At 74.0% G+C, this 111,428-nt stretch carries 103 protein-coding genes and 7 tRNA genes (2 of these 110 running past the window's edge); 31 read left to right on the top strand and 79 right to left on the bottom strand.

All coding sequences use genetic code 11. The features are described 5' to 3' along the window. The 15 genes from JE024_RS28955 to pgsA form a co-directional block, all read right to left on the bottom strand. Nucleotides 1-2,303: the 5' portion of a RelA/SpoT family protein gene (locus JE024_RS28955; RefSeq protein ID WP_244883569.1), read on the bottom strand. 46 nt of this gene lie to the left of the window's left edge; 2,303 of the gene's 2,349 nt are visible here — the first part of the coding sequence; the start codon lies at nt 2,301-2,303; its stop codon lies off the left edge, out of view. A 328-nt stretch (nt 2,304-2,631) separates the two neighbouring features. Then, nucleotides 2,632-3,177 (bottom strand): adenine phosphoribosyltransferase, encoded by a 546-nt coding sequence (locus tag JE024_RS28950; RefSeq protein WP_205376918.1) that lies wholly within the window; start codon nt 3,175-3,177, stop codon nt 2,632-2,634. Next, nucleotides 3,174-4,292: a protein translocase subunit SecF gene (gene secF / locus JE024_RS28945; protein WP_205376917.1), complete on the bottom strand. Its 1,119-nt coding sequence runs from the start codon at nt 4,290-4,292 to the stop codon at nt 3,174-3,176. The genes JE024_RS28950 and secF overlap by 4 nt, the downstream gene beginning before the upstream one ends. Before the next feature lies 1 nt (nt 4,293). Beyond that, nucleotides 4,294-6,069 (bottom strand): protein translocase subunit SecD, encoded by a 1,776-nt coding sequence (gene secD / locus JE024_RS28940; RefSeq protein ID WP_205376916.1) that lies wholly within the window; start codon nt 6,067-6,069, stop codon nt 4,294-4,296. 145 nt (nt 6,070-6,214) lie between these two features. Beyond that, a complete protein-coding gene (yajC, locus tag JE024_RS28935; protein ID WP_205376915.1) occupies nt 6,215-6,682 on the bottom strand; it encodes a preprotein translocase subunit YajC in 468 nt (155 codons plus the stop codon). A 164-nt stretch (nt 6,683-6,846) separates the two neighbouring features. Next, nucleotides 6,847-7,917 carry a Holliday junction branch migration DNA helicase RuvB gene (gene ruvB / locus JE024_RS28930; protein WP_205376914.1) on the bottom strand — a complete coding sequence of 357 codons (1,071 nt, stop codon included), beginning with the start codon at nt 7,915-7,917 and terminating at the stop codon, nt 6,847-6,849. Nucleotides 7,918-8,005: 88 nt separating this feature from the next. Further along, nucleotides 8,006-8,614, bottom strand: a complete 609-nt coding sequence (gene ruvA, locus JE024_RS28925; protein ID WP_205376913.1) for a Holliday junction branch migration protein RuvA — start codon at nt 8,612-8,614, stop codon at nt 8,006-8,008. Then, nucleotides 8,611-9,198, bottom strand: a complete 588-nt coding sequence (ruvC, locus tag JE024_RS28920; RefSeq protein ID WP_244883251.1) for a crossover junction endodeoxyribonuclease RuvC — start codon at nt 9,196-9,198, stop codon at nt 8,611-8,613. Before ruvC ends, ruvA begins: the two co-directional genes overlap by 4 nt. Before the next feature lie 119 nt (nt 9,199-9,317). Further along, entirely contained in the window at nt 9,318-10,070 is a 753-nt protein-coding gene (locus JE024_RS28915) for a YebC/PmpR family DNA-binding transcriptional regulator (RefSeq protein WP_205376912.1), read from the bottom strand. Between the two features lie 62 nt (nt 10,071-10,132). Next, the gene (pdxT, locus tag JE024_RS28910) at nt 10,133-10,717 is read right to left on the bottom strand and encodes a pyridoxal 5'-phosphate synthase glutaminase subunit PdxT (protein ID WP_205376911.1); all 585 of its coding nucleotides are present in this window, start codon (nt 10,715-10,717) and stop codon (nt 10,133-10,135) included. Then, on the bottom strand, nt 10,717-11,634 hold the full coding sequence (gene pdxS, locus JE024_RS28905; protein ID WP_205376910.1) for a pyridoxal 5'-phosphate synthase lyase subunit PdxS: 918 nt from the start codon (nt 11,632-11,634) through the stop codon (nt 10,717-10,719). Before pdxS ends, pdxT begins: the two co-directional genes overlap by 1 nt. A gap of 227 nt (nt 11,635-11,861) precedes the next feature. Beyond that, nucleotides 11,862-12,356, bottom strand: coding sequence for a hypothetical protein (locus tag JE024_RS28900; protein ID WP_205378411.1), 495 nt, complete (start codon nt 12,354-12,356; stop codon nt 11,862-11,864). Between the two features lie 568 nt (nt 12,357-12,924). Continuing rightward, nucleotides 12,925-14,088: a glycosyltransferase family 4 protein gene (locus JE024_RS28895; protein WP_205376909.1), complete on the bottom strand. Its 1,164-nt coding sequence runs from the start codon at nt 14,086-14,088 to the stop codon at nt 12,925-12,927. After that, a complete protein-coding gene (locus JE024_RS28890; protein ID WP_205378410.1) occupies nt 14,085-14,981 on the bottom strand; it encodes a phosphatidylinositol mannoside acyltransferase in 897 nt (298 codons plus the stop codon). The genes JE024_RS28895 and JE024_RS28890 overlap by 4 nt, the downstream gene beginning before the upstream one ends. Beyond that, nucleotides 14,981-15,685 carry a phosphatidylinositol phosphate synthase gene (pgsA, locus tag JE024_RS28885; RefSeq protein ID WP_205376908.1) on the bottom strand — a complete coding sequence of 235 codons (705 nt, stop codon included), beginning with the start codon at nt 15,683-15,685 and terminating at the stop codon, nt 14,981-14,983. The genes JE024_RS28890 and pgsA overlap by 1 nt, the downstream gene beginning before the upstream one ends. A gap of 261 nt (nt 15,686-15,946) precedes the next feature. On the opposite strand from pgsA, the gene JE024_RS28880 reads away from it, so the two are divergent. Next, complete coding sequence (locus JE024_RS28880; protein ID WP_205376907.1) at nt 15,947-18,157, top strand: elongation factor G-like protein EF-G2; 2,211 nt, start codon at nt 15,947-15,949, stop codon at nt 18,155-18,157. A gap of 153 nt (nt 18,158-18,310) precedes the next feature. Further along, nucleotides 18,311-19,975, top strand: coding sequence for an AbeC-like domain-containing protein (locus tag JE024_RS28875; protein ID WP_205376906.1), 1,665 nt, complete (start codon nt 18,311-18,313; stop codon nt 19,973-19,975). Nucleotides 19,976-20,039: 64 nt separating this feature from the next. Here the strand turns inward: JE024_RS28875 and JE024_RS28870 are convergent, their stop codons facing one another. The 4 genes from JE024_RS28870 to JE024_RS28855 form a co-directional block, all read right to left on the bottom strand. After that, nucleotides 20,040-20,597, bottom strand: a complete 558-nt coding sequence (locus JE024_RS28870) for an HIT family protein (protein ID WP_205376905.1) — start codon at nt 20,595-20,597, stop codon at nt 20,040-20,042. An 89-nt stretch (nt 20,598-20,686) separates the two neighbouring features. Next, nucleotides 20,687-22,663: a threonine--tRNA ligase gene (thrS, locus tag JE024_RS28865; RefSeq protein WP_205376904.1), complete on the bottom strand. Its 1,977-nt coding sequence runs from the start codon at nt 22,661-22,663 to the stop codon at nt 20,687-20,689. A gap of 131 nt (nt 22,664-22,794) precedes the next feature. Next, a complete protein-coding gene (locus tag JE024_RS28860; RefSeq protein WP_372449880.1) occupies nt 22,795-24,030 on the bottom strand; it encodes a hypothetical protein in 1,236 nt (411 codons plus the stop codon). Continuing rightward, nucleotides 24,030-24,596, bottom strand: a complete 567-nt coding sequence (locus JE024_RS28855) for a DUF4365 domain-containing protein (RefSeq protein ID WP_205376903.1) — start codon at nt 24,594-24,596, stop codon at nt 24,030-24,032. Before JE024_RS28855 ends, JE024_RS28860 begins: the two co-directional genes overlap by 1 nt. Nucleotides 24,597-24,718: 122 nt before the next feature. Between JE024_RS28855 and JE024_RS28850 the strand changes: the two genes are divergently transcribed. Further along, the gene (locus tag JE024_RS28850) at nt 24,719-25,444 is read left to right on the top strand and encodes a 3'-5' exonuclease (protein ID WP_205376902.1); all 726 of its coding nucleotides are present in this window, start codon (nt 24,719-24,721) and stop codon (nt 25,442-25,444) included. Between the two features lie 71 nt (nt 25,445-25,515). On the opposite strand, the gene JE024_RS28845 is transcribed toward JE024_RS28850, so the two are convergent. Beyond that, nucleotides 25,516-25,587: transfer RNA gene (locus tag JE024_RS28845), tRNA-Val, on the bottom strand. A gap of 39 nt (nt 25,588-25,626) precedes the next feature. Then, nucleotides 25,627-26,073, bottom strand: a complete 447-nt coding sequence (locus JE024_RS28840; protein WP_205376901.1) for an SRPBCC family protein — start codon at nt 26,071-26,073, stop codon at nt 25,627-25,629. 103 nt (nt 26,074-26,176) lie between these two features. Here JE024_RS28840 and JE024_RS28835 point away from each other — a divergent pair, with 103 nt between their 5' ends. Next, nucleotides 26,177-28,675, top strand: coding sequence for an SCO7613 C-terminal domain-containing membrane protein (locus JE024_RS28835; protein ID WP_205376900.1), 2,499 nt, complete (start codon nt 26,177-26,179; stop codon nt 28,673-28,675). 49 nt (nt 28,676-28,724) lie between these two features. Here JE024_RS28835 and JE024_RS28830 read toward each other — a convergent pair. Both JE024_RS28830 and JE024_RS28825 read right to left on the bottom strand, forming a co-directional pair. Beyond that, nucleotides 28,725-28,796: transfer RNA gene (locus JE024_RS28830), tRNA-Val, on the bottom strand. A gap of 51 nt (nt 28,797-28,847) precedes the next feature. Further along, a complete protein-coding gene (locus JE024_RS28825) occupies nt 28,848-29,336 on the bottom strand; it encodes a TIGR02611 family protein (RefSeq protein WP_205376899.1) in 489 nt (162 codons plus the stop codon). Between the two features lie 200 nt (nt 29,337-29,536). Between JE024_RS28825 and JE024_RS28820 the strand changes: the two genes are divergently transcribed. Next, a complete protein-coding gene (locus tag JE024_RS28820) occupies nt 29,537-29,950 on the top strand; it encodes an SsgA family sporulation/cell division regulator (RefSeq protein WP_003959770.1) in 414 nt (137 codons plus the stop codon). Nucleotides 29,951-30,143: 193 nt separating this feature from the next. Then, nucleotides 30,144-30,701: a CGNR zinc finger domain-containing protein gene (locus JE024_RS28815; protein ID WP_205376898.1), complete on the top strand. Its 558-nt coding sequence runs from the start codon at nt 30,144-30,146 to the stop codon at nt 30,699-30,701. 21 nt (nt 30,702-30,722) lie between these two features. Here the strand turns inward: JE024_RS28815 and JE024_RS28810 are convergent, their stop codons facing one another. After that, nucleotides 30,723-30,875 carry a hypothetical protein gene (locus JE024_RS28810; protein ID WP_205376897.1) on the bottom strand — a complete coding sequence of 51 codons (153 nt, stop codon included), beginning with the start codon at nt 30,873-30,875 and terminating at the stop codon, nt 30,723-30,725. Between the two features lie 189 nt (nt 30,876-31,064). Between JE024_RS28810 and JE024_RS28805 the strand changes: the two genes are divergently transcribed. Then, a complete protein-coding gene (locus tag JE024_RS28805) occupies nt 31,065-31,901 on the top strand; it encodes an arylamine N-acetyltransferase family protein (protein WP_205376896.1) in 837 nt (278 codons plus the stop codon). A gap of 76 nt (nt 31,902-31,977) precedes the next feature. Here JE024_RS28805 and JE024_RS28800 read toward each other — a convergent pair whose 3' ends face one another. Further along, nucleotides 31,978-32,427 (bottom strand): hypothetical protein, encoded by a 450-nt coding sequence (locus JE024_RS28800; RefSeq protein ID WP_205376895.1) that lies wholly within the window; start codon nt 32,425-32,427, stop codon nt 31,978-31,980. 167 nt (nt 32,428-32,594) lie between these two features. On the opposite strand from JE024_RS28800, the gene JE024_RS28795 reads away from it, so the two are divergent. Beyond that, nucleotides 32,595-33,110: a DsbA family protein gene (locus JE024_RS28795; RefSeq protein ID WP_205376894.1), complete on the top strand. Its 516-nt coding sequence runs from the start codon at nt 32,595-32,597 to the stop codon at nt 33,108-33,110. Nucleotides 33,111-33,130: 20 nt separating this feature from the next. On the opposite strand, the gene JE024_RS28790 is transcribed toward JE024_RS28795, so the two are convergent. The 3 genes from JE024_RS28790 to JE024_RS28780 all read right to left on the bottom strand — a co-directional run bounded on the left by JE024_RS28790 (nt 33,131) and on the right by JE024_RS28780 (nt 36,008). Beyond that, nucleotides 33,131-33,967, bottom strand: a complete 837-nt coding sequence (locus JE024_RS28790) for a GNAT family N-acetyltransferase (RefSeq protein ID WP_205376893.1) — start codon at nt 33,965-33,967, stop codon at nt 33,131-33,133. Between the two features lie 161 nt (nt 33,968-34,128). Further along, on the bottom strand, nt 34,129-34,953 hold the full coding sequence (locus tag JE024_RS28785; RefSeq protein WP_205376892.1) for an aminotransferase class IV: 825 nt from the start codon (nt 34,951-34,953) through the stop codon (nt 34,129-34,131). Beyond that, nucleotides 34,950-36,008, bottom strand: a complete 1,059-nt coding sequence (locus tag JE024_RS28780) for a chorismate-binding protein (protein ID WP_205376891.1) — start codon at nt 36,006-36,008, stop codon at nt 34,950-34,952. Before JE024_RS28780 ends, JE024_RS28785 begins: the two co-directional genes overlap by 4 nt. Nucleotides 36,009-36,175: 167 nt before the next feature. Here JE024_RS28780 and JE024_RS28775 point away from each other — a divergent pair. From JE024_RS28775 to JE024_RS28755, 5 genes are all read left to right on the top strand, one after another. Continuing rightward, a tRNA-Gly gene (locus JE024_RS28775) sits at nt 36,176-36,248 on the top strand. 38 nt (nt 36,249-36,286) lie between these two features. After that, nucleotides 36,287-36,360: transfer RNA gene (locus JE024_RS28770), tRNA-Cys, on the top strand. Between the two features lies 1 nt (nt 36,361). Beyond that, nucleotides 36,362-36,433: transfer RNA gene (locus JE024_RS28765), tRNA-Val, on the top strand. A gap of 19 nt (nt 36,434-36,452) precedes the next feature. Then, nucleotides 36,453-36,524: transfer RNA gene (locus JE024_RS28760), tRNA-Val, on the top strand. Between the two features lie 30 nt (nt 36,525-36,554). Next, a tRNA-Val gene (locus tag JE024_RS28755) sits at nt 36,555-36,629 on the top strand. 55 nt (nt 36,630-36,684) lie between these two features. On the opposite strand, the gene JE024_RS28750 is transcribed toward JE024_RS28755, so the two are convergent. From JE024_RS28750 to JE024_RS28735, 4 genes are all read right to left on the bottom strand, one after another. Further along, a complete protein-coding gene (locus JE024_RS28750; RefSeq protein WP_205376890.1) occupies nt 36,685-36,966 on the bottom strand; it encodes a TFIIB-type zinc ribbon-containing protein in 282 nt (93 codons plus the stop codon). A gap of 66 nt (nt 36,967-37,032) precedes the next feature. Continuing rightward, on the bottom strand, nt 37,033-38,010 hold the full coding sequence (locus JE024_RS28745) for a phosphotransferase family protein (protein WP_205378408.1): 978 nt from the start codon (nt 38,008-38,010) through the stop codon (nt 37,033-37,035). 304 nt (nt 38,011-38,314) lie between these two features. Continuing rightward, on the bottom strand, nt 38,315-38,497 hold the full coding sequence (locus JE024_RS28740; protein ID WP_205376889.1) for a hypothetical protein: 183 nt from the start codon (nt 38,495-38,497) through the stop codon (nt 38,315-38,317). A 208-nt stretch (nt 38,498-38,705) separates the two neighbouring features. Then, nucleotides 38,706-38,948 carry a DUF8836 family protein gene (locus tag JE024_RS28735; protein WP_205376888.1) on the bottom strand — a complete coding sequence of 81 codons (243 nt, stop codon included), beginning with the start codon at nt 38,946-38,948 and terminating at the stop codon, nt 38,706-38,708. Nucleotides 38,949-39,178: 230 nt separating this feature from the next. Here JE024_RS28735 and JE024_RS28730 point away from each other — a divergent pair, with 230 nt between their 5' ends. Beyond that, the gene (locus tag JE024_RS28730) at nt 39,179-40,366 is read left to right on the top strand and encodes a serine/threonine-protein kinase (protein ID WP_244883250.1); all 1,188 of its coding nucleotides are present in this window, start codon (nt 39,179-39,181) and stop codon (nt 40,364-40,366) included. Between the two features lie 169 nt (nt 40,367-40,535). Here the strand turns inward: JE024_RS28730 and JE024_RS28725 are convergent, their stop codons facing one another. From JE024_RS28725 to JE024_RS28690, 8 genes are all read right to left on the bottom strand, one after another. Next, nucleotides 40,536-41,354 carry a TrmH family RNA methyltransferase gene (locus tag JE024_RS28725; RefSeq protein WP_205376887.1) on the bottom strand — a complete coding sequence of 273 codons (819 nt, stop codon included), beginning with the start codon at nt 41,352-41,354 and terminating at the stop codon, nt 40,536-40,538. Nucleotides 41,355-41,428: 74 nt separating this feature from the next. After that, nucleotides 41,429-42,658 carry a uroporphyrinogen-III C-methyltransferase gene (gene cobA, locus JE024_RS28720; protein ID WP_205376886.1) on the bottom strand — a complete coding sequence of 410 codons (1,230 nt, stop codon included), beginning with the start codon at nt 42,656-42,658 and terminating at the stop codon, nt 41,429-41,431. A gap of 178 nt (nt 42,659-42,836) precedes the next feature. Then, on the bottom strand, nt 42,837-46,436 hold the full coding sequence (cobT, locus tag JE024_RS28715) for a nicotinate-nucleotide--dimethylbenzimidazole phosphoribosyltransferase (RefSeq protein WP_205376885.1): 3,600 nt from the start codon (nt 46,434-46,436) through the stop codon (nt 42,837-42,839). Between the two features lie 394 nt (nt 46,437-46,830). Continuing rightward, the gene (gene cbiE, locus JE024_RS28710) at nt 46,831-48,066 is read right to left on the bottom strand and encodes a precorrin-6y C5,15-methyltransferase (decarboxylating) subunit CbiE (protein ID WP_205376884.1); all 1,236 of its coding nucleotides are present in this window, start codon (nt 48,064-48,066) and stop codon (nt 46,831-46,833) included. Nucleotides 48,067-48,197: 131 nt separating this feature from the next. Next, nucleotides 48,198-48,845, bottom strand: a complete 648-nt coding sequence (locus JE024_RS28705; protein WP_205376883.1) for a GNAT family N-acetyltransferase — start codon at nt 48,843-48,845, stop codon at nt 48,198-48,200. A 218-nt stretch (nt 48,846-49,063) separates the two neighbouring features. Further along, complete coding sequence (locus JE024_RS28700; RefSeq protein WP_205376882.1) at nt 49,064-49,924, bottom strand: MetQ/NlpA family ABC transporter substrate-binding protein; 861 nt, start codon at nt 49,922-49,924, stop codon at nt 49,064-49,066. A 69-nt stretch (nt 49,925-49,993) separates the two neighbouring features. Continuing rightward, entirely contained in the window at nt 49,994-50,665 is a 672-nt protein-coding gene (locus tag JE024_RS28695) for a methionine ABC transporter permease (RefSeq protein WP_205376881.1), read from the bottom strand. Continuing rightward, entirely contained in the window at nt 50,662-51,723 is a 1,062-nt protein-coding gene (locus tag JE024_RS28690; RefSeq protein ID WP_205376880.1) for a methionine ABC transporter ATP-binding protein, read from the bottom strand. Before JE024_RS28690 ends, JE024_RS28695 begins: the two co-directional genes overlap by 4 nt. Before the next feature lie 639 nt (nt 51,724-52,362). On the opposite strand from JE024_RS28690, the gene JE024_RS28685 reads away from it, so the two are divergent. Further along, nucleotides 52,363-52,722 carry a hypothetical protein gene (locus JE024_RS28685; protein WP_205376879.1) on the top strand — a complete coding sequence of 120 codons (360 nt, stop codon included), beginning with the start codon at nt 52,363-52,365 and terminating at the stop codon, nt 52,720-52,722. A 2-nt stretch (nt 52,723-52,724) separates the two neighbouring features. Further along, nucleotides 52,725-53,156: a hypothetical protein gene (locus JE024_RS28680; protein WP_205376878.1), complete on the top strand. Its 432-nt coding sequence runs from the start codon at nt 52,725-52,727 to the stop codon at nt 53,154-53,156. Between the two features lie 45 nt (nt 53,157-53,201). Here JE024_RS28680 and JE024_RS28675 read toward each other — a convergent pair whose 3' ends face one another. The 3 genes from JE024_RS28675 to JE024_RS28665 all read right to left on the bottom strand — a co-directional run bounded on the left by JE024_RS28675 (nt 53,202) and on the right by JE024_RS28665 (nt 55,598). Then, the gene (locus tag JE024_RS28675; protein ID WP_205376877.1) at nt 53,202-53,705 is read right to left on the bottom strand and encodes a GNAT family N-acetyltransferase; all 504 of its coding nucleotides are present in this window, start codon (nt 53,703-53,705) and stop codon (nt 53,202-53,204) included. Between the two features lie 37 nt (nt 53,706-53,742). Further along, nucleotides 53,743-54,303, bottom strand: a complete 561-nt coding sequence (locus JE024_RS28670) for a sigma-70 family RNA polymerase sigma factor (RefSeq protein WP_205376876.1) — start codon at nt 54,301-54,303, stop codon at nt 53,743-53,745. A 134-nt stretch (nt 54,304-54,437) separates the two neighbouring features. Beyond that, on the bottom strand, nt 54,438-55,598 hold the full coding sequence (locus JE024_RS28665; protein WP_205376875.1) for a glycerophosphodiester phosphodiesterase: 1,161 nt from the start codon (nt 55,596-55,598) through the stop codon (nt 54,438-54,440). A gap of 242 nt (nt 55,599-55,840) precedes the next feature. Between JE024_RS28665 and JE024_RS28660 the strand changes: the two genes are divergently transcribed. After that, complete coding sequence (locus JE024_RS28660) at nt 55,841-56,512, top strand: lysophospholipid acyltransferase family protein (protein WP_205376874.1); 672 nt, start codon at nt 55,841-55,843, stop codon at nt 56,510-56,512. Between the two features lie 193 nt (nt 56,513-56,705). Here JE024_RS28660 and JE024_RS28655 read toward each other — a convergent pair whose 3' ends face one another. Genes JE024_RS28655 through JE024_RS28645 form a run of 3 tightly spaced genes read right to left on the bottom strand, consistent with a single transcriptional unit; the run spans nt 56,706 to nt 60,171 of the window. Then, nucleotides 56,706-58,247 carry an MFS transporter gene (locus tag JE024_RS28655; RefSeq protein ID WP_205376873.1) on the bottom strand — a complete coding sequence of 514 codons (1,542 nt, stop codon included), beginning with the start codon at nt 58,245-58,247 and terminating at the stop codon, nt 56,706-56,708. Continuing rightward, entirely contained in the window at nt 58,244-58,792 is a 549-nt protein-coding gene (locus tag JE024_RS28650; RefSeq protein WP_205376872.1) for a TetR/AcrR family transcriptional regulator, read from the bottom strand. The genes JE024_RS28655 and JE024_RS28650 overlap by 4 nt, the downstream gene beginning before the upstream one ends. A 38-nt stretch (nt 58,793-58,830) precedes the next feature. Beyond that, nucleotides 58,831-60,171: a BTAD domain-containing putative transcriptional regulator gene (locus JE024_RS28645; protein WP_205376871.1), complete on the bottom strand. Its 1,341-nt coding sequence runs from the start codon at nt 60,169-60,171 to the stop codon at nt 58,831-58,833. Between the two features lie 111 nt (nt 60,172-60,282). Between JE024_RS28645 and JE024_RS28640 the strand changes: the two genes are divergently transcribed. Continuing rightward, nucleotides 60,283-60,801 carry a hypothetical protein gene (locus tag JE024_RS28640; RefSeq protein WP_205376870.1) on the top strand — a complete coding sequence of 173 codons (519 nt, stop codon included), beginning with the start codon at nt 60,283-60,285 and terminating at the stop codon, nt 60,799-60,801. 61 nt (nt 60,802-60,862) lie between these two features. Continuing rightward, a complete protein-coding gene (locus tag JE024_RS28635; RefSeq protein ID WP_205376869.1) occupies nt 60,863-61,369 on the top strand; it encodes an HAD domain-containing protein in 507 nt (168 codons plus the stop codon). 18 nt (nt 61,370-61,387) lie between these two features. Here the strand turns inward: JE024_RS28635 and argH are convergent, their stop codons facing one another. Then, on the bottom strand, nt 61,388-62,815 hold the full coding sequence (argH, locus tag JE024_RS28630) for an argininosuccinate lyase (RefSeq protein WP_205376868.1): 1,428 nt from the start codon (nt 62,813-62,815) through the stop codon (nt 61,388-61,390). 121 nt (nt 62,816-62,936) lie between these two features. After that, a complete protein-coding gene (locus tag JE024_RS28625) occupies nt 62,937-64,130 on the bottom strand; it encodes an argininosuccinate synthase (RefSeq protein WP_205376867.1) in 1,194 nt (397 codons plus the stop codon). Between the two features lie 139 nt (nt 64,131-64,269). Between JE024_RS28625 and JE024_RS41280 the strand changes: the two genes are divergently transcribed. Together JE024_RS41280 and JE024_RS28615 are read left to right on the top strand one after the other, a co-directional pair. Further along, nucleotides 64,270-65,652 (top strand): hypothetical protein, encoded by a 1,383-nt coding sequence (locus JE024_RS41280; RefSeq protein ID WP_244883249.1) that lies wholly within the window; start codon nt 64,270-64,272, stop codon nt 65,650-65,652. Nucleotides 65,653-65,711: 59 nt separating this feature from the next. Continuing rightward, nucleotides 65,712-66,317, top strand: a complete 606-nt coding sequence (locus JE024_RS28615; protein WP_205376866.1) for a pyridoxamine 5'-phosphate oxidase family protein — start codon at nt 65,712-65,714, stop codon at nt 66,315-66,317. A gap of 48 nt (nt 66,318-66,365) precedes the next feature. On the opposite strand, the gene JE024_RS28610 is transcribed toward JE024_RS28615, so the two are convergent. The 8 genes from JE024_RS28610 to JE024_RS28575 form a co-directional block, all read right to left on the bottom strand. Then, nucleotides 66,366-66,902, bottom strand: coding sequence for an arginine repressor (locus tag JE024_RS28610; protein WP_205376865.1), 537 nt, complete (start codon nt 66,900-66,902; stop codon nt 66,366-66,368). 7 nt (nt 66,903-66,909) lie between these two features. Further along, nucleotides 66,910-68,121 carry an acetylornithine transaminase gene (locus JE024_RS28605; RefSeq protein WP_205376864.1) on the bottom strand — a complete coding sequence of 404 codons (1,212 nt, stop codon included), beginning with the start codon at nt 68,119-68,121 and terminating at the stop codon, nt 66,910-66,912. Beyond that, complete coding sequence (argB, locus tag JE024_RS28600; RefSeq protein ID WP_205376863.1) at nt 68,118-69,023, bottom strand: acetylglutamate kinase; 906 nt, start codon at nt 69,021-69,023, stop codon at nt 68,118-68,120. Before argB ends, JE024_RS28605 begins: the two co-directional genes overlap by 4 nt. After that, complete coding sequence (argJ, locus tag JE024_RS28595) at nt 69,020-70,171, bottom strand: bifunctional glutamate N-acetyltransferase/amino-acid acetyltransferase ArgJ (RefSeq protein WP_205376862.1); 1,152 nt, start codon at nt 70,169-70,171, stop codon at nt 69,020-69,022. Before argJ ends, argB begins: the two co-directional genes overlap by 4 nt. Next, nucleotides 70,168-71,196: an N-acetyl-gamma-glutamyl-phosphate reductase gene (argC, locus tag JE024_RS28590; protein WP_205376861.1), complete on the bottom strand. Its 1,029-nt coding sequence runs from the start codon at nt 71,194-71,196 to the stop codon at nt 70,168-70,170. The genes argJ and argC overlap by 4 nt, the downstream gene beginning before the upstream one ends. Before the next feature lie 239 nt (nt 71,197-71,435). Then, nucleotides 71,436-72,011, bottom strand: a complete 576-nt coding sequence (locus JE024_RS28585) for a histidine phosphatase family protein (RefSeq protein WP_205376860.1) — start codon at nt 72,009-72,011, stop codon at nt 71,436-71,438. A gap of 39 nt (nt 72,012-72,050) precedes the next feature. Next, the gene (locus JE024_RS28580; protein ID WP_205376859.1) at nt 72,051-72,482 is read right to left on the bottom strand and encodes a GNAT family N-acetyltransferase; all 432 of its coding nucleotides are present in this window, start codon (nt 72,480-72,482) and stop codon (nt 72,051-72,053) included. A gap of 478 nt (nt 72,483-72,960) precedes the next feature. Further along, nucleotides 72,961-74,394 (bottom strand): aminotransferase-like domain-containing protein, encoded by a 1,434-nt coding sequence (locus JE024_RS28575; protein WP_205376858.1) that lies wholly within the window; start codon nt 74,392-74,394, stop codon nt 72,961-72,963. Between JE024_RS28575 and JE024_RS28570 the strand changes: the two genes are divergently transcribed. Continuing rightward, nucleotides 74,393-75,289, top strand: a complete 897-nt coding sequence (locus tag JE024_RS28570; protein ID WP_205376857.1) for a DMT family transporter — start codon at nt 74,393-74,395, stop codon at nt 75,287-75,289. The genes JE024_RS28575 and JE024_RS28570 overlap by 2 nt on opposite strands. 105 nt (nt 75,290-75,394) lie before the next feature. Further along, nucleotides 75,395-75,589, top strand: coding sequence for a DUF1918 domain-containing protein (locus JE024_RS28565; protein ID WP_205376856.1), 195 nt, complete (start codon nt 75,395-75,397; stop codon nt 75,587-75,589). Nucleotides 75,590-75,652: 63 nt separating this feature from the next. Here the strand turns inward: JE024_RS28565 and JE024_RS28560 are convergent, their stop codons facing one another. Then, nucleotides 75,653-76,945 carry a glycoside hydrolase family 10-like protein gene (locus JE024_RS28560; protein WP_443742870.1) on the bottom strand — a complete coding sequence of 431 codons (1,293 nt, stop codon included), beginning with the start codon at nt 76,943-76,945 and terminating at the stop codon, nt 75,653-75,655. Between the two features lie 172 nt (nt 76,946-77,117). Here JE024_RS28560 and JE024_RS28555 point away from each other — a divergent pair, with 172 nt between their 5' ends. Next, nucleotides 77,118-77,978, top strand: coding sequence for a 3-hydroxybutyryl-CoA dehydrogenase (locus JE024_RS28555; protein WP_205376855.1), 861 nt, complete (start codon nt 77,118-77,120; stop codon nt 77,976-77,978). An 84-nt stretch (nt 77,979-78,062) separates the two neighbouring features. Here JE024_RS28555 and JE024_RS28550 read toward each other — a convergent pair whose 3' ends face one another. From JE024_RS28550 to infC, 9 genes are all read right to left on the bottom strand, one after another. Further along, the gene (locus JE024_RS28550) at nt 78,063-78,593 is read right to left on the bottom strand and encodes an NUDIX domain-containing protein (RefSeq protein ID WP_205376854.1); all 531 of its coding nucleotides are present in this window, start codon (nt 78,591-78,593) and stop codon (nt 78,063-78,065) included. A gap of 51 nt (nt 78,594-78,644) precedes the next feature. Further along, nucleotides 78,645-79,982 (bottom strand): NsdA family TPR-like regulatory protein, encoded by a 1,338-nt coding sequence (locus JE024_RS28545; protein WP_205376853.1) that lies wholly within the window; start codon nt 79,980-79,982, stop codon nt 78,645-78,647. Between the two features lie 957 nt (nt 79,983-80,939). Continuing rightward, the gene (gene pheT / locus JE024_RS28540; RefSeq protein WP_205376852.1) at nt 80,940-83,453 is read right to left on the bottom strand and encodes a phenylalanine--tRNA ligase subunit beta; all 2,514 of its coding nucleotides are present in this window, start codon (nt 83,451-83,453) and stop codon (nt 80,940-80,942) included. Then, nucleotides 83,453-84,574 (bottom strand): phenylalanine--tRNA ligase subunit alpha, encoded by a 1,122-nt coding sequence (gene pheS, locus JE024_RS28535; protein ID WP_205376851.1) that lies wholly within the window; start codon nt 84,572-84,574, stop codon nt 83,453-83,455. Before pheS ends, pheT begins: the two co-directional genes overlap by 1 nt. Nucleotides 84,575-84,710: 136 nt before the next feature. Beyond that, nucleotides 84,711-85,832: a sensor histidine kinase gene (locus tag JE024_RS28530; protein ID WP_205376850.1), complete on the bottom strand. Its 1,122-nt coding sequence runs from the start codon at nt 85,830-85,832 to the stop codon at nt 84,711-84,713. A 97-nt stretch (nt 85,833-85,929) separates the two neighbouring features. Continuing rightward, the gene (locus JE024_RS28525) at nt 85,930-86,772 is read right to left on the bottom strand and encodes a TrmH family RNA methyltransferase (RefSeq protein ID WP_205376849.1); all 843 of its coding nucleotides are present in this window, start codon (nt 86,770-86,772) and stop codon (nt 85,930-85,932) included. A 112-nt stretch (nt 86,773-86,884) separates the two neighbouring features. Next, a complete protein-coding gene (gene rplT / locus JE024_RS28520) occupies nt 86,885-87,268 on the bottom strand; it encodes a 50S ribosomal protein L20 (protein WP_006141703.1) in 384 nt (127 codons plus the stop codon). A 101-nt stretch (nt 87,269-87,369) separates the two neighbouring features. After that, on the bottom strand, nt 87,370-87,564 hold the full coding sequence (rpmI, locus tag JE024_RS28515) for a 50S ribosomal protein L35 (protein WP_018848956.1): 195 nt from the start codon (nt 87,562-87,564) through the stop codon (nt 87,370-87,372). Nucleotides 87,565-87,682: 118 nt separating this feature from the next. Continuing rightward, on the bottom strand, nt 87,683-88,360 hold the full coding sequence (gene infC / locus JE024_RS28510) for a translation initiation factor IF-3 (protein WP_205376848.1): 678 nt from the start codon (nt 88,358-88,360) through the stop codon (nt 87,683-87,685). Nucleotides 88,361-88,714: 354 nt separating this feature from the next. Here infC and JE024_RS28505 point away from each other — a divergent pair, with 354 nt between their 5' ends. After that, on the top strand, nt 88,715-89,095 hold the full coding sequence (locus tag JE024_RS28505) for a DUF1844 domain-containing protein (protein ID WP_205376847.1): 381 nt from the start codon (nt 88,715-88,717) through the stop codon (nt 89,093-89,095). A gap of 66 nt (nt 89,096-89,161) precedes the next feature. Here JE024_RS28505 and JE024_RS28500 read toward each other — a convergent pair whose 3' ends face one another. The 3 genes from JE024_RS28500 to JE024_RS28490 form a co-directional block, all read right to left on the bottom strand. Then, nucleotides 89,162-89,896 (bottom strand): SseB family protein, encoded by a 735-nt coding sequence (locus JE024_RS28500; RefSeq protein ID WP_205376846.1) that lies wholly within the window; start codon nt 89,894-89,896, stop codon nt 89,162-89,164. A 380-nt stretch (nt 89,897-90,276) separates the two neighbouring features. Further along, nucleotides 90,277-91,500, bottom strand: coding sequence for a type VII secretion-associated serine protease mycosin (mycP, locus tag JE024_RS28495; protein WP_205376845.1), 1,224 nt, complete (start codon nt 91,498-91,500; stop codon nt 90,277-90,279). Then, nucleotides 91,497-92,351: a hypothetical protein gene (locus JE024_RS28490; protein ID WP_205376844.1), complete on the bottom strand. Its 855-nt coding sequence runs from the start codon at nt 92,349-92,351 to the stop codon at nt 91,497-91,499. The genes mycP and JE024_RS28490 overlap by 4 nt, the downstream gene beginning before the upstream one ends. A 1,130-nt stretch (nt 92,352-93,481) precedes the next feature. On the opposite strand from JE024_RS28490, the gene JE024_RS28485 reads away from it, so the two are divergent. Beyond that, a complete protein-coding gene (locus JE024_RS28485) occupies nt 93,482-94,684 on the top strand; it encodes an amino acid deaminase/aldolase (RefSeq protein WP_205376843.1) in 1,203 nt (400 codons plus the stop codon). Nucleotides 94,685-94,724: 40 nt separating this feature from the next. Here the strand turns inward: JE024_RS28485 and JE024_RS28480 are convergent, their stop codons facing one another. Beyond that, nucleotides 94,725-95,366 carry an NAD(P)-dependent oxidoreductase gene (locus JE024_RS28480; protein ID WP_205376842.1) on the bottom strand — a complete coding sequence of 214 codons (642 nt, stop codon included), beginning with the start codon at nt 95,364-95,366 and terminating at the stop codon, nt 94,725-94,727. Then, nucleotides 95,290-96,336: an EamA family transporter gene (locus JE024_RS28475; RefSeq protein WP_372449879.1), complete on the bottom strand. Its 1,047-nt coding sequence runs from the start codon at nt 96,334-96,336 to the stop codon at nt 95,290-95,292. Before JE024_RS28475 ends, JE024_RS28480 begins: the two co-directional genes overlap by 77 nt. A 45-nt stretch (nt 96,337-96,381) precedes the next feature. On the opposite strand from JE024_RS28475, the gene JE024_RS42150 reads away from it, so the two are divergent. Then, the gene (locus tag JE024_RS42150) at nt 96,382-97,230 is read left to right on the top strand and encodes a MarR family transcriptional regulator (protein WP_205376841.1); all 849 of its coding nucleotides are present in this window, start codon (nt 96,382-96,384) and stop codon (nt 97,228-97,230) included. Between the two features lie 43 nt (nt 97,231-97,273). On the opposite strand, the gene JE024_RS28465 is transcribed toward JE024_RS42150, so the two are convergent. From JE024_RS28465 to JE024_RS28450, 4 genes are all read right to left on the bottom strand, one after another. After that, entirely contained in the window at nt 97,274-98,269 is a 996-nt protein-coding gene (locus JE024_RS28465; RefSeq protein ID WP_205376840.1) for a DUF2510 domain-containing protein, read from the bottom strand. A gap of 240 nt (nt 98,270-98,509) precedes the next feature. Continuing rightward, nucleotides 98,510-99,295, bottom strand: a complete 786-nt coding sequence (locus JE024_RS28460; protein ID WP_205376839.1) for a 3-oxoacyl-ACP reductase — start codon at nt 99,293-99,295, stop codon at nt 98,510-98,512. A 6-nt stretch (nt 99,296-99,301) separates the two neighbouring features. Further along, nucleotides 99,302-100,672, bottom strand: coding sequence for an aldehyde dehydrogenase family protein (locus JE024_RS28455; protein ID WP_205376838.1), 1,371 nt, complete (start codon nt 100,670-100,672; stop codon nt 99,302-99,304). A gap of 8 nt (nt 100,673-100,680) precedes the next feature. After that, a complete protein-coding gene (locus JE024_RS28450) occupies nt 100,681-102,045 on the bottom strand; it encodes a glutamine synthetase family protein (protein ID WP_205376837.1) in 1,365 nt (454 codons plus the stop codon). 77 nt (nt 102,046-102,122) lie between these two features. On the opposite strand from JE024_RS28450, the gene JE024_RS28445 reads away from it, so the two are divergent. From JE024_RS28445 to JE024_RS28435, 3 genes are all read left to right on the top strand, one after another. Next, the gene (locus JE024_RS28445; RefSeq protein ID WP_205376836.1) at nt 102,123-102,863 is read left to right on the top strand and encodes a FadR/GntR family transcriptional regulator; all 741 of its coding nucleotides are present in this window, start codon (nt 102,123-102,125) and stop codon (nt 102,861-102,863) included. A gap of 269 nt (nt 102,864-103,132) precedes the next feature. Then, nucleotides 103,133-104,614, top strand: a complete 1,482-nt coding sequence (eat, locus tag JE024_RS28440) for an ethanolamine permease (RefSeq protein ID WP_205376835.1) — start codon at nt 103,133-103,135, stop codon at nt 104,612-104,614. 8 nt (nt 104,615-104,622) lie between these two features. Further along, nucleotides 104,623-105,312 (top strand): gamma-glutamyl-gamma-aminobutyrate hydrolase family protein, encoded by a 690-nt coding sequence (locus tag JE024_RS28435; RefSeq protein WP_205376834.1) that lies wholly within the window; start codon nt 104,623-104,625, stop codon nt 105,310-105,312. A gap of 100 nt (nt 105,313-105,412) precedes the next feature. Here the strand turns inward: JE024_RS28435 and JE024_RS28430 are convergent, their stop codons facing one another. Beyond that, complete coding sequence (locus tag JE024_RS28430; RefSeq protein WP_205376833.1) at nt 105,413-106,333, bottom strand: LysR family transcriptional regulator; 921 nt, start codon at nt 106,331-106,333, stop codon at nt 105,413-105,415. Nucleotides 106,334-106,403: 70 nt separating this feature from the next. Between JE024_RS28430 and JE024_RS28425 the strand changes: the two genes are divergently transcribed. Further along, nucleotides 106,404-107,537, top strand: a complete 1,134-nt coding sequence (locus JE024_RS28425; protein WP_205376832.1) for a TDT family transporter — start codon at nt 106,404-106,406, stop codon at nt 107,535-107,537. Here JE024_RS28425 and JE024_RS28420 read toward each other — a convergent pair. From JE024_RS28420 to JE024_RS28410, 3 genes are all read right to left on the bottom strand, one after another. Then, a complete protein-coding gene (locus JE024_RS28420) occupies nt 107,485-108,219 on the bottom strand; it encodes a helical backbone metal receptor (protein WP_205376831.1) in 735 nt (244 codons plus the stop codon). The two genes, JE024_RS28425 and JE024_RS28420, sit on opposite strands and share 53 nt — an antisense overlap. A 4-nt stretch (nt 108,220-108,223) precedes the next feature. Further along, nucleotides 108,224-108,814: a helix-turn-helix domain-containing protein gene (locus JE024_RS28415; protein ID WP_205376830.1), complete on the bottom strand. Its 591-nt coding sequence runs from the start codon at nt 108,812-108,814 to the stop codon at nt 108,224-108,226. 184 nt (nt 108,815-108,998) lie between these two features. Continuing rightward, nucleotides 108,999-111,428, bottom strand: partial view of an ABC transporter permease/substrate binding protein gene (locus tag JE024_RS28410; RefSeq protein ID WP_205376829.1) — the 3' portion only. Its footprint extends 195 nt past the window's final position; only the last 2,430 of its 2,625 coding nucleotides appear in the window; its start codon lies beyond the right edge, outside the window — the gene reads right to left on this strand; the stop codon is at nt 108,999-109,001.

The raw sequence follows: 111,428 nt of genomic DNA, 5'->3' as shown, positions 1-111,428 counted from the left end.
TCGACACCGCGGACGGCCTTGAGGACGTGGCCGAGGTGCTTGGGGTCGCCCATCTCGAAGGTGAACCGCGAGGTGGCCACCCGGTCGCGGGAGGTCTGCACGGCCGCCGACAGGATGTTGACGTGCTGGTCGGACAGGACGCGGGTGACGTCGGAGAGCAGCCGGGACCGGTCCAGCGCCTCGACCTGGATGGCGACCAGGAAGACGGAGGACTGGGTGGGCGCCCACTCGACGTCGAGGATGCGCTCGGGCTGCTGCGACAGCGAGTCGACGTTGACGCAGTCGGCGCGGTGCACGGAGACGCCGCTGCCCCGGGTGACGAAGCCGATGATCGGGTCGCCGGGGACGGGGGTGCAGCACCGGGCGAGCTTGACCCAGACGTCCTCGACGCCCTTGACGACGACACCGGGGTCGGCGCTGCCCCGGCGCTTGGCGCGGCTGCGGGACGGCGGCGCCGACTCGGCGATGTCCTCGCTGGCGGCCTCCTCGCCGCCGAGCGCCTGCACCAGCTTCTGCACGACGCCCTGGGCCGCGACATGGCCCTCGCCGATCGCCGCGTAGAGCGAGGAGATGTCCGGGTAGCGCATCTCGTGGGCGAGGGTGACCAGGGAGTCGCCGGTGAGGATCCGCTGGATCGGCAGGTTCTGCTTGCGCATCGCCCGGACGATGGCGTCCTTGCCCTGCTCGATGGCCTCGTCCCGGCGCTCCTTGGAGAACCAGGCGCGGATCTTGTTCCGGGCCCGCGGCGACTTGACGAAGCCGAGCCAGTCGCGGGACGGGCCGGCGCCCTCCGCCTTGGACGTGAAGACCTCGACCAGGTCGCCGTTGTCCAGCGTCGATTCGAGCGGCACCAGGCGCCCGTTGACCCGTGCCCCTATCGTCCGGTGGCCGACCTCGGTGTGGACGGCGTACGCGAAGTCCACGGGGGTGGCGCCGGCGGGCAGGGCGATGACATCGCCCTTGGGGGTGAAGACGAAGACCTCGTTGCGCGACAGGTCGAACCGCAGGGACTCCAGGAACTCGCCGGGGTCCTCGGTCTCCTTCTGCCAGTCGAGGAGCTGCCGCAGCCAGGCCATGTCGTTGACGGTGTCCTGGCCGGCGCTGCCCTTGGCCGCGCGCGGGACGTCGGTGCGGACCTTGGAGGTGCCGGCGACGGTCTCCTGCTTGTACTTCCAGTGCGCGGCGATGCCGTACTCGGCACGGCGGTGCATGTCGAAGGTGCGGATCTGGAGCTCGACGGGCTTGCCGTTGGGGCCGATCACCGTCGTGTGCAGGGACTGGTACATGTTGAACTTGGGCATCGCGATGTAGTCCTTGAACCGCCCCGGAACCGGGTTCCAGCGGGCGTGGACGGTGCCCAGCGCCGCGTAGCAGTCGCGGACCGTGTCGACGAGGACGCGGATGCCGACCAGGTCGTAGATCTCCGCGAAGTCCCTGCCGCGGACGATCATCTTCTGGTAGACGCTGTAGTAGTGCTTCGGCCGTCCCGTCACGGTGGCCTTGATCCGGGCGGCCCGCAGATCGGACTGCACCTCGTCGGTCACTATGGCGAGGTACTCGTCGCGCTTGGGGGCCCGCTCGGCGACCAGACGCACGATCTCGTCGTACATCTTGGGGTAGAGGATCGCGAAGGCGAGGTCCTCCAGCTCCCACTTGATGGTGTTCATGCCCAGCCGGTGGGCCAGCGGGGCGTAGATCTCCAGCGTCTCGCGGGCCTTCTTCTCCTGCTTCTCCCGCTTGAGATAGCGCATGGTGCGCATGTTGTGGAGCCGGTCGGCGAGCTTGATGACCAGGACCCGGGGGTCCTTGGCCATGGCGACGACCATCTTGCGGACGGTCTCCGCCTGGGCGGCCTCGCCGAACTTCACCTTGTCGAGCTTGGTGACGCCGTCCACGAGCAGGGCGACCGAGTCGCCGAAGTCGCGCCGGAGCTGGTCCAGGCCGTACTCGGTGTCCTCCACCGTGTCGTGCAGCAGACCGGCCATCAGCGTCGCCGGGTCCATGCCCAGCTCGGCCAGGATGGTGGTGACGGCGAGCGGGTGGGTGATGTACGGGTCGCCGCTCTTGCGCTTCTGGCCGCGGTGCCAGCGCTCGGCGACCTGGTACGCCTTCTCGACCTGGCGCAGCGTGGAGGTCTCGATCTTCGGGTCATTGCCGCGCACGATCCGCAGCAGCGGCTCCAGCACGGGGTTGTACGGCGAGGAGCGCTGCACACCGAGGCGGGCGAGGCGGGCGCGTACCCGGTTCGACGAACCGCCGGAGCGGGTGGCCGAGGCCGGCGGCACGGGCTTGGGAGCGGACACGGGCACCGGGCCCGTGCGCTCCGTGACGGCGGGCTGCTGCTTCCGGGCGGACTGGGCCTCGGACACGGCAGGGGCCCCCGCGGGCTTGTCGGCCTGCTGGCCGGGCTGCGCGGCGGCGGCGGACTGGGCCTCGTCTGGCAAGGGCGCTCCTCGTGCGGTCCCGGGCCCCGGTCAGGCCCGGAAAGCCCATGGTATCGATCCGGCCGGGCGGTTGCGCACGAGGCGGTGGCACCGGCCCCGGGACGGCCGCGCGGGAGGGGCCGGGGATGCGGAAGGTGCCCCGGGGAAGCGTCCCCGGGGCACCTTCGCGTGCTGTGCGCGTGTGGCGTCAGAGCGTGATCAGGGCCTCCAGCGGAGCCCCGCGCAGGGCGCCGTCGAGCCGGGCCCGACCGCCGAGGAAGGCGAGCTCCATCAGGACCGCGACGCCCGCGACGTCCGCGCCGGCCCGCCGGATCAGGTCCAGCGAGGCCTCCGCGGTGCCGCCGGTGGCGAGCACGTCGTCGATGACCATGACGCGGTCGCCCGCGCTGAGGTCCTCGGCGTGCACCTCGATCTCGGCGCTGCCGTACTCCAGCTCGTACGCCTGGGACAGCGTCGCCCCGGGCAGCTTGCCCGCCTTGCGGACGGGGACGAAGCCGATGCCCGAGCGGACGGCGACCGGCGCGGCCAGGATGAAGCCGCGGGCCTCCAGGCCGACGATCTTCGTGGCCCCGTACCGCTCGCAGAACCCGCTGAGCTCGTCGGTGAGCGCCGTGAAGGCGACCGGGTCGGCGAGCAGGGGGGTGATGTCCTTGAACACCACGCCCGGCTTCGGGTAGTCGGCGACGTCCCGGATCCGGCTGAGCAGCAGGTCGCGGGTGTCCGCGGCGGTCATCGGCGCTTGCCCGACGGACGGCCGCGGCCACGGCCGCGCTGGCCCACCACGGCGCCCGCGGTCGCGGGGGCCGCCTCGCCGTCGGCCGGCCCGTCGCCGTCGAAGTCGGTGTCGCTCTCGGCGCCCGGCTCCGTCTCGCCCTTGGCCGCGGCCGCCGCGCGCTTGGCGAGCACCCGCTTCTTGAGGGCCTTCATCTGCGGCTCGCGCTCCTTGAAGTCGGCGACGAGCGGCGTGGCGATGAAGATCGAGGAGTAGGCGCCGGCGGCCAGACCGACGAACAGCGACAGCGAGATGTCGTTCAGCATGCCGGCGCCGAGGACACCGCCGCCGATGAACAGCAGGCCGGCGACCGGGAGGAGCGCGACGACCGTGGTGTTGATGGAACGCACCAGGGTGCTGTTGATGCTGCGGTTGGCGACGTCGCTGTAGGTCCAGCGGGTCTGCTTGGTGATGTCCTTCGAGCTCTCCTTGAGGGAGTCGAAGACGACCACCGTGTCGTAGAGCGAGTAACCGAGAATGGTCAGCAGACCGATCACCGTACCCGGGGTGACCTCCAGGCCGACCAGGGCGTACACGCCGACGGTGATGGTGATGTCGTGGATCAGGGCGATCAGCGCCGCGATGGCCATGCGCCACTCGAAGGCGATCGCGAGGTAGATCACCACCAGGAACATGAACACGCCGAGGCCCGTCCACGCCTTGTTGGCGATCTGCTCGCCCCAGCTCGGTCCGACCAGCTCGGCGTTGATCTTCTCCCGGTCGACGCCGAACTCCTCGGCGAGCCGGGTCTGCACCTTGTCGGCCTGCGCGGTGTCCAGCTCGCTGACCTGGATGCGCATACCGCCGGTGCCGAGCTCCTGGACGATGGCGACGTGGCCCGAGGCCTCCTCCGCCACCTCCTGCGCCTGGGAGACCGTGACCTCGGCCTTGGGCGTGGTGAAGACCGCGCCGCCCTTGAACTCGATGCCCATGTTCAGGCCGCGCACCGCCAGGCCCACGATGGCCGTGATGGTGATCAGGATGGAGACGCCGTACCAGATCCTGCGCTTGGCGACGAAGTCGTAGCCGACCTCACCGCGGTACAGACGGGCGCCGAGATTGCCGAGTCGCGACATCTCACGCCTCCTTCGGGTCGGTGGGGACGGAGGTGCGGCGGGAGCGGCGCAGCGGGGGCTTGGCACCGAGCCGCTTCGGGTCGAGCCCGGACCACGGGTGACCGTCCGCGAAGAACTTCCGGCGGGCCAGGATCGTCATGACCGGCTTGGTGAAGAAGAACACCACGACCACGTCGAGCAGGGTGGTCAGACCCAGGGTGAAGGCGAAGCCCTGCACCTTGCCGACGGTCACGACGAACAGCACCACGGCGGAGAGGAACGACACGAAGTCGGAGACCAGGATGGTGCGCCGGGCACGCGGCCAGGCACGCTCCACGGCCGGACGCAGGGTGCGCCCCTCGCGGATCTCGTCGCGGATGCGTTCGAAGTAGACGATGAACGAGTCCGCGGTGATACCGATGGCCACGATGGCACCGCAGACCGCCGGCAGGTTCAGCGCGAAGCCGATGGCCGGGCCGAGCAGCGCCATGAGCGTGTACGTCAGGACCGCCGAGACCAGGAGGCTGAGGATCGCGATCAGCGACAGGCCGCGGTAGTAGACCACCAGGTAGACGATGACCAGCGCCAGGCCGATGGCGCCGGCGATCAGACCGGCCTCCAGCTGCTCGCCGCCGAGCGCGGCGGTGACGGTGGTGACGCTCTGCTCCTCGAAGGTCAGGGGCAGGGCGCCGTAGGACAGGATGTTGCCCAGGTTCTGGGCGGACTCCTGGGTGAAGTCACCGGTGATCTCGGCGCTGGCGCTCAGCGTCTGGTTCACCTGCGGGGCCGAGACCACTTCGCTGTCGAGGACGATGGCGAACTGGTTCATCGGGGGCTGCTGCTGCGACAGGCGGCTGGTGATCGTGGAGAACTTCTTGGCGCCCTTGTCGGTGAACTCCATGGTGACCTTCCACAGGCCACGCTGCTGGTCGAGCTCACCCTTGGCGTCGTCGACGTCCTTGCCGTCCACCTCGGCCGGGCCGAGGATGTACTTCTCCCACTGGTCGGCGCTGTTCTTGCCGCAGGCCACGGTGGTGTCGCTGGGCTTGACGTTGTCGCCGAGCGCTCCGCGGGCCTTGTCGTCGGCGCAGTTCAGCTCGGTGAACTTCTTCTGCAGCGCGGCGGTGGCCGGGTCGGCCGACGGGTCCGGCGCCGGGGTGTCGGACGGCGCGGGGCTCTCGGAGGCCTTCGGCTCACCGGAGCCCGACGGCGACGGGCTGGCGGCCGGGGCCTTCAGGCCCTCGGTGACCGCGCGGCCCTGGGTGGTCGCGGAGGGGGACGGGGAACCGGCCTCGGGCTTGTCCGTCGCCTTGTCGCCGTCCGCGGGCTTCCCGGACTCCGAGGCGCTCGGGCTGGGGCTCGCGGCGGGCTGCTCCTGGTCGGGCGCACCGGCCGCGACCGTCAGCACCGGCCGGAAGTAGAGCTGGGCGGTGGTGCCGACCTGCTCCCGGGCCTGCTGGGAGTTGGTCCCCTTGGGGATGTTGACGATGATGTTCGAGTTGCCCTGGGTCTGAACCTCGGCCTCGGAGACACCCAGACCATTGACACGGCGTTCGATGATGCCGACCGCGGTGTTCATGTTGGTCTCGTTGATGGCGTTCGGGGCGCCCGGCTGGTTCTTCGCCTGGAGCGTGATGGTCGTACCGCCCGCCAGGTCGATGCCCAGGCGCGGCGTGAGCTGACCCGCCCAGAACATGCCGCCCGTGAGCGCGACCATGGCGATCAGGATCAGAGCCAGGGCGCGCCCCGGCTTCCCCTGAGACCCCGTGGGCCTTCGGCCCCTGTTCGGTGCTGCCACCTTCTCGTTTCTCCCTGTCCAACCGCCCCGGCGCCGGGTGTGCGCCGCGGCGGCCACGAAGTGTTGTGGGGCCTGCCCCCGGGTTGCGTCGGCACGACCCGGGGACCGCGCGGCGCCTGTGCGCCGCGACGGTCCCCGATCATGACTACTTCGCGTCGCCCTGGCCGTCGGCCTTGCCGTCGGTCTTGCCGTCCTTGGCCTCGGTCTCGTCGGCGGCGTCCTTCTTGCCCAGGTCGACGCGGTCGTCGTCCGCGGACGCGTCGTCGGAGCCGGCGGTCAGCGAGGAGGCGTCGTCCGGGACGACGGTGGCGCTGTCGTCGCTGACATCGTCGTCACCGTGGACGATGCGGTTGTACTCCTCGTCCGAGAGCACGGCGCCGACGGCGTTCTTGCCGAAGATCAGGTGCACGCCGGGGGCCGCCTCGAGGAGGACCGTGTCGTCGTTGACCTCCTTCACGGTCGCGTACATGCCACCGATGGTCCGCACTCCGGTGCCGGGCTGCATCGAGTCGCGCATGTTCGCGGCCTGCTGCTGCTTCTTCTTGGCGGAGCGGGTCATCAGGAACATGGCCCCGATGAGCACGATGAAGGGGAGGAGGGTCAAGATATCCACGGCGGGGAATTCCTTCGCACGACCGCGCTGACGAACGGCCTGTATACGGGGGTGGGCACGCCGTCCCTGGAAGGGCGGCATCGGCGGAGTCTAAGCGAGTCCGCATCACTGGAACAACGCCCAGCATCCCACCGTGGTTCCGCGGGGCACGACTCTCCTCGCCGTCACGCCCCGAACAACCCCTGTTGTCCGCTTGCGCCCGGCGCCTGCTGCGGCGGGACGAGTCCGAGGTGCGTCCAGGCCGCCGGTGTGGCCACCCGGCCCCGGGGTGTACGGGCCAGCAGACCCTCCCGCACCAGGAAGGGCTCCGCGACCTCCTCCACCGTCTCCCGCTCCTCGCCGACCGCGACCGCGAGCGTCGACAGGCCCACCGGGCCGCCGCCGAAGAGCTTCAGCAGCGCCTTCAGCACGGCGCGGTCGAGCCGGTCGAGCCCCCGGCTGTCGACCTCGTACACGCCGAGGGCCACCTCGGCCACCTCGCGGGTGATCCGGCCGTCCGCCTTGACCTGCGCGTAGTCGCGCACCCGGCGCAGCAGCCGGTTGGCGATACGGGGCGTGCCGCGGGAGCGGCCGGCGATCTCGGCGGCGCCGTCCGCGTCGATCTCCACGTCCAGGAGCTGGGCGGAGCGGTGGATCACCCGTTCCAGTTCGGCGGGCTCGTAGAACTCCATGTGGGCGGTGAAGCCGAAGCGGTCGCGCAGCGGCGGCGGCAGCAGTCCGGCCCGGGTCGTCGCGCCGACCAGGGTGAACGGGGGCAGCTCCAGCGGGATGGCGGTGGCGCCGGGGCCCTTGCCGACGATCACGTCGACCCGGAAGTCCTCCATGGCCATGTAGAGCATCTCCTCGGCCGGCCGGGACATCCGGTGGATCTCGTCGAGGAAGAGGACCTCGCCCTCCTGGAGGGAGGAGAGGATCGCCGCGAGGTCGCCCGCGTGCTGGATGGCGGGGCCCGAGGTGATGCGGATCGGGGCGTTCATCTCGGCCGCGATGATCATCGACAGGGTGGTCTTGCCGAGGCCGGGGGCGCCGGAGAGCAGCACGTGGTCGGCGGTGGCACCGCGGGCGAGGGCGGCCTTGAGCACCAGGTCGAGCTGTTCGCGCACCCGTTCCTGGCCGACGAACTCGTGCAGCGACTTGGGGCGCAGGGCCGCCTCCACGGCCTGGTCCTCGCCGTCGGCCGACGGGCCGACGAGACGCTGCTCGGTGTCGGCGGTGGTGTCGTCGTCCCAGTTCACGTGGTGTCTTCTGCCTTCTTGCGCGGACGGTGGCGGTTGCCCTGTCGGACGGGTGGCCCCCCGAGCCCCCGGGGGGAGGACGGGCGGCTCAGCGGGTGCGGTTCAAGGTCTGGAGGGCGGCCCGCAGCAGCGGCCCCACGGCCGGGGCGGGGCCCATCGCCTCCGCCTGGGGGGCGACCGCGGTGACGGCCTCGTCGGCCTCCCTGGTCGCGTAGCCGAGGCCGAGGAGCGCGGCGTGGAGCTGGTCGCGCCAGGACTGGGTGACCGGGGCGCCGACCGCGGGGAGGGTGCCCAGCGGCTCGCCGAGCCGGTCCTTGAGCTCCAGCAGCAGTTTCTGGGCGCCCTTCTTGCCGATGCCCGGCACCGCGGTGAGGGCCTTCTCGTCGGCCGTGGCGACGGCCACCCGCAGCGCGTCCGGGCTGTGGACCGCGAGCATCGCCTGGGCCAGCCGGGGGCCGACCCCGCTCGCGGTCTGGAGCAGCTCGAACACCTGGCGCTCGTCGTCGTCGGCGAAGCCGTACAGGGTGAGCGAGTCCTCGCGGACCACCAGGGAGGTGGCCAGCCTGGCCTCCTGCCCGATGCGCAGGGCGGACAGGGTGTTCGGGGCGCACTGCACGGCCATGCCGACACCGCCGACCTCGATCACCGCGGTGGTGGGGGCGAGCGCGGCGACGGTGCCGCTCACAAAGGCGATCATGCGGTCGGGCCTTTCCTGACGGGCGGGACGGAGGTGACGGGCCCGGACCGCGCGCCGGCCGCGGGCCGGCCGGCCCGGTGGGCCGTCACCGCCTGCTGGAGCCGGTTCTGCACGGGGGCGCGCCAGATGTGGCAGATGGCGAGGGCGAGGGCGTCGGCCGCGTCGGCGGGCCTGGGGGGCGCGTCGAGCCGCAGCAGCCGGGTGACCATGGCCCCGACCTGCGACTTGTCGGCCCGGCCGCTGCCCGTGACCGCGGCCTTGACCTCGCTGGGCGTGTGCAGGGCGACGGGGAGGCCGCGCCGGGCGGCGCAGAGCATGGCGACCGCGCTGGCCTGGGCCGTGCCCATCACCGTGCGGACGTTGTGCTGGCTGAAGACCCTCTCCACCGCGACGACGTCGGGCCGGTGCTCGTCCAGCCAGTGCTCGATGCCCTGCTCGATGGCGACCAGCCGGCGGCCGAGCTCCTCGTCGGGCGGGGTGCGCACGACGCCGACGGCGCGCATCGTCAGCGGGCGGCCGGCCACGCCTTCGACCACACCGACACCGCACCGCGTCAGCCCCGGGTCCACACCCAGTACGCGCACGCCGCCCCCTTCTCCGGTCACCTGTTCGTGCAGGTTATCCGCTGCCGCCGACAACGCGCGGACGGGCCGACGGGGGTGTCCCCCGTCGGCCCGTCCGGTGCCGCCGATATGAGCAGGCGTCAGGCGTCGACCTTCGCCATGACGTCGTCCGAGACGTCGAAGTTGGCGAAGACGTTCTGCACGTCGTCGCTGTCCTCCAGCGCGTCGATCAGCTTGAAGATCTTGCGCGCGCCCTCCTCGTCCAGTTCGACCTGCATGGTCGGGACGAAGTTGGCCTCGGCCGAGTCGTAGTCGATGCCGGCCTCCTGGAGGGCGGAGCGGACCGCGACCAGGTCGGTGGCCTCGCTGAGCACCTCGAAGGACTCGCCGATGTCGTTGACCTCCTCGGCACCGGCGTCGAGGACGGCGCCGAGGACGTCGTCCTCGGACAGTTCACCCTTGGGGACGATGACGACGCCCTTGCGGTTGAACAGGTAGGACACCGAACCGGGGTCGGCCATCGAGCCGCCGTTGCGCGTCATGGCGACACGGACGTCGGACGCGGCACGGTTGCGGTTGTCGGTGAGGCACTCGATGAGCACCGCGACGCCGTTGGGCCCGTAGCCCTCGTACATGATCGTCTCGTAGTCGACGCCGCCGGCTTCGAGACCGCCGCCGCGCTTGACCGCCGAGTCGATGTTCTTGTTCGGGACGGAGCTCTTCTTGGCCTTCTGGATGGCGTCGAAGAGCGTCGGGTTTCCTTCGATGTCGGCGCCACCGGTGCGCGCCGCCACCTCGATGTTCTTGATCAGCTTCGCGAAGAGCTTGCCGCGCTTGGCGTCGATCACGGCCTTCTTGTGCTTCGTCGTAGCCCATTTAGAGTGGCCGGACATCTGCCTGTCTCCTTCGCGTAACCCTTTACTGAACGAACCCCAGAGATCCTACCGGGATCGGGTCACCTGCCCGCGCGCACCATGTCGACGAAAAGCGCGTGCACGCGGTGGTCCCCGGTGAGCTCGGGGTGGAACGAGGTGGCGAGCACGGCGCCCTGCCGGACGGCGACGATGTGGCCGCCGTGCTCGGCGAGCACCTCGGTCTCCGCGCCGACGGACTCCACCCAGGGGGCCCGGATGAAGACGCCCTCCACGGGACCGACGCCGGCCACCTCGACGGTGGCCTCGAAGGACTCGTTCTGCCGGCCGAAGGCGTTGCGCCGCACGATCATGTCGATGCCGCCGAAGGTCTCCTGGCCCGAGCGCGGGTCGAGGATCTTGTCGGCGAGCATGATCAGGCCGGCGCAGGTGCCGTAGACGGGCAGGCCGGCGGCGATGCGCTCGCGCAGCGGTTCCGCCATGCCGAAGAGGGTGGCGAGCTTGGACATGGTCGTGGACTCGCCGCCGGGGATCACCAGGCCGTCGATCTCGGCCAGTTCCTCGGGCCGCCGGACCGGCCTGGCCACGGCGTCCGCCGCGGCCAGGGCGATCAGGTGCTCCCGGACGTCGCCCTGGAGCGCCAGGACGCCGATCACGGGTGAGGTCATCACCAGCCCCGGTTCGCGTAGCGCTCGGCCTCGGGGAGGGTGTCGCAGTTGATGCCGACCATGGCCTCGCCCAGGTTGCGGGAGGCGTCCGCGATGACCTTCGGGTCGTCGTAGAAGGTGGTCGCCTTGACGATGGCGGCGGCGCGCTTGGCCGGGTCGCCGGACTTGAAGATGCCGGAGCCCACGAAGACGCCCTCGGCGCCGAGCTGGCGCATCAGCGCCGCGTCCGCGGGAGTGGCGACGCCGCCGGCGGAGAACAGCACCACGGGGAGCTTGCCGAGCTCGGCGACCTCCTTGACGAGCTCGTAGGGCGCGCGCAGGTCCTTGGCGGCGGCGTAGAGCTCGTTGTTGTCGAAGCCGCGCAGCCGGGCGATCTCGTTCTTGATCTGGCGCAGGTGGCGGACGGCCTCGACGACGTTGCCGGTGCCGGCCTCGCCCTTGGAGCGGATCATGGCCGCGCCCTCGGCGATGCGGCGCAGGGCCTCGCCCAGGTTGGTGGCGCCGCAGACGAAGGGGGTGGTGAAGGCCCACTTGTCGGAGTGGTTGACCTCGTCGGCCGGGGTGAGGACCTCGGACTCGTCGATGTAGTCGACACCGAGGGACTGGAGCACCTGGGCCTCGACGAAGTGGCCGATGCGCGACTTGGCCATGACGGGGATGGAGACCGCGCCGATGATCTCCTCGATCATGTTCGGGTCGGACATCCGGGCCACTCCGCCGTCCTTGCGGATGTCGGCGGGCACCCGCTCCAGGGCCATGACGGCGACGGCGCCGGCGTCCTCGGCGATCTTCGCCTGCTCGGCGTCGACCACATCCATGATCACGCCGCCCTTGAGCTGCTCGGCCATGCCGCGCTTGACGCGGGAGGTACCGGTCGCCGGGGCGTCGGCGGGCTGCGGGGTGGGGTTGACGGACACGGAGGACCTCACTCGATGACGACGATGCGATGCGTCACCGATGGAACAGCCGCGGACCAGTCCACATCAAGGGCCAATGAACAGGCGGTGGATCGTTTTGGCCCGCTCAGGGGGAGGTCAGGGGGCCGGGCGGGGCCCTTCCGGGCCGCCGGCGCCCGCCCGGAGCAGGCCACATCTCGGAGACCGCCCGGCTGCCGGGCCGACCGCGCGGGCGGTCGGACGGGGGGTCAGGCGGGGCGGTCCGCCAGCGCGGTGGGCGGCTCGTCGTCCATCTCGAACGCGAGGGGGAACGGGGCGTGGCCCGCCAGCCGGAACCAGCGCACCGTGCGGTGCCGGCGCAGCGCCCGGGCCGCGCGCACCGCGTCGTTGTGGAAGCGCCGGGCCATCGGCACCCGGCGCACCGCCTGCGCGAGCTCCGTCGCCGCCTCGTCGCCGCCCGGGACCTCGCGCAGCGCCTCGACCTGCTCCGTCTCGCCGAAGACGGCGCGCAGCGCGGCGCTCAGCTCGCTCTCGGCCACCTCGCGGTGCTCCTCCTCCGACTGCCGGGCGTCGTGCGCGGCCTCGTAGAGGACGATCGACGCGGCGGGATCGAGCACGCCGGAGGTCGCCAACTCCTGGGCCACCGAGGCGCGGCGCAGGAGCTGCGCGTCGAGCGCGGCCCGCGCGGCGTCGATCCGGGCGTGGAGCCGGTCGAGCCGGCCGGCCGTCCAGCTCAGGTACATGCCGATCAGCACGAGGGCGACGACGATCCAGATCAAGGTGCTCACGGGCCGCAAGGCTACCGGCCACGGCCCGGCCCCTCGTCACCCCGGCAGCCTCGCACCGGCCGCCCGGGTGCCGGGCCCCGGGGACGGAGGCCCAGAGCCCCGGCCCCGGCCCCGGCCCCGGCCCCCGGCAGGGGCACGGGCCCGCGGTCTCGGCGCCCGGGCAACGGGACTTGGGGACCCCGGCGCGGGAGCGGGCGCAGTGGCCTCGGCGCCCGGGCAACGGGACGTGAGGACCCCGGCCGCGCGAGCGGGACCGGAGGCCCGTGCCGCCGGAACCCGGCACGGGGACGGGCCGGCGGTCTCGGCGCCCGGAACCAGGCGCGGGAGCAAGCCCGGCGGCCTCGCCGCCCAGGCAACGGGACGTGAGGACCCCGGCCGCGCGAGCGGGACCGGAGGCCCGTGCCACCGGAACCCGGCACGGGCGCGGGGCCGGTGGCCCGTGCCACCGGGTCCCGGCCGCGGGAGCCGCCCCGTGGCCCCGGGCCCCCGGGCCCGGCAGCCCCCAAGTCCCCCGCGTGCGGGCTCAGTCGCGGGCGGCGAGGCCGAAGCGGGCGCGCAGGCCGGTGCGTTCGTCGGCGGCGACCGAGGCGGCGCCGTCCGTCACGGTCTCGTAGACCGCGAGGATGTCCGCCCCCACCGTCGACCAGTCGAAGCGGCGCACATGGGCGCTGCCCCGGGCGCGCAGTTCCGCGCGGCGGGCCGGATCGCGCAGCAGCCGCACCGCGGCGGCGGCCAGCGCGCCGGCGTCCTCGTTGGCGAACAGCTCCCCCGCCGCGCCCTGGTCCAGCACCTGCGCGAAGGCGTCCAGGTCGGCGGCGAGCACGGGGGCGCCGGCCGACATCGCCTCGACCAGGATGATGCCGAAGCTCTCGCCCCCGGTGTTGGGCGCCACGTACACGTCGACGCTGCGCAGCAGCCGCGCCTTGTCCTCGTCGCTGACCATCCCGAGGAACTCGACGCGCGAGCGCATCTCACGGGGCAGCGAGGCGACCGCCTCCTCCTCGTCGCCCCGGCCCGCGACGAGCAGCCGGGTGTCGGGGCACTCGGCGAGGATGGCGGGCAGGGCCTTCATGAGCACCGGCAGGCCCTTGCGGGGTTCGTCGATGCGGCCGATGAAGCCGATCGTGTCCCCCTGCCACTCCTTCTTCGGCTCCGCCTTCTCGAAGAAGCCGACGTCGACGCCGTTCGGGATGACGACCGCGTCGCCGCCGAGGTGCTCGACCAGCGTCCGCCGCGCGTACTCGCTCACCGCGATGCGGGCGCTGATCTTCTCCAGCGCGGGCTGGAGGATCGGATAGGCGGCGATCATGGCGCGCGAGCGCGGGTTGGACGTGTGGAAGGTGGCGACGATCGGCCCCTGGGCCGCCCAGCACGAGAGCAGGCCGAGCGACGGCGAGGCCGGCTCGTGGATGTGGATCACGTCGAACGTGCCGTCGTGCAGCCAGCGCCGCACCCGGGCCGCGGACAGGAAGCCGAAGTTGAGCCGGGCGACCGAGCCGTTGTACGGCACCGGCACCGCGCGGCCCGCGGAGACGACGTACGGCGGCAGGGGCGTGTCGTCGTCGGCGGGGGCGAGCACGGAGACGTCGTGGCCGAGCCGGATCAGGTGGTCGGCGAGGTCCCTGATGTGGAACTGCACACCGCCGGGCACGTCCCAGGAGTACGGGCAGACGATGCCGATCTTCACGCGGGGCGCTCCTCGAGATCGGCGAGCCAGAGCCGTTGCAGCATGTGCCAGTCCTCCGGGTGTTCGGCGATGCCCCCGGCGAAGGCGTCGGCGAGGGCCTGCGTCATCGAGGACGTCTTCTCGGCCCGCGTACCTGACTCGGGCACCTCGACGGGCGGATGGACGCGGCCCTTCATCACCGAGGTCTCGTCGTACCAGAGGGTGACCGGCAGCAGCAGGGCGCCGGTCTGCTGGGCGAGCAGCGCGGGGCCGGCGGGCATCCGGGCGGTGGCGCCGAAGAAGTCCACCTCCACGCCGGACGCCGACAGGTCGCGGTCGGCGACCAGGCAGACGAGCCCGCCCTCGCGCAGCCGCCGGGCCAGGGTGCCGAAGGCCGCTCCCCCGGTGTGGGGCAGCACCTCCATGCCGAGGCTCTCCCGGTAGGCGACGAAGCGGTCGTAGAGGCTCTCGGGCTTCAGGCGCTCGGCGACGGTGGTGAACGGGACGCCCAGCGCGCGCGTCACCCAGATCCCGGCGACGTCCCAGTTGGCGAGGTGGGGCAGGGCGAGGACGACCCCCCGGCCGGTGGCCAGCCCGTCGGTGAGGTGGTGGACGTCCTTGGGGTCGAAGCTGTGCCGGGCGCGCTCCTGGCTCCAGGCGGGCAGCCGGAAGGACTCCATCCAGTAGCGCATGTAGGAGCGCATCCCGGCCTTCGACAGCTCGGCGAGGCGCTCGGGGCCGGCGTCGGGGACGACCCGGGCGAGATTGGCCTCCAGCCGGAGCACGCCCTTGCCGCGCCGCTTCCAGACGCTGTCGGCGATGGTGCGGCCGAGGCGGGCGGCGGCGGGCTCGGGGAGCTTCTTCACCGCGGCCCAGCCGAGGCCGTACAGGGCGTCGGTGAGACGGTCGCGCATCACGGGGTCTCGCCTCCCTGCGGCCGCGCCCCCGCGGTGTCCGTGCCCGGGGCGTCCGGACCGGCGGCGGCCGCGGCCTCCGCCTCGGCCGACTCCCGGCGCACGGTCACGACCCGCTGCCCCAGGGTCACCAGGCTGCCCACCGCGACGATCCACAGCGCGATCGGCAGCAGGACGTCGATGCCCGGCACACCGAAGGCGTGCAGCCCGGCGAGGCCCGCGGCGACCAGGGAGATCACCAGCCGCTCGGCGCGCTCGATGAGCCCGTTCACCGCCACCGGCAGGCCGATCGACTCGCCGCGCGCCTTGGTGTAGGAGACCACCTGTCCGCTGGCGAGGCAGAAGATCGAGACCGCGCACAGCACGTCGTTGTCGCCGTTGCCCGCGTACCAGAGCGCGAAGCCGCCGAAGATCGCGCCGTCGGCGACGCGGTCCAGCGTGGAGTCGAGGAACGCGCCCCAGCGGCTGGAGACGCCCGCCTGGCGCGCCATGTTCCCGTCGACGAGGTCGGAGAACACGAACAGCGTGATGACGATCGTGCCCCAGAAGAACTCGCCCCTGGGGAAGAAGACCAGCGCTCCCGCCATGACCCCCGCGGTGCCGATGAGCGTGACGGCGTCGGGGCTCACCCCGCGGCGGAGCAGAAACGCGGCGAACGGTGTGAGGACACGCGTGAAGAATGCACGCGCGTACTTGTTCAGCATGGCCTTCCCGAGGGCTCGGTGAGCCGCGCGGCCCCTTCGGCCACCGGCTGGCCCATCGTAGTCACCACCCGCGGGACCCGGCGCCGGGACCCGGACAGGGGCCCCGGCGTCCGACGTATGGACGCAACCCCCCGACAGTGGAAAGCTCGAATGACGACCGCGGGCACCGCCGGAGCTGCCCCGGACACCGCCCGGGGCCCGTCCCGGCCTCCCGCGCCCGCGGATTCCTCTCCCCCGTGCCACCGATCGGGAGGCAGAATCATGGGCGCCACATCACGCACACACCCCGGAGCCGCCGGCAGAGCGGTAACGGCCGACCACCCCGCGTCCGTACGGAACGTGGTGCTGGTCGGCCACAGCGGATCGGGCAAGACCACGCTCGTCGAGGCCCTGGCCCTCACCGCGGGGGCGGTGACCCGGGCCGGCCGCGTCGAGGACGGCGCGACCGTCTCCGACCACGACGAGATCGAGCACCGCCAGCAGCGCTCCGTACAGCTCTCCCTCGTGCCGCTCGGCTGGGGCGGGTGCAAGATCAACCTGCTGGACACCCCCGGGTACGCCGACTTCGTCGGCGAACTGCGGGCCGGTCTGCGCGCGGCGGACGCGGCCCTCTTCGTGGTCTCCGCCGCCCAGGAGGCGGACGCCGTCGACGGCGCCACCCGCGCGGTGTGGGAGGAGTGCGCGGCGGTCGGCATGCCGCGCGCGATCGTCGTCACCCACCTGGAGACCGCGCGCACCGGCTTCGACGAGCTCACCGCCGTGTGCGGCCGGATCTTCGGCGGCGACGACCCGGACGCCGTGCTGCCGCTCTACCTGCCCCGCCACGGCGCCCCGCACGCCGACGGGCACAGCCCGGTGACCGGCCTCACCGGACTGCTCAGCCGCAAGGTCTTCGACTACGCGACCGGCGAGCGCACCGAACGGGACCCGGACCCGGAGGAGGCCGCGCTCATCGACGGGGCCCGCAACCGGCTGATCGAGGGGATCATCGCGGAGAGCGAGGACGAGACCCTCATGGACCGCTACCTCGGCGGCGAGGAGATCGACCTCACCACGCTCGTCGGCGACCTGGAGAAGGCCGTGGCCCGCGGGACCTTCCACCCCGTGCTGGCCGCCGCCCCGGCCGGCGGCGACGCCCGCCAGGGACTCGGCACCGTCGAGCTGCTGGAACTGATCACCGGCGGCTTCCCCACCCCGCTGGAGCACCCCGCCCCCGCCGTGACCACCCCCGACGGCGAGGCCCGGCCCGCCGTCGCCTGCGACCCCGCGGGGCCGCTGGTGGCCGAGGTCGTCAAGACCGCCTCGGACCCGTACGTCGGCCGGATCTCGCTGGTGCGGGTGTTCTCCGGGACGCTGCGCCCCGACGAGACCGTCCATGTCTCGGGGCACGGCCTCGCCGACCGCGGGCACGAGGACCACGACGTCGACGAGAAGGTCGGCGCGCTCACCGCGCCGTTCGGCAAACAGCAGCGGCCCCTCCCCCACGCCGTCGCCGGCGACCTCGCCTGTGTCGCGAAGCTGTCCCGCGCGGAGACCGGGGACACCCTGTCTGCCAGGGACGAACCGCTGCTGATGGAGCCGTGGCGGATGCCGGACCCCCTGCTGCCGCTCGCCATCGAGGCCCACAGCAAGGCCGACGAGGACAAGCTCTCCCAGGGGCTCGCACGGCTCGCCGCCGAGGACCCGACCATGCGCCTCGAACAGAACCAGGACACCCGCCAGGTGGTGCTCTGGTGCATGGGCGAGGCCCACGCCGACGTCGCCCTGGAACGGCTGCGCAACCGCTACGGCGTGCAGGTCGACGTCGTCCCGCACCGGGTCCCGCTCCGGGAGACCTTCGGCGCGAACGCCGCGGGCCGCGGGCGGCACGTGAAGCAGTCCGGCGGCCACGGGCAGTACGCGATCTGCGAGATCGACGTGGAGCCGCTGCCCGCCGGTTCGGGGATCGAGTTCGTCGACAAGGTCGTCGGAGGGGCGGTTCCGCGCCAGTTCATCCCCTCGGTCGAGAAGGGCGTACGGGCGCAGGCAGCGCGCGGGGTCGTCGCCGGATATCCGCTGGTCGACGTGCGGGTCACCCTGCGCGACGGCAAGGCGCACTCGGTCGACTCCTCGGACGCCGCCTTCCAGACCGCGGGGGCCCTCGCGCTGCGCGAGGCGGCGTCCCAGACGCGGATCCACCTGCTGGAGCCGGTGGCCGAGGTCGAGGTCCTGGTGGCGGACGAGTACGTCGGCACGGTGATGAGCGATCTCTCCGGCCGGCGCGGCCGGGTCGTCGGCACCGAACAGACCGGCGACTCCCGCACCGTGGTGCGGGCCGAGGTCCCGGAGATCGAGATCGGCCGGTACGCGGTCGACCTGCGCTCGCTCTCCCACGGCACCGGCCGGTTCAGCCGGGCGTACGCCCGCCACGAACCCATGCCGCAGCAGGTCGCCGACCGGATGCGCGCGGAGGTGGGGGCCGGCGCCCGCTGACCGAAAACACCCGTCGGAGCATCCACGGGGCGGGCGCCCCCCGAATGTCCACTGCCGCGCCCGCCCCGCCCCCGATACCCTTCAGGTGCCCAGCTCACCAGGTGTGCGGGGCGCGGCAGTTGGGAACAGGCCGCAGTGCGGACGCTTGCGGCGATGGGGGCGGTAGTGACAGACGGATTCGATTTCTCACCCGGGGCCCAGGTCCCGCTCACGGGGTCGGCCGGACAGACCGCGGCCACGCATGCGCTGGCCTCCGCCGCGTACCGGGACAGCCCGGTCGCCGACATCCTCAAGGCCAACAGCGACTGGCACAAGTCGGACGTGAAGAAGGGCAAGTTCTCCCTCTTCGAGCCCAACCTCGGCGAGGCGTTCTCCCGCGCGGTCCAGGTCAGGATGCTCGGCGGCGGGCGCAAGGGGCTGATCCAGTCCTTCGGCACCGAACCGCAGGCGGTGGTGGAGCACTGCCTCGCCGCCTCCCGCATCCGCAAGGAGCGGGACACCCGGCTCACCGTCGTGATGGCGCTGTGCGGGCTGCTCTTCCTGCCCGGACTGCTGCTGTGGATGGGCGTCTTCCAGCTCCGCCGCACCCTCGCCGGAGCCCAGAACAAGCGCGCGGGCGCCGCCGGCACCGTGCTGCTCGTCGGCCTCGGGGCGCTCGCGGTGATCATGCTGCTGAAGCTGCCGTTCTCCGGGTTCTGGGGCTACTACATCCGCGGCATGATCGTCGCGCCCGTGGTCGGCTGGCTGCTCGCCAAGCGGATCTGCGAGTCCACCGCCCGTGACCTGCGGGAGCGCTGGGACAGCCTGCTGTCCGGCGGCGGCGTCGGCGCCAAGATCCCCGAGGCCGTCCCCGGCAACCCGAACGAGACCGCCCGCGAACAACTGCGCCAGGGCCTGCACAAGCTCACCGCCGAGCAGCACTCCAACGTCGTCTTCTACGCCGGGCCCAAGGGCATACTCGGCATGGGCACCCGCTGGGGAAGCTGGCAGATGGCCGAGGAGCTGGTCTCCAAGGACCCCGGCAAGGAGATCAACCAGTTCCGGAGCTGGGACGTCATACGGGCCATCCACGACAAGCTGAAGCTGCTGGAGCGCGGCCCGCTCAACTCGGGCGGATTCCCCAAGCCGTCCGTCCGCCACTGGATCGTCTCCCCGGTCGGCGAGAACGCGGGCGCCGTCGCCCGGCCCGAGGGCCAGGAGGTCGACAACTTCCAGGTCAAGGGCCACGAGATCCAGCGGATCTGCAACCACCAGCAGTTCGGCGGCGGCAACCGGCACTACCTGGGCGTCCAGTTCACGCTCTGGGACGGCCAGTTGGTGATCACCATGATGATCACCGTCACCGTGCTGCACGAGACCCTGCGTGTGGAGGTCACGGGCCACGCCCTCGGCCCCGTCCACTCGCTGTTCACCAGCAAGCCCGAGCCCAAGACGGTCACCGTGGCCAAGACCGTCCGCTTCTGGGAGACGGTGGACCGGACGCTGCCGCTGATCGACGCCCCCGAGGTGGTGCGCCTCGCCGTGCGCGCGCCCCTCACCTGGTACCCGCCGCTGCTGGACTTCCTGGGCGGCAAGCTCGTCCTGCCGGAGCCGTTCGGCCTGCGCCACGCGTGGGCGGACAAGCCGTGGCGGCACCGGTTCATGGCCGACGACGCGCTGCGCGCCGCGACACCCGTCCTGCGCGCGGCCCACGCCGCCGCGATCCGGGTGCTCCAGGAGAACGGCGTGGACACCGAGCGCTTCGGCAACCGCTCGATGATGGTCAGCGGCGCGGTGCAGGACCCGTCGCCGGGCAGGGCCGACGTCTACGACGCGTAGTGCCCGTACGCCGCGGGGGCCGGGAGGATGTCCTCCCGGCCCCCGCGGCGTGCGGCGGGAGGTCTCAGCGGGGCCAGGCGTCGGACAGCATCCGGCGGGTGTCGCCGAGGAGCTGGGGCAGCACCTTGGTGGCGCCGATCACCGGCATGAAGTTGGTGTCCCCGCCCCATCTGGGCACGATGTGCTGATGCAGGTGCGCGGCGATGCCCGCGCCCGCCGCACTGCCCTGGTTCAGCCCGATGTTGAAGCCGTGCGCCCCGGACGCCACCCGCAGCGCCACCATGGCCTGCTTGGTCAGCCGGGCCAGCTCGGCCGTCTCGGCGTCGTCCAGCTCGGTGTAGTCGGCGACGTGCCGGTAGGGGACGACCATGAGGTGGCCGCCGTTGTACGGGTACAGGTTGAGCACCGCGTAGACGCTCTCGCCGCGGGCGACGATCAGGCCGTCCTCGTCCGACTTCGACGGGATCGAGCAGAACGGACAGCCGTCGCCGGCCTCCGGGCCGGTCGGCTTGTTCTCACCCTGGATGTACGCCATCCGGTGGGGCGTCCACAGGCGCTGGAACGCGTCAGGCGTCCCGACTCCGATCTGCTGCTCCGGCTCAGTCGTCATGCGTGCCAGCATATTCGCCGCGTCCCGCGGGACGCGGCGAGGGGCGGCCCCGGAAAGGGGCCGCCCCTCGTGTCCTCCCCCGCCCGGGGCAGGGGGTCGCGTCACACCTGGACGCGGCGCTCCACCACGTCGGCGAGCTTGGCCAGGGCCTCCTCGCGCGGGATGCCGTTCTCCTGGGAGCCGTCGCGGTAGCGGAAGGAGACCGTGCCCGCGTTCATGTCGTCGTCGCCGACGATGACCATGAAGGGCACCTTCTGCTTCTGCTGGTTGCGGATCTTCTTCTGCATCCGGTCCGAGGAGGCGTCGACCTCGACCCGCAGGCCCTTCTTCTTCGCGTCCGCCGCGAAGGCCTGGAGGTACTCGACGTGCGCGTCGCCGATCGGGATGCCGACCGCCTGGACGGGCGCCAGCCACGGCGGCATCGCGCCCGCGTAGTGCTCCAGCAGCACCGCGAAGAACCGCTCGATCGAGCCGAACAGCGCGCGGTGGATCATGACCGGGCGCTGCTTGCTCCCGTCGGGGCCGGTGTACTCCAGGTCGAAGCGCTCCGGCAGGTTGAAGTCGAGCTGCACGGTGGACATCTGCCAGGTGCGGCCGATGGCGTCCCGCGCCTGCACGGAGATCTTCGGACCGTAGAAGGCGGCGCCGCCCGGGTCCGCGACGAGTTCCAGTCCCTGCTTCTCGGCGACCTGCTGGAGGACGGCGGTGGCCTCCTCCCACGCCTCGTCCGAGCCGACGAACTTCTCCGGGTCCTTGGTGGACAGCTCCAGGTAGAAGTCGTTCAGACCGTAGTCGCGCAGCAGGTTGAGCACGAAGGTGAGCGTGCGGTCGAGCTCGTCGGCCATCTGCTCGCGGGTGCAGTAGATGTGCGCGTCGTCCTGGGTGAAGCCGCGGGCGCGGGTGAGGCCGTGCACCACGCCGGACTTCTCGTACCGGTACACCGTCCCGAACTCGAAGAGGCGCAGCGGCAGTTCGCGGTAGGAGCGGCCGCGCGCGTCGAAGATCAGGTTGTGCATCGGGCAGTTCATGGGCTTGAGGTAGTAGTCCACGCCCTGGTCGAGCTGCATGGGCGGGTACATGCCCTCGGCGTACCAGTCGAGGTGGCCCGACTTCTCGAAGAGCGCGCCCTTGGTCGCGTGGGGCGTGTAGACGAACTCGTAGCCCTCCTCCTCGTGCCGGGTGCGCGAGTAGTCCTCCATGACCCGGCGGATGATGCCGCCCTTGGGGTGGAAGACGGCGAGGCCGGAGCCGATCTCGTCGGGGACGGAGAAGAGGTCCAGCTCGTTGCCGAGCTTGCGGTGGTCGCGCTTCTCGGCCTCGGCGAGGAAGTCCAGGTGGGCCTTCAGCTCGTCCTTCGAGGGCCAGGCGGTGCCGTAGATCCGCTGGAGCATCGGGTTCTTCTCGCTGCCGCGCCAGTACGCGGCGGCGTTGCGCATCAGCTTGAACGCGGGGATGGCGCGGGTGGTGGGCAGGTGGGGACCGCGGCAGAGGTCCTTCCAGCACAGGTCGCCGGTCTTGGCGTCGAGGTTGTCGTAGATCGTCAGCTCGCCGGCGCCGACCTCGACGTCCGCGCCGTCGTCGTGGGAGGCGGCGCCCTTGAGGCCGATGAGCTCCAGCTTGTACGGCTCGTCGGCGAGCTCCTCGCGGGCGGCGTCGTCGCTGACGACACGGCGCGAGAAGCGCTGGCCGCGCTTCTGGATCTCCTGCATCTTCTTCTCGACGGCCTTGAGGTCCTCGGGGGTGAACGGCTTCTCGACGTCGAAGTCGTAGTAGAAGCCGTCCTTGACCGGCGGGCCGATGCCGAGCTTGGCCTCGGGGAAGAGCTCCTGCACGGCCTGGGCCATGACGTGCGCGGTGGAGTGGCGCAGGATGTTCAGGCCGTCCTCGGAGGAGATCTCGACGGGCTCGACCTCATCGCCGTCGCGGACCTCGTGGGCGAGGTCCTTCAGCTCGCCCCCGACGCGGGCGGCGACGACGGTGCGCTCACCGGGGAAGAGCTCGGCGGCCGTCGTGCCCGTCGTCACCACGCGCTCTTCCCGCTCGGAATCGCGTTGGATGATCACACGGACGTCTGACACCGGTCTCTCCTGACTGAAGGCGGATGCGCGGGTGCGTGGTGCACACCGCAGTAAGGAATCGTACCGAGCCCGGGGGGCCGCCCGCGAAACGGTCGCGGGCCCCGGGCCCGGCGGGGCGCCGGGCGGCCCGCTCAGGCGGGGCCGGCGCCGTCGTCCCCGGTCGCGTCCGCCCCGGCGGGCAGGTCGCCGCCCTCCCGGAGCGACTTGATCAGCCGGTCGCGTTCGGCGTCGTCGACCCGCACCGGGACGGGGCTCGTCGCACCGGTCAGCCGCCGGAAGCCGCCCCGGCTCTCCAGCCGTCCCGCCACCCGCACCGGCAGCCCGTCGAGGTGGGCCCGCCCCGCGGTGCGGTACGCCTCCTCGTCGAGGACCACGCGCACATGCGGCACGTCCGCGCCCGCGAGCACCCGCAGCCGCACGGTCCCGGGGCCGGTGGGACCGGAGCGGCGCAGGCGCACCACGGTGCCGGTGAGCTGCACGGGCACCGAGGGCTCGTCGCGCAGGTAGCGCGCTCCGGCGGCGCGCAGCGCGGGGAGGTCCCCCGCGGAGAACTCCACCGGCTCCATCCGGGCCCCGCAGCCCTGGGGCACGCCCGCCGCCGGTGACCACTCCAGGGCGACCCGCGCGCCCTCGGTGCCCCGGACCAGGGCGACGACCGCCTCGGTGAGCTCCCGGCTGACCCCGGCGCGGACCGCCGCGTCGAAGGCCTCGGTCCCACCGGCCGCCCGCTGGTAGTCGATCGCCTCGCGCGCCGCCTGGAGGGCGTGGGAGAGCCGTACGGCGAGGGCGCGGCCGGTCCGCACGGGGACGAAGGCGGTCAGGCTCCGGCCGCCGGGCGCCGGGCCGACCAGGACTCCGGCGAGCCCTGCGGCGGCGGCCCTGCGGTGCCGGGCGCCGTAGTAGCCGGCCCGGCCGCGGACGGCGAGCGCGCCGGCGAGGAGCATCTGGCGCGCCGCGGAGCGGAGCTGTTCCTGCGCCGTCCAGGAGGCGGTGCCCTCGGGTTCGTGGGGGATGTCGCGCCACCAGCGGATCTCGTCGCTGGGCACGGTGAGGGAGACGAGGACCTCGCGCGCGGCGGGTGTCCCGCTGCGCGCGAGGGCGGTGAGCGCCTCGCCGATGAGGTCGTCGCAGTCGGGGAAGGCGCGGCTCACGGGGACCAGCAGGCTGCCGCCGGAAGCGGCGGGGCCGGGCGGGGTCCAGCGGGAGTAGTGCCCCGCGCTCCCGCCGCGGCGGGACCAGCCGTGCCGGGCGAGGAGTGCGCCGAGCACCGCGGGGTCGACCTGGGAGGGGTCCGGTCCGGCGTGGCCGGTCCAGGACAGCGGGTGGGGGTCGGGCGGCTGGGCGTACTCGTCGAAGGACCGGTGCATCAGGGTCTCCCTCCCGCCCCGACGCGCGTCATGATCTCGCAGAGCGCCCGGTCGTCGAAGATCCGCGCGGTCGGGATGCGTACGGTCGTCCGGCGTCTGCCCGTCACCGGGTGGCCTGCCAGATTGGTCCAGTAGCAGCAGTGCCGCAGGTCGAGCCGGTCGTGCCCGGCGCGGAGCCATTCGTCCCGGCTCCGCGGGACGATCATGACGACCAGGATCTTGTGGACGGAGACCGGTGTGCGGGCCAGCTTCACCAGGTGGTCGTTGTCCAGGGTGAAGGAGAACGCCGGTCCCCGCGGGTGCGGCGGCAGTTGGTAGGTGCACTTGAGCTGCACCTTGATGGTCACCTCGTCGTCGACCGTGTGGGCGGGCGATCCGTGGCTGACGTGCCAGTCGATGCCGTTGTCCGGGAACGGCTGGGAGAGCGAGCAGCCGGCCGCGGCGGCGACCGCGTGCAGATAGCCCACCTGGAGGGTCTCCATGCAGGCGGTGGTGGCGAGTGCGCCCCGCAGCGGAACGCTCCGCTGGGGCAGCAGCCCGCCCGGTTCGGGCTGGGCGAGCGCCATGTCGAATGTCCTTCCCCGTCACCTGTGTTGTCACCGCGCGGCGTACGGCGCAAACGGTCCGGGTATCACCGGTTCGGGCAGGGGTTGTCGCCATCTGCCAGGCACGCGCGAGGAGTTCGGGGATGACGCAATGGTTCGACGGCCCGCTGGCCGCATTTGACACGGAGACAACCGGAGTGGACGTCGAGGAGGACCGGATCGTGTCCGCCGCCGTCGTCGTCCAGGACACGCCCGGCGGACGGCCGCGCATCACCCGGTGGCTGGTGAATCCGGGGATCCCGGTGCCGCCCGCCGCCACCGAGGTGCACGGGCTGACGGACGATCACCTCCAGCGCAACGGCCGCTGGCCGTCGCCGGTGATGGAGGAGATAGCCCGTTCGCTGGCCGAGCACTGCGCGGCGTCACGGCCGCTGGTCGTGATGAACGCGCCGTTCGATCTGACGATCCTGGACCGGGAGTTGCGCCGCCACCGGGCGTCGTCGCTCGGCCGGTACCTGGGCGCCACGCCGCTGTGCGTGCTGGACCCGCGGGTGCTGGACAAGCATCTGGACCGCTACCGCAAGGGAAGGCGCACCCTGACGGACCTGTGCGAGCAGTACGAGGTGGTGCTCGACGGGGCGCACGACGCCGCCGTCGACGCGGTGGCGGCGCTGGAGGTCGTGCGGGCGGTGGGCCGGCGGTTCGCGTCCCGGATGGAGCGGCTGTCGGCGGCGGAGCTGCACACCCTCCAGGCGGTGTGGCACGCGGCGCAGGCGCGCGGGCTCCAGGCGTGGTTCGCGCGCAGCGGTACGCCGGAGATCGTGGACCCGTCCTGGCCGCTGCGTCCGGAGCTGCCGGCGGCGGCGTGAGGCACGGCGGGCGCGACACCGCGCCGGAATGCGGAAGGCCGGTCCGTCGTCGACGGACCGGCCTCTCCCGGTGGGCGATACTGGGTTCGAACCAGTGACCTCTTCGGTGTGAACGAAGCGCTCTCCCACTGAGCTAATCGCCCGGGAACGGACTGAACCATACAGGTCGTCGCGCCGTTCGTTCAAACCGCTTCGAGGCGGGCGGCGAGCCCCTTGCGGCCGGCGCGCATCATCACCGCGTGGTTGGCGCGGAACAGCGGGCGGCACGGCAGCGCGAGGCGGCGCATCAAGGGTCTGCGCACCTCCACCTCCTGCTCGTAGAGCGCCCGGGTGCCGTCGCCCGCGGCGGTGAGGCTCCAGCGCGACCACCCCACGAGATCCCCCTCCATGGAGATCTCCAGCACCCGGGCGACCGGGTCGCGCCGCCGCGCGCGGACGGTGACCCGCAGGTCGTACGGGAGGAACGAGCGGAACCGCGCGGTGCCCGACTCCGCCGACGCCGGGGTGACTTCGCGGACCTGGGGCCACCAGCGCGGGTAGTCCTCGGCGCGCTCCAGCACCCGGAAGACCGCGTCGGGCGCGGCGGGCAGTTCCCAGACGCTGCGGAAGCGGTAGCGGCACCAGTCCATGCCCCCAGTCTGCGCCCGGGGCGGTGCGGCGGGGGTGTACTCAGCGCGGAGGTGAGTACCCGCGCCCATGTCCGCGGGGTGTGGCCGCCGCCACACTGCGGCCATGACCTACGTCCCACCGCCCGCCGAGGAACTGGCGATCCTCGACAGTGAGCTGCGCCGACTGGACGCCCGCCGGGCCCAGTTGCTGGCCCGGCGGTCCTGGCTGCTGGCCGCCCTGCGGGGCGCGGGCGCCGTGCCCGCGAGCCCGCCGGCCCCGCCCGCCGGTGCCTGGACCGCCGGATCCCCGCCCGCTCCGCCGAAGCCGGCCGGCGCCCCGCCGGCCGGTGCCTGGCCCGCCCCGCCGGAGCGCGGCGCCGAGACCTCGGGGCCCGGTGTGCAGAACCTGCTGCTGGTGCTCGGCGGGCTGCTGCTGGCGGTGGCCGCCGTCGCGTTCACCCTGGTGAGCTGGGGGCAGATGGGGATCGGCGGCCGCTCGGCGGTGCTCGGCGCCGTCACGGTCGCCGCCCTCGCCGCACCGGCCGCCCTGCTCCGCCGCGGTCTGCGCGCGACGGCGGAGGCGGTGGGCGTGGTGGCGCTGGTGCTGACCGTGCTCGACGCGTACGCCCTGCACCGGGTGGCGTTCCCCGGCGCCGACGGCGTCCTGTACACGGCGGTGGCCGCGACGCTGCTCTCCGCCCTCTGGTCGGCGCACGGCCTGCTGCTGCCCCGGCTGTCCACCCCGCTGCCGGCGGCCGTGCTCACCGCCCAGCTCGCCCTGCCGCTCTGGGCGCTGTCCGACGTGCCGGGCACGCCCGACGTGGCGTGGGCGCTGCTGGCGACGGCCGCCCTGGACGTGGTGGCGGCGCTGCGGGCGCGGCCGGCCGTGCTGCGCGGGATCGCCGGGGTCGCGGCGGCGGTCACCGGGGGCGGCGCGCTGCTGACCGGTCTCCAGCGTTCGGTGGCCGCCGGTTCGCCGGCCGAGGCCGTCCTGCCGGGTGTGCTGCTGCTCGCGGGAGCCGCCCTGGCCCTGTGGTGGGCGTGGCGCGCCCCCGCGGTCGCCGTGGCGGCCGCCCTGGTGGCGGGCGTGTCCGGGGTGGCGGCGGTGGGCGGCGCGGTCCGCGCCGCGGTGCCGCCGGGGTGGGGCGTGCTCGGCTACCTGCTGTGCGGCACGGCCCTGCTCCTGGTGCTGCGGACGGAGCTGCCGGCGGGCGTGCGCCGGGGGCTGGCCGTGGCGGCCGGCACCGTCCAGGCGGTCTCGGCCCTCTCGGCGGTCCCGCTGGTGCTGCTCTCCCTGGTGGGTCCGGCCTCCTGGCCGGCCGGTGTGTGGGAGGGCGCTCCCTCCGGAGCGCGCGAGGCGCTGCCGGTCGAGTGGCCGCTGTCCTCGCTGTGGGCCACGCCGGTGGTCCTGGCGGTGCTGGCGGCGACCGCGGCGGTGGCGGCGTTCCGTCCCGGGGCGCTGCCCCTGCCGGTGGCCGGGGCCGAGGCGGCCGGCCGGCTGCGGCGGGCGGCGGTCTGTGTCGCGGCGGGGCTCGCCTGGGCGGCCCTGCTGGTGGTGCCGGCCGTGGCCGACGTCCCCTGGACGCTCACCGTGGCCTGGCAGCTCGTCACGGCGCTCGGGCTGCTGGCGTGGGCGGCGCACCGGCCGGCCCCGGCCTCGGCGGTGCCGGTGGTGGCCCTGGTGTACGGCCTGACGGCGTCGGTGAGCGTGGCGCTGCTGTCGCTGGCGACCCGCCCGGCGACGTTCACCGTGCTCGGGGTGCTGACGGCGGCACTGGCCGCGGTCGCGCTGCGGGCCGGCGGGACGGTGCGCCCGGCGGTGGCCGCCTGCGCCGCGACGCTGGCGGCCACGGGCCTGGTCGGCGCCGCGGCGGCGGCCTCCGGGCTGCCGGCGCACCAGGCGGCGCTGTTCCTCCTCGCCGTCCCGGCGGCCGCCGCGGCCGTCGGCGCCCGGCTGGGGCGTCATCCGGTGGCCCTGCCGGTGGAGGCGGTGTCGGGCCTGGCGGCCCTGATCGCCCTGGTGCTCGCCGCCGGCCGCCCCGGGCCGCTCTCGCTGGTGCTCGGGCTGTGCGGGGTGATCGCGGCGGCCACCGCGCTGCGGGCCGAGCGCCGGCCGGCCGCCGGGCACCTGGCGGCGGTGCTCCTGGTGCTCGCGGCCTGGACGCGGCTCCTGGCGTGGGACGTGACCTCGCCGGAGGCGTACACGCTGCCGGTGTCGGTGCCCGCGCTGGCCGTCGGCGCGCTGCGCCGCCGCCGCGACCCCGGGACCTCGTCCTGGACGGCGTACGGGCCGGGGCTGGCGGTCACCCTGGTGCCGAGCCTGCTGTGGACCTTCGGCGACACCCACTGGCTGCGGCCGCTGCTGCTGGGCCTGGCGGCGCTCGCGGTGACGCTGGCGGGCGCGAAGGGGCGGCTCCAGGCCCCGCTGGTGCTCGGCGGGACGGTGCTGGCCCTGGTGGCGCTCCATGAGCTGGCCCCGTACGTGGCGCAGGTCGTCGGCGCGCTCCCCCGGTGGATCCCGCCGGCCGCGGCCGGTGTGCTGCTGCTGGCGACGGGCGCGACGTACGAGCAGCGGCTGCGCGACGCGCGGCGGCTGCGGGAGGGCCTGGGCCGGATGCGCTGAGAACGCCGAAGGCCCCGAGGACGGATGTCCTCGGGGCCTTCGGTCCGGGTGGGCGATACTGGGTTCGAACCAGTGACCTCTTCGGTGTGAACGAAGCGCTCTCCCACTGAGCTAATCGCCCGGGCGCAGGGGAAACATTACCCCATGTCAGCGGCTGCCCCGGACCACTTCGTCACTCGTCGATGCTCCAGGGCATGACCAGCCCGAACTTCCAGAGGTAGATCCCGCAGAGCACGGCGACGATCACCAGTCCGACGGTGGTCAGGATGATGTTCCGCCGGCGCACCCTCGGGTCGAGCGCCCGCTGGGCGGCCTCGGTGACCTTGCGCTTGGTCCAGCGCAGGACGAGCTGGGCCCAGACGAACTCGGTCGCCCAGATCGCCATGCCGCCGAAGATCACGACCCAGCCCGGGCCCGGGAGCACGAGCATCGCGACGCCCGCCCCCACGACCGCGAGGCCGACGACGAAGACGCCGACCTGCCAGCTGATGTGCAGCGTCCGCGAACGCTTGATGAAGTGCGGGGCCCTGGACCCCAGCAGCCGCTCCCCCTCGCCGTCGTCCGGCACCGGCGCCACCGCCGGCCCGGTCACGTCCCCCGTCACGGGCCCGGTCGCCGTCGCGGCGACCGCCTTCGCCCGCTCGTCACTCTCCGCATGCATAACGCCCAACCTACCCGATGACGCGTCATTCCGAGCTGTCACCGGAATGGCCGTATTACGCAAAGTAATACGCCGCCGTACGAGGGACCTGAAGGATCACAAAACGGTCAGAGGGGTTTACAACGGCACCGTAGGTGGCATGTCGATTTCGCCGACGTGCGAATCCCCGAGCGCACACTGAGCGAAAGGCCCTGGCGCTTATGAACACCACGGTCAGCTGCGAGCTGCACCTGCGCCTCGTTGTTTCGAGCGAGTCATCACTGCCTGTACCCGCGGGCCTGCGGTACGACACGGCCGATCCCTACGCCGTGCACGCCACCTTCCACACCGGAGCCGAAGAGACGGTCGAATGGGTCTTCGCCCGCGACCTGCTCGCCGAGGGGCTCCATCGCCCCACCGGCACGGGCGACGTCCGTGTCTGGCCGTCCCGCAGCCACGGCCAGGGCGTCGTCTGCATCGCGCTCAGCTCTCCGGAGGGCGAGGCCCTGCTCGAAGCCCCGGCGCGGGCTCTGGAATCGTTCCTGAAGAGGACGGATGCCGCGGTGCCGCCCGGCACCGAACACCGGCATTTCGATCTCGACACGGAGCTCTCGCACATCCTGGCCGAAAGCTGAGCCAGGCGCAGTGCCGCACGGCGCCGTCCGTCTCGGGGAGACGGCGCCGCGCGGACAATCACATACAGGTCGCAATCGGCGCCGTCGTCGCGGAATCCACCGCGTGCGACGGCGCTGCTGCGCTCCGGGCACGAACCGCTAGAGTCGGCGCAATTCGGCGGGCACCGGCCCGCGGCAGGCCAGGGAGCGAATCGTGCTGATTCCCCACGACACCCGTACCGCCCTCGACGCCGTCGTCGATCTGGTGAACACCGCACCGGAAGACGGCCGTCAGGACGGACTTCCGGACGTCGAGGCACTCGGCGCGTTCGTGCGCAAGCACCATGTCAGCGACGTGGGCGAGCTGGGGGCGCGCGACCTCAGGGCGCTCCACGCCGTGCGCGACCGGTTCGGGGAGATCTTCGCCGCCTCCGACGGACGCACCGCGGCGCGGCTGATCAACGACCTGGTGGCCGCGGCGGGCACGACCCCGCAGCTCACCGACCACGACGGCTACGACTGGCATGTGCACTACTTCGCCCCCGGGGCCTCGGTCGCCGACCACCTGGCCGCCGACTGCGGGATGGCCCTCGCGTTCATCGTGGTCCAGGGCGAGCAGGAGCGGCTGCGCCGGTGCGAGGCGCCGGACTGCGGGCGCGCCTTCGTCGACCTCTCCCGCAACCGCTCGCGCCGCTACTGCGACAGCCGCACCTGCGGGAACCGGCTGCACGTGGCCGCCTACCGGGCGCGGCGCCGGGAAGCGGCCGGCTGACCGGCGCCCCGGGGGCCCGCGTCACAGCACGAACAGATCGTGCACGGCGGCCATGAGCAGCAGCACGCCGATCACGGCGAGGAAGATCATCAGGGGCGGCTGGGAGAGCGCGAACAGACAGCCGCGCGGCTCCTGGGTCGGTGCGGGGGGCTGCCCCCGTGAGGTATCGAGCATCTCGGGGAGATGATGACGCAGCCCGCCGCACCATGATCGGGCAACACGCTCCGAAGGCAGGGCAGTTCACCATATTTTGTGGTGTCCCTCCCGGGTCGGGGCACCCGTGGGGACCAGGTCTCGGGGACCAGTTCGACCGGGACCGTGGACCGCTGCGCCGGCACGGTGGCGCGACCTACGGTGGACGGCATGTCCGCCGACCCGGCCTTCGCACTCGACCGCTACCTCACCCGCATCGGCCTGCGCGCGGGGCGCGCACCGGACGCCGCGACACTGCGGGAGGTGTGCAGCGCCCACGTCCACGCGATCCCCTTCGAGAACCTCGACCCGCTGCGGGGGCGGGCCCCCTCGCTGGAGCCCGCCGATGTCGTCGCCAAGCTGGTGCACGGCAGCCGCGGCGGGTACTGCTACGAGCAGAACACGCTGCTCGCGCTCGCCCTGAGGGCGCTCGGATTCCGGGTGACGCCCCTGATGGCGCGGGTGGTCCTCGGGGCGGACTCCCCCGAGAGCCGGCCCCGTACCCATATGACGCTGCTGGTGGACGTGGCGGGCGAGGAGCACCGGTGGCTGGCCGACGCGGGCTTCGGTGTCGTGGGCGGGCTGCTGGAGGCCGTGCCGCTGGTCACCGGCGGCGAGTTCCGGTCCGGGCCGCGCAGGCACCGCTTCGTCCACGCGCCCCACGAGGGCCCGCTCGACCTGTGGGTGCTCCAGGCGATGACGGGCGCCGGGGGCGGGGAGAGCTGGGAGAACCAGTACGCCTTCACCGTCGAGCCCTTCGCGGCGCCGGACTTCGAGGTGGCCAACTGGCACGTGGGCACCAATCCGCGCTCGCCGTTCAGCAGGCGGCTCTACGCCCAGTGCACCCGGCCCGGGGTGCACCGGGGCCTGGACGACCGGCGGTACACCGAGACCCGTGACGACGGAGACGTCACCGAGCGGCTGATCGACACCGACGAGGAGGCCCGCGCGCTGCTGGCGGACGCCTTCGGCATCGTCGCGCCGGCGGACATGAAGCTGCTGTCGTAGCCGCCCGGCCCCGGGCGCCGTGCTTCTCGGCGCCGCGCCCCAGGCGCCGCGTATGCCGCGTCTCAGATGCCGCGTCTCAGATGCCGTGCTTCTTGAGGATCGCCTCGATGTCGCTGAAGTCGTCCGCCCCGGTGTCGGCCGCCTTCTGCGAGCGGGGCGCGGCGGCGGGGCGTGCCGCGCCCAGGGACGGGGCCGACGCGGCGGGGGCCACGGCCTCGCCCCCGGCGGCGGCCGCCGCCTTGCGCTCCTTGCGGCTCTGGCGGGTGCCGCCGGAGCGGCGTTCGACGATACGGGTGGTCATGAAGAGCAGCCACGCACCGCCGAGCAGACCGAAGCCGACCCAGGCGGACGGGCTGAAGGCGGTGTTCACGGCCCACTCCACCGCGCCGGTCAGCACCAGGCCGACGGGCACCAGCGAGTAGGCCGCGATCCGGGTCGCGGCGAGGAACCGCCTGCGGTACGCCGTGATCGCGGCGATGCCCAGGCCCGCCGCGGACACCGCGGAACAAATGGTCTCGGCAAGCATCCGGTCCTCCAGGCTCTGGCGGGCACAAGGTGTGACGTTCCCCTCCATCCTGCACCGTCGCGGCGGGAGGAGGCCACGGAGCGGGCGATCTCAGGGAGATCTCCGGGGCCGTTCTCCTCCTCAGGTCCCCGTCGCGGGAGCACGGGCGCGGCTGGAAGACTGGCCGTATGAACGACTCCTCCTCCCCGCGCCCGGTCGTCGTCGACGTCTGGTGCGAGCTCCAGTGCCCCGACTGCCGCACCGCGCTGGACGACGTCCGCGCCCTGCGCGAGCGGTACGGCGACCGTCTGGAACTGCGGCTGCGGCACTTCCCCCTCGAGAAGCACAAGCACGCCTTCGCCGCCGCGCAGGCGGCCGAGGAGGCCGCCGAGCAGGGCCGCGGCTGGGAGTACACCGAGGCGGTGCTCGCCCGGGTCGGCGAGCTGACCGCCCGGGGCGAGCAGGTCCTGGTGGAGACGGCCGGCGAACTGGGCCTGGACGCCGAGGAGTTCGACACCGCGCTGATCGACGGGCGGCACATCCTCGCCGTCGACGCCGACCAGGCCGAGGGCAAGGCGATCGGGGTGACGGGCACGCCGACGTATGTCGTCGGCGGGGAGCGCCTGGACGGGGGCACGAGCCAGGACGGGCTGCGCGGGCGGATCGAGGAGATCGTCGACCGGCTGCTGTCCGAGGAGGCGTAGCGCCGGCGCCCGCGGGCCGCCTACAGCAGCCGCTTGGCGACGTTGCGGAACGTGGTGCGGTAGCCGAGGGACTCGTAGAGGCGCAGCGCGGTGGTGTTGCCCGCGAAGACGTGCAGGCCGATCAGCGGCAGGCCGTCCCCGTGGGCGATCCGTTCGGCGTGCAGCATCAGGGCCCGCCCGTGGCCCCGGCCCCGGTGGGCCTCCGCCACCTCGACGTCGAAGACGTACGCGCCCCGCTCGCCGGGGCGCACCTCGTGCTCCGCCACCCAGACGTGGCCGACCGGGGTGCCGCCGGCGAGCAGCCGGTGGATGTGGACCCCGGCGGTGGCGAGGCCGTCGGGCAGGAGCCGTTCGTGGACCTCCTCGGAGCGGGCGACGGCCTCGCTCTCGGGCACCCCGCGGTCGATCCAGTCCTGTGCGAAGTGCCGCACCGCGTGGACCCGCCACTCGGCGAACTCGGCCTCGTCCATGGGGCGCGCCGTGAGGCCCGGGGCGGGCGGGGGCGGCGCGGCCGTCTCCTTGTCCATGTTGCGGCCGCGCTCGGTGTAGCCGAGGCCGGTGGCCCAGCCCAGCACCCGGTCGGCGCCGGCCGGGACCGCCGCGCGCACCTCGGTGCAGTCCCAGCCGCGGAGCACCTCCTCCGCGGCGAGCGCGGCGACCGTGCCGCGGCCGCGGCCCCGGTCCGGCTCGTCGACGAGCAGCGACCTGATGTGGCCGACGGGGCGGCCGCCCACGAGGGAGGCGGCCAGCTCCACGGCGCCCACGCGGCGGCCGTTGACGCACACGTCGAAGGTGCGGGCGGTGGCGCCCTGCCCGTCCCGCTGGATCGGCCCGGTCGGCCGCAGGGTAGTGGTCATCGAGGACTTTCTACCTGTCCCGCGGCCGTCCGGCACGGGTTTTCCGGCAGCGGGTGCGGGACCCCCGGTGGGCCGGCCGGGTCCGGCGGCTAGCGGGGGTCCGGCGGCTAGCGGGGGTCCGGCGGCTAGCGGGGGTCCGGCGGCCGGCGGGTGTACGGCGGCTAGCGGGGGTCCGGGTCCGCGGCGGAGCGCTCGGCGAAGACGCGCATGGCCTTGGCCGTCACGGGGCCCGGTTCCGCGGGGAGCTGCCGGCCGTCGACCCGGACGACCGCCTGGACGTCGCGCAGGGTGGAGGTCAGGAAGATCTCCTCGGCGCGGTCCAGCACGTCGAGCGGCAGGTCGGTCTCCCGGGCCCCGGTCCACTCGACGGTCAGCGCCCGGGTGATGCCGGCGAGGCAGCCGGAGGAGACCGGCGGGGTGTGGAGTTCGCCGTCCACGACGACGAACACGTTGGACCCGGTGCCCTCGCAGAGCCGGCCGACGGTGTTGGCGAACAGCGCCTCGGAGGCGCCGTTGTCGTGGGCCCGGGCGAGCGCGACCACGTTCTCCGCGTAGGACGTGGTCTTCAGGCCGGTGAGCGCGCCGCGTTCGTTGCGGGTCCAGGGGACGGTGATCACCGCGGTGGTGTCGGGGCGGCGGGTGGTCCCGCCGAGGGCGACGACCAGCGTGGGTCCGTCGGTGCCCCGGTCGGAGCCGAGCGGGGAGAGTCCGCCGGTGTACGTGATCCGCAGCCGCCCGAGGGGCATCGGGTTGGCCTCCAGCACGGCGGCGCAGGCCCGGCGGATCTCGTCGTGGTCCGGCGCAGGCAGGCCGAGGCCGTCGGCGGAGCGGGTGAGCCGGTCGAGGTGGCGGGTGAGCGCGAACGGCTGCCCGTGGGCCGCCTTGACCGTCTCGAAGATGCCGTCGCCCACGGTCATCCCGTGGTCGAGGACCGACACCCGGGCCTCCTCGACGTCCTTGAGCCCGCCGTTGACCCACAGCTTCATCCCGCAGTCCTTCCGCTCGCCTGGTACGCGCCCGACGCTACCGCGAGCAGCCTCGCCGCCTTCAGCTCGGTCTCCGCCCACTCCCGGTCGGGGTCCGAGCCCCAGGTGATGCCGGCGCCGGTGCCGAAGCGCAGCAGCGGGCCGCCGGGGGCGCTGCGGTCGATCCAGAAGGTGCGTATGCCGACGGCGAGCTCGGCGGTCCCGCGGTCGGCGTCGACCCAGCCGATACCGCCGCAGTACGGGCCGCGCGGGGCGGTCTCCAGCGCGTCGATGATCCCGAGGGCGCTGGACTTGGGGGCTCCGGTGACCGAGCCGGGCGGGAAGGCGGCCGCCAGCAGCCGCGCCCATCCGGCGCCGGGGGCGAGTTCGCCGCGGACGGTGGAGACGAGGTGGACGAGCCCCGGGTGGGGCTCGACGGCACACAGGGAGGGCACGGTCACGGTGCCGGTGGCGCAGACCCGGCCGAGGTCGTTGCGGACCAGGTCCACGATCATCACGTTCTCGGCGTGGTCCTTCTCCAGCAGGTCGGCGGCGGTGCGGCCGGTCCCCTTGATGGGGCCGGACTCCACGGTGTCGCCGGTGCGGCGCAGGAACAGCTCGGGCGACGCGGTGGCGATCTCCACGCCGTGCGCGGGCAGCCGGATCGTTCCTGCGTAGGGGGCCGGGTTGCCGCGGGCCAGCAGCGCGGTCAGCTCGTCGACGTCGTGCTCCCCGGGGCCGGTCAGCGGGGCGCTCAGGACCCGGCACAGATTGGCCTGGTAGACCTCGCCGGCGGCGATGTGCTCGCGGATCCGGCGCACCCCCGCGGTGTAGGCGGCGCGGTCGAGGGAGCTGGTCCACTCCTCGGCCGCGGGGCCGCGCCAGCGTCCCGGGACGGGCTCGGGCACCGCCTCGGTGCGCACGTCGCCGAAGCGCGCGCAGGTCAGCCGCCCCTCGAAGTCCGCGGAGACGGCCCAGAAGCCGGCGGAGTCGAGGGCGGCGGGGTCGCTGGTGACATCCCGGAGATCGGTGGCGACGAGGGAGCCGAATCGGGCCAGAGGAGCGAGGTCGTGCACGTCTGCGAGTGTAGGACCGGCACCGGCCGGGTGCTCAGATGCGGCAGGTGAGCTGCCACGACGGGCCCATACCTCAGCACGCTGCACAAACGCGTTTTTGTCCTGGCCGGGGAATCCGCTAGAGTTCAACACGTCGCCGGGACGCGCAAGCGGAACGGAAACGACAGGCGGACGTGGCTCAGTTGGTAGAGCATCACCTTGCCAAGGTGAGGGTCGCGAGTTCGAATCTCGTCGTCCGCTCGAGAATCGGGGGATCTTTTCCCGACCCCCGCACTCCGGGTGGAGTGGCCGAGAGGCGAGGCAACGGCCTGCAAAGCCGTCTACACGGGTTCAAATCCCGTCTCCACCTCCAAGGACGATTAGCTCAGCGGGAGAGCGCTTCCCTGACACGGAAGAGGTCACTGGTTCAATCCCAGTATCGTCCACTGGTCCGCAAGGATCCCCGCGCGATTAGCTCAGCGGGAGAGCGCTTCCCTGACACGGAAGAGGTCACTGGTTCAATCCCAGTATCGCGCACGCAGTACGCGGTATCCGCAGGTCTGACCTGCGCGATTAGCTCAGCGGGAGAGCGCTTCCCTGACACGGAAGAGGTCACTGGTTCAATCCCAGTATCGCGCACCACCTCGAAGCCCCCGGCCCTTGCGGCCGGGGGCTTCGGCGTGTGGCGGGCGCCGTGTCAGGAGGAGAACAGCATCCGGCCGAAGCCGCGCTGGTGGTGACCGTGGTGGCCGTGGTGACCGCCGTGGTGCTGGGCGCCCCAGGCGGGCGCGGCGGGGGCGGGGGCCGCGGGGTACGCCTGCGGGGGCGGCGCCTGCTGCGCCCACTGAGACTCCAGGCGGGTCAGCGACTCCAGCTCCCCGTAGTCCAGGAATATGCCCCGGCAGCCGCTGCACTGCTCGATCTGGACACCGTTGCGGTTGTACGTGTGCATCGCCGCGTGGCACTTCGGACACTGCATCTCAGCTCAGCCTCTCGCCGTGGGTTCGACGTCGCCGGACGCACGCCCGGCGGCCCGGTCCTCACCCTACGACGGGGTGTCGCACTCCAACTCGGGTGAGAGTGTCCCGATTCGGGTACAGGCGTCGATCACCGCCTGTTCCACATCGTCCGGTTGGCGTCCCTCGGCCGCCGACTTCGCCAGCGCGAGCGCCGCGGTCTGGACGGTCAGCGCCCGTGCGGGGACGTCGAGTTGGGGCCAGGGGTCGTCGGCGTCCGGCACGGCGGGCCCGCCGGCGGCCGTGTACGCGCCCAGGAAGCGCCGCCAGACCGGCGGCGGCAGGATGCCCGCCGCGAACCAGGCCGCGGGGCGTGCGAGGTCCCACGCCGGGTCGCCGATGCCGAGGTCGTCCACGTCGATCAGCAGCCAGGGGCCGTCGGGGACGGGATGGCGCACGAGCTGCCCGAGGTGGAAGTCGCCGTGGCACAGGATCCGGTGACGGCGCGCGTCGCCCTCGCCGCGGGCCCAGCCGGGCAGCCCCCGCCAGGCGCGGCGCACCCCTGCGGCCGCCGGATGGCCGGGGACGGCGTCCTCCATCCTGGCCACCGCGGCCGCCGCCTTCAGCGGGCCCCGCATCGGCGGCAGCGGGCCCGGCAGGACGCCCGCGTCGACCCGGTGCAGCCGGGCGAGCAGGACGGCGGTCTCCTCCCAGGGGGCGGCGTCGGGGGCGCGGGGGTCGACGGGGCTGCCGTACGGCCAGGCACTGCACGGGCGCGCCCCGGCGTCCGCGGCGGCCGGGGGCGGGAGCGGGAGCGGGAGCGGCGGCAGCAGGACGCCGGCGAGGGCGGGATGGGCGGCGACGGCGATCCGCAGCGCGTGGGCGCCCGGGTCGGTGCCGGTGGCGTGGGCCTTGGCGACCGCGTCGCCGTGTCGTACGACGGTGCCGTCGGGCCGGTCCGCGAGGGTCACGGCACCCTGGCCGCAGGCCGGGCAGCTCGACTGGGAGGGGTGGGCGGCGGCCTTGGCCACCTCGGTGAGGTGCCGTACGAGGGGGGCGGTCACCAGGCGAGCGTAACCGCGCCACCCGCCCGTCCGGGGCGGCGCACACGGCGGGCGGGCCCCCGGGGACGGTGCGGGCCGGACCGGCGCAAGCGCCCTCGCGGGCGGTGCGGGGCGCCGGCGGCGGACGGCGGACACGGGTGGCGGGCGCGGCGGGCGAGGAGCCCACGGCCGTGCCCGGGAATGCGCGATGGCCGGTCAGCTCCCCAGCTGACCGGCCAAACGCTGCCGTCCGCCGCACCCCCGTCCCCACGGGGTTGTTGGCCGGATGTCCCCGACCCGGACCGCTCTTCCGGGTCCGGGGCGCTTCTCAGCGCCCCAGCATCACGCCTACGGACGACGCCTGTGTGACCACTGCCTCCCAGCCGCCGAAGACGACCACCAGCAGTGCCGCGAGGGGAAGGACCATGGCCGTGGCCACCAGCGGGTGCCGGGTGCCGGACGGACGGACGCCGAAACCGGCATATGCCTTGCGCGATGCGGTGTCCGCCATGGTCCCTCTCCTGTCGTGGTTGGCAGCGGCGGGTGTCCGACCTCGGGGGACGAGTACTGCACCCGCCGCTTGACCTCAACACTAGGGATCCGGGAGGCCCGGGACGTCATGCCCGCGTACCGATTACCGGGCCTCCCGGAGGATGAGCCCCGCCCCCGTGGCGTACTCCCCTGGGTGGAGACGCGGCCCTGGGGCCCCGGGTCATCCCTTAAGGCCGCACGTCCTCGGGGTCGTCCTCGCGGTCGACGGGCTGTTCGACCAGGGCCAGGACCCTGGTCGCCATGAACCGCGCCGTGCGCACGACCGAGCCGGACCTCGTGACTTCGCTCACTTCGACCACCCCGCGCCGGACCGCCGTCTCCACCCTGCGGCCCGCCCGGCTCGCCACCACTTCGTAGGTGCGCGTCGTGTCGCCCGCGTCGACCACTATCTCCACACGGTCACCCTTCACCGATCCAATCCCCCTTCTGCGACTGATCGTTGAGATCCGGCGCCGGATCAACGGCGCCGGACCGGGGCTCTGCTGACCACTCCTCAAGTCTCCCACCCGGCACTGACAATCCATCCGAGCGCGAGGGCGCGGCCTATGAGCGCACACGCGCGGGGATACGTAAGCTGTGGCACGTCAGACCGATGACCGCGCAGCGGGGTGGGACCTCCCACCGAGGTAGGGGACGGACGATGGCGATGATGCGGCTCCGGCGCGAGGACCCGCGTACCGTCGGCTCGTTCAGGCTGCACCGGCGGCTCGGGGCGGGCGGCATGGGCGTCGTCTACCTGGGCTCGGACCGGCGGGGCCAGCGGGTGGCGCTGAAGGTCATCCGGCCGGACCTCGCCGAGGACCAGGAGTTCCGTTCGCGTTTCGCGCGGGAGGTCTCGGCGGCCCGGCGCATCCGCGGCGGCTGTACCGCCCGGCTGGTCGCCGCGGACCTGGAGGCGGACCGTCCGTGGTTCGCGACGCAGTACGTCCCCGGCCCCTCGCTGCACGACAAGGTGGTCGAGGAGGGCCCGCTGCGGGCCTCCGACACGGCCGCGATCGGCGCCGCGCTCTCGGAGGGCCTGGTCGCCGTCCACGAGGCCGGTGTGGTGCACCGGGACCTGAAGCCGTCGAACATCCTGCTCTCGCCCAAGGGCCCCCGCATCATCGACTTCGGCATCGCCTGGGCCACCGGCGCGAGCACCCTCACCCATGTGGGGACCGCGGTCGGCTCGCCCGGCTTCCTCGCCCCCGAGCAGGTGCGCGGCGCGGCGGTCACCCCGGCGACGGACGTCTTCGCGCTCGGCGCGACGCTGGCGTACGCGGCGATGGGCGACTCGCCCTTCGGGCACGGCAGTTCCGAGGTCATGCTCTACCGGGTGGTGCACGAGGAGCCCCAGCTCCACGGGGTGCACGACGCGCTCGCGCCGCTGGTGGCCGCGTGCCTGGCGAAGGACCCCGAGGAGCGGCCGAGCACGCTCCAGCTCTCCATGCGGCTGAAGGAGATCGCCGCCAGGGAGGCACAGGGTCTGCACGACCCCCGTCCCCCGGCCCAGCGGGACCGGGAGCGCGCCGAGCTGAGCCGTCCGACGGCCCGCTACACCGAGCGCACGGAGCGCACCGAGCCCGCGGAGCGGCGCACCGGCGGGTCCTCGGGGCCCCGGCCCCAGTCCCCCTCGCGTACGGGTGGCGGGTCGCGGCCGCAGCAGCCGCGGGCCACCGGGCCGACCAACGGGCGGCGGAGCGGCACCCGTCCGGGCACCCGCTCCGGCCCTGCCTCGTCGACGGGCCGCCGGCCCGCCAATCCGCGGCTGCTGCGCCAGCGGATCGTGGTCTTCTTCGTGGTGACCCTGATCGTGGCGCTGGGGATCGCGGCGGCGCAGAAGCTGTAGGGCCGCCCCGGCGCGTGCGGCTGCCCGCCGCCCGTCGCGGCGCGGTGGTCGGGCACCCGGCCCGTCCCCGCGGTGGTAGGCCGCCCGGCCCGTCCCGTCCCCGCGGTGGTCGGGCACCCAACCGGTCCCGGCCCCGGTGCTCGGCCGGTGGGGCGTCCCGGCCCGGTGGTCAGGCCGTGGGGCGTCCGGTGGCCACGGCGTAGAAGGCGACCGCGGCCGCGGCCCCCACGTTGAGCGAGTCGACGCCGTGGGCCATGGGGATGCGGACGAGTTCGTCGGCGGCCGCCAGGGCCCTGGCCGAGAGGCCGTCGCCCTCCGCGCCCAGCATCAGCGCCACCTTGTCCAGCCGGTGCGGGGCCGCCTCGTCGAGGGAGACGGCCCGCTCGTCGGGGGTGAGGGCGAGCAGCCGGCAGCCCGCCTCCCGGACCGTCTCCAGCCCGCCGGGCCAGGAATCGAGCCGGGCGTAGGGGACGGAGAAGACCGCGCCCATGGAGACCTTCACCGACCTGCGGTACAGCGGGTCGGCGCAGTCCGGGGAGAGCAGCACGGCGTCCATGCCCAGCGCGGCGGCGCTGCGGAAGATGGCGCCGATGTTGGTGTGGTCGTTGACCGCCTCCATGACGGCCACCCGGCGGGCCGTGCGGAGCAGTCCGGCCGCGTCCGGGAGGGGCTTGCGGGCCATGGAGGCCAGGGCGCCCCGGTGGACGTGGTAGCCGGTGACCCGTTCGGCGAGCGCGGGCTCGACGACGTAGACGGGGGCGTCGGCGGCGTCGATGACGTCGCCCATGGCCTCGGCCCACTTCGGGGTCAGCAGCATCGACCGCATCCGGTAGCCGGCGTCCGCCGCGCGGCGGATCACCTTCTCGCCCTCGGCGATGAACAGGCCCTCCGCGGGCTCGCGCCGGCGCCGCAGCTCGACGTCGGTGAGGCCGGTGTAGTCGGCCACGCGCGGGTCGTCGGGGTCGTCGAGGGTGATGATCTCGGCCACGGGCTGCTGCTCTCTCGGTGGTGCGGTCAAGGGGGCGGCGGGTGCGCCGGCCGCCCGGGAGGCGGGGCCGCCGCTCAGGACAGCGGCGGGACGCCGACGCCGACGACGTCACCGATGACGATGACGGCCGGCGGCCGCACCTCCTCGGCGCGCACGGTCTCGGCGACGGTCGCCAGGGTGGCGTCCACCCGGCGCTGGGCGGCGGTGGTGCCCTCCTGCACCAGGGCGACCCGGGTCGCCGGGTCCTTGCCGTGGGTGACGAGGGCCTCGGCGATGGCGCCGATCTTGTCGACGCCCATCAGGACGACCAGGGTGCCGCGCAGCCGGGCGAGGGACTGCCAGTCGACCAGGGAGCGCGGGTCGTCGGGCGCCACATGCCCGCTGACCACGGTGAACTCATGGGCGACGCCCCGGTGGGTGACGGGGATGCCGACGGCCGACGGCACCGAGATCGAGCTGGAGATGCCGGGGACGACGGTGCAGGGGATGCCGGCCTCGGCGAGCGCCTGGGCCTCCTCCATGCCGCGGCCGAAGACGTACGGGTCGCCGCCCTTGAGGCGGACGACGGCCTTGCCCGCCTTGGCGTGCTCGACGAGGGCGTTGTTGATGGCCTCCTGGGCCATGAACCGGCCGTAGGGGATCTTGGCCGCGTCGATCACCTCGACGTGCGGCGGGAGTTCGTCGAGCAGGTCGCGCGGTCCGAGGCGGTCGGCGATGACGACGTCGGCCTCGGCGAGCAGCCGGCGGCCGCGGACGGTGATCAGGTCGGGGTCGCCGGGGCCGCCGCCGACCAGCGCGACCGACGGCGCCTTGGCGCGGACGTGGGGCGCGGCGATGCTGCCGTCGCGCAGCCCTTCGACGATGGCGTCCCGCACGGCCGCCGAGCGGCGCGGGTCGCGGCCGGTGAGCACGGCGACGGTGACGCCCTCGCTGCGGCCGGTGGCGGGCGTCCAGGCGGTCGCGGCCTCGGCGTCGTCGCTGCGGACGCACCAGATCCGGGACCGCTCGGCCTCCGCGGAGGCGCGGGCGTTGGCCTCGGGGTCGCCGGTGGCGACGAGCACGTACCAGGCCTCCGCGAGGTCGCCCTCCTCGTACCGCCGGCGGGTCCAGCCGATCTCGCCGGTCTCGGCCATGGCCTCGACGGACGGGGTGGCCGACGGGGAGACCAGGGTGACCTCCGCGCCCGCGGCGACCAGGGCGGGCAGACGGCGCTGGGCGACCTGGCCACCGCCGATGACGACGACGCGCCGCCCGGACAGGCGCAGGCCGACGGGGTACGCGGGGTGCTCGGCGGACTCGGGCATGGCGGTGCGGCTCCTCGTGCGGGTGATGCGTGAGCGGGGCCGCTGCGGCGGTGGAGCGGCTGATGGGGACGCCAGGGCCGTGGGGACACGGCCTGGCCACCAGGGTACGGCCGGGCGGCGGCGGGGCCTCGCCCGGCACGGTGCCGTCCGGCCGGGCGGGCCGGACGGCACCCGGAGGCTACTTCTCCGTGACGCCGGCCGAGTCGAAGGTCGCCACCTCGTGCATGGCGCGGGCCGCGCTCTGCACGATCGGGAGCGCCAGCAGGGCGCCCGTGCCCTCGCCGAGGCGCAGGTCGAGGTCGACCAGCGGGCGCAGGCCGAGCTTGCCGAGGGCGGCCACATGGCCGGGCTCGGCGCTGCGGTGGCCCGCGATGCAGGCGGCCAGTGCCTCGGGGGCGATGGCGCGGGCGACGAGGGCCGCGGCCCCGGTGCTGACGCCGTCGAGGACGACCGGGGTGCGCAGCGATGCGCCGCCGAGGATCAGGCCGACCAGGGCGCAGTGCTCCAGGCCGCCGACCGCCGCGAGCACGCCGACGGGGTCGGCGGGGTCGGGGCGGTGCAGTTCGAGGGCGCGGCGCACCACGTCGACCTTGCGGGCGTGCATCGCGTCGTTGATGCCGGTGCCCCGGCCGGTGATCTCCGCCGGGTCGGCCCCGGTGTAGACGGAGATCAGCGCGGCGGACGCGGTGGTGTTGGCGATGCCCATCTCGCCGGTGAGCAGGGCCTTGTTGCCGGCGGCCACCAGGTCGCGGGCGGTCTCGATGCCGACCTCGATGGCGGCGAACACCTCGTCGCGGGTGAGCGCGGGGCCGGTGGTGAAGTCGGCGGTGCCGGCGCGGACCTTGCGGGGCAGCAGTCCGGGGGTGGCGGGCAGGTCGGAGGCCACGCCCACGTCGATGACGCAGACCTCGGCGCCGACCTGGTTGGCGAAGGCGTTGCAGACCGCTCCCCCGCCGAGGAAGTTGGCGACCATCTGGCCGGTGACCTCCTGGGGCCAGGCGGTGACGCCCTGGGCGTGCACCCCGTGGTCGCCCGCGAAGATCGCGACGGCGGCGGGCTCCGGGACCGGCGGCGGGCACATCCGGGACAGGCCGCTGAGCTGCGCGGAGATGATCTCCAGCATGCCGAGCGCGCCGGACGGCTTGGTCATCCGCTTCTGGCGCTCCCACGCCTCGCCGAGGGCCTTGGCGTCCAGGGGGCGGATGTTGGTGACCGTCTCCTGGAGCAGGTCGTGCGGCTCCTCGCCGGGCAGTGCCCGGCGGCCGTACGTCTCCTCGTGGACGACCCAGGACAGCGGGCGGCGCTTGGACCAGCCCGCCTGCATCAGCTCGGGCTCCTCCGGGAACTCGTCGACGTAGCCGACGCAGAGGTAGGCCACCACTTCGAGGTGGTCGGGCAGGCCGAGGGTGCGGACCATCTCGCGCTCGTCGAAGAACGAGACCCAGCCGACGCCGAGGCCCTCGGCGCGGGCGGCGAGCCAGAGGTTCTCCACGGCCAGCGCCGAGGAGTAGGGCGCCATCTGCGGCTGGGTGTGCCGGCCGAGGGTGTGGCGGCCGCCGCGGGTGGGGTCGGCGGTGACGACGATGTTGACCGGGGTGTCGAGGATGGCCTCGATCTTCAGTTCCTTGAACTGCTTGGCCCGGCCCTTGGGCAGCGACTTCGCGTACGCCTCGCGCTGGCGCTGGGCGAGTTCGTGCATGGTGCGGCGGGTCTCCGCCGAGCGGATGACCACGAAGTCCCAGGGCTGGGAGTGGCCCACGCTGGGCGCGGTGTGCGCGGCCTCCAGGACGCGCAGCAGCACCTCGTGCGGGATCGGGTCGCTGCGGAAGCCGTTGCGGATGTCGCGGCGCTCGCGCATCACGCGCAGCACGGCCTCGCGCTCGGCGTCGTCGTAGCCGGGCGCGGGCGGGGTGACGGCCTCCGGGGCGGGCGCGGAGCCGGCCGCGGGGGCGTCCTCCTGCTCCGGGGCGGCGTCGGCCGCGGGCGCCTCGGCGAGCGGCTCGGCCACGGGGGCGGCGGGGGTGCCGGCGGCGTCGGCGGCCGGTGCGACGGGCTCCGGTGCCCCGGGGGCCTCGGCGGGCACGACGGCCTCCGGCTGCGGGACCGTCTCCACCGGGGCGGGAACGGCCTCCGGGGCGGGGGCCTGAGGCGCCTCGGCGGCGACGGGCTCGGTGACGGGCTGAGCATCCGGGGCGTGGGCCTCGGGGGCCTCGGGGGCCGCGGGCGCGACCGGCTCCGGGGACGGGGCCGTCTCCGCCGGAGCGGCGGGCTCGACGGCCTGAGGGGCCTCGGCCTGCGGCTGCTGGACGGGCTCGGGCGCCTCGGCGGGCGCGGGCTGCGCCTCGACGGGCTCGGCCGGGGTCTGCGCGGGTGCCTCGGCCGCCGGGTCGGCGACGGCCTCGGGGGCGTCGGCGGCCGGTGCGACGGGCTCCGGTGCCCCGGGGGCCTCGGCGGGCACGACGGGCTCCGGCTGCGGGACCGTCTCCACCGGGGCGGAGGCGGGCTCGGGGGCCTGAGGCGCCTCGGCGGCGGGCGCCTCCGCCTCGGGCGCCTGGACCGGCTGGGGGTCGCCCTCGCGCGGGGCCGGCACGGCGGCCTCCGGGGCGGCCTGCGGTTCGGCGGCGGGCTGAGGGACGACCGTTTCTGCTGCGGGCGCCTCCTGCTGGGGCGGCTGCGGGTCCCACGGAGCGCCCGCCTGCGGCGGGATCTCCCCGAGCTGCGGTCCCGGCAGCTCCTCCGCGGTCGCCTCGCGCGCCACGTCGAGGTACTCCACCCCCGTGTGCTGGGGGGCGGGCGCCGTGCGCACCGTCATCGGGTGCGGGGGCGTGCCCGCGGGGCCGCGGTCGGCGAGCGAACGCACCACGCCGCTGTTGGCCTCCGGGACGGGCGGGCCCATGTGCAGGGGCCGCCGGGCCGGGGGCGGCGTCGGCATGGCCGAGGTGGCGGCGGCGGGGGTGCGGACGGCACCGAGGTCGACCGAGCCGGAGTCCCGGCCGCCCGCCTCGTGGGCACCGGTCTCGTGGGCGGCCGGTGCGGCGGCGAACGCCTCGGCGGGGGCCGCCTGTTCGGGCGCGGCGGCGAACGCCTCGCCGGGCGCGGGCTGTCCGGCCTCGAAGGCCGGGGGCTGCCCGGCGACGGGCGCGGCACCCTGTGCGGGGGCGTCCGGGAACGCGCCCTGCTCCTGCCCGGCCGGCTGCGGCGCGAACGCGGCGTCCGGCGCGGGCTCCTGGACCGGCGGGCCGGGGGCGATGCCGGGGACGACGGACATGGTCCCCTGCACCTGGGCGAGCGGTTCCGCGGAGAGCCGGTGGGCCTGCTGCTCCGCGGGCGCCGGGGTGCCGTCGAGTGCGTGGAGCGCGCTGTCCGCCGCCGTGGCGACCCGGGTGAAGCCGGGGGCCGGCTCCTGGAAGGCCGCGGCGCCCTCGCCCTGGTGGGCGGCGTGGGCGTAGTCGTATCCGGCCTGCGGGTCCATCAGGTACTCGCCGCTGCCGTGCTGCGGGACGCCGGCGGGCACCGCGTGCTGAACGGCGGCGGGCGCCGGCGCGTACTGGTCGGCGGCGGGCGCCCCGTGGTGGACGGGGGCCGGTGCGGGCGCCGTGTGCTGGTGCTCGCTCCAGGCGCCCTGGGCGCCGGGCATCAGCAGCAGGTCGTCTTCCTCGGAGGTGTGTCCGGAGGGTTCGAGGTAGGTGTAGGCGCCCTGGGCGGGGACGCCCGGCTGCTCCACCATGCCTGCGTTCTCCGGCAGCCCCTCGCCCGAGACCTGGCCGGTGTCAGTCATGCGTACCCCTCGCCCATCGGTTGTGCTCCTTCGCCCATCGCCCGGGACGTCCGACCGGCACACCTGACGCCCGTGAACAACAACGAGCGTGTGCGCCGCGCGGCACGATCGACCCCCGACCCCATTGCATTGTCGCCGTCGTTCGCCACCACGGCAGCAAGATCCGCCGCGGTCCGCTGTGGGCTGCGCCACGTCGCGCGACCCCCCGGTTCCGGCGTACCACGAACAGGGGTCGAAGTGACCCCCTATTTCCGGACATCGGCCGATCGATCGGCAGACGTTCGGGCGCGGTACGACGATCGGCCAGCCTACCCTCCGGCGTGCCGGAAGTGGGGGTTGGGCCCGAGTTGTGAGCAGCGCTACGCCGGTGCTCGGAGTATCCGCGTTTGCGCCGTCAGGACGCGGCGTCGGGGTGCCGGCCGCAAAGGAGGAAGACCACGGTGCGCTCGCTCTCGGTCCAGTCGGCGGTGTCGAGTTCAACGGACTGGAGCAGGGCGCACTCGACCTCGTAGCCGCCCGCGGCGAGCGCGGCGCCGACCGCCTCGGCCTCGTCGCGGGTGGAGGCGTGGGTGACGATGCGCTGCGGCCTGCGGTCGGCGACGGCGGTCACGACGGGCACTCCCCCGCCGCCGATCCGTACGACGTCCGGTTCGGGCAGGCGTTCCAGTACGTGCGGGGCGCGGCCCGCCACGACCTGCACCTGTACGCCGTGGCGGCGGGCCCGTGCCTCCGTGCGCCGGCAGGCGTCGGCGTCCGCGTCGACCGCGATGACCGCGGCGCCGAATCCGGCGGCCTCCGCGGCGAGCGCGCCGCCTCCGCATCCGATGTCCCAGACCAGGTCACCGGTGCGCGGGCCGAGTCGGGCGAGCTGGGCCGCGCGGAGCCCGGCGTACTCGCCCTCGCGCGGCGGCGTGTGGCGCTCGTCCTCCTCCGGCGGCAGGGCCCAGCCGCGCACGGGCGGCGGGTAGCCGGGCTCCCGGCCGGCGATCCAGCCGGCGCCGGAGCGGGAGGTGCCCGTGACGGTCCCGGATCCGCCGACGACGATCACGACGTTGGGATCGCGCCAGACGTGGTCGGCGGCCTTGTCGGAGGTGAGCACGGTGACCTGCTCGCGGGCGGTGCCCAGTTCCTCGCAGATGACGAAGGTGCGGTGGACTCCGTCGAGCAGCAGGGCCAGTTCGGCGGGGCCCGCTCCGGGGGAGGTGAGAACGGCGACCTTGGGGTGGGCGCGGCAGACGTTGACGGCGCGGCGCAGGGTGCGCTGGTGGGCGACGACGACCAGGGCGTCGTCCCACGGCATGCCGGCCCGGGCGAAGGCGGTGGCGACGGAGGAGACGGCGGGGACCACCTCGACCTCCAGCCCGTGTTCGGGCGCCCGCAGGGTGCGGACGACGCCGAAGAAGCCGGGGTCGCCGTCGGCGAGGACGACGGCGCTGCCGCGGTGGCCCGCGATGCGCCGGGCGGCGAGGTCGACGCTGCCGAGGCGGATGCGCTCGGCGTCCCGCGGCACCTCGGGCAGGTCCAGGTGGTGGGCGGCGCCGGCCACCAGGGTGGCCGCGGAGAGCGCGGACGTGGCCGCGCGGGTGAGCGGCGAACCGTCCCATCCGATCACCGTGACCCGGTCGGCCATCGCGTCAGTCTCCTGGTGTCGTCGCAGGCGGGGGGTGTACCGGCGGTGGGTGTTCCGCACGGTGAGGGTACCGGTCCCCGGGGCGGGCCCCGGTGCGGGAAGGATTCGGCGGACGGCCGTCCCGGTGGACGTCAGTTCCAGTCGGTGTAGGAGGCGTAGCCGGCCTCCACCATGCGGTCGGCCTCCAGGTCCTCCGGGAGGAGGCTCCACACGATCAGATCGGTGCGGACCTCCGTCCAGCCGCCGGTGCCGTCGTCGGGGCGGGTGCGCACGGTCCAGGCGTTGCGGAGCACGCCCTCGCTGATGCAGCCGGCCTTCTGGGCGACCTGCTGGGAGGCGGTGTTGCCGGCCGCCGTGCGCAGTTCCATGCGCTCGAAGCGGCGGTCCCGGAAGAGCCACTGCGCGACGGCGAGCACGGACTCGGTGGCGTACCCCTCACCGCGCGCCCACGGCGCGGTGACGTAGGAGACCTCGGTGGCGAGCAGGCGCCAGTCGGTGTTGCGGAGGTGGACGATGCCGACGAGCCGCTGGGTGAGGAACTCGGTGACCGCAAAGACGATTCCTCGCCCTTCGGTGCGCTCCGCGGGCGCGTGGTCGCGGACCCACCGCTCGGCGTCGCGGGCGGTGTACGGATGGGGCGCCGTGGTCCACGCGGTGACCATCTCGTCGTTCATCATCTCGGTGTGCGCCGGGATGTCGGCGTCCTCGAAGGGGCGCAGCACCAACCGCTCCGTGCTGATGGACACGTCCGGGAAGGTGTGAGTCATGCGCTGCTCCATGCCGGGACCGTCGGTGGTCGTTGCTCGTTGCTGGTTGCCGTGGGCGCGTGCGGGCCGTAGCCGTAAGAAGCTGTTGCCCAACTTCCGCCGGACAACAGCTTCCAGGACACAGCATGCAACATCGGTCGCGGGCCGTGCATGGCCGGGTGCGGTACGGCGCCGGCCCCGGACGCCCGCGGGGGCGTCCGGGGCCGGCGCCGAGCGGCCTCGCGGTCCGTCTACCGGGCGGCGCCGAAGGAGGCGACGACGGAGCCCTGGTAGCTGTCCTCGATGAACTTCTTCACCTCGGGCGAGTTCAGCAGCTTCGCGAGCTTCTGCACGCGCGGGTCGTCCTGGTTGCCGTCCTTCACGGCGAGGAAGTTGGCGTAGGGGTTGCCCTCCGCCTTCTCCAGCACCAGCGCGTCGGTGGCGGGCTTGAGGTCGGCCTCGATGGCGTAGTTGCCGTTGATGACGGCGGCGTCGACGTCGTTCAGGGCGCGGGGCAGCGTGGCGGCCTCCAGCTCCTTGAACTTCAGGCCCTTGGCGTCGGCGATGTCGGAGAGCTTGGCGTCGGTGCCGACGCCGTCCTTGAGGGTGATCAGGCCGTTGTCGGCGAGCAGGTGGAGCGCGCGGCCCTCGTTGGTGGTGTCGTTGGGGACGGCGACGGTCTGCCCGGCCTTGATGTCGGCGACGGCACCGGCCTTCTTGGAGTAGAGGCCGAGCGGCTCCAGGTGGACGTTGACGACGGGGGCGATGGTCGTCTTGTTCTTCTTGTTGAAGTCGTCCAGGTACGGCTTGTGCTGGAAGTAGTTGGCGTCGACCTGGCCCTGCTGGGTGGCGGTGTTCGGCAGGACGTAGTCCGTGAACTCCTTGACCTCCAGCTTGAGCCCGGCGTCGGCGGCCAGGTTCTCCTTGACGAAGTTCAGGATGTCGGCGTGCGGCGTCGGGGACGCCGCGACGACCAGGGCCTTGGACTCGTCGGCCTTGCCGCCGGCGTCGCCGCCGGAGTTCGGGTCGGACGCGGTGCCGCAGGCGGTCAGGCCGAGGGCGAGCGCGGCGGTGGCCGCGGCCGCGGCGGTGAGCTTGATGTTCTTGCGCACGAAGAGTGCCTCTTTCCATTGGTGGTGCGACGCCCGGACAAGGAGTGCGGGCGCTGGGGGTGGAGCGGGTCAGCCCGCGGCGCGACCGCGCCGGGCGAGGAGGCGTACGACGCCGTCGCCGAGGAGCTGCACGATGGTCACCAGAGCGATCAGGATCACCACGGTGATCAGCATGAACTGGGTCTCGAAGCGCTGGAATCCGTAGGTCACGGCCTTGGAGCCGAGCCCTTCGCCGCCGACCGCGCCCGCCATCGCCGAGTAGCCGACGAGGACGATCACGGTGGTGGTGACGGCGGCGACCAGCGAGGGCAGGGCCTGCGGGAGCAGCACCTTGCGGACGATGGTGGCCACCGATCCGCCCATGGACTGGACGGCTTCGACGAGGCCGTGGTCCACCTCGCGGATGGCCGTCTCGACCAGCCGGGCGAAGAAGGGGATGGCGCCGACGGCGAGCGGCACGATCATGGCGGTGGGGCCGATGAAGGTGCCGACGACCAGCGTGGTGAATGGGATCAGGGCGATCAGCAGGATGATGAACGGCAGCGAGCGGCCGATGTTCACGATCACGCCGACGACCTTGTTCACCGGGGTGTTCTGGAGCAGGCCGCCCTTGTCCGTGAGGACGAGCAGCACACCGAGCGGGAGTCCGCCGGCCACCGTGACGACGGTGGACCACAGCACCATGTAGAGGGTGTCGAGGGTGCCCTGGGTGAGCAGGGGCTGCATCTGGGACCAGGTCACTTCGCGACCTCCTCGGCGAGCGCGGGGCCCTGGGCGGGGACGGCCGCCGCGGCGGGGTCGCCGGCCACGTCGACCTGGAGGCCCTGTTCGCGCAGGAAGCCGATGGGCACGACGTTCTCCTCGTAGCGGCCGGGCAGCTCGATGCGCATCCGTCCGATCTGCCGGCCGCCGACGGTGTCCATCGCCGCGCCGAGGATCGATATGTCGATGTTGTAGGTGCGCGAGAGCTGGGAGATCACCGGCTGGGTGGCCGCCTCGCCGTGGAAGGTGACGTCGACGACGGTCCGGTCCGGGCCGGTGGCGTCACCGCTCACGGGGAACAGCTCGTGGGCGAGTTCGGAGCCTGGGGTGGCGAGCAGTTCGCTCACGGTGCCGGATTCGATGATCCTTCCCTTCCTCATCAGGGCCGCGGAGTCGCAGACCGTCTTCACGACGTCCATCTCATGCGTGATGAGCAGCACGGTCAGGCCGAGCTGGCGGTTGAGGTCGCGCAGCAGCTGGAGGATGGAACGGGTGGTCTCGGGGTCGAGGGCGCTGGTGGCCTCGTCGGAGAGCAGCACCTTGGGGTCGCCGGCGAGGGCGCGGGCGATGCCGACGCGCTGCTTCTGACCGCCGGAGAGCTGACCGGGGTAGGCGCGGGCCTTGTCGGCGAGGCCCACGAGGTCGAGGAGTTCGAGCGCCTTGCGGGAGCGTTCGGCGCCGGAGACGCCGAGGATCTCCAGCGGGAGTTCGACGTTGTCCTTGACCGTGCGCGAGGACAGCAGGTTGAAGTGCTGGAAGACCATGCCGATGCGGGTGCGCGCCTCGCGGAGGTCCTTCGGGGCGCGGCGGCCCCGGCCGGCGAGCGCGGTGAGGTCCCGGCCGTCGACGGTCACGGTGCCGGAGGTCGGGCGCTCCAGCAGGTTGACGCAGCGGATCAGGGAGGACTTGCCGGCGCCGCTCTGTCCGATGACGCCGAAGACCTCGCCCTCGCGGACGTGCAGGTCGACGCCGTCCAGGGCGGTGACGTCGCGGCCTCGCGATGAGTAGACCTTGGTCAGGCCCGTAGTGGTGATCACAGGGTTTCCGTCACTGTCGAGTGCGCGGCGCGGTGTCCGCCGGGCACGGGGCATTTCGGGTCGGACAGTCCTCTGCGGGCACGGCTGTCCGGCTGGTGGCCGGGGTCAACGCGTGCGCGGGGCAGGCTCGCTCCGAGACGTACTCCGTGGTTCCGGGGACGGTCGGACGCGGCGCGGCTGTCGGTCTCGCTTCGGGGCGCGAGGCTCAGGCAGGGGCCCTCAGAAGGCGCGCATTCGACACAGACAACGAGCACCGGGCGTCGTGTTCGCCTCGGTCGCAAGGGTGCGGCTGCTCGTCGTGGTCATGGCTGCAAGTAAAGCAGACAGGCATACGAGAGAACCGGCCACGTCCGCTATTCGGACATCGGGTGTGCGACATGTGGACGCGGGCTGCTGCCGGCACGCGGCGCCCACACCCGCTCCCACCTGCGCGGACGCGCCCCGTCGACCCCTTCGGGGGTCGGCGCGGGGGTGCCCCGCTGTGGCCGATACCACCCACCGGACCGCCCGGGAGGCCGATCGGCACCTCGCGGCGGGACAGCGGGGGTCGGCGGGCCCGGGCGGGGCGGGCCGGAACCGGACGGGCCCCGCGCGGGGGCGGGCGCGGCCGGGGGTGCGGCGCGTAATACGCTCGAGCCCATGCTCGACGCCCTGACGATCGCGGTGGCCGTGACCGCGCTCGCCCTCGCCGCGTGGTGCGGCCACGCCGCCTACCGCGACCAGCCCACCAAGGACTGGCACTTCATCGGCATCGCCGTGGTGTCGGTCCTCGCCCTCGCGCAGCTGGTCGTGGGCATCGTGCAGCTGGCGCGCGGCGAGGAGCCCGCCGAGTCCGTCGCGATCTTCCTGGCGTACCTGATCGGTTCGGCCCTGGCCGTGCCCGCGGCCGGCTTCCTGTCGCTCGGCGAACGCACCCGCTGGGGCTCGGCGACCGTGGCCGCGGGAGCGGTGGTCCTCGCCGTCCTCGAAGTACGGCTCCACGACATCTGGGGAGGCTGACGATGACAGGGACGACCACCGACCCGAACGCCCCCGCCGCGGGGCGGAGCAGGCTGGTCACCGGGCCGGGGCTGCTGCTGGTCTGGCTCTACGGCGTGATGTCGGTCGGCGCGGTGTCGCGCTCCGTCTACCAGATCCTGACCGACTTCGGCAGCGCACCGCTCGCCCATGTGCTCTCGGCGGTCGCCGCCGTGGTGTACGCCTTCATCACCTACACGCTGGTGCGGGGCGGCGAGAAGGCCCGCAGGGCGGCGCTGGTGTGCTGTGCGGCGGAGCTGGCCGGTGTGCTGATCGTCGGGACGTGGACGCTGGTGGACCCGTCGGCCTTCCCCGACTCGACCGTGTGGTCCGAGTACGGCATGGGCTACGTCTTCATCCCGGTGCTGCTGCCGGTGACCGGGATGGTCTGGCTGCGGCGGGCCCGGAACGCCTGAGCAGCCGCCGCCCGGCGGCGGCTGCCCGGGCACGGGCCCGGCGGGTCAGGCGCTGGCCGCGTACGCGCCCCGCGAGGACTCCTTCTCCAGCGTGACCAGGGTCAGCCGCGGGCCGGCCTGCTCGGTCGCGACGGGGACGTAGCCGCGGCTGCGGTAGAGGCGCAGGTTGCTCTCGCTGCGGTGACCGGTGAACAGCCGGAAGCGCTCGGCCCGGGCGTCGCCGGCGAAACGCTCCTCGATCGCGTCGAGCAGCCGGCCGCCGAGACCGTGACGCTGCATCCGCGGGTGGACGATGAGCTTGGCGATGCTCGCCGTGCCGCTGTCGTCGACCCGGCCGCGGACGGAGGCGACCACCTCGCCGCCGAGGCGGGCGACCAGCGCGTGCCCCTCGGCGAGCTCCCGGCGGAGGTCGGCGAGCGTCTGGGTGAGGGGCTCGATGCCGTAGTCGCCGTAGAGCTCGGCCTCGCTCTGGTAGCACAGAAACTGCAGTTTGAGGATGTGCTCCGCGTCGTCCTCGGTCGCCGCTGAGATGGTCACGCTCATGCCCATGTGCGCATGCCTCCCGCTCACCTGTTCCACCGGTTGTCTACCGCTCCCTTCCCCGATGTTCAGGAGCTGCAACCTCTGCCGCGAGCATTCTGCGCAGACATCCCAGGCATCGGGAACGCATCGGCCCCAGACTCCCCTGTGAGATACCCAACGTCCCTGCGATTTCCCGGTAGGTGGGGTCCTCGGGGGCGAGCATCGCGGTGAGCAGGCGGGGGCAGTTCCCCGGGGTGCGGGCGACGGCCGCCCGCACCACGCGCCGCCGTTCCGAGCGCAGCGCGGCCCGCTCGGGGCCCGCGGCCGGGTCGGCGGCGGGCTCGTGACGGTACGGCAGTTCCCGCGCGGCGGTGCGGCGGGCACGGCGGGCCTCCGCCCGTACCGTCGCCCTGACCCACCGGGCGGCGTCCGGCGGCGGCCCCGCGTCGGCGTCGAGGCGCTCCAGGAGCCGCAGCCAGACGGCCTGTTCGAGGTCGCGGGCCTCCACCGCGGCGCCGGGTGCCTCGGCGGTGGCCTCGGCGCTCACCAGGTCGCGCAGGGCGCCCACGACACCGGCGACGGGGGCGGGTGCGGGTGCGGCGGCGGGAATCTCGGCAACGGTCATACCCGGCGTGACGTACGGCGGTGGCGCGGTGGTTTCCGCGCGCGGCCGGCCTCACCCGGACGAGTGGGAGGCGCCCCGGCGTTGCCGGGGCGCCTCGGGCTTCCGCCCGGATCAGGGCGGAGCGGGCCGTGCGATCACGCGCGGTGGTCGGCGGCGGCCAGCAGGCCGGTGTCCGGGTTGTCGGTGAAGATGCCGTCGATCCCGGTGGCGAAGTAGACCCGGTAGGCGCCGAACACGTCGCCGTAGGCGTTCGGGTCGGTGCCGCGGCGGAAGTCGGCGGGCAGGAAGCTGTTCTCGTTGCGCAGGGTGTACGGGTGGACGAGCAGGTCCCGCGCGTGGGCGTCGCGCACCAGCGAGGTGGGCTCGGTCAGCCGGCCGGACGCGTCCCGGGGGACGACCAGGTCCAGGGTCGGGCCGATGCCCTGCGCGAACGAGGCGATCCACGCCAGCCCTTCGGGGCGGACGAGGTCCGCGACCGTGCGGGGGTCGCCCGACCGGACGAAGTCCCAGGGCCGGGAGGCCGGTCCGGAGAGCAGGACCACCCGCGGCGAGGACACCAGGCGCGCCATCCGGCGCATGCTGGTGGGCTCGAAGGACTGGAGGAAGACCGGGGAGTCGCGGCGGTCGCGCCCGTACCGCCGCAGCAGCCTGGCCAGCGGCTCCTCCAGGCCGAGGCCGATGTCACGGAAGTAGGTGGGGTGCTTGGTCTCGACGTGCAGCCACACCGGGCGCCCGCGCCGGCGGCCCTCCCGGTCGGCCCAGCGCAGCACCTCCTCGAAGGTCGGCACGGCCCAGCGGCCGTCGTAGAGGGTGTTCTCCTGCCGGGTGCCCGGGATGCGCTCGGTGGCGCGCAGGGTCTTGAGCTCGGCGAGGGTGAAGTCCTCGGTGAACCAGCCGGTGAGGCTGACGCCGTCGACGGACCTGGTGGTCCTGCGCCCCGCGAACTCGGGGTGGTCGGCGACGTCCGTGGTCCCCGTGATGTCGTTCTCGTGACGGCATACGAGATGGCCGTCCCTGGTGGGCACCAGGTCCTGCTCGATGACGTCGGCGCCCATGTCGAGCGCGAACTGGTAGGCGCCGAGCGTGTGCTCGGGCCGGTACCCGCTCGCTCCCCGGTGCGCGATCACGGCCGGCACGGGCAGGCCGCGGCCGGCCGGCCGGCCGCCCCGGCCGCTCCCCGCCTCCGCGGCGTGCGCCGCGCCCGCGCCCGCGACGACGCCCGCCGCCGCCGTGCCGAGAACCGCCGCACCCAGCACCGACCGGCGTGCCGGACCGCTGCTCGTCCCCTGTGTCATGAAACGTTCCTCCATGTGATCTCCCGCACCTGTCGAGCGACGCCCGATGGTAGGCAGCCCTGCCCTACGGGCGGCAGACCGCGTACGAACAGGGCGGGAACACACGTCAACACCGCGTATCGGCTCGGTGAACCCGATGTGCGGGCGGGCACGACCCGCGAGTATCGTCCTCACCTGCACCGAACCGGACCGGCAGCCCACCGACCCGGCCCCATGGCCCGTCCCACGACACGGAGGACCCGTTGTCCCGCTTGACGCTCATCAAGGCAGTGCTCGGGCCGATCCTGCGTCTGATGTTCCGCCCCCGGGTGGAAGGCGCCGAGAACATTCCGGGGACCGGTCCGGTGATCCTCGCCGGCAACCACCTCACCTTCATCGACTCGATGATCCTGCCGCTGGTGACCGACCGCGCCGTGTACTTCATCGGCAAGGACGAGTACGTGACCGGCAAGGGCCTCAAGGGCCGCGCGATGGCGTGGTTCTTCACCGGCTGCGGCATGATCCCCGTCGACCGGGACGGCGCCAACGGCGGCGTGGCCGCCCTGATGACCGGCCGGCGGGTGCTGGAGGAGGGCAGGGTCTTCGGCATCTACCCGGAGGGCACCCGCTCCCCCGACGGCCGCCTGTACCGGGGCCGCACCGGCATCGCCCGGCTGACCCTGATGACGGGTGCCCCGGTGGTGCCCTTCGCGATGATCGGCACCGACAAGCTCCAGCCCGGCGGCGCCGGTCTGCCGCGGCCGGGCAAGGTCACGGTGCGCTTCGGCGAGCCGATGGAGTTCTCCCGCTACGAGGGCATGGACCGCGACCGCTACGTGCTGCGCGCGGTGACCGACTCGGTGATGAGCGAGGTCATGCGGCTGTCCGGGCAGGAGTACGTGGACATGTACGCCACCAAGGCCAAGGCGGCCTGACACGGGCGCATGCCGACGGGCCGGGGTCGAGAAGACCCCGGCCCGTCGGCATGCGCGCGCACGCGCGCCCGGCGCGCGGAGGCGCGCGGAGGCGCGCGGTGTCCGGCCCGCCCCGGCGCGCGGTGTCCGGTGACGGCGCCCCGGTGCGCGGCGCACGGCCGGGCCCCGGTGCGCGGTGCCGCCGGCGCCCCCGTCAGTGCTCGACGGTGTCGCCCAGCTTCTGGCCGCGCAGCAGGAACCAGGCCGCGACCGCCGTGGCCAGCAGGACCGCGGAGCCCACGCCCGCGGCGACCCGCAGGCCGTCGGTGAAGGCGTCCTGGGCGGCGGCCAGCAGGGCCGACGCCTGTTCGCCCGGCAGCGCGCCCGCCGCCTCCACCGCGCCGCCGAGGGACTCGTGGGCCGCCGACGCGACGTCCGCCGGGGTGCCGGCCGGGGTGGCGAACCCCCGGTAGACGCCGGTGACGATGGAGCCGAGCAGCGCGATCCCGAGCGCGGCGCCCAGTTCGTAGGCCGTCTCGGAGACCGCGGAGGCGGAGCCCGCCTGCTCCGAGGGGACGCTGGAGAGGATCACGTCGGCCGTGACGGTGAACGAGAACCCCGCGCCCGCGCCGACCACCAGCAGCGACACCCCGAGCAGCGGGTAGCCGGTCGACTGGTCGATCAGGGTGAGGACGCCGAGCGCGACGCCGACCGCGGCGAGCCCGCCGGCCACCACCGCGCGCACCGAGAACCGCCGGGCCATGACGCCGGCGACGAGTCCGGTGGCCACCGCCCCGACGGCGGCGGGCAGTTCCGCGAGCCCCGCCTCGAACGGCTCCCGGCCCTGGACGAGTTGCAGGAACTGCGACAGGAAGAAGACCAGTCCCGACAGTCCGAGGATGGTCAGCAGGTCGGCGAGGACGGCGCCGGAGAAGCCCCGGTGCCGGAACAGCCGCATGTCGAGCAGCGGCGCGGCCAGGGTGAACTGGCGGCGGACGAAGCCGTACAGCGCGGCGACGCCGACGACGGCCGCCGCGCCCGCGCCCCAGCTCGGCCCGTGGCTCGCCGCCTCCTTGATCGCGTACACCACGCCGACCATGCCGACCAGCGACAGGCCGACGCTGGCCAGGTCCCAGGGGCCGCGCGCCGGGTTCTTCGACTCGGGCAGCAGCTTGACGCCGACGACCACGAGGACGGCCATCACGGGCAGGTTGATCAGGAAGACGGAGCCCCACCAGAAGTGCTCCAGCAGGAATCCGCCGACGACCGGTCCGACGGCCGCGCCGGCGGAGGCGGCGGCGCCCCAGATGCCGATCGCGAGGCTGCGCTCCCTGGGGTCGTGGAAGATGTTGCGGATCAGCGCCAGGGTGGACGGCATCAGAGTGGCACCGGCGACACCGAGCAGCGCCCGCGCCACGATCATCATCTCGGGGGTGGTGGCGTACGCGTTGAGCACGGACACCGCGCCGAACGCGACCGCGCCGCAGAGCAGCAGCTTCTTGCGGCCGATGCGGTCGCCGAGGCTGCCCATGGAGACGAGCAGGCCCGCGATGACGAACGAGTAGACGTCGCCGATCCACAGGAGCTGGTTGCCGGTCGGCTGGAGGTCCTCGCTGAGGAACGGGGTGGCGAGGCCGAGGACGGTGGCGTCGACGGCCACCAGCAGCACGGCCAGCACCAGGACGGCCAGGGCCAGCCAGCGCGCCGGACGGCTCAGTTCCTGCGCCGCCTCGGGTCCGGTGAGGGTCCTGCTCATGTGTCCACGCTCCGTCGTGCTCCGCCGAGCAGCAGCTCGGCGATCATGTACTGGAAGTCCTTCTGGGCCACCCGGCCGTCCATCACGGCCCAGGCTCCGGAGCCCACGAGGCCGTAGAGCGCCTCGGTGAGCCAGGCGGGGGTGAGGTCGATACGGAACTCGCCCCGCTCCTGGCCCCGCCGGAAGAGGTCGGACAGCCGGGCGTCGAGCCGGGCCCAGCCCTCGTCGACCTCGCCCTCGAAGAGCTGGTTCTCGGTGTAGAGGAAGGCCAGCAGATCCGCGGCGGGCTGCACCTCGCCGATCAGGCGCCGCAGCGCGTCGGCCGCGGGGCCGTCGTCGAGGCGCGACCGGTCCAGGGCGCCCTCCAGTTCCCGGATGCCGAGCGCCTCCAGCGCCCGGACGAGAGCGTCCCGGCCCGCGAAGTGGCGGTGCAGGGTGGCGCGGCCGATGCCGGCCGCCCGGGCGACCTCGTCCATCGTGGCGGTCGATTTGCGGGACAGCACGGCGGCGGCGGTGCGCAGCACCTGTTCACGATCCATGGCCATGAGACAAGACTAGCCCATGTGAGACATCAGTGTCTCATTCAATGCGTGGCTGTCCCGGCTCCGCCGCAGGTGCGCAGGCTGCACCACCGGCGGCGGCCGCTCTCGTCGAGGAAGAGCCAGCCGCACCCCTCCCCGGGGCAGGCCCGGACCAGCAGCCGCCGCGGCTCCGCGAGCAGCCCGGCCGCGCTGCGGGCCACGGCGTACAGCGGCAGCTCCAGCCCGGCCGCGGGCCTCGTCCGCCAGTGCCCGAGGCCGTCGTCGCCGCGGACGAAGACGCCGTGCGCGGCGGCCTCGTCCACGACCGCCGCCACCTCCTGGAACGCCCGCACGTCGTCGGGGGCGGTGAGGCACGCGTACAGGCGCTCCCGGAAGCCGCGGGCCCTCGCGAGCGCGCCGGCCGCCTCCCGGGGCCGCTCGGCCGCCGTGCGCAGCAGGCCGGCCACGGCCCACTCCTCCGCCAGACCGTGGTGCCCGGCCCAGACCGCGAGCGTGCCGAACCTCCGCAGCCACTCCGAGCCCGGCAGCGGCGGCGCGCCCCAGCCGGCGAAGGTGTTGCAGAACTCCAGGGCGGGGTGCCCGCTCGTCGTCCAGGGCAGCCACTCGCCGCCGACCCGCACGGCGTGCAGCGGCGCCGCGGGGCGGTCGAGGCCGGGGTCGCCGTGGAGGATGCGCCCGTGCAGGCTCCGGAGCACGCTGCCGGGCTCGATGCCGAGCCCGTCCACCAGCGCCAGCCGGGTCCTTCGGTACAGCTCCAGGGCCTGTGCCTGGCGCCCGGCGCGGTGCAGCGCCGTCATCAGCGCGGCAACGAGCCGCTCCCGGTCCGGATGCTCCGCCGCCGGCGCGGTCAGGTCGCCGATCACCCGGTCGTGCAGGCCCAGTCCGAGGTGCTCGGCCGCGCGCTCCTCCAGGGCCGTCAGCCGCAGCCCCGCGAGGCCCTCGCCGAGGCGCTGGCGCAGCGCGCCGTCGGCGGTGTCCGCGAGCAGCGGCCCGCGCCAGAGCGCGAGGGCCTCGTCGTAGAGCCGCACCCGGCGGACGGGCTCCGCCGCGCGGCCCGCGCGGCGCACGAGGCCGGTGAAGTCGTGGACGTCGACGGTGTGGGGGCCCGTGTCCACCCGGTAGCCGTCCCCCACCGTCTCCAGGGCGACTCCGTACGGGCCGAGCGCGCCGCGCAGCCGGCCGACATAGGTGTGGACCGTGCCCCGCGCCGACGCGGGCGGGGCGCCGCCCCACAGCAGGTCGATCAGCCGGGCCGTGGTCACCATCCGGCCCGCGTCGAGCAGCAGCACCGCGAGGAGGCACCGCTCCTGCCTGCGCCGCCCGACGGACACCGGGCGTCCGTCGTGGCGGGCCTCGAAGGGCCCGAGCAACTGGAACTCCATGGGACGGGGAGCCTACGGCCCGGTCTCCCGCCCCGGCGTGGTGAGCACGTGGTGAGCGGGGGACGCGAGGCTCCTGCCGACCCATCCGGTACCCACGGCTCGGAGTTGTTCATGGGACGTACGCTCATCGCCCTCACGGCATTCGCCGCCCTCGCCGCCGGCGGCGCGGCGCCCGCGGCAGCCGCCCCCGCGTCCGGCCTGCCCGGCTGGGAACCGGCGCCGTCCGCGCCGTGGGACGTGGCGGCCGGTGTGCGCTGCGACTTCGCGGTGCACGGCGAACCGTTGGTGGACGAGGTGGTCCGGCGGGTGCTCACCCGCCACCCGGACGGCTCGCCCGAGACCGTCGCCTACCGGGGCGACCTCGTCGTCCGTGTCACCAACACCGCGAGCGGCGCCTTCCACGACGCGGACGCGAGCGGCTCCGCCCTCGTCGGGTACGGCACCGACGGCTCCCAGTCCTGGAAGGTCCTCGGCCCCGTCCTGGTGGGCGTCGGCGAGGGTCTGGGCAATCTTCCGCGCGGGCTGTACATCGTGGACGGCGTCTACACAATGGAGATCGGCCCCGACGGCCACAAGTCCGTGACCATGGCGCACGGTTCGCGCACGGACATCTGCGCGCAGATCGACTGACCGTCCGGGCACCGCCGCCACGGCCCGCTCGGGGCCCATGGCCCCCTGCGAAGGACACCCGGTGAAACCGCTGCTGCTGATCGACGTCGACGGACCGCTGAACCCCTATGCCGCCCAGCCGGAACGGCGGCCCGGGGGCTACACCACCCACCGGATGCGGCCCACCGGCTGGACAGACGGCAAGCCGCTGCGGGTGTGGCTCCACCCCGGTCACGGGGCGGAGCTGCTGAAGCTGACGCGCTGGTACGAGCTGGTGTGGGCGACGACCTGGAAGGACGAGGCCAACACCTGGATAGGACCCCGTATCGGGCTGCCCGAACTGCCCTTCGTCGACTGGCCGCAGATGCACGGACGGGCGCCGCGGGGGACGTTCTGGAAGACGCAGTACATCCTCCGGTACGCCCCCGGGCGCCCGTTCGCGTGGATCGACGACGACATCACGGACCTCGACCGCGAGTACGTCGGGCAGCACCACCTCGCCGAGGCGCTGCTCCTGCGCGTCGACGAGCGGATCGGGCTGACCCGGCCCGACTTCGACGCACTCGCCGACTGGGGGGCGGCGCTGTAGGGCCCGCCCCCGCGGAGGCTACTTCTTGGCGTCGGCCCAGGCGTGCTGTATCACCAGGTCGGCCTTGACCTCGTTGAGCTGGACGGCCACGGCCGAGGGGGCGGTGCCGCCGCGGCCGCTGCGGGAGGCGAGGGCGCCGGGGACGTCGAGCACCGTGCGCACCTCGGGCGTCAGGTGCTCGGAGATCTTGGCGAACTGCTCGTCGGTGAGCTGGTCCAGCTCGATCCCGTGCCGCTCGCACTCCTTGACGCACCCGCCGGCCACCTCGTGCGCCACCCGGAACGGCACACCCTGCTTGACCAGCCACTCGGCGACGTCGGTGGCGAGCGAGAAGCCGGCCGGGGCCAGCTCCTCCATGCGCTCCCGGTGGACCGTGAGCGTGGCCATCATGCCGGTGAAGGCGGGGAGCAGGACCTCCAGCTGGTCGCAGGAGTCGAAGACGGGCTCCTTGTCCTCCTGGAGGTCGCGGTTGTACGCGAGGGGCAGCGCCTTGAGGGTCGCGAGCAGCCCCGTGAGGTTGCCGATCAAACGGCCGGACTTGCCCCGGGCGAGCTCGGCGATGTCGGGGTTCTTCTTCTGCGGCATGATCGACGAGCCGGTGGAGAAGGCGTCGTGGAGGGTGACGAAGGAGAACTCCTTCGTGTTCCAGATGATGACCTCCTCCGCGATCCGGGAGAGGTCGACACCGATCATCGCCGTGATGAAGGCGAACTCCGCGACGAAGTCGCGGGAGGCCGTGCCGTCGATGGAGTTGCCCGCCGAGCCGCGCTCGAAGCCGAGGTCCCTGGCGACGGCCTCCGGGTCGAGCCCGAGCGAGGAGCCGGCCAGGGCGCCGGAACCGTACGGGGAGACGGCCGTGCGGGTGTCCCACTGCCGCAGCCGCTCGGCGTCCCGGGACAGCGACTGGACGTGCGCGAGCACATGGTGGGCGAAGAGCACCGGCTGGGCGTGCTGGAGGTGGGTGCGGCCGGGCATGGCGACGTCCGGGTGGGCCTCGGCGAGGGAGACGAGGGCGTCCTGGAGCTCGGCGATCAGACCGCCGATGACCCGGGCGTGGTCGCGCAGGTACATCCGGAAGAGCGTGGCGACCTGGTCGTTGCGGGACCGGCCGGCGCGCAGCTTGCCGCCGAGGTCCGGGCCGAGGCGCTCCAGCAGTCCGCGTTCGAGGGCGGTGTGGACGTCCTCGTCGGCGACGGTGCCGGTGAACTCGCCGGAGGCGACGTCCGCCTCCAGCCGGTCGAGCCCGTCGAGCATGCGCGCGAGCTCGTCGTCGGTGAGCAGGTCCGCCTTGTGCAGGACCCGGGCGTGCGCGCGGGAGCCGGCGATGTCGTACGGGGCGAGGCGCCAGTCGAAGTGCACCGAGGCGGACAGCTTGGCCAGCGCCTCTGCGGGGCCGTCGGCGAAGCGTGCGCCCCAGAGCCGGACGTCACCGGTGTTGCTGCTCACAGTTCAAGCTCCTGGAAGGTTCGGGTGTGCCACCGCCTCCCCGTGCCGGGACGGAGCGGGGAGGCGGTCTGTACAACGTCTGCGGGTCACGCGGGGTCGCGCCCGGCGGCCCCGTGCGGCATCAGGCCAGGTCGCGCTTGGCGGCGATCTTCTGGGACAGGCCGAAGATCTCGATGAAGCCCTGGGCCTTCGACTGGTCGAAGGTGTCGCCCGAGTCGTAGGTGGCGAGGTTGAAGTCGTACAGCGACTCGTCGGACTTCCGGCCGGTGACGACGGCACGGCCGCCGTGCAGGGTCATCCGGATGTCGCCGGAGACGTGCTGGTTGGCCTCGTCGATGAAGCCCTCCAGGGCGCGCTTGAGCGGGGAGAACCACAGGCCGTCGTAGACCAGCTCGCCCCAGCGCTGCTCGACCTGCCGCTTGTAGCGGGCGAGTTCCCGCTCGACGGTGACGTTCTCCAGCTCCTGGTGGGCGGTGATCAGCGCGATGGCGCCGGGGGCCTCGTAGACCTCACGGGACTTGATGCCGACCAGCCGGTCCTCGACCATGTCGATCCGGCCGATGCCCTGGGCGCCGGCCCGCTCGTTGAGCTGCTGGATCGCCTGGAGCACGGTGACGGGCCTGCCGTCGATGGCGACCGGGACGCCCGCCTCGAAGGAGATGACGACCTCGTCGGCCTCGCGCTGCTCGGCCGGGTTAGAGGTGTACTCGTAGATGTCCTCGATCGGCGCGTTCCAGATGTCCTCGAGGAAGCCGGTCTCGACGGCACGGCCGAAGACGTTCTGGTCGATCGAGTACGGGGACTTCTTGGAGGTGGCGATCGGGAGCTGCTTCTCCTCGCAGAAGGCGATCGCCTTGTCCCGGGTCATGGCGTAGTCACGGACCGGGGCGATGCACTTCAGCTCGGGCGCGAGGGCGACGATGCCGGCCTCGAAGCGGACCTGGTCGTTGCCCTTGCCGGTGCAGCCGTGGGCGACGGTGGTGGCGCCGTGCTTCTTGGCGGCGGCGACGAGGTGCTTGACGATCGTGGGCCGCGACAGCGCGGAGACCAGCGGGTACCGGTCCATGTAGAGGGCGTTGGCCTTGATCGCGGGGAGGCAGTACTCCTCGGCGAACTCGTCCTTCGCGTCGGCGACCTCGGCCTCGACGGCACCGCAGGCGATGGCGCGCTTGCGGATGACGTCCAGGTCCTCGCCGCCCTGGCCGACGTCCACGGCGACGGCGATGACCTCGGCGCCCGTCTCCTCGGCGATCCAGCCGATGGCGACGGAGGTGTCCAGGCCGCCCGAGTAGGCGAGTACGACGCGCTCGGTCACGGGTTTCTCCTTACGGCGCAAACGCTGATGGGTATAACTATGCGGTCCTCCGTATGTTTTGTCAATCGAGCGGGAAACTCGCTGGTCAGGGGTGTGGGATGACATCTAGGCTCCGACCGTCGACAGCGAGGGGGCACGGATGAGCGGGCACGCGGAGACAGGACGGGCGGCGGCACGGCTGCTGCTGGACGGCGGCGCCGCCCCGGTGCTCCCGTCCGGCGACCCGGCCTGCTGGACCGCCTTCGACGAGGAGATCCGCGACCGCCTCCGCCGGGGCCCCCTGAGCGGCGCGTCCCGCGCGGCCTCGCTGCCCGAGGCGGCGCTCTGCCACCCCGACGGCCGCACCCGCGAGGCGGCCCTCGCCCACGGGCCCCGCACACCCGCCTTCTGGCAGCTCGCCGTGATCCGCTGCGCGGACTGGGCGGAGCCGGTACGGCTGCGCGCCCGCGCCCTGCTGGCGGAGCGCCTGCGCGCCGAGCCGGGCGACGCGCTGCGCACGCTCACCCCGCTGGTGCTGCGCACCGGCCGGCGCGCGGAGGGCGCGTGGGCGCTCGGCCTCGTCACCGCCGCCTGCGAGGCCCGCCCCGACCTGGCGGCCGCCCTGCTGGACGGCACCCGCGACACGGCCACCCGGCGGCTGGCCGCGCGCGTGGTGGTGGCCGGACGGCGGCCGGGCGCGCGGGAGCTCGCCCGGCGGGCCGCGTCCGAGTCCGACCCCGTCGTGTGCCGACTGTGGTCGGAGGCAGCCCTCGCCTCGATGGCGGCCGACGGGGCGGACGACGCCGCCGTCGACACCCTGCTCGGGGCCCGGGCGCCGATGGTCCGCGCCGCGGGGGTGACGGCACTGCGCCGCGCCGGACGCACCGGGGAGGCGGCCGGGGCGCTCACCGACCGGTCGGCACTGGTCCGCGCCTGCGCGCGCTGGGCGTACGCACAGGGCGGCGGCGACGCGCACGCCCGCTATCTCCGGCTGTGCGCCGACCCGGCGTCCCTCGGCCCCGGGGCGGTGGCCGGGCTGGCCGAGTGCGGCCGGCGGGAGGACGCCGCGCTGCTCCGCCCCCTGCTGGCCCACGCCTCGGCAGCGGTGCGCGCCCGGGCCGTCGCCGGGCTGCGGTCGCTGGAGTGCGCGCCGCCCGCGCTGGTGCTGCCGCTGCTCGACGACCCGTCGCCCGCGGTGGTGCGCGAGGCGACGGGGGCCCTGCTGCCGCACGCGGCCGCCCTGCCCGCCGGAGAGCTGGCGCGGCGGCTCGCACCGGACCGGCCCACGCCCGTCCGCCGGGCGGCGTTCCGGCTGCTGCGGGCCCGGGGCGGTCTCGACCAGCTCCGGGCCGCGGTCGCGCTGCTGGCGGACGAGGACCCGGGCCTGCGGGGCAACGCCGAGTCCGCGGTGCAGTTGCGGCGATGGGTCCACGAGGTGCCGCAACGGAACGCGGAGGTCGGCGAACTGCTCGACGCGTGCGCCCACTTGTTCAGCGACTACGTGATGGCGTCGACACGGCGGCGGGTCGGGCTGCCGGGCTGAGACGGCGCCGGCGCCGGCGGCGACGGACCGGGCCGGGGGCGGGAGGAGAGAATCAGCCCATGGGGAAAGTCTATGAACACATCGACGACCGGCTCCGGGCGTTCATCGAGGCGCAGCCGGTCTTCTTCACGGCGACCGCGCCGCTCGACGGCGACGGGCACGTCAACCTCTCGCCCAAGGGGCGCAGCGGGACGCTCGTCGTCGTGGACGCGATGACGCTGGCCTATCTGGACTTCGGCGGCAGCGGCGCCGAGACGCTCGCGCATGTGCGCGAGGAGGGCAACGGGCGGATCACGCTGATGTGGTGCGCCTTCTCGGGGCCGCCGAAGGTGCTGCGGGTGCACGGCAAGGGCGAGGCGGTCTTCCGGGACGACCCGCGGTGGGCCGAGTGGATCGGGCACTTCGCCGAGGTGGACGGGCCGGCGGCCCGCGCGATCGTCGTCGTCCGCGCGGTGCGGGTCAGCGACGCCTGCGGGTTCGCCGTGCCGTACCTGGACTACCGGGAGGAGCGCACCCAGCACGCGGAGCACTTCGGGCGGAAGTCGGACGCCGAGTTCGCGGCGTACTGCGCGAAGAAGGACCACGTGGGCGTGAGCCTGGACGGGCTGCCCGCCCTCCCCCTCCCCCTGCCGGCCCGCGCCGACGACCCGCTCGGCACGGCCTGAGCACCCGGTCCGCCGCCGCCCGTGGCGGGCGGCGGCGGACCGGGGACGTCAGCGGTCGTTCTGGGCGAGGCGCAGCAGGTGGTCGGCGAGGGCCTGGCCGCCCGCCGGGTCACGGCTGATGAGCATCAGTGTGTCGTCCCCCGCGATCGTGCCGAGGATGTCCCGGAGTTCGGCCTGGTCGATGGCCGAGGCGAGGAACTGGGCCGCGCCGGGCGGGGTGCGCAGGACGACGAGGTTCGCCGATGCCTCGGCGGAGATCAGGAGTTCGCCGGAGAGGCGCCGCATGCGCTCCTCCTTGGCCGACTCCCCCAGCGGGGCCTGCGGGGTGCGGAAGCCGCCCTCGCTGGGGACCGCGTAGATCAGCTCGCCGCCGGTGTTGCGGATCTTGACCGCACCGAGCTCGTCGAGGTCCCGGGAGAGCGTCGCCTGGGTGACGCTCAGCCCGTTGTCCGCGAGCAGCTTCGCCAACTGGCTCTGCGAGCGCACCGGCTGCCGGTTGAGGATGTCCACGATCCGGCGGTGGCGGGCCGTACGGGTCTGCGGCACGGCGGGCCCGCCGTGCTCGGTGTCCTGCGCCTCGGTCATCGTCGTCTCATTCCCCGGATCGTCCTTCCCCGTCGCCGGCGGTGGCGAGGATGCCGGGCAGCGCCCGGAGGAACGCGTCCGCCTCCTCGTCGCCGATGATCAGGGCCGGCATCAGCCGGATGACGTCGGGAGCGGGGGCGTTCACCAGGAAGCCGGCACCCTGGGCCGCCTGGCGCACCTGCTGTGCGTGCGGTCCGGTGAGCACGATACCCAGCAGCAGCCCGCTGCCGCGGACGTGGGACACCCAGGGGTGGCCCAGCGCCTCGACGCCGTCCCGGAGCTTCTCGCCGATCCGCTTGACGCGGTCGAGGGCGCCGTCCGCGGCGAGGGTGTCGATGACGGCGAGACCCGCGGCGCAGGCGACCGGGTTGCCGCCGAACGTCGTGCCGTGGTGGCCCGGGCGGAGCAGGTCGGCCGCCGGCCCGAAGGCGACGGTGGCGCCGATCGGCAGGCCGCCGCCGAGGCCCTTGGCGAGCGTGACGATGTCGGGCTCGACGCCCTGGTGTGCCTGGTGCTCGAACCAGGTGCCGGTGCGGCCGATGCCGGTCTGCACCTCGTCGAGGACGAGGAGGGTGCCGGTGGCGCGGGTGATCTCCCTGGCCGCCTCCAGGTATCCCTTCGGCGGCACGGCGACGCCGATCTCGCCCTGGATGGGCTCGATGATCACGAAGGCCGTCTCCTCGGTGACGGCCGCCCGCAGGGCCTCGACGTCGCCAAAGGGGACGTGGGTCACGTCGGAGGGCAGCGGCAGGAACGGCTCGCGCTTGCCCTGCTGGCCGGTGAGCGCCAGGGCGCCCATGGTGCGGCCGTGGAACGCGCCGTCGGTGGCCACCATGTGCGTGCGGCCGGTCAGCCGTCCGATCTTGAACGCGGCCTCGTTGGCCTCCGCGCCCGAGTTGGAGAAGTAGACCCGGCCGGGCCGGCCGAAGAGCTGGATCAGGCGCTCGGCGAGCGCCACCGGCGGTTCCGCCACGTACAGGTTGGAGACGTGGCCGAGGGAGGCGATCTGACGCGAGACGGCCTCGACGACCGCGGGGTGGGCGTGCCCGAGCGCGTTGACGGCGATGCCGCCGACGAAGTCGGTGTACGCCCGGCCGTCCTCGTCCCAGACGGTGGTGCCCCGGCCGCGGACGAGCGAAAGACCCGGCGTGCCGTAGTTGTCGGTCATCACGCCCTGCCAGCGTGCGCCGAGCGCGGGCCGGTCCTGGTCGGCGGTCACTGTTCCCCCTGTCCGTCCGGCACCACCATGGTGCCGATTCCCTCGTCGGTGAAGATCTCCAGCAGGATCGAGTGCTGCACCCGCCCGTCGATCACGCGGGCGGTGGTGACGCCGTTGCGGACGGCGTGGAGGCAGCCCTCCATCTTGGGCACCATGCCGCTGGAGAGGTCCGGCAGCAGCTTCTCCAGCTGGGTGGCGGTGAGGCGGCTGATGACCTCGTCGCTGTGGGGCCAGTCCTCGTAGAGGCCCTCCACGTCGGTGAGGACCATCAGCGTCTCGGCGCCCAGCGCAGCAGCGAGTGCCGCAGCCGCCGTATCAGCATTGACGTTGTAGACATGTCCGTCGTCCTGTGAGCGTGCGATCGAGGAGACGACCGGGATCCGGCCGTCGGCGAGCAGCGCCTCGATGGCGCCGGTGTCGATCGCGGTGATCTCGCCGACCCGGCCGATGTCGACCAGTTCGCCGTCGATCCGCGGCTGGTGCCGGGTGGCGGTGATGGTGTGGGCGTCCTCGCCGGTGAGGCCGACGGCGAGCGGGCCGTGCTGGTTGAGCAGCCCGACCAGTTCGCGCTGGACCTGTCCGGCCAGCACCATGCGGACGACGTCCATGGCCTCGGGCGTGGTGACCCGCAGCCCGGCCCGGAACTCGCTGACCAGTCCGTGCCGGTCGAGGGCCGCGGAGATCTGCGGGCCGCCGCCGTGGACCACGACCGGCTTGAGGCCGGCGTGCCGCAGGAAGACGACGTCCTGGGCGAAGGCGGCCTTCAGGTCCTCGTCGACCATGGCGTTGCCGCCGAACTTGATGACGACCGTCCTGCCGTGGTGGCGGGTGAGCCAGGGCAGGGCCTCGATGAGGATCTGCGCCTTGGGGAGCGCGGTGTGCTTCCGCGTGGCGCCGGTCATGAGCTGTACGCGCTGTTCTCGTGGACGTAGTCCGCGGTGAGGTCGTTGGCCCAGATGACGGCGGACTCCGCGCCGGCGGCGAGGTCGGCGGTGATCCTGACCTCCCGGAAGCGCATGTCGACCAGCTCGCGGTCCTCGCCGACGGAGCCGTTCTTGCAGACCCAGACGCCGTTGATGGCGACGTTGAGCTGGTCCGGCTCGAAGGCGGCGGCGGTGGTGCCGATCGCGGACAGCACCCGGCCCCAGTTGGGGTCCTCGCCGTGGATGGCGCACTTGAGGAGGTTGTTGCGGGCGATGGAGCGCCCCACCTCGACGGCGTCGTCCTCGGTGGCCGCGCCGACGACCTCGATGCGGATGTCCTTGGAGGCGCCCTCGGCGTCGCCGATGAGCTGCCGGGCGAGGTCGTCGCAGACGGTCCGGACGGCCTCGGCGAAGGCGGCCTCGCCGGGGGTGACGCCACTGGCGCCGGAGGCCAGCAGCAGCACCGTGTCGTTGGTGGACATGCAGCCGTCGGAGTCGACGCGGTCGAAGGTGGTGCGGGTCGCGGCCCGCAGCGCCCGGTCGAGGGCGGCGGCCTCCAGGTCGGCGTCGGTGGTGAGGACGACGAGCATGGTGGCGAGCCCGGGGGCGAGCATGCCCGCGCCCTTGGCCATCCCGCCGACGGTCCAGCCCTCGCCCTGGGCGACGGCGGTCTTGTGCACGGTGTCGGTGGTCTTGATGGCGATGGCGGCCTTCTCACCGCCGTGCTCGGAGAGCTGGGCGGCGGCCTGCTCGATGCCGGGCAGCAGCTTGTCCATGGGGAGCAGGACGCCGATCAGCCCGGTCGACGCGACGGCGACCTCGCCGGCGCTGTGGCCGAGCACCTCGGCCGCCTTCTCGGCCGAGGCGTGGGTGTCCTGGAAGCCCTTGGGGCCCGTGCAGGCGTTGGCGCCGCCGGAGTTGAGCAGCACGGCGGTGACCTCGCCGCCCCTGAGGACCTGCTCGGTCCACAGGACGGGCGCGGCCTTGACGCGGTTGGAGGTGAACACTCCCGCGGCGGCGCGGCGCGGACCGCGGTTGACCACGAGGGCCAGGTCCGGGTTGCCGTTCTCCTTGATCCCGGCGGCGATGCCCGCCGCCGTGAATCCCTTCGCTGCGGTCACGCTCACGGCGCAACTCCAATCGTGGAAAGACCCGTGCTCTCGGCGAGCCCGAGGGCGATGTTCATGCTCTGCACCGCGCCGCCCGCGGTGCCCTTGGTGAGGTTGTCGATGGCGCTGATGGCGATGATCCGGCCGGCGGCCTCGTCGTGGGCCACCTGGATCTGGACCGCGTTCGAGCCGTGGACGGAGGCCGTGGCGGGCCACCGGCCCTCGGGGAGCAGGTGGACGAACTCCTCGTCCGCCAGGGCCTTCTCGTACGCCTCCCGTACGCCGGCCGCGGTGGTGCCGGGCCGCGCCTTGGCGGAGCAGGTGGCGAGGATGCCGCGGGACATGGGGGCGAGCGTCGGCGTGAACGAGACGGTGACCACCTCCCCCGCGACGGCGCTGAGGTTCTGGATCATCTCGGGGGTGTGGCGGTGGCCGCCGCCGACGCCGTAGGGGCTCATGGAGCCCATGACCTCGGATCCGAGCAGATGCGGCTTGAGCGCCTTGCCCGCGCCGGAGGTGCCGGTGGCGGCGGTGATCACGGCCTCGGGCTCGGCGAGCCGTGCCGCGTACGCGGGGAACAGCGCGAGCGAGACGGCCGTGGGGTAGCAACCGGGCACCGCGATGCGCTTGGACCCCTCCAGCGCGGCGCGGGCGCCCGGCAGTTCGGGCAGGCCGTACGGCCAGGTGCCGGCGTGCGGGGAACCGTAGAAGGCCTCCCAGTCGGACGCGGACGCCAGCCGGAAGTCGGCGCCCATGTCGACGACGAGGACGTCCTCGCCGAGCTGCTCGGCGACCGCGGCGGACTGGCCGTGCGGCAGCGCGAGGAAGACGACGTCGTGCCCGGCCAGCACCTCGGCGGTGGTCGCCTCCAGCACCCTCCCGGCCAGCGGCAGCAGATGCGGCTGGAGCGCGCCGAGCGGCTGCCCCGCGTTGGAGTTCCCGGTGAGGGCGCCGATCTCGACCTCGGGGTGGTTCAGGAGCAGGCGCAGGACTTCCCCGCCCGCGTACCCGCTCGCACCGGCCACTGCTGCTCGTACCGTCATCGAACCCTCCTCGTCGATGGCATGACTATACGCAGTGGCGTAGTTTTATGCAATGACGGGCGGGGGGCTCCGGGGTCGCCGCCCACGAGGGGGCGGCGCGAGGGCGGGTCGGGCGGCGTGCGCAGGTCGGGCGGCGTGCGCGGGGCGCGTACGGTGCCTGGGTCGGGCGGGGCGCGTGGGTCAGGTGCGGTGCGTGGGGCCGGTGCGGTGCGTGGGGCCAGTGCGGTGCGTGGGGCCGCTCAGGCCGCCGCCTCCAGGCACAGGTGCCAGCGGCCGGGCCGGCCGGTGAGGGTGACCGTGGAGAGCGGGCGGACGTCGACGTGCCAGTACATGGCCGGATGGGCCCGCAGCGCGTAGACGAACGCCGCCCGGACGACCGCCGGTTCGGCCACCGCGACGATCGAGCCGCCGTCGTCGGCGGGCCGGGTGTCCAGCCAGTTCCCTATCCGCGAGATGAAGGCGAGCAGCGGCTCCCCGCCGTGCGGGGCGCTGCGCGGGTCGGAGAGCCAGGCGTCGACCGCGGCCGGTTCCCGCGCGGTGATCTCGGACAGCGTCCAGCCGCGCCAGCGCCCCATGTCGCAGTCGCGCAGCGCCGGCTGGGCGAGCGGGGCGAAGCCCAGCGCCTCCCCGGTGGCCCGGCTGCGGGCGGTCGGCGAGCAGTAGCGCAGCTCGGCCGCGCTCAGCGGGATCAGGGCGTGCGCGGCAAGCTGGACCTCGTGCCACCCCGCCTGGTCCAGCGGCCGGTCGTCGTCGAACCGCTCGGTGAGCAGCGAGGAACTGCGCGCGGCGGCGACCATGGTGACCCGGACACTCATGGCGTGATGGTGCTGGCGAACGCCCCCGGGGTCAAGGGGTCACCCGAGGGGCAGTACCAGCCAGTTTCCGGGGGTGTCGAGCGGCCGGAAGCCGAGCTTCTCGTAGACGCCGTGGGCGTCCTCGGTGGCGAGCAGGATCCGGCGCAGTCCGAGCGGCGCGAAGTGGTCGCGGACCGCGGCGACCAGCGCGGTGCCCAGCCCTTCGCCCCGGGCGGGACGGTCCACGTAGACGTCGCAGAGCCAGGCGAAGGTCGCGTGGTCGGTGATGGCGCGGGCGTAGGCGGCCATCTCGCCGGTCCGTGTGTCGTAGGCGCCGAAGTTGAGCGAGCCGGCGATGGCGGCGTCCTGCTTGGCCCGGCTGCGGCCCAGCGCCCAGTAGGCATCGGTGGACAGCCAGTGGTGGACCCGCGCCGGATCCAGCCGGTCCGGGTCGGTGGAGAGGGTGTACCTGCCGTGGGTCGTCTCGCTCATCCCGCGAGGGTGGCACGGCAGCCGGACGGCTGTCACAGGGGATTCGGGCGTGCGGGCGCGGGAGCGGGGGGCCGCGCCGGTCACCCGGGAGGAGGCGGGCACGGTGTGACCGGGACCGCCGGCTGGCACCAGGGCCCCACGAGCGTCCCGCGTCCGCCGAGCGCGGGACGCCAGGCCGCGGCGGCGCCACCACGACGGCAATCCGCCCACGTCCGCCGGACCCGGGAACCGGGGCGCGGGCCCCGACCGGCCCGGCCCTGTTCGGGGGCCGCGGCGGCCGGACGCCGGGCGCGGGACGGCTGGTTCGAGGGCCGCGGCGGCCCGGACCGGCCGCGTGCATCAGGGCCGCACGAGCAGGGCCGCGTCCGACGGCCGGGCTCCGGGCCCGGTTCGGATGCCGCGGCGGCCCGATGCGGGGCCGGGCGCGGGCCGGCGCAGCGGCGGCCGGAGGCCGGGCGCGGGACGCCCGGCGGGTGCGTCAGTACGGGAGTTCCGCGCAGGCGTCGCGCAGGCGCCGTACGCCCTCGGTGATCTCGGCGGCCCCCGCCACCCCCGCGAAGCTGAGGCGGATGTGGCCGGCGGGCGGTTCGGCGCTGAAGTACGGGCGGCCCGGGGCGACCGCGACGCCGGCCCTCAGGGCGGCGGCGACCAGGGCGGACTCGTCCAGGTGGTCGGGCAGGCGCAGCCACAGGTGGTAGCCGCCGGAGGGGATGTGGGCCAGCGCGAGGTGGGGCAGATGCGTCCGGACGGCGGCGGCCATCACCCCCCGGCGGGTGCGCAGTTCGGCGGAGACGGCGCGCAGATGCCGGTTCCAGGCGGGCGAGCCGACGAGTTCGAGCGCAGCCTCCTGGAGCGGCCTGGGCACGAAGAAGGTGTCCACGACGTGGATGGCCCGCAGCCGTTCGAGCACCGGGCCGCGCGCGGCAAGCATTCCGACGCGCAGACTCGGCGAGGTGACCTTGGTGAGCGAGCTGACGTGGACGACGACCCCGTCGTGGTCGTCCGCGGCAAGCGGTCCGGGCAGCGCCCCGGCGTCGTCGTGGACGAGGCGGCGGGCGAAGTCGTCCTCGACGACGAACGCGCCCGCCTCGCGGGCGATGCGCAGCACCTCGGGCCGGCGGCCGGGGTCGAGCACGGCGCCGGTCGGGTTCTGGAACAGCGGCTGGCAGACGAAGACCCGTGCCCCGCTGGCGCGGAAGGCGGCCGCCAGCAGCTCGGGGCGCACCCCGTCGGCGTCCACCGGGACGGGCACCGGCCGCAGGCCGGCCGCGCGGGCGATGGCGAGCATGCCCGGATAGGTCGGCGACTCGACGAGGACCGGCGCCCCGGGCGGTGCCAGCGCGCGCAGCGCGGTGGTGAGCGCGGCCTGCCCGCCGGCGGTGACCAGGACGTCGGCGGGGCCCGTGGTCGCGCTGGCGCCCCGGGCGAACCATTCGCGCAGCTCGGGCAGTCCGTCGGTGGGCGGGCGGGTCCAGGCGCCGGGGCGGCGGCCCGCGCGGGCGAGGGCGTCCGCCATGGCACGTTCGGGCTGGAGCGAGGGGTGGAGGTAGCCGCCGTTGAACTCGACGACCCCGGGCGGCGGGGCGGCCAGGGTGACGAGGACGCCCGCGGCGTCGACGGCGCGCGGCACCACCTCGGCGGCGGCGTCGGCGCTGAGCGTGACCTCCTGCCAGGAGGTGTCGCCCGCGGGCGGGGCGGCGACGGCCTCGGCGCGGAAGGCGCCGGATCCGGGACGGGTGACGACGAGCCCCTCGGCGACCAGCCGGGCGAGCGCGCGGGAGACGGTGACCGGGGAGACCCGGTAGCGCTCGACGAGGGCCCGGCTCGACGGCAGCTTTCCTCCCGGTGAGTAGCGGTCGAGGTCACGCCGCAGGGAATTCGCCAGCTCCGTCACGCTGCTACTCTCGTGCATGACAGCACAGGATAGCGCTACCCGCCCCAGGACGATAGCGGTCGGCAGCGGCACCGTACTCGCCGCGCTGGGCGTGGTCGCCTTCTCGCTCACCTTCCCGGCCACGGTCTGGGGCATGGACGGCTTCGGGCCGTGGACGCTGGTCGGCGTGCGCGGTGTGCTCGCCGCGCTCCTCGCGGGCTCCTTCCTGCTGGCGCTGCGCGTCCCCGTCCCCGAGCGCCGGCACTGGGCCGGGCTCGCCGTCGTCGGCGGGGGCGTCGTACTCGGCTTCCCGCTGCTGACGACCCTGGCCCTCCAGACCTCCACCTCCTCGCACGCGGCCGTGGTGGTGGGCCTGCTGCCGCTGACGACGGCCGTCTTCGCGGCCGTCCGCACCGGCCGCCGCCCGTCGCGGGCGTTCTGGGCCGCCGCGCTCGCGGGGGCCGCGGTGGTGATCGGGTTCACCGTGCAGCAGAGCGGCGGGGCGCTGCACACGGGCGACCTCTACCTCTTCGGCGCCCTGCTGGTGTGCGCGGCGGGCTACACGGAGGGCGGGCGGCTGGCAGGCGTGATGCCGGGCTGGCAGGTCGTCGGCTGGGCGCTGATCATGTGCCTGCCCCTGTGCGCCGCGGCCTCCGCCGTCGCCCTGGCCGTCGAGCCGGTGCACCTGACGGCGAAGGGGGTGGCCGGGCTGCTGTGGGTCGCGGCCGGGTCGCAGTTCTTCGGGCTCTACGTCTGGTACCGGGGCATGGCCGAGATCGGCATCGCCCGGGCGAGCCAGCTCCAGCTCGCCCAGCCGCTGCTGACCCTGGTCTGGTCGGTGGCCCTGCTCGGGGAGCACCTCACCCCGGCCGCCCCGCTGGCCGCCGTCGCGGTCCTGGTGTGCATCGCCATCACTCAGCGCGCCCGCGCCTGAAGCCGCTGACCTGCGGCGACGTGCCAGAGATGCGGTGGGCACCCCCCGCCGTAGACTCGAAACGACCACCCAGACGGACCACCGCTTCGAGGAGGTCTCCTTCGGATGCAAGCGAACGTGGGCGACACGCTGCTGGTGCACGGGAGGACCGTGGGACAGCACGACAAGGTCGCCGAAGTCCTCGAGGTGCTGGGACAGGAGGGAAATCCTCCGTTCCGCGTCCGTTTCGACGACGGGCACGAGGCCGTCCTGTCCCCGGGCCCCGACTGCACAGTCCGGCACCACACCGAGAACGCCTGAGGCCGTGGGCCGGGCCCGGCGCGCCGTCTGCGCGCCGGGCCCGGCCCCCGAGCGGTGGCGCTTCTAGGCCGTGTCCGGCGCATGGGGCCGTCCGCCCGCAGGGCGGGGCGCGCGGGCCCGGGCCGGGTAGTGGTCGGCGACCACCCGGCTCATCGCGCCCAGCGGGTCGGCCGTGACCTCGCGCGCCGAGAAGAAGCAGTGCCCGCCGACCTCCGCGTACCGGTCGGCGAAGGCGAGGTGGCGCGACAGCTCGGCCGGGTCCTGCCACGGGGCGGGCTGGCCCTCGGCCCCGGCCTTGTAGAGCGCCTCCCCGATGTACAGGTCGACGCCCGTGCCCGCGGCCACCCGGGCCCACCAGGGCACCAGCTTCTCGTAGTCGGCGGCGGCGAAGCCCATGTTCCAGTAGACCTGCGGGATCACGTAGTCGATCCAGCCCTCGCGCACCCAGGTGCGCACGTCGGCGTGGAGGTCGTCGTAGGTCTGGACGCCGGCCCGGGTGTCCGAGCCGAGCGGGTCGGTGGCGGCGTTGCGCCACACCCCGAACGGACTGATGCCGAACGGCACGTCCTTCTTGACGGCCCGGATCCGCTCCCGCATCTCGCGCACCAGCAGATCGATGTTGGCCCGCCGCCAGGCCGCCCGGTCGCTGTGGCCGGAGCCGTGGGCGGCCCAGGCGTCGTCGTCGTCGAAGGTCTGCCCGGCCACCGGGTAGGGGTAGAAGTAGTCGTCGAAGTGGACGCCGTCGATGTCGTAGCGGCGCACCGCGTCCGTCATCGCGTCCTGGACGAAGGCCCGCACCTCGGGCAGGCCGGGGTTGTAGTAGAGCTTGCCGCCGTAGGGGACGACCCATTCGGGGTGGCGGCGGGCCGGGTGCGAGGACACCAGCCGGGAGGGGTCGTCGTGGATGGCCACCCGGTACGGGTTGAACCAGGCGTGCAGGTGGAGGCCCCGCGCGTGGGCCTCGCGCACGGCGGTGCCGAGCGGGTCCCAGCCGGGGTCGCGGCCCTGGGTGCCGGTGAGGTACTCGCTCCACGGTTCGTGGGGTGAGGGCCAGAGCGCGTCGGCGGCGGGGCGGACCTGGAAGATCACCGTGTTCAGCCGGCGCTCCACCGCGGTGTCCAGATGCGCGCGCAGCTCGGCGCGCTGGCGGGCCGCGGACAGTCCGCGTGCCGAGGGCCAGTCCCGGTTGTCGACGCTCGCCAGCCACATGCCGCGGAACTCGCGCACCGCTCTCCCCCGCCGTCCGGATCCCCGCGCGGGCTGCCCCGCCGAGGCCGCCGCGTCGCCGCCGGCGGTCATGGCCGCCAGCGCCCCCGCGGCCGTCACGACAAATCCTCTTCTCCCGATCCGTGCCAAGGTTCCCACCTTCGTCGCCGTCGACGTCGTCAGCCGTACCCGCAGAGCATGCCCGCCCCGGATGCCCGGCCACCCACACATCCGGAGTAACGTCGGGGGGTCGGTGGGCGCCGGAACCATACGGGGGACCCACCGGGCGAAGACCATCGAAAGGCATGAGGTGACGGAGTCAATGGCCGACATTGCACGCGTCGGAGTGGTGGGCTGCGGCCAGATGGGCGCCGGCATCGCCGAGGTGTGCGCCCGCAGCGGCCTCGAGGTCATGGTGGCCGAGACCACGGGCGAGGCCCTGGAGATCGGCCGCACCCGGCTGCACAACTCGCTGACCAAGGCGGCCGAGCGCGGCAAGATCACCGAGGAGGAGCGGGACGCCACCCTGGCCCGGCTCTCCTTCACCACCGACCTCGGGGAGTTCGCCGACCGCGACCTCGTCATCGAGGCCGTCGTCGAGAACGAGCAGGTCAAGACCGAGATCTTCCAGGTGCTCGACCAGGTGGTGACCCGGCCGGACGCCATCCTCGCCTCCAACACCTCCTCCATCCCGCTGGTGAAGCTGGCCGTCGCGACCTCCCGCCCGGACCAGGTCATCGGCATCCACTTCTTCAACCCGGCGCCCGTGCAGAAGCTCGTGGAACTCATCCCCGCGCTGACCACGTCGGAGGAGACGATCAAGCGCGCCGAGGCGGTGGTGCTCCAGGTGCTGGACAAGCACCCCATCCGCGCCCAGGACCGCTCCGGCTTCGTGGTGAACGCCCTGCTCATCCCGTATCTGCTCTCGGCGATCCGGATGTTCGAGTCGGGGATCGCCAGCCGTGAGGACATCGACAACGGCATGGAGATGGGCTGCGCCCACCCGATGGGTCCGCTGAAGCTGTCCGACCTGATCGGACTGGACACCGTGGCCTCGGTGGCGGACTCGATGTACGCGGAGTTCAAGGAGCCGCTGTACGCCGCTCCCCCGCTGCTCCAGCGGATGGTGGACGCGGGCCGGCTCGGCCGCAAGACGGGCTCCGGCTTCTACGTCTACTCCTGACGGGCTCCCGCCCGTCCCTGGCCCCCGTCGGGCCCCGGCCGCGGCGCGCCTGCCCGGCCGGCCGCCGGGCAGGCGCCCGGTGCGTCAGCCCAGGCGCATGTGGTGCAGCATCAGCAGCCCGGCCGCCATGTTGGCGGCCGGGACCTCGCCGCGGGCGATCATGTCGGGCACCAGCTTGAGGGGCACCCACTCGCGGCGCGAGGACTCGAAGTCGTCCTGCGGGTGACCGACGCGGGTCGCCTCGTCGGTCCAGTAGAGGTGGTGCCGGGCGTCGCTGAGGCCGTTGGACGGTTCGACGGTGAGCAGGTGCCGCAGGGGGCCGGGACGCCAGCCGGTCTCCTCCTCCATCTCCCGCGCCGCCGCGGCGGCGATCTCCTCGCCGTCCTCGACCACGCCGGCCGCGAGTTCCCACCCCCAGCTGTCGGTGATGAACCGGTGCCGCCAGAGCATCAGGACCTCATTGGCCTCGTTGACGGCGGTCGCGACGGCCACGGGACGCAGCCGGATGAGGAAGTGGTCCAGGTGCCGGCCGTCCGGGAGCGCGACATCCGCGAGGTTGACCCGGAACCACGGATTCTCGTACACGGTTTGTTCGCTTAAGTTCGTCCACTGCACGTTTCTGCCACCTTCCGACAAGTAGGTGACGACATCGCAGCAGGAGCGGGCTCAGAGGGGAACGCGCAGAGCCCCGTCGATCAGGGCGACCGCGCTCCGCGCGTCGGCGCAGCCGCTCGTCGCGAGATGCTCGCGCACCGCCCGCAGCCGGTCCCGCAGCCGGCGCGACTCCATGCCCCGGGCGGTGTCCACCATCTCCGTCGCCGTCCGCGCCGCGCGGTCCGCCTCGCCCTGCCGCAGCTCGATCTGGGTGAGCATGGCGAGCCGGTGCACCCGGCCCCGGTCGTGCGCCGGAGTGCCCACGGCCGCGGTGGCGTGCTGCCGGGCCGCCGGGAGGTCACCGAGGCTCAGCAGCGCCTCCGCCACCTGCACGTCGACCAGCCCCGGCTGCACATAGCCGGTCTCGTCGGGCTCGTGACCCGGCCGGATCCGCCCCGCCTCCGCCTCCGCGCTGCGGATGCACGCCAGGGCGCCCGCCCCGTCGCCGAGGTGCGCGTACGCCTTGGCCTGCATCGCGTACAGATCGGCCGCCAGCGCGGGCGTGATGCGCCGCCCCGCCGACCGCAGCGCGGCCTCCGCGAAGGCCACCGCCTGCCGGTGCTCCGACATGAACAGCGACTGGTTGACCAGCAGCGCGACCACGTAGGCGCCGAGACCCCGGTCGCCGCTGGCCTTCGCCAGGCGCAGCGCCTGGTGGAAGTAGCGCTGGGCCAGTCCCTGCGCGTCGGAGTCGTACGCGCAGATCCCCGCGACCGCGACCAGCGCGCCGGTGGCGCGGTGGAGCTGGCGCCCGAGGGCGTCGCCGTAGGAACCGCGCAGCAGCGGGGCGGCCTCGGCGTTCAGGAAGCCGACCACCCGGGCGCGCGTGGCGATGCCGCCCGTCCTGCGGTACATCAGCTCGTAGTGCGCGCGGGCGGCGCGGAGCATCTCGATGTCGGCCATGCGGACCCGGGCGGCACCGTCCCGGGACACGTCGGAGTCCTCGGGAGGGTTCTCCCACTCCCAGACGGGCATCACCGCGGGCGTCCCGGTGACGGCGGGCACGCCGGCGACGTGCGGCCGCTGCTGCTCGTCGGACCGCCACAGCGCGCTCGCCCGGTCCACGAAGCCCGACAGCGACGAACTGGGCGCCGCGCCCGGACCCCCGGCGCCGAGCCCGACGTCCCCCAGCGTCACGGGCCGCCGCAGCCGGTCCGCGAAGACCTCGCAGATCAGGTCGGGCACCTGGCCGCGCGGGCGCTGCCCCTTCAACCAGCGGGCCACGGCGGTGTGTTCGTACCGCAGGGACAGTCCGCGCGCCCGGCCCGCCCGGTTGACCCGGGCCGCGAGGCCGGCGTGGGAGATGCCCGCTTCGTCGAGCAGCGCGTCGAGCAGGGTGTTGGGCTCCATGGGCCCCCTCCGGGGTGCTTCGGTCGCCTCAGCGTAGTAGAGGACGATTCGCACGGGGTGTGAAACAAGTGCGCTTTTCCCCTGCTTGCGCACGCTCCCGGTGGACGGCCGGCGCCGCTTGACTGAACTGCCTCCTTCTCGAGGCGTCCGGGCCGCCGGCTCCCCCTCGTACAGTACGGCGGCCCCTCCCCGCGCCGCCCGCCCTGCCGGATCTGCCCGACACTCCGCGGCAGGACGGGCGGCGCCCCGGCCGGCCGCCGCAGGGCCGCGGCCACCGGCCCGCCCCGGTGACGGGCACTCCTCGGGGGGTGCCGGTCACCGGGGCGCTTCCCCGCGCTGCCGGCGAATCCCAGCCCCGGCGTGCGATGAAGGCGCGGGGCACGCGCGCCCCGGCGGAACCCAGCCCCGCCGGCGATCGAGGCGCGGGGGCCCGCGCACCCCGGCGGCGGTGTCCACACCCGCCGGACAGACGGCGAATCCCAGCCCCGCCGGCGATTGAGGCGCGGGGGCTCGGGGGCAGCGCCCCCGCGAAGGCGCCGCGCACACGGGCAGCGCACCGCACGGGAAGCCGAGCCCCGCACGAGCGACGCACACCGCGCGGACCGGTACCGCGCTCCGCGCGGCGTCCTCAAACGCCGGACGGGCTGAAAGGAACAACCCCACCGCACAGGAGCCGAGCCCCCGCACAAGCAACGCACACCACGCGGACCGGAACCGCGCTCCGCGCGGCGTCCTCAAACGCCGGACGGGCTGAAAGGAACAACCCCACCGCACAGGAAGCCGAGCCCCCGCACAAGCAACGCACACCACCCGCACCGCACAGAACACCACCCGCACCCGTACCGCTCCGCGCGGCACCCCCACACGCCGCCGGACGGGCCGGCAGGCCCCGCAGACGCCGAAGGCGCGCCCGGTCGTGAGGACCGGGCGCGCCTTCGGCGGCACAGCGGGCTGGGTTCAGGCGCCGCGGAGGACCGCTCCGGTGCGCTCCGCCGCCAGCGCCACCGCCGCGTCCCGCGCGGCCGACGCCTCGTCGACGGTCAGCGTGCGGTCCGGTGCGCGGAAGCGCAGGGCGTAGGCGAGGGACTTGCGGCCCTCACCGATCTGCTCACCGGTGAAGACGTCGAACAGCCGCAGGGACTCCAGCAGTTCACCCGCCCCCTCGCGCAGCGCGGTCTCGACCTCGGCGGCCGGGACGTCGTCGGCGACGACCAGCGCGACGTCCTGGGTCGCCACCGGGAAGGTGGAGATCCGCGGCGCCTGCAGGGCGCCGTCCGCCGCCCGCTCCAGGCGGTCGAGCTCCAGCTCCATCGCGCAGGTGCGCTCCGGCAGGTGCAGCGCCTTGACGACGCGCGGGTGCAGTTCGCCCGCGTGGCCGAGGAGGATCTCCTCGCCGTTCGCGCGGGCGTACAGCGCGGCGCAGCGTCCCGGGTGCCAGGGCGCGTGCTGATCGGCCCGCACGTCGAGCTCGACGCCGGCCTCGCGGGCGACGACCCGCGCGGCCTCGACGGCGTCCGCCCAGTCGGCCGGCCGGCCCTTGCCCCACCAGCCGTCGAGCTCGCGGGCGCCGGCCAGGACGACGGCGACGCGGCGCGGCTGCGGCGGCAGCGAGGCGTTCAGTTCGGCGATCTCCGCGTCCGTGGGACGGCGGTCCACGGGCAGGGTGACCGCGGGCCGCTCCTCACCGGTCGGCCGGAAGACCAGACCGGTCTCGAAGAGCGCCAGGTCGTGGCTGCCGCGGCCGTCGTTGCGGCGCAGGGCGCCGAGCAGCCCGGGCAGCAGCGTGGTGCGCAGCGCCGGCTCCTCGTCGGAGATCGGGTTGGCGAGCTTGACCGTCCTGCGGCGCGCGTCGTCCGCGTCGAGGCCGAGCTGGTCGAGCACCTGCTCCCCGATGAAGGGGTAGTTCAGCGCCTCGACGTACCCGGCGCCGGCCAGCGCGCGGCCGACCCGGCGGTGCAGCCGCTGGCGCGCGGTGAGCCCGCGGCCGGACGGCGGGGTGGGCAGCGTGGAGGGCAGGTTCTCGTAGCCCTCCAGCCGGATGACCTCTTCGGCGAGGTCGTTCGGCGCCGCGAGGTCGGGCCGCCACGACGGGACGGTGACGACGAGGTCGTCCTGGCCCTGGACGTCGCAGCCGACCTCCTGGAGGCGGCGGACGACGATCTCGCGGCCGTAGGCCACGCCCGCCACCCGGTCCGGGTGGTCCGCGGGCATCGCGACGGTGCGCGGCGCGCGCGGGGCGGTGATCTGGGTGACGCCCGCCTCGGCGGTGCCGCCGGCGAGCAGCACCAGCAGGTCGACGGTGCGCTGCGCCGCGGCGGCCGCGGCCTGCGGGTCGACACCCCGCTCGAAGCGCTTGGACGCCTCGGAGGAGAGCCGGTGCCGGCGCGCGGTGCGGGCGATGGCGACGGGGTCGAAGTGCGCGGCCTCGATGACGACCTCGGTGGTGGCACCGGCGGTGTCGTCGTGGTCGGCGATCTCGGTGTCGGCTCCGCCCATGACGCCCGCGAGGCCGATGGGGCCGCGGTCGTCGGTGATGACGAGGTCCTCGGCGTCGAGGACCCGCTTGGCGCCGTCGAGGGTGGTGAGCTTCTCGCCCTGCTCGGCGCGGCGGACGCCGATCGGCCCGTCGAGACGGCCGCGGTCGTAGGCGTGCAGCGGCTGGCCGAGTTCGAGCATCACGTAGTTGGTGATGTCCACGGCGAGCGAGATCGGCCGCATGCCGGCCTTCTGCAGCCTGCGCCGCAGCCAGATCGGCGAGCGCGCCTCGGGCTCCAGGCCGACGACGGTGCGCGCGGTGAAGCTGTCGCAGCCGACGGGGTCGGTGACCTTGACGGCGTAGCCGTGCGCGTTGGGCGCGGGGACGTCGAGCAGCGCCGGGTCGCGCAGCGGCAGCCCGTAGGCGGTGGCCGCCTCGCGGGCGACGCCGCGCATCGACAGCGCGTAGCCGCGGTCGGGCGTGACGGCGATGTCGAGGACCTCGTCGACGAGTTCCAGCAGCTCGATCGCGTCGGTGCCGGCCTCGTGCTCCGGCGGGAGCACGATGATGCCGCCGCTGCCGTCGTCGCCCATGCCCAGCTCGTCGCCCGAGCAGATCATGCCGTGGGAGGTCTTGCCGTACGTCTTGCGCGCGGCGATCGCGAAGTCGCCGGGGAGCACGGCGCCGGGCAGCACCACGACGACCTTGTCGCCGACGGCGAAGTTGCGGGCGCCGCAGACGATCTCCTGCGGCTCGCCGGTGCCGTTGGCCGCGCCGACGTCGACGGTGCAGAAGCGGATGGGCTTCTTGAAGCCCTCCAGCTCCTCGATGGTCAGCACCTGGCCGACGACGAGGGGGCCCTTGAGGCCGGCGCCGAGCTGCTCGACGGTCTCGACCTCGAGCCCGGCGGCGATGAGCCTGGCCTGGACGTCGCGGCCGGTCTCCGTCGCCGGCAGGTCGACGTACTCCCGCAGCCAGGAAAGCGGGACGCGCATCAGATCTCCATCCCGAACGGCCGGGTGAACCGGATGTCACCCTCGACCATGTCTCGCATGTCGTCGACGTTGTGGCGGAACATCAGCATCCGCTCGATGCCGAACCCGAAGGCGAATCCGCTGTACTTCTGGGGGTCCACACCACAGGCGACCAGCACCTTGGGGTTGACCATGCCGCAGCCGCCGAGCTCGATCCAGCCCTCGCTGGAGCAGGTGCGGCAGGGCCGGTCCGGGTTGCCGACGGACTCGCCGCGGCAGACGTAGCAGACCATGTCCATCTCGGCGGACGGCTCGGTGAACGGGAAGAAGTTCGGCCGCAGCCGGGTCTTCATGCCCTCGCCGAACAGCGCCTGGACCATGTGGTCGAGGGTGCCCTTGAGGTCGGCCATGGTCAGGCCCTCGTCGACGGCGAGGAGCTCGACCTGGTGGAAGACGGGGGTGTGGGTGGCGTCCAGCTCGTCGGTGCGGTAGACGCGGCCGGGGCAGATCACGTAGACCGGCGGCTCGCGGTCGATCAGCGAGCGGATCTGCACGGGCGAGGTGTGGGTGCGCAGCACGACGCCGGAGTCGGCACCGCCCTGGGCGTCCTGCACGAAGAAGGTGTCGTGCTCGCCGCGGGCCGGGTGGTCCGGTCCGATGTTGAGCGCGTCGAAGTTGAACCACTCGGCCTCGACCTGCGGGCCTTCGGCGACCTCGTAGCCCATGGCCACGAAGACGTCCTCGATGCGCTCGGAGAGGGTGGTCAGCGGGTGGCGGGCACCGGCCGGGACGCGGTCGTGGGAGAGCGTGACGTCCACGGCCTCCTCGACGAGCACACGGGCGTCGCGCTCGGCCTCCAGCTCGGCCTGGCGGGCGGCGAGGGCCTTGTTGACGGCGCCGCGGGCCTGGCCCACGCGCTTGCCGGCCTCGGCCTTGGCCTGCGGCGGCAGGGCGCCGATCTCGCGGTTGGCGAGGGAGAGCGGCGAGGTGCCACCGGTGTGCGCGGTCTTCGCGTGGGCGAGCGCGTCGAGGGAGCCGGCGGCGGCGAAGGCGGCGAGCGCCTCGTCCCGCATGCGCTCGATCTCTTCCGGTTTCAGTGCCTCGACCTCAACGGGGTCGTACGACTTATTGGGTGCGGACATCTCTTCCCGTACTTCCGAATGGGCTGGCTGGGGACCCCGCACGTCGACCGGGGACGACCGAGGACGCAAAGGTGCCAAAGGCCGAGTCTAACGGGGTGGGGAGTGTCGAATGAGCCCGTGGGCCGCCCGGCCCTCGCTAGAGGAGGTGGGCCGGAGTGCCGACGGGCAGGATAAATCGGAACTCGGCACCGCCGCCGGGTCCCCGGCCGACGGTGATCGTCCCGCCGTGCGCCTCGACGATGCCCTTGACGATGTACAGGCCCAGGCCGGTGCCGCCGCGCTTGCTCCCCCGCCAGAAACGGGTGAAGACACGGGCCATCGACTCCTCGGGGATGCCGGGACCCTGGTCGCTCACGGTGACCGCCGTGCCCTTCTCGTCGTCGTCCGCCGATGCCGGCGCCACCTCGATGGTGACGGTTCCCTCGCCGTGGCGCACCGCATTTTCGAGGAGGTTGCCGAGCACCTGGTCGACCTTGTCGGGGTCGGCCCACAGCTCGGGCAGTGCGGTCCGGATGCGGACGGCGAAGCGGTCGGGCGCCTTGCCGCCGGCGATGTGGGCCTGGACGTGGCGTGCCACGGCCGCGGGCATGTCCACGGGCTGGCGGCGCACCTCCAGCCGGCCGGAGTCGATGCGGGAGATGTCGAGGAGCTCGGCGATGAGCCGGGAGATCCGGCCGGCGTCCGCGTCGACGGTCTCCAGCATGAGCCGCTTCTGGTCGTCGGTGAACCGCTCCCACTTGGCGAGCAGGGTCGCCGTGAAGCCCTTCACCGAGGTGAGCGGGGAGCGCAGCTCGTGGGCGACGGTGGCGATCAGTTCCGCGTGGCTGCGCTCGGTGCGGCGGCGCGCCTCGGTGCCGCGCAGGCTGACCACGAGCCGGCGCACGGGGCCGGTGGGCACGTCCCGGACGTAGCGTGCGGAGACGAGGACCTCCCGGCCGCCGGGCAGCAGCAGATTGCGCTCGGGCTGGCCGGTGCGGGTGGCGAGCCCGCCGTAGGGGTCGGTCATGGTCCACCAGCGGCGGCCCTTGAGGTCCTCCAGCGGCAGGGCGTGTTCCAGGGGTGCGCCGATGGCGTCGGCGCGGGCGACGGCGGTGATGCGGGCCGCGGCCTCGTTGAAGCAGACGACCCGGCCGCTCTCGTCGGCGACGACCAGCCCGTCGGGGAGGTCGTCGGGGTCGATCGCGGACGCGCCGGTGGTGCCGGCGCGGCGCGGGCCGGCCTCCGCCGGCCGGCCGGGCGTGCTGGTCCCCACGGTCATGCCCCGTATCCCACCTCTCCGCTGCCGAGTGGGCCCCGAGCCCGTCACACTACTAGCTGAAAGTGACGTGGCGGACCCCCTGAGCGAGTGGTCTCGTTCAGGCCGTCCCGCGCCCGGCGCGCTGTGCCCGCGCCGAGGCGTAGAGACATACGGCGGCGGCGGTCGCCAGGTTCAGGGACTCGGCCTTTCCGTGGATGGGCACCCGCACCACGGCGTCGGCGAGCGCGCGGGTCTCCTCGGGGAGGCCCCACGCCTCGTTGCCGAAGATCCACGCGGTGGGGCCGCCCATGGTGCCGCCGTCGAGTTCGTCGTCGAGGTCGTGGTCGCCCGCCCCGTCGGCGGCCAGCACGCGCACCCCGGCGTCCTTCAGGCCCTGGACGGCCTTCTCGACGGGGACGCCGACGGCGACCGGCAGATGGAAGTGGGAACCGACCGAGGCCCGCACGGACTTGGGGTTGTACAGGTCGACGGAGGCGTCGGTGAGGACGACGGCGTCGGCTCCGGCGGCATCGGCGCAGCGCAGCACGGTGCCGGCGTTCCCGGGGTCGCGGACGTTGGCGAGGACGGCGACGAGCCGGGGGCCCGCGGCGAGGATGTCCTCGAAGGGCGAGTCGAGGAAGCGGCAGACGCCGACCAGGCCCTGCGGGGTGACGGTCTGGGACACCTCGGCGAGGACGGCGTCGGAGGCGTGGTGCACCCGGGCGCCCGCGTCGAGCGCGGCCCGCACGATGCCGTCGTACCGCTCGGCGGCCTCCACGGTGGTGAACAGCTCGACCAGGGTGGGCTCACCGGTGGGACCGCGGTGGGCGACGGCCTCGCGGACGGCCTGGGGCCCCTCGGCGATGAACAGCCGGTCCTTGCCGCGGAAGTTCCGCTTGGCGAGCCGCCGTGCGGCGGTCACTCGGGGGGAGCGCGGGGAGATCAGCTCGGGGGTGGGCATCTGCGCCTTGGGCTCTCTCACTGGTCGGGCTGGTCGGGCACGGGGCTGCTGGGGCCAAACGCGCCGGACCCGCAGGCGGGCGGCCTGCGGGTCCGGTCGGCTCGACGAAGCGTCAGGCAGCCTTGGGGGCGTTGACGTCGCTCGGAAGCGCCTTCTGGGCGACCTCGACGAGAGCCGCGAACGCGTTGGCGTCGTTGACCGCGAGCTCGGCGAGGATCTTGCGGTCCACCTCGACGTTGGCGGCCTTCAGACCCTGGATGAAGCGGTTGTAGGTGATGCCGTTGGCGCGGGCAGCGGCGTTGATGCGCTGGATCCACAGCTGACGGAAGTCGCCCTTGCGCTTCTTGCGGTCGTTGTAGTTGTAGACCAGGGAGTGGGTGACCTGCTCCTTGGCCTTGCGGTACAGGCGCGAACGCTGACCGCGGTAGCCGCTGGCCTGCTCGAGGATCGCCCGGCGCTTCTTGTGGGCGTTGACTGCCCGCTTGACGCGTGCCACTTGTTAACTCCTTGTAGCGGGGCCGTGGTCGGTGATCACACGGCCCGGAAACGAATAGGTCCCGGTCCCGGCGTCCCGTCCCCGTGCGGGGACGGATGACGTCACTTGCCGAGAAGCTTCTTGATCTTCGCGGCGTCGCCCGGGGCCATCTCGGCGTTGCCGGTGAGGCGGCGCGTCAGACGGGACGACTTGTGCTCGAGCAGGTGGCGCTTGCCGGCGCGCTCGCGGAGCACCTTGCCGGAGCCGGTGATCTTGAAGCGCTTCTTGGCACCGCTGTGCGTCTTGTTCTTCGGCATCGCGCCGTTATCTCCTCATCAGTGGCGCTCCCCCGGTGCGGACACCGGACAGCGGGAGCGTCAGATCGTGGTTGGGGTTCCGGGCCCGACCGGGGCCGCCGCCGGGCGGCCCCTCGGGTCACGCCTCGGAGGGTGTGTCGGCCGGGGCGTCGGTCTCGGCCGGGGCGTCGGCCGGGGCCTCGTGGCCCTGGTCCGGCGATCCCTGGCGTTCGGCCTTGCGTGCGGCCTGGGCCTCACGCGCCTCGGCCATGGCCTCGGTCTTCTTCTTGTGGGGGCCAAGAACCATGATCATGTTCCGGCCGTCCTGCTTCGGGTTCGACTCGATGAAGCCGAGGTCCTCGACGTCGGCCGCGAGACGCTGCAGCAGACGGAAGCCGAGTTCGGGGCGGGACTGCTCACGACCACGGAACATGATCGTGATCTTGACCTTGTCGCCCTGCTTGAGGAACCGGACGACATGACCCTTCTTGGTGTCGTAGTCGTGCGGATCGATCTTCGGCCGGAGCTTCATCTCCTTGATGACCGTGTGCGCCTGGTTCTTGCGCGCCTCACGGGCCTTCATGGCCGACTCGTATTTGAACTTCCCGTAGTCCATGAGCTTGCACACGGGCGGGCGGGCGTTCGCCGCGACCTCGACGAGGTCGAGGTCGTACTCCTGCGCAAGCTCCAGGGCCTTGGCAAGCGGAACAATCCCGACCTGCTCGCCGCTGGGACCGACAAGTCGCACCTCGGGAACGCGAATCCGGTCGTTGATGCGGGGCTCGGCGCTGATGGATCCTCCTCGGTAGCACCACACGACTGCCTGGCAGACAGCCGCGTAACGTCTGTTTCGTCAGACCAACCGCACCGGAACACGAAAAATGCCCCGGACGGGACACAGGCGGATGCTCCATCGAACCGGAACACCGCCGCGAGTCGTCGCGGGGCGCACATCGGGCGGCTTCCATCGTCCGTACGGAACGATGGGCGCCGCCTGACCGGTGACCCGCCGCCCGGAAGGGGCGGCCAGGTGGGAGATCGGAGCCTCCACTTGTGGGCCGGACACACAGATGTCCAGCCGGTCGTCACACAAGGTTAGCAGCTCCCGGGGGATGGGGCTAACCGGCGGCCGGGGCGGGCCCGCGGGCGGGCGGCGCATATCGTGTGCGTCATGAGTGACGCGACCTCCCCCAATGAACCCACCGGAACGCCGGAATCTCCCGACTTCGACGCCATGACGCGCGACATCGCCGAGGTCCCGGCCGTCGAGGTGATCGTCACGGTCGCGGTCAACCTGATGAGCGCGGCCGCCGTCAAGCTCGGTCTGACCGAGGACGCCGAGGACCACAAGGACCTCGACGAGGCCCGCAAGCTGGTCCACGCGCTGGCCGGGCTGCTGGACGCCAGCACCACCGAGATCAGCTCGTTCCACGCGGCACCGCTGCGGGACGGCCTGAAGTCCCTGCAGCTCGCGTTCCGCGAGGCGTCGCTCGTCCCGGACGAGCCCGGCCAGGGCCCTGGCGAGAAGTACACCGGACCGGTCTACGGCTGAACCGTCCGGGCCGTCGCGGTCCCGGAGCCGCGGTCCCGGACGGGACCGCGACGGCCCGGGACGGCGTCAGCTCCGCACGTACAAGGGCTCGCCCGGAGCGGCGGCCTCGGCCGGCAGCAGTGCCAGGTCGAGTCCCCGCACCAGGCGGGCCCTCAGTACGTCGTGGGACGCCAGCGCCTCGGCGACCCGGCGGCCCGCCTCCGCGGGGACCGCGTCAGGGGCGAGGACCAGCGCCAGCGTGCCGTCGCTGTCCCGGCCGGGCACGAAGTGCGCCCGCAGCACGTCCGGGTGGGCGGCGAGCGTCTCGCGCACGGCACCGGTGACCGCCGGGTCGGCGAGCGGGTCGGTGCTGGTGCGGCCCTCCGCGAGGGCCAGCAGCGCGGGACCGCGGAGCTGGTACGGGACGGGGCCGGCCAGGTCCAGCAGGAGGGTGTCCGCCTTCTCGTGGGCGGCCGCCTGGAGCGCCTGGTGCAGCGGCACGGCGACGGGGCGGGCCTCGGGGTCCCAGCGGGCGAGCGAGGCGGTCGAGGTGAACGCGGGCAGCGCCCGCCGGCCGCCCGCGGTGAGCGTGGGGACGGCCATGTCGCTGGTCTTCTCGCGGCGCAGCCCGTTCTCGTCGGTCTCGACCTCGCCGAGCACGGCGACGACGGGGACGAGGAGACGCGCGCCCTTCAGCGCGGTGAGGACGGCCTGCTCGGCCGTGCCGTCCGCCGCCCAGGCGGCGAGCGCCGCCTCCAGGGCGGGGTCGGCGGTGCCGTCGTCGTCGGAGAAACCAGGGTCCGGGATGTTCTTGAGCGCCACACGTCGAGCCTAGCCCTCGCCCCGCACCCCTCCGGCCCCGGGCCGGGCGGGGCCGGAGGGGTGCGCGGGCGGAGGGTGGGCGGGGCGGCGGGGCCGGTCAGGCGTGGGCCGGGCGGGGCGCCGGGGCCGTCGGGCACGGCCGGGGGCCACCCGAGGCGGTCAGGCGTAGGTGTTGTGGTCGCTGCGGGGGGGGGGCGCCGGGGCCGGGCAGGCACGGGCCGGGCGGGCCGCCGGGGCCGGGCAGGCACGGGCCGGGGGCCACCCGAGACGGTCAGGCGTAGGTGTTGCGGTCGCTGCGGGGGCGGGGCGCCGGGGCCGATCAGATGTGGGCCGGGCGGGCCGCCGGGGCCGTCGGGCACGGCCGGGGGCCACCGAGACGGTCAGGCGTAGGTGTTGTGGTCGCTGCGGGGGCGGGGGCCGGCGGGACGGGACGGGCCGCGGCCGCCGCGCCACAGGGCGACCGCCGCCACCAGGGTCAGGATGCCGAGTCCGCCGGCGGCCGGGGCGAGCAGGGCCGACGCGTCGCCGTCCCCGCGGTCCGGATCGGGGCCGGTGCCGAAGTAGCGCTCGTCGTAGCCGGCGGCTGCCGCCGCCAGGTCCGCGGGGCGCAGCGAGCGGCCCTCGGCGATCGCCGCCGCCGGGTCCACGAAGCCGTAACCGTAGGTGTCGTCGCGGCCGCCCTCGGGCGCGTCCCGCGCGGTGTCCCGCAGGAGCTTCTTGATCTGGGCGGGCGTCAGGCCGGGGTGTGCCGAGCGGACCAGGGCGACGGCGCCCGACACGAACGCGGCGGCAGCGCTGGTGCCCCAGCCCTGGTAGTACTTCTGGTCCGGGTCGGCGATCACCACATCCACCCCGGGGGCGCTGACCGTGGCGTACCAGCGGCGGGTGGAGAAGGCCGCGTGGGTGCCGAACCGGTCGACCGCGGTCACGGCGATCACCCCCGGGTAGGCGGCCGGGTACGAGACCCGGTCGCCCTTCTCCCCGCCGTTGCCCGCGGAGGCCACGACGACGGAGCCCTTGGCGAGGGCGTACTGCACGGCGGCGTCCTCCCCGGGCTCGGGGTGGGCGGACTCGCTGTCGTCGCCGAGGGAGAGGTTGATGACGTCGGCGCCCTGGTCGGCCGCCCAGCGGATGCCCTGGGCGAGCGCGGTGCCGCGCGACTTGCGGGCCCGGTCACGGGCCTTGTCCTTGCCCTCCAGGATGACCCGCACCGGAAGGATCTTCGCCTCGGGCGCGATGCCCAGCACCCCGGACTCCCGCCCGGGGCCGTGGCCGTGGGCGGCGATGATGCCGGCCATCGCGGTGCCGTGACGGGCCCAGTACGCGTCGCCGCGCCCCGCGCCGAAGCCGATCAGGTCCTTGCCGGGCAGCACCGAGCCGGCGAGGTCCGGGTGCTGGTCGTCGACCCCGGTGTCGAGCACCGCGACGGTGATGCCCTTGCCCTTGGTCGTCTGCCACGCCTGCTCGGTGTGCATGGCCTCCAGGCCCCACTGCTGGGCGCGTATCGCGTCGGCGTGCGCGGGCGTCGCGGCGGGCAGGACCGTGAAGGCGGTGGCGAGGAGCGCGGCGGTGAGGCGGGCGCGGCGGGGCAGCAGGCGTCTCATTCCGACTTCTCCGTGGCCCGGGACGCGGCGGCGCGCAGTCCTTGTTCGATGCGTTCGGCGATGCCGGTGGTGTCGTGGCCGAGCCCGGACTGGGCGGCGGCGGTGGTGGCGCCGTCGGCGGTGGCGTCGCCCGCGGGCTGCGGCTCGCGGATCTCGCGCCCGTCGGCGAAGCCGGAGACGGCGAAGACCACGACGGGGGCCTCGGTCACGACGTCGACGGTCCAGCTCGCGCGCTGACCGTCGCCGAACCCGGCGGCGACGGTCCCCTTGGCGGGGAGGGCGCGGGGCATCAGGTCCCTGCGGTCGCCGAGCCCTTCGGTGGTGAACCGGTTGTGGAGGGCGAGCATGCCGTCCCGCTCGGCCTCGGTGAAGACCATGCCGACGGTGGTCACGCTGCTGGCGGTGGCGTCGGTGTAGGTCGCCCGGACCACCCGGACGCAGCCGACCTGCTCCATGGTCCTGGCGAGCAGCGGGTCGAGGGCGCTCGCGCAGTCGGAGTCGGGGGCGACGCCGACACGGGTCCAGACGCGGTCGGCACCGCCCGGGCCCGCGTCGTCGCCGCGCAGGGTGCGCGGGAAGAGGGTGTCCACCGGGAGGCTGTGCCACAGCGTGCGCACCTCGGCGTCGCGCGCGCGCTCGCTGTCGGCGGCTCCGGCGTCCCCGGTCAGCCAGGTACCGGCGGCGGCTCCGCCGATCAGGCCGACGCCGAGGACGACGCAGGCGATGGCACCGGCGGTACGGGCCGGGTGGCGGGCCTTGACGGGCCGCAGCCGGGTGGTCATCTCGGCCGGGGTCTCCGGCGGCGCCCAGGCGTGGACGGGGGGCCGGGGCGCGTCGGGCCGCGGCGTCATGTCGACGGACCCGACGGGCCTGCGCCGCGGCGGGGGCGGGACGGGCGGCGCCTGCGGAGGCACGCCGGGAGCGGCATCCCGCCGCCCGGGCGGGACGGAGGGCCGGGGGGCCGGGCTCTCGTCGCGGGGCGCCGGCGGGACGGAGGGCCGGGCCGGGGCGGCCGGGCTCTCCGAGGTCGCGCTGCGCGGCGCGGGCGGGGTGGGGCGCAGCCGCGTGGTCGTCTCCGTCTCGGGGACGCTCCGCGCGACGTCGCCCGCGGGCGTGCCCGGGGTGGAGGTGGGGCGCGCGGGGGCGGGGCGCGCGGCGGTGGGGCTCCCGGCGGTGGGGGCGGTGGCGGGGGTGCTGCCCGGGGTGGGCTTCCCAGACGGGAGCGGCGCGGCGGGTGCGGGCGCTGCCGGGGCGGGTGCGGGCTGCGCGGGGCGCGCCGGGGTGGTCGCGGCAGGCTGCGTGGGGTGGCCGGTCGCGCGGGGCGCGTGGGCGCCGCCGGGGCGGTCGACGCGGGCGCAGGGCGGGGCGGCTGCGTGGGTGCCGGAGCCGGGGCGGTCGCGGACGGGCGCGGGGCGGGCTCGGGATCCGGGGCGGACGCGGGCGCGGTGGCGGGTGCGGACGGTGCGGCGGGCCGCGGGGCGGACGCGGGGGCGGTGGATGCCGACGGCCGGGGGTCAGGGGACGTGGGCGGCGCGGCGGCGGGCTCCGGCGGCGCGGCGGGCTTCCGGGAGGTCGCCGCGCGGGCCGCGGAGGCGGGCTGGGCCGGTACGCGTGCCGCGGGCGCGGGCGTGGACTCCGGGGGCGCGGAAGCGGGCGGCCGGGGCGCTTCGGGCTGCTCGGACGCGGGCGGGGCGGGCGGCTCGACGGGGAGGAGCATGTCCGAGATCCGGGAGCGGGGCGGGGGCTGCTCGCCCGAAGGGCGCTGCGCCTCCGTGCTCATCCTGCCCCCCGTTACCGTGTCCGCTCACCGCGCACCGCCCGCCGCCGCACGGATCACCGTGCGCGGCAGGTGCGTTCGCCGGCTCGTGCGGGTCACTCTAACGGGCTGCGCCGGGCCGGTCCGTCACACGGCGGACGGTCCGTGGGGATCTGCCCAGAACATCCACTACCCCGGGGTAATCAGGTCTGGCAAGCTCGGGCCATGACTCCCCGTGCCGCGGACCGGGCCCGCTACGACAAGGCCACCGCACATCTGGACGCTCCCCTGGCCGTCGTCGATCTCGACGCCTTCGACGCCAACGCCGACGATCTCGTGCGCCGTGCCGGCGGCAAGCCGATCCGGGTGGCGAGCAAGTCCGTGCGCTGCCGGGCGCTGTTGGAACGGGTGCTCGCCAGGGACGGCTTCGCCGGGATCATGTCGTTCACCCTCGACGAGTCGGTGTGGCTGGCCCGGGCCGGCTTCGACGACGTGCTGCTCGCCTATCCCTCCGCCGACCGCGCGGGCTTCGCCGAGCTCGCCGGGGACCCCAAGCTGGCCGGCGCGGTGACGGTGATGGTCGACGACGTCGCGCAGCTCGACCTGATCGACCGCTCGCGGGCGGGCGGCAAGGAGGAGATCCGGGTCTGCCTGGAGATGGACACCGCGCTGCACCTGCTGGGCGGCCGGGTGCGGATCGGCGCCCGCAGGTCCCCGCTGCGCGGGCCCGCCCAACTGGCCGACGTAGCCCGCTCGATCGCCCGGCGGCCGGGCTTCCGGCTGGTGGGCGTCATGGCCTACGAGGGGCACATCGCCGGGGTCGGCGACTCGGTGGCCGGGTCGCCGCTGCGGTCCCGGGCGGTGCGGCTGATGCAGCGCGCGGCGCGGGCGGAGCTCGCCACCCGGCGGACGGAGGTCGTGCGCGCCGTGCGCGCGGTCGAGCCGGATCTGGAGTTCGTCAACGGCGGAGGCACCGGCAGTGTGCAGCACACGGCCGCCGAGGACTGCGTCACGGAGATCGCGGCCGGGTCCGGGCTGTACGTGCCGCGTCTCTTCGACAACTACACCTCCTTCAGCGGCCGTCCGGCCGCTCTGTTCGCCCAGCCCGTGGTGCGGCGCCCGGGCGTGGGCACGGTGACCGTGCTCGGCGGCGGATATCCCGCCTCGGGCGCGGCCGGCAAGGACCGGCTGCCCGTCCCCTACCTTCCGGAGGGGCTCGCCTACGACCCCCAGGAGGGCGCGGGCGAGGTGCAGACCCCGCTGATCGGGCCGCCCGCCGATGATCTGCTCATCGGGGACAAGGTCTGGTTCCGCCACGCCAAGGCCGGGGAGCTGTGCGAGCGCTTCGCCGCACTCCATCTGATCGAGGGCGACCGGGTGACCGGCACCGTGCCCACGTACCGGGGCGAGGGCCGCACCTACCTGTGAGCGCCCTGCCGCCGGCCCGCGGACGCCCCGGAAGCCGGTCTCAGTAGGCGACCGTGAAGCGGGCACGGCGGTGGCGGGGGCGTTCGGCCTCGTCGAGAAGGGCCACGGCGAAGTCCTCCATGGAGATGACCGATCGGCCCTCCGGGTCGGTGAGCAGGGTGTCGGAGCCGCTGCGGTAGAGGCCGGTGCGCTTGCCCGGCTCCAGCAGGGCGGGCGGGCTGAGGTAAGTCCAGTCCGCGGCGGGCGGTGCCGCACGGCAGACGCCGAGCTGGGCGGCGCACGCGGCCGCTATGGCCCTCCAGTCGTCGGGGAAGTCCGGGGCGTCGGCGACGGTGCCCCCGGTTCCGGGCACGGTGAGGGTGGACGCGCCGCCGACGAGCAGGAGGCGGGCACCGCCGCGCGCCGTGCCGTCGAGGAGCGCCTCCGCCGTGGCGACCAGTTCCTGTTCACGCCCGGCTCCCGGGCGGGTCGCGCTGATGACCACGTCCTGGCCCCGGGAGAGCCGGGCGACGGCCGCCGGGTCCGAGGCGTCGCCCGAGCGGCGGCGGGCGCCCGGTGGGAGCGCGGAGGCGTAGCGGGCCGGGTCACGGACGACCGCCGTGACCTCATGTCCGCGGGACAGCGCCTCGCTCACGGTCCTGCGTCCCACCTGGCCGGCTGCTCCGAAGACGGTCATGCGCATGGTCGGGCTCTCTGTTCTGTGCGGTGTCGGGTGGTGGGCCGGCGGCGCTGTCGTGCGCCGTGCCGGGTATCGGGCCGGCGGTGGGGCGGGGCCCCGGGCGCCGGCGCTGCGCCGCCACGAGGGCGGCGAGGACGACGGCTCCGCCGGTGAGCTGGAGGGCGTTGAGCCGCTCCCCCGCGACGATCACGCCGAGGAGGGTGGCGACGACGGGGCTCAGCAGCCCGAGGAAGGAGACCGCCGTCGGCGGCAGTTCCCGTATGCCGCGGAACCAGAGGGCGTAGGCCACGGCGGCGCCGATCAGCGAGAGGTAGGCGTAGCCGCCGAGGTTCACCGCCGTCAGACCGGCCGGCGGCGGGCCCTCGACCAGCAGCGCGACGGGGAGCAGCAGCAGGCCGCCGGCGACGAGCTGCCAGCCGGTGGTGGCCAGCAGCGGCGCGGGCGACGCCCAGCGCTTGGCGAGCACCACGCCGGTGGCCATCACCAGGGCGCCGCCGAGGGCGGCGGCCACGCCGACCGCGTCGAGCCGCGCCTCGGAGCGCAGGACGAGCAGACTGACCCCGGCCACCCCCGCCGTGCCCGCGACCACCGTGCGAGCGGAGAGCCGGTCGCCGAGGAGCGCGGCGGAGAGCCCGGCGGCGAGCAGCGGCTGCACCGCCCCCACCGTGGCGGCGACCCCGCCCGGCAGCCGGTAGGCGGCGACGAAGAGCAGCGCGAAGAACACGCCTATGTTCAGCGCGCCGAGCAGCAGGGCGCGCCACCACCAGATCCCCCGCGGCAGGCGCCGGGTGACCGCGACGAGCAGCAGCCCTGCGGGCAGCGCGCGGAGCACGGCGGCCAGCAGCGGGCGGTCGGGCGGCAGCAGCTCCGTCGTGACGAGATAGGTGCTGCCCCAGATGGCGGGCGCCAGCGCGGTGAGCACGACGATGCCCAGCCGGTGATCTCGGATGCTTCTCAGCAGGTTGCTTAGCACTAAGCCAAAGTACCTCAACACTAAGAGATTGGCTAGGCTGCCCCCATGGCAGACCACGTGGATCTCGTACTGGGGCAGTGGGGCGCGCAGCGTCCCGATCTGGACGTGACGCCGATGGCGGTGATCGGCCGGCTGTCGCGGGTGTCGCGCCTGGTCGGCAACGAGCTGGGGAAGACGTTCGCCGCGCACGGACTGGACTCCGCGTCGTTCGACGTGCTGGCCACGCTGCGGCGCAGCGGCCCGGAGCACCGCCTCACCCCGGCGGAGCTGATGCGGGCGGCGATGGTCACTTCCGGGGCCATCACCCAGCGCCTGGACCGGCTCCAGGCGCGCGGTCTGGTGACCCGCACCCCGAGCGAGTCGGACGGCCGGGTCGTCCACGTCTCGCTGACCGAGGAGGGGCTCGCCCTCGTCGACCGCACCCTGCCGGACCACCTCGCCACCGAGAACCGGGTGCTGGCAGGGCTCTCCGGGGCCGATCTCGGGGCGCTCGCCGGGCTGCTGCGCGATCTGCTGGAGTCCCTCGGCGACACCGTCCCCGAAGAACTCGTCCCCGGCCGCGGCGAGCCGGCCGGCCGGGGGTTCCCGGGCGGCGGGGCGGGGATCCCGGACGGCACCCCCGCCGAGGGTTCTGAGAATGAGTTCTGCGAAAGTCCGGCGGAGGACTACCGCGCGCCGTCGGTGGGCGCGGAGTACGCCGGGCACGGCCGCGCCGGGGGCCCGGCCGGCGGGCGGCCGAAGGTCGTCGACGAGGAGATGCTCGCCCGCGCCCGGGAGCTGCGCGCCCAGGGCGTGCCGGTCGCCGAGATCGCCACCCGGCTGACCATCCGCACCGGGAAGAACGCGGGCAGGCCGCCGTCGGTCGCCTCGCTCTACCGGGCGCTCGCAGAGTGACGGCGAAGGCGGCCCGCTTCCGCCGCCGCGCGGACGGGCCCGGTCAGTCCGGGCCGATGCTGCTGCCGACGCCGCCGCTCGTCGCGTCGCCCCCGATCGCCCGGATCCCCGCCGTGATCCGGTCCATCTCCGCGAGGTCCGGGCCGTCCGGCCCCGCGTCGAAGGCGAAGCGCACGACCACCAGCGCCCCGGTCCCGGCGGTCGAGGGGAACACCAGCGACTGCACGTACCCGCCGGGGCCGGCCCCGGTGACCACCTTCCAGCGCACCAGATAGCCGGCCCGGCCGGCGACCGCGACGTTCTGCGCCTTGACGACCCTGTGCGAGGTGATGCCGCCGTGGGTGCGGTTGCCGAGCGCGTCCTCGTCGTAGGCGGCGTCCGCCGCCTTCCCGATGTCCTTCTCCGCCACGGACCTGGCGGTCGCGGCGCCGCCCGTCGCCCCGGACAGATCGGCGGTGACCGAGGTGACCTGGCCGTGACGGCAGAGCGGTGACCCGCCGCCGGGGCAGTCGTAGGTGACGTCCGTGTACATGGTGGCGCCGGAGCCGAGCGCGCGGTCGGATTCGGTCCAGCCGTCCGGGATGGGCAGGCTGATGCCGTTGAGCTGGTCCGTCAGCCGCCCGGGATCGGCCTCCTCGCTCTTCCCGGGCGAGGGGCCGGGCTCCTCGGTGGCGGACGCGGCGACGGTCGGACTCCCGGGTGCGGCGTCCGGCGGCGCCGGGTCGTCGTCCTTGCCGAGCAGGACGGTGCCGGTGACCACGGCGGCGACCAGCACGACGGCCGCCGCGGACAGCGCCACGATCCGCCGGCCGCGACCGCCACCGCCGCCAGGCGCGGCGGGCCCCGCGGCCGACCGGTGCAACGGCACGGTGGGCGGCCCGAAGCCGGGCGTCGGAGCCGTCGGCGCGACCGGAGCCGTCGGAGCCACCGGAACCTGGACCGCCCGGGTGTGGGCCGTCCAGGCCGTGCCGTCCCACCATCGTTCCGCGCCCGGGGCGTGGGGGTCCGGATACCAGCCGGGCGGGGTCGTCATGCTCATGCGGCCCAGCCTATGCGCGGCACTGCCGCGCCACCGGCCCCGCCTCAGGGCTGTCCCGCAATGCCCGGTGGATCAGCGTGCGGCGTCAGACGCATGGGGCCTCCCCGGGCCCGCAGGGCGCAGGGGAGGCATCGCAAGGCGGAGAGTCGTCCTCGTACTGGGCGTATTCGGGCCATTCGACAACGCGGCGAGGTGCCGTAGCTGTCGTCGCGCGCCCCGCCGGGGATTGCGGGACAGCCCTTAGAGCGGCGTGACGTACGCCCCGGAGATCCCGCCGTCCACCAGGAAGTCCGTGGCGTTGACGAACGAGGAGTCGTCGCTGGCCAGGAACGCCACCGCGGCGGCGATCTCCGTCGCGTCGGCGAAGCGTCCGACGGGGATGTGCACCAGCCGGCGGGCGGCGCGTTCGGGGTCCGTGGCGAACAGCTCGCGCAGCAGCGGGGTGTCCACCGGCCCCGGGCAGAGGGCGTTGACCCGGATGCCCTCGCGGGCGAACTGCACGCCCAGTTCCCGGGACATCGCGAGGACGCCGCCCTTGGACGCGGTGTAGGAGATCTGCGACGTCGCCGCTCCCATCCGGGCGACGAACGAGGCCGTGTTGATGATCGAGCCCCGGCCCTGGCGCCGCATGTAGGGGATGGCGGCCTTGCAGCACAGGTAGACCGAGGTCAGGTTGACCTCCTGGACGCGCTTCCACGCCTCCAGGCCGGTGTCCAGGATCGAGTCGTCGTCCGGGGGCGAGATGCCCGCGTTGTTGAAGGCGATGTCGACGCTGCCGTAGGTCTCGTACGCCGTCCGGAACAGCGCCTCCACCTGGTCGGCGTCGGTGACGTCGACGCGGACGAAGGTCCCGCCGGCCTCGTCGGCGGCCGCCTTGCCCGCCGTCTCGTCGATGTCGCCGCAGACGACATGGGCTCCCTCCGAGGCGAGCCTGCGCACGGTGGCGAGGCCGATGCCGCTGCCGGCGCCGGTGACGACTGCGGTGCGGCCGACCAGGCGGCGGCAGATGGGGGTCTCATCGGTCATGGGTGCTCAGACCTCCGTGCTGAGGAAGACGTTCTTGGTCTCGGTGAAGGCGGTGAGGGCGTCGGGGCCCAGTTCCCGGCCGAGCCCTGACTGCTTGTAGCCGCCGAAGGGGGTCCAGTAGCGGACGCTGGAGTGCGAGTTGACGGAGAGGTTGCCGGCGGCGACGGCCCCGGAGACCCGCAGCGCGCGGCCCACGTCGCGGGTCCAGATGGAGCCCGCGAGGCCGTACTCGGTGGCGTTGGCCAGCCGTACGGCGTCCGCCTCGTCGTCGAAGGGCAGGACGACGGCGACCGGGCCGAAGATCTCCTCGCACGCGGCGGGCGCGTCGGCGGACAGGCCGGTCAGCACGGTCGGCGGGAACCAGAAGCCGGGGCCGGCGGGGGCGGTGCCGCGGATGCCCTCGGCGCCGTCGGGCACGTAGGAACGCACCCGTTCGAGCTGGACCTTGGAGATCAGCGGCCCCATGTCCGTCCGCTCGTCGGCCGGGTCGCCCACGGTCACCGAGGTGACGGCCGGCGCGAGCAGGTCGAGGAACCGGTCGTGGACGGAGCGCTGGACGAGGATCCTCGTCCGGGCGCAGCAGTCCTGGCCGCTGTTGTCCAGGAAGGACATGGGGGCCGCGGCGGCCGCCCGCTCCAGATCGGCGTCGGCGAAGACGATGTTGGGACTCTTGCCGCCGAGTTCGAGGGTGACCCGCTTCACCTGTCCGGCGGCGAGGGACATGATCCGCTTCCCGGTCCGGGTGGATCCGGTGAACACGATCTTGGCCACGCCGGGGTGCCGCACCAGGGCCTCGCCCGCGACGTCCCCGCGGCCGGGCAGCACCTGGAGGAGGTGTTCGGGGAGCCCGGCCTCCAGGGCCAGCTCGGCGAGCCGCAGCGCGGTCAGCGGGGTGGTCTCGGCCGGCTTCAGGATCACGGCGTTCCCCGCGGCGAGCGCGGGGGCCGCGCCCCAGGCGGCGATCGGCAGGGGGAAGTTCCACGGCGCGATGACGCCGACGACGCCGAGCGGCTCCAGCAGGGTGATGTCGATACCGCCGGGCACCGGGATCTGGCGGCCCGTCAGGCGCTCCACTCCCCCGGCGGAGTACTCCAGCAGGTCGCGGACGTTGCCCGCCTCCCAGCGGGCGTTGCCGATGGTGTGGCCGGCCTCCCTGACCTCCAGGGCGGCCAGTTCCGGGATGCGGGCGTCGACCACACCGGCGAAGCGGCGCAGCAGCCGGGCGCGGTCGGCGGGCGCGGCGGCCGCCCAGGTCCGCTGGGCGGCCGCGGCGCGGGCGACGGCCGCGTCCACGTCGGCGGCGGTGGCACCGGGGACGGTGGCGACGACCTCCTCGGTGGCCGGGTTCAGTACGTCGAGTGCGTACGGCTCTGACACGTGCGTCCTCACATGCGTTCGAAGGAGCGGCGCAGCTCCCAGTCGGTGACGGCGGCGTCGAAGGCGGCGAGTTCGACGCGCGCCATGTTGAGGTAGTGGGCGACGACCTCGTCCCCGAAGGCGGCCTTGGCGACGGGACTGTTCTCCCAGAGCTCGGCGGCCTCGCGGAGGGTGGTGGGGACGTGCGCGTAGTCGGCGGTGTAGGCGTTGCCGGTGCAGGCCTCGGGCGGTTCGAGTTCCTGCTCGACGCCGTGCAGGCCCGCGGCGACCAGGCCGGCGACGGCGAGGTACGGGTTGACGTCGCCGCCCGGCAGCCGGTTCTCGAAGCGCAGCGAGCGGCCGTGGCCGACGACGCGCAGGGAGCAGGTGCGGTTGTCGTGGCCCCAGGCGACGGCCGTCGGCGCGAACGAGCCGGGCTGGAAGCGCTTGTAGGAGTTGATGTGGGGGGCGTAGAGGAGCGAGAAGTCGCGCAGGGCGGCGAGCTGGCCGGCGAGGAAGTGGCGCATCACGGGGGACATGCCGCCGGGGCCGTCGCCCGCCATCACGTTCCGTCCGTCGGCGTCGACGAGGGACAGATGGATGTGGCAGGAGTTGCCCTCGCGCTCGTTGTACTTGGCCATGAAGGTGAGCGAGACGCCCTCCTGGGCGGCGATCTCCTTGGCGCCCGTCTTGTAGAGGGCGTGCTGGTCGCAGGTGACCAGGGCCTCGTCGTAGCGGAAGACGATCTCGTGCTGGCCGGGGTTGCACTCGCCCTTGGCGGACTCGACGGTGAGCCCCGCGCCCGCCATCTCGTTGCGGATGCGGCGCAGCAGGGGCTCGATGCGGCCGGTGCCGAGGACGGAGTAGTCGATGTTGTACTGGTTGGCCGGTGTCAGGCCCCGGTAGTCGCGGTCCCAGGCCTGCTCGTAGGTGTCCTTGAAGACGATGAACTCCAGCTCGGTGCCCACCTGCGCGGTCCAGCCGCGTTCCGCGAGGCGGTCGAGCTGGCGGCGCAGGATCTGGCGGGGCGCGGCGACGACGGGCGAGCCGTCGTGCCAGGCGAGGTCGGCCATCAGCAGCGCGGTGCCCTGGTGCCAGGGGATCCGGCGCAGCGTGGTGGGATCGGGGTGCATGGCGAAGTCGCCGTAGCCGCGGTCCCAGGACGACATGTCGTAGCCCTCGACGGTGTTCATCTCGGTGTCCACGGCGAGGAGGTAGTTGCAGCCCTCCGTGCCGTGCTCGGCGACCTCGTCGAGGAAGAACGGCGCGGCGAACCGCTTCCCCTGGAGGCGGCCCTGCATGTCGGGAAAGGCCAGGACGACGGTGTCGATCTCGCCCCGCTGGACCTCGGCCCGCAGGTCGTCGAGCGAGAGCGGGGGTGTGCGGTCTGCCACGGGATCACTCCTCCTAGGGCCAGCCGGGAGCCATAAGGTATTACTGGAGACCATTGCTTGGGAAGGGGAAACGCGAGGTGGCGAAGACGGCTGGGACGGCGAACGGGTCCGCGGACCGGCTGACTCCGGTGCTGCGGCCGGTCCGCGCGGGGAACGGCTTCGAGGAGGCGCTGGAGCAGATCCTCCAGTTGCTGCGGCTCGGGCTGGTCTCCGGCGGCGAACGGCTGCCCGCGGAGCGGGAGCTGGCCGAGCGGATGGGCATCAGCCGGGTCACCCTGCGGGAGGTCCTCAAGGTGCTCGCCGACCAGGGGCTGGTGGAGAGCCGGCGCGGCCGCTACGGCGGAACGTTTGTGCTGCCCCGCCCCGGCGGCCACGGCGAGGACGAGCTGCGCCGCCGGGTCGCCGGGGTCGACGTGGAGGACACCCTGCGCTTCCGCGAGGTGCTGGAGACGGGCGCGGCCGGGCTCTGCGCCGCCCACGGGCTCACCGGGCCCGGCGCGGACCGGCTGCGCTCGGCGCTCGCGGCGACGAAGGACGCGCCGCTCACGGACTACCGCAAGCAGGACACCCTGCTGCATCTGACCCTGGCCGAGCTGTCCGGCTCCCCCTCGCTGACCGCCCGCTACGCGGCGGTCCGGGCCACGCTCAACGACCTGCTCGACTGCATCCCGCTGCTGGTGCGCAACCTCGAACACTCCCAGCACCAGCACACGGCGCTGGTGGAGGCGGTGCTGGACGGGGACGCGGAGGCGGCGCGCGAGGTGATGCGCGAGCACTGCGAGGGGACGGCCGCGCTGCTGCGCGGGTTCCTGGCCTGAGATCCGGGGCAGGGTGACTCGCAGACCGCGGTCCGGTCACGGGGGCGGTCACCGCGGTCCGGTCACGGCGGGGCGGCGCGCGGAAGGCAGGGGCGACCGAGGCGGCGGAGCGCGCGGCGCACGAAGGCAGGGCGGCGCGCGGCGGGGCGGCGAAGGCGCGGCGAGGCGGCGGCACCCGTAACACCGGGTTTACGCACAGGGCTTGCGCAGCCGCCGCGCTGCCGCAAAGGTGTCCGCACAAACCTTTGACCTGAGCCAGGAGCGACCCCATGGCTGAAGGCACCACATCGCGCCCCTCCCCCTCCGGCCCCACCCCCTCGTCCGCCGCGGACTCCCCGCAGGGCGACGCCTATCTGGACCGCCGCACCCTGCGCAGGGGCAGCGCCGGCTGGCTGCTGCTGACGGGGCTCGGCGTCGCGTACGTCGTCTCCGGCGACTTCTCCGGCTGGAACATCGGGCTCTCCAAGGGCGGTTTCGGCGGCCTGGCCGTCGCCACCCTGCTGATGGGCGCGATGTACGCCTGCCTGGTCTTCGCGCTCGCGGAGCTGTCCGCGATCCTGCCGACGGCCGGCGGCGGCTACGGCTTCGCCCGCCGGGCCCTGGGCACCTGGGGCGGCTTCCTGACGGGCACGGCCATCCTGATCGAGTACATCCTGGCCCCCGCCGCCATCTCCATCTTCATCGGCGACTACGTCGAGTCCCTCGGCCTGTTCGGCCTGGAGTCGGGGTGGCCGGTCTACCTGGCCTGCTTCGCCGTCTTCATCGGCATCCACCTGTGGGGCGTGGGCGAGGCCCTGCGCTTCAGCCTGGTCGTCACCGCCATCGCCGTCGCCGCGCTGCTGATCTTCGCGGTGGGCGCCTTCACCGAGTTCGACGGAGGCTCGCTCGACGACATCCCGGTGGACGCGGAGGCGTTCGGCTCCTCCTCCTGGCTGCCGTTCGGGCTGCTGGGGATCTGGGCCGCCTTCCCGTTCGGGATGTGGTTCTTCCTCGGGGTCGAGGGGGTGCCGCTCGCCGCCGAGGAGGCCAAGGACCCGGTGCGGTCGATGCCCCGGGCGCTGGCGATCTCCATGGGCGTGCTGGTGCTGCTCGCGATCCTCACCTTCTTCGCCGCCAGCGGCGCGCGCGGCTCGGCCGCGATCCAGGAGGCGGGCAACCCGCTGGTGGTGGCGCTCCAGGGCGACGGGGACCCGACGGCGCTCAGCCGCTTCGTCAACTACGCGGGGCTCGCGGGCCTCGTGGCCTCCTTCTTCTCGCTGATCTACGCGGGCTCGCGCCAGCTCTTCGCGCTCTCGCGGGCCGGGTACCTGCCGCGCTTCCTCTCCCTCACCAGCCGTCGCAAGTCGCCGTACCTCGGCCTGCTGATACCCGGCGCCATCGGGTTCGCGCTGGCGGCGGGCACCGGGAACGGCGCCCGGATGCTGAACATCGCCGTCTTCGGCGCGACCATCAGCTACGCGCTGATGGCCCTCTCCCACATCGTGCTCCGCCGCCGCGAGCCGGAGCTCCCGCGTCCGTACCGGACACCGGGCGGGGTGGTCACCTCGTCGGTCGCCTTCGTCCTCGCGCTGTCGGCGCTGGTGGCCACGTTCCTGGTGGACAGGGAGGCCGCGTTCACCGCGCTCGCCGTGTACGCCGTGGCCCTCGCCTACTTCGCCTTCTACAGTCGGCACCGGCTGGTGGCACGCGCCCCGGAGGAGGAGTTCGCGGCGCTGGCGGCCGCCGAGGCCGAGCTGGAACGCAAGGGATGAGGACCGTCATGACCGCGCCGCTCGTCGGAGTCAGCACCTATCTGGAGGCGTCCGCCCGCTGGGGCGTGTGGGATCTGCCCGCCGCGCTGCTGCCGGCCGGCTATCCGCGTCTGGTGCAGGCGGCCGGGGGCCTGGCCGCGATGCTCCCGCCGGACGAGCCGGGCCGCGCCGCGGCCGTCGTCTCCCGGCTCGACGCGCTGGTCGTGGCCGGCGGGCCGGACGTCGACCCGTCGCTCTACGGCGCGGAACGCGACCCGCGCACCGGGCCGCCCGCCCCTGAACGGGACGCCTGGGAACTGGCGCTGATCCGGGCGGCGCTGGCGTCCGGGACGCCGCTGCTCGGCATCTGCCGCGGCATGGAGCTGCTCAACGTGGCGCTCGGGGGCTCGCTGCGGCAGCACCTCGACGGTCATCTCGGGCCGGACACCGGGGTGTTCGGCGAGCACCTGGTCAAGCCGGTGCCGGGCACCCGGTACGCGGCCCTCGTGCCGGAGGCCACGTCCGTGCCGACCTACCACCACCAGGCGGTGGACGTCCTCGGCGACGGCCTGACGGCGGGCGCGCACACGGAGGACGGGACGGTGGAGGCCCTGGAGACCGGCACCGGCGGAGCGTGGGTGGTCGGGGTGCAGTGGCACCCGGAGATGGGCGCCGACACCCGGGTGATGGAGGGCCTGGTGACGGCCGCCCGGGGGTGACGCCGGGGAGCCCCGGGGCCCGGCCGCCCGGGGGTGACGCCGAGGGACTCGGGTGACGCCCGGGAGCCCGGCGGGCCCCTGCGAGCCCCGGCAGGAGCCGTCAGCCCCGGGTCAGCCCCAGCAGGTCGCGGGCCGGGCCGGTGGGGCGCTGACCGTGGGGCCAGACGGCGCGGAGGTCGCGGTCGAGGCGGATGCCGGCCACCGGGATGCCGGCCAGCCGGCGGGAGGCGAGCTCCTCGGTGACGGCGAGTTCGCTGAGCACCGCGGGGCCCGCGCCGCTCACCGCCGCCGCCTTCACCGCCGTCGTGGAGGCCAGTTCGAGCAGCGGTTCCGCGAGACCTCCGTAGGCGGAGAGCGCGGAGTCCAGGACCTGGCGGGTGCCGGAACCGCGTTCGCGCAGCACCAGGGGGGCGGCGGCCAGTTCCTCGGCCGTCAGCGGCGACCGGCGGCGGCGCGCCCAGGGATGGCCGGGCGCGGCGACGACGACGAGGCGGTCGTGGCCGATGACGGTGCCGTCGAGGCCCTCCGGCACGGCGAGGCCCTCCACGAAGCCGAGGTCGGCCTCCCCCGAGAGCAGCCGGTCGGCGACGGCCGCCGAGTTGCCCGCGAGCAGGGAGACGGCGGTGCCCGGCCGGTCGGCGCGCAGCGCGATCAGCCAGCCGGGCAGCAGGTACTCGGCGATGGTCATGCTGGCGGCGACCCGCAGCCGGGAGTCGCGCCGGCCCCGCAGCGCCTGCGCGCCGGCGTCGAACGCCTCCGCCGCCTCGACGATCCGCCGGGCCCAGTCCGTGACCAGCGAACCGGCCTCGGTGAGCCGCGATCCGCGGGGCGAGCGCTCGACGAGGGCGACCCCGAGCTGGCGCTCCATGGAGCGCACCCGGCTGCTCGCCGCGGGCTGGGTGACGCCCATCTCCCGGGCCGCGCGCCCGAGGCTGCCGTGGCGGGCCACGGCGAGCAGCAGTTCGAGCGCCCCGAGGTCGGGTACGCGGTGGGCGAGCGGCACGCGCTCCTCGTCGGTCATAAGACCAGCTTATGGGGTGATAGGGGCATGATCCCTGGTGGGTGCCGTGCCCCGGCGGGACAGTGGGCCCATGGTCACCGCCGTCCAGCCCGTCGCACCTCCGCTCGCCCTGCCCGGGGAGACCCCCCGGACCGCGAGGTTCTCCGTCCGTCATCTCGGCCCCAACTGGTACGCCCCCGTCATGGGGACGGCGATCGTGGGCACCGCGGGCGGCGCCTTCGCCGGCGGGCCGGCCGTGCTGCGCCCGGCGGCCGCGGGCGTCTGGGCGCTGGCCGCGCTGCTGCTGGCGGTGGTCCTCGCGGCCCGCGCGGTCCACTGGACGCGCCACCGGGACCGGGCCCGGGCCCATCTCGACGATCCCGCCGTCGCCCCGTTCTACGGCTGTCTGTCGATGGCGCTGCTCGCCGTCGGCGCGGGCGCCCTGGGCCCCGGGCGGGATGTGCTCGGCGGGTCCGCCGCACCGGTGGTGGCGGCGGTGCTGTTCGCCGTCGGCACGGTGACCGGGCTGGTGGTGGCCGTGGCGGTGCCGTATCTGATGGTGGTCCGGCACCGGGTGGCGCCCGGGGGCGCCTCGCCGGTGTGGCTGCTGCCCGTCGTCGCGCCGATGGTGTCCGCGTCCTCCGGGCCGCTGCTGGTGCCGTATCTGCCCGCCGGCCAGTGGCGGGAGGCGCTGCTGCTGGCCAGCTACGCGCTGTTCGGCGTGAGCCTGCTGGCGACGCTGCTGATCCTGCCGGTGGTCTTCGCGCGGCTGCTGCACCACGGCCCGCTGCCGCTCGCGCTGACCCCGGCGCTGTTCCTGGTGCTCGGGCCGCTCGGGCAGTCGACGACCGCGGTGAACAAGCTGGCCGACGTGGCGCCCGGGGCGGTGCCGGCCCCGTACGCGCAGGGGCTCGGCGCGCTCGCGGTCGTCTACGGCGTGCCGGTGATGGGCTTCGCCCTGCTGTGGCTGGCGCTCGCCGGGGCGATGGTGGTGCGCGCGTTCCGCGGCGGGATGCCGTTCACGATGGGCTGGTGGGCGTTCACCTTCCCGGTGGGGACCTGCGTCACGGGCTCGCAGACGCTGGCCCACCACACGGGGCTGACGGCGTACGCCTGGCTGGCCGTGGCGCTGTACGCGCTGCTGGTGACGGCCTGGGCGGTCGCCTCGGTGCTCACCGTCCGGGGTCTGCTGCGGGGAGAACTGCTCGCAGCGCCGCGCCGATGACGGCGGGCGCCTCGGTCAGGGACGGGCCGTACCAGGTCAGGCAGCGCCCGTCGACGAAGGCGGCGGGCATCGGGGCGAACGCCTCGGGGCCGTCGCCCGGGCCGAAGGCGTAGGGCTCGTCGGGCAGGACGACCAGCCGGGCGCCGCTGCCGCGCAGTTCGCCGATGCCGATCCGGGGGTAGCGCTCGGCGTGGTCCGCGTAGACGTTGACGACGCCGAGGCGGGCGAGGAGGTCGCCGGCGAAGGTGTCGCGGCCGAGGACCATCCAGGGCCGGCGCCAGACGGGGATCACGGCCCGCACCGGGTCCGGCGTGCGGACGGCGGCCCAGGCCGCCTCGGCCTCGTCCAGCCAGGCCGGCCGCCCGAGGCCGCAGCCGTCGACCAGGACCCGCTCCAGCTCGCGAAAGGCCTGGTCGAGCGTGCGCACCTCGGTGACCAGCACCTCGATCCCGGCGGCGCGCAGGGCGTCCAGGTCCTGGGCGCGGTTCTCCTCCTCGTTGGCGATCACCAGATCGGGCCGCAGCCGGACGACGGCGGGCACGTCCGGGTTCTTGGTGCCGCCGATGCGGGCCGCGCCGAGCCCGGCGGGGTGGCTGCACCAGTCGGTGACGCCGACGAGCAGGCCGGGCGCGCCGGCGGCGACGGCCTCGGTCAGGGACGGGACGAGCGAGACGACGCGCAAGGCCTCAGCTCCGGGGCGCCGGGTCGGCGGCGATGTGGTCGGCGACCGCGACGACCAGCAGCCGGGTGTCGGACGTGGTGGCCCGCCAGCGGTGCCGTACGCCGCCGGAGAGGAAGAGGGAGTCCCCGGCTCCGAGCCGGTGGGCGCGGCCCTCGGCCTCGACCTCGACCGCGCCGTCGGCGACGTAGAGCAGTTCGTCGTTGCGGTGCCGGAACTCGCCCTCGCTCTCCTGCTCGCCGCACAGTTCCATGGCGTGGAGCTGGTGGCGGCCGCGCACCAGGGAGCGGGCCCCGGGCGGTCCGCCGGGGTGGGCGTCGTCGCAGGACCGGACGAGGTCGACGGTCCGGGTGGAGTCGGAGGCGGCGAGCAGGGCCTCGACGGTGGTGTCGAGGGCGTCGGCGACCCGCTGGAGGGAGCGGTCGCTGGGGCGGGCGCGTTCGTTCTCGATCTGGCTGAGGAACGGCACGGACAGTCCGCTGCGCGCGGCGACGGCGGCGAGGGTCAGCCGCAGGACCCGGCGGCGTTTGCGCACGGCCGCTCCCACCCGGAGGGGTTCCTCCCTCTCCTTGGCGTCCTTCGCGTCCTTCGCGTCCATCGGGCGGGCTCCCCTCCCCTGGGTCCTGTCTCACCATACGCAGCATCCGCCCGCCCGTACTCACCGAGCGCACGGGCAAGGGGATCCCACGGGGCCCGGCGGACGGGAAAAGGGGTGGTCCCCGCCGTCACGGCGGGGACCACCCCTGTCACAGCCGGTGGCGGGGACCACCGGGCGGCCTCCGCTACAGCGGAGCGAGCCGGTCGGTGATGCCCGGGTTCTTCTCCATCCAGGCCTCCACCGCCTCCTCCTCGTGCCCGGTGCCGCGCTTCTGGATCTCGTTCTCCAGGCCGGCGAGCTGCTTCTCGTCCAGCTTGAAGTCCTTGAACCACTTCGTGAGCTGCGGGTACTGCTCCGGGAACGCCTTGGAGGCGACGGTGTGGATCTCGTCGCCCTCGCCGAAGGCCTTCTTCGGGTCGGCGAGCTTGGTCAGCTCGTACTCGCTGTAGGCCCAGTGCGGGGTCCACAGCATGACCGCGATGGGTTCCTTCTTGGCGTACGCGCGCTTCAGCTCGGCGAGCATGCCGGGCGTGGAGCTGTCGACGACCTCGAACTCCCCGTCGATGCCGTACTCCGGCAGGACCTTGTTCTTGAGGATGTTCATCGTCTCGGTGCCGGGTTCGATGCCGACGACCCGGCCCTTGAACTCGTCACCGCGGCCCTTCAGGTCGTCGAGGGAGTCCACTCCTTCGACGTACGACGGAACGGCGAGTTCGAGTGACGTGGGCCCGTACCAGGAACCGAGATCGGTCAGGTCCTTCCCGTACTTGTCCCAGTACTTCTTCTGCGTGCTCGGCAGCCAGCCGTCGAACTGCACGTCGATCTGGCCGCGGGCGAGGGCGGTGTACATCGGGCCGACCTCGAACTGCTGGAGGTTCATCGTGTAGCCGCGCTCCTCCAGGACGGCCTTCCAGAGGTAGGTGGCGGCGATGTCCTCCTCCCACGGGAACCAGGCGACGTTCAGCGCGCGGTCGCGCTCGTCGCCGGCTCCTTTGGCGGCCTTGCCCGACTTCGCGACCGGGGCCCACTTGTCGACGAGCCCCGGGTTGTCCTTCAGCCAGGCTCGGACGGCCTCCTGCTCCTTGCCCTTGCCGGTCTCCTGGATCTTCGCCTCCAGACCGGTGAGCTGCTCCTCGGTCATCTCGAAGTCCTTGAGCCACTTGCCGACCTCGGGGTTCTCGGCGGAGAAGCCCTTGCGCGCCAGGGTGTGCACGCCGTCGCCCTTGCCCCAGGTGCCCTTGGGGTCCTTCAGCTTCTTCAGGTCGTAGGAGCTGTAGGCCCAGTGCGGCGACCACAGGGTGGTGACGATCGGTTCCTTCTTGTCGTACGCGCGCTTCAGCTCGGCGAGCATGCCGGGCGTCGAGCCGTCGACGACCTCGTACTCGCCCTCCAGGCCGTACTCCTTCAGGACCTTGTCCTTGAGGATGCCCATCATCCCGGCGCTCGGCTCGATGCCGATGATGCGGCCCTTGAACTGCGCCGACTTGCCCTTGAGGTCCTCCAGGGAGTCGATGCCCTTCATGTAGGCGGGGACGGACAGCTCCAGCGAGGTGGGGCCGTACCAGGAGCCCATGTCCTCCAGCTTGTCCTGGTACTTGTCCCAGTAGGAGGCGTGGGTGACGGGCAGCCAGGAGTCGGTCTGGAAGTCGATCTGGCCGCCGGCCAGCCCGGTGTAGAGCGCCCCGGCCTCCAGCTGCTTGGCGTCGACCTCGAAGCCGCGCTGCTCCAGCATCTCCTTCCAGAGGAAGGTGGAGGCGATGCCCTCGTCCCAGGGGATGTAGCCGACGGAGATCTTCTTGCCCTGGCCGATGTCCGAGGCGTCGCCGGCGGTAGCGGTCTTGGAGCCGCCGAAGACGCTCATGCCGCCCGCGACGAGCGCGAGGACCGTGATGCCGGCGACGGCGACGACGGGCTGGGGCCGGTGGTTCCAGATCTTCAGCCCGCCGGCCGCGGCACGCGCCTTGGCGAGCGCGCGGCGCCCGAGCGGCGACACCTGGCGGCCGAGGGCGCCGGTGATGCGGTCGAGGTACATGGCGAGGATGACGATGGAGATGCCCGCCTCGAAGCCGAGGCCGATGTCCACGTTGCCGATGGCGCGGTAGACGGCTCCGCCGAGTCCGCCGCCGCCGACCATGCCGGCGATGACGACCATCGACAGGCCCAGCATGATGACCTGGTTGATGCCGGCCATGATCGTGGGCAGGGCGAGCGGGAGCTGCACCCGCAGCAGGGTGTTGCGCTCGGTGGTGCCGAACGCCTCGGCCGCCTCGACCAGTTCGCCGTCGACCTGCCGGATGCCCAGCTCGGTCATCCGGACGCCCGGCGGCAGGGCGAAGACGATGGTGGCGATGATGCCGGGCACGACGCCGACGCCGAAGAAGATGATGCCGGGGATCAGGTAGACCATGGCCGGCATGGTCTGCATGAAGTCCAGCACCGGGCGGGTGACGGCGCTGACGGTCTTGGAGCGCGAGGCCCAGATGCCGAGCGGGACGGCGATCACCAGCGTGACGATGGTGGCGACGAGGACCAGCGAGAGGGTCGACATGGCGTCGTCCCACAGCTCGATCGAGTCGATGAGCGCGAATCCGGCGAAGGCGAGGACGCCCGCGGT

This window comes from Streptomyces zhihengii (genome assembly GCF_016919245.1).
GTDB classification, from domain to species: Bacteria; Actinomycetota; Actinomycetes; order Streptomycetales; family Streptomycetaceae; genus Streptomyces; species Streptomyces zhihengii.
This window is presented reverse-complemented; position numbering and strand designations above follow the sequence as displayed.

Coding starts and splice junctions, on each gene's coding strand:
- JE024_RS28950 (WP_205376918.1), bottom strand. CDS start 3,177: ATGACCGCCGCGGACACCCGCGACCTGCTGCTCAGCCGGATCCGGGAC.
- secF (WP_205376917.1), bottom strand. CDS start 4,292: ATGTCGCGACTCGGCAATCTCGGCGCCCGTCTGTACCGCGGTGAGGTC.
- ruvA (WP_205376913.1), bottom strand. CDS start 8,614: ATGATCGCCTTTGTGAGCGGCACCGTCGCCGCGCTCGCCCCCACCACC.
- JE024_RS28915 (WP_205376912.1), bottom strand. CDS start 10,070: ATGTCCGGCCACTCTAAATGGGCTACGACGAAGCACAAGAAGGCCGTG.
- pdxT (WP_205376911.1), bottom strand. CDS start 10,717: ATGACCTCACCCGTGATCGGCGTCCTGGCGCTCCAGGGCGACGTCCGG.
- JE024_RS28900 (WP_205378411.1), bottom strand. CDS start 12,356: ATGTACCTGAGCTGGACGGCCGGCCGGCTCGACCGGCTCCACGCCCGG.
- JE024_RS28890 (WP_205378410.1), bottom strand. CDS start 14,981: ATGCGCGACCGTCTCACCGACGCCCTGTACGGCCTCGGCTGGGCCGCG.
- pgsA (WP_205376908.1), bottom strand. CDS start 15,685: ATGCTGAACAAGTACGCGCGTGCATTCTTCACGCGTGTCCTCACACCG.
- JE024_RS28880 (WP_205376907.1), top strand. CDS start 15,947: ATGGGCGCCACATCACGCACACACCCCGGAGCCGCCGGCAGAGCGGTA.
- JE024_RS28875 (WP_205376906.1), top strand. CDS start 18,311: ATGGGGGCGGTAGTGACAGACGGATTCGATTTCTCACCCGGGGCCCAG.
- JE024_RS28870 (WP_205376905.1), bottom strand. CDS start 20,597: ATGCTGGCACGCATGACGACTGAGCCGGAGCAGCAGATCGGAGTCGGG.
- JE024_RS28860 (WP_372449880.1), bottom strand. CDS start 24,030: ATGCACCGGTCCTTCGACGAGTACGCCCAGCCGCCCGACCCCCACCCG.
- JE024_RS28855 (WP_205376903.1), bottom strand. CDS start 24,596: ATGGCGCTCGCCCAGCCCGAACCGGGCGGGCTGCTGCCCCAGCGGAGC.
- JE024_RS28850 (WP_205376902.1), top strand. CDS start 24,719: ATGACGCAATGGTTCGACGGCCCGCTGGCCGCATTTGACACGGAGACA.
- JE024_RS28840 (WP_205376901.1), bottom strand. CDS start 26,073: ATGGACTGGTGCCGCTACCGCTTCCGCAGCGTCTGGGAACTGCCCGCC.
- JE024_RS28835 (WP_205376900.1), top strand. CDS start 26,177: ATGACCTACGTCCCACCGCCCGCCGAGGAACTGGCGATCCTCGACAGT.
- JE024_RS28825 (WP_205376899.1), bottom strand. CDS start 29,336: ATGCATGCGGAGAGTGACGAGCGGGCGAAGGCGGTCGCCGCGACGGCG.
- JE024_RS28820 (WP_003959770.1), top strand. CDS start 29,537: ATGAACACCACGGTCAGCTGCGAGCTGCACCTGCGCCTCGTTGTTTCG.
- JE024_RS28810 (WP_205376897.1), bottom strand. CDS start 30,875: ATGCTCGATACCTCACGGGGGCAGCCCCCCGCACCGACCCAGGAGCCG.
- JE024_RS28805 (WP_205376896.1), top strand. CDS start 31,065: ATGTCCGCCGACCCGGCCTTCGCACTCGACCGCTACCTCACCCGCATC.
- JE024_RS28800 (WP_205376895.1), bottom strand. CDS start 32,427: ATGCTTGCCGAGACCATTTGTTCCGCGGTGTCCGCGGCGGGCCTGGGC.
- JE024_RS28795 (WP_205376894.1), top strand. CDS start 32,595: ATGAACGACTCCTCCTCCCCGCGCCCGGTCGTCGTCGACGTCTGGTGC.
- JE024_RS28790 (WP_205376893.1), bottom strand. CDS start 33,967: ATGACCACTACCCTGCGGCCGACCGGGCCGATCCAGCGGGACGGGCAG.
- JE024_RS28785 (WP_205376892.1), bottom strand. CDS start 34,953: ATGAAGCTGTGGGTCAACGGCGGGCTCAAGGACGTCGAGGAGGCCCGG.
- JE024_RS28750 (WP_205376890.1), bottom strand. CDS start 36,966: ATGCAGTGTCCGAAGTGCCACGCGGCGATGCACACGTACAACCGCAAC.
- JE024_RS28740 (WP_205376889.1), bottom strand. CDS start 38,497: ATGGCGGACACCGCATCGCGCAAGGCATATGCCGGTTTCGGCGTCCGT.
- JE024_RS28730 (WP_244883250.1), top strand. CDS start 39,179: ATGGCGATGATGCGGCTCCGGCGCGAGGACCCGCGTACCGTCGGCTCG.
- cobA (WP_205376886.1), bottom strand. CDS start 42,658: ATGCCCGAGTCCGCCGAGCACCCCGCGTACCCCGTCGGCCTGCGCCTG.
- cobT (WP_205376885.1), bottom strand. CDS start 46,436: ATGACTGACACCGGCCAGGTCTCGGGCGAGGGGCTGCCGGAGAACGCA.
- cbiE (WP_205376884.1), bottom strand. CDS start 48,066: ATGGCCGACCGGGTCACGGTGATCGGATGGGACGGTTCGCCGCTCACC.
- JE024_RS28705 (WP_205376883.1), bottom strand. CDS start 48,845: ATGGAGCAGCGCATGACTCACACCTTCCCGGACGTGTCCATCAGCACG.
- JE024_RS28685 (WP_205376879.1), top strand. CDS start 52,363: ATGCTCGACGCCCTGACGATCGCGGTGGCCGTGACCGCGCTCGCCCTC.
- JE024_RS28680 (WP_205376878.1), top strand. CDS start 52,725: ATGACAGGGACGACCACCGACCCGAACGCCCCCGCCGCGGGGCGGAGC.
- JE024_RS28675 (WP_205376877.1), bottom strand. CDS start 53,705: ATGGGCATGAGCGTGACCATCTCAGCGGCGACCGAGGACGACGCGGAG.
- JE024_RS28670 (WP_205376876.1), bottom strand. CDS start 54,303: ATGACCGTTGCCGAGATTCCCGCCGCCGCACCCGCACCCGCCCCCGTC.
- JE024_RS28665 (WP_205376875.1), bottom strand. CDS start 55,598: ATGACACAGGGGACGAGCAGCGGTCCGGCACGCCGGTCGGTGCTGGGT.
- JE024_RS28655 (WP_205376873.1), bottom strand. CDS start 58,247: ATGAGCAGGACCCTCACCGGACCCGAGGCGGCGCAGGAACTGAGCCGT.
- JE024_RS28650 (WP_205376872.1), bottom strand. CDS start 58,792: ATGGCCATGGATCGTGAACAGGTGCTGCGCACCGCCGCCGCCGTGCTG.
- JE024_RS28645 (WP_205376871.1), bottom strand. CDS start 60,171: ATGGAGTTCCAGTTGCTCGGGCCCTTCGAGGCCCGCCACGACGGACGC.
- JE024_RS28640 (WP_205376870.1), top strand. CDS start 60,283: ATGGGACGTACGCTCATCGCCCTCACGGCATTCGCCGCCCTCGCCGCC.
- JE024_RS41280 (WP_244883249.1), top strand. CDS start 64,270: ATGAGCGGGCACGCGGAGACAGGACGGGCGGCGGCACGGCTGCTGCTG.
- JE024_RS28615 (WP_205376866.1), top strand. CDS start 65,712: ATGGGGAAAGTCTATGAACACATCGACGACCGGCTCCGGGCGTTCATC.
- JE024_RS28610 (WP_205376865.1), bottom strand. CDS start 66,902: ATGACCGAGGCGCAGGACACCGAGCACGGCGGGCCCGCCGTGCCGCAG.
- argB (WP_205376863.1), bottom strand. CDS start 69,023: ATGACCGGCGCCACGCGGAAGCACACCGCGCTCCCCAAGGCGCAGATC.
- argC (WP_205376861.1), bottom strand. CDS start 71,196: ATGACGGTACGAGCAGCAGTGGCCGGTGCGAGCGGGTACGCGGGCGGG.
- JE024_RS28585 (WP_205376860.1), bottom strand. CDS start 72,011: ATGAGTGTCCGGGTCACCATGGTCGCCGCCGCGCGCAGTTCCTCGCTG.
- JE024_RS28580 (WP_205376859.1), bottom strand. CDS start 72,482: ATGAGCGAGACGACCCACGGCAGGTACACCCTCTCCACCGACCCGGAC.
- JE024_RS28570 (WP_205376857.1), top strand. CDS start 74,393: ATGACAGCACAGGATAGCGCTACCCGCCCCAGGACGATAGCGGTCGGC.
- JE024_RS28575 (WP_205376858.1), bottom strand. CDS start 74,394: ATGCACGAGAGTAGCAGCGTGACGGAGCTGGCGAATTCCCTGCGGCGT.
- JE024_RS28565 (WP_205376856.1), top strand. CDS start 75,395: ATGCAAGCGAACGTGGGCGACACGCTGCTGGTGCACGGGAGGACCGTG.
- JE024_RS28555 (WP_205376855.1), top strand. CDS start 77,118: ATGGCCGACATTGCACGCGTCGGAGTGGTGGGCTGCGGCCAGATGGGC.
- JE024_RS28545 (WP_205376853.1), bottom strand. CDS start 79,982: ATGGAGCCCAACACCCTGCTCGACGCGCTGCTCGACGAAGCGGGCATC.
- pheT (WP_205376852.1), bottom strand. CDS start 83,453: ATGCGCGTCCCGCTTTCCTGGCTGCGGGAGTACGTCGACCTGCCGGCG.
- pheS (WP_205376851.1), bottom strand. CDS start 84,574: ATGTCCGCACCCAATAAGTCGTACGACCCCGTTGAGGTCGAGGCACTG.
- JE024_RS28530 (WP_205376850.1), bottom strand. CDS start 85,832: ATGACCGTGGGGACCAGCACGCCCGGCCGGCCGGCGGAGGCCGGCCCG.
- JE024_RS28525 (WP_205376849.1), bottom strand. CDS start 86,772: ATGCCCACCCCCGAGCTGATCTCCCCGCGCTCCCCCCGAGTGACCGCC.
- rpmI (WP_018848956.1), bottom strand. CDS start 87,564: ATGCCGAAGAACAAGACGCACAGCGGTGCCAAGAAGCGCTTCAAGATC.
- JE024_RS28505 (WP_205376847.1), top strand. CDS start 88,715: ATGAGTGACGCGACCTCCCCCAATGAACCCACCGGAACGCCGGAATCT.
- mycP (WP_205376845.1), bottom strand. CDS start 91,500: ATGAGACGCCTGCTGCCCCGCCGCGCCCGCCTCACCGCCGCGCTCCTC.
- JE024_RS28490 (WP_205376844.1), bottom strand. CDS start 92,351: ATGACGCCGCGGCCCGACGCGCCCCGGCCCCCCGTCCACGCCTGGGCG.
- JE024_RS28485 (WP_205376843.1), top strand. CDS start 93,482: ATGACTCCCCGTGCCGCGGACCGGGCCCGCTACGACAAGGCCACCGCA.
- JE024_RS28480 (WP_205376842.1), bottom strand. CDS start 95,366: ATGCGCATGACCGTCTTCGGAGCAGCCGGCCAGGTGGGACGCAGGACC.
- JE024_RS42150 (WP_205376841.1), top strand. CDS start 96,382: ATGGCAGACCACGTGGATCTCGTACTGGGGCAGTGGGGCGCGCAGCGT.
- JE024_RS28465 (WP_205376840.1), bottom strand. CDS start 98,269: ATGAGCATGACGACCCCGCCCGGCTGGTATCCGGACCCCCACGCCCCG.
- JE024_RS28460 (WP_205376839.1), bottom strand. CDS start 99,295: ATGACCGATGAGACCCCCATCTGCCGCCGCCTGGTCGGCCGCACCGCA.
- eat (WP_205376835.1), top strand. CDS start 103,133: ATGGCTGAAGGCACCACATCGCGCCCCTCCCCCTCCGGCCCCACCCCC.
- JE024_RS28435 (WP_205376834.1), top strand. CDS start 104,623: ATGACCGCGCCGCTCGTCGGAGTCAGCACCTATCTGGAGGCGTCCGCC.
- JE024_RS28430 (WP_205376833.1), bottom strand. CDS start 106,333: ATGACCGACGAGGAGCGCGTGCCGCTCGCCCACCGCGTACCCGACCTC.
- JE024_RS28425 (WP_205376832.1), top strand. CDS start 106,404: ATGGTCACCGCCGTCCAGCCCGTCGCACCTCCGCTCGCCCTGCCCGGG.
- JE024_RS28415 (WP_205376830.1), bottom strand. CDS start 108,814: ATGGACGCGAAGGACGCGAAGGACGCCAAGGAGAGGGAGGAACCCCTC.